Below are 115,343 nucleotides of genomic sequence, written 5' to 3'. Positions count from 1 at the left end.
CCAGTCCCCTACACGTAGAATGACATTTTCCCCGGAAGGTGAGGCCACCAGACTCCACTGCCGCAAATGCTTCGTGACCTCAAGCAATTGATCGAGCGGCGAGTACGCCTGCATAAACCATTCCAGTTGCAGGCCCATTCCCCAACCGGGTTGGGTGATAATGTGCTCTTTCACCTGCGGCCAGTTAGCAACGTTAAGCGGGATGCAATAGGGCGATACCGAGGCATGAACACGCCCCGTTTCCCCCCAGTACAAACGCGTCTGTTCCAGACTACCTCCCCAGCGCTCGGCCAGCCAAGGCACGGCATCATTCATTGATGCCTCAGCAACAACAAAACAGCCGCCCTGAGCGATACGCGTTTGCCAGACGGCATCATCCTCCGGCATCAGTTCAAGGAAAGGTTGCGATACACTCATTGCGTGACCTCCGCGATGTCAGGTAACTCTCCCCGCATCCAACCGGGGCGATGGTAATTAAGCAGCACACTTTCAATACGTTCAGGCTCTGATTTAAAAATCCGAAGACTGTCCGCTATCGAATAACGTTCAGTCAGATGAACAAAGATCGGGTGCAAATAGAATTCGCTACCAAGTACCCAGCGATGGGCCGCCCATGCTTCACATTCCGCTTCGCTGGCTTTAGGATTATATTTCTCAGCTAATGCAATACCGCTAATGAATCTGGCTTTTACTACTTCAACATCCAGCGGAAAAACACATTGCGCACTGACAAACAGAAAGAGTTCATTAGCTAATCGGTGTAATCGATTGTCATTAGCGAGAAGGTAATATTGATAATTCGTTAAGTTAATTTGGTAGTTTTTATTAATTTCGATTTTATTTTCTTTATTAACAGCCCGCTGTGCGAATAGCTGATACTCCCCTCTTTCGCTATTCGCTATAGGTAAATACATATTATTTAACGGACCGAGGAAATCAGTTTGAGCAGCAAGGTCAAGGGTAGGCCACCAGGTCGATAAAATCTCTGGCACATAGCTACGAAACAGCGCTCGTGTGCCATCAGGCCAGAGACAGAAAATACGCGTCTGCCAAAAGTCAGCAACCTGCTGTAATGTCAGGTCGCCATGCGTGAGGATCACACCACCATGCCGCTCCGGCTGAGTCTCAGTCAACCAATGCAGCAGCGTTTCACCTGGTTTACCTTCTTCTATTTTCACCACAATAGGTGCCCACATTTGCCAGTCTTCAGCATCCTTTCCAAGATACAGCTGTTGCCATATATCGGCCGCCGCAGGCTGAAAAGCCTGCCAATATTCAGGTAATTGGGGATAACTCAGCGGCGAAATAATAGCGTACAAAGGCGCATCAAACTGGCTGATTTCAAACAGAGTATAACCGTTTGCCATCATCGTTATTTGCCTGTCAATAAATGAGATAATTTTTAATACGATGAGCGTGTATTGATAATCACAACAACGACCCGATAATCATGAAAATTATCGGGTCAGAAAATACAGTTTATTTATATGATGAAAAATACGTGATAAAAAAACGAATAGAAATTATAACGGCAATCCTTTTTCCCAACGCTCCCGAACTTCAACAGGCGACAGCGGTGGGAATTTAACGCCGCGATCCAGTAACAGCTGTTTTACCTTTAATGCCCAAGGGTAGTGAGGAGATTTAGGGGACATAATGGATAAGCTGTCATCCACGGTAAAAGCGAGATTACTACCTGTCTCATCATAAATATTACTATCTGCGCCTTGTTCTATCAGCCAATATGCAACTTCATATTTATTCAGATAAGCAGCATAGTGAGCGCTGTTTACTTTGGAACCATCAACGAGGTTCAAATCAGCGCCCCGCTCTACAAGTAATTTGATATCGGCCCAGCGCTCCTCACCAATAGCACTAAATATTGCAGGCTGGCCACGACGCCCAATCGCATTCGGATCGCCCCCCGCATCTAGCATAATACGCAGCCAGTCAGGATCTTTGGCACCCGCCACGGAATTGACGGCGCTATCGCCAAAGCCGTCTTTATAGTTCGGATCGACACCCAGTTTAAGCGCTAGTGTGACGGCCTTTTTATCCTTCGTTTCATAAATCAGCCACAGCAGCGGCGTGATGCCTTCTTTCCCATGAATATTCAGGTTAACGCCCTGCGACAGCTGATGACGAGCGGCTGATTCGTCACCTTTTTGAATACTTTCCAGTACCGCCACCACAGGGGGCTCAAAAAGTTCACTCGCCCGCATACTGTGTCCTCCCGCCTGACAAGCGGTTAATAATCCCAGAATAACGACGCCTACCCATTTTATACGTGCCAACCATTGCATTATATTCCCCTGAATGTATTGGTTATCTTCCCGATATCTTCCTTTTTCTGGCTTTCAATACCCGCAATCACCTGATCCATACCGTGACGCGCAATAGGCGAGCCGCCGACAGCGGGAAGTGCCATCATATCACCGCTTGCTTTCGGCAGGCCCCCTTCCAACAGTTTTGCTACACCAATGACACCCCCAAGCACCGCGCCGGCGGTTCCGCCAATCAATGCGCCAGCCCCGGATAGCAAGCCAGGAATCAACGCCTTACCGTAAGTTTGCGCCATGGTTAACACCTCACCGTCCACCGCCTGCGTCGTTATCAGCGAGGCCGTTTTCGCCAAGTCTGCACCACCTGCACGCGCCACGGTATTGTTATGCAAACCCGCAGCATTAAAGGTATAGCCGGGTAACCCCGTTACGCCAACGCCAGCCGATGCCAAACCACCGCCTAATGAATGCCCCACGATGACAGGTGGCGGAGAAAGAACGTTTTTTACCCGCTTTGCCAAATACATGGCCTGATTGTATTGATCCGTCTCCAATCCCATACCTTGCCCAGCGTTAGTCAACCAGTCTTTAACGCCTGTCACCGCATTATTGGTGCCCCGGTAGGTCAACATTGTTTCGCCATTAATCGCAGATTTGAACAGAGCAGAACCAAACCCTGTTTTCTTATCCATAAAATCATTGTCTGTCAAACCTGGAAGCTGACTCGTATCCAGAATATCCAGCCCAACCGGAGCCTTAGGCAGTTTATCCAGCACGCCTCGTCGAAATTCATCGACCGAATAAACGTACTGAGCGGCTTCGGCGCGTAGGATACTGTCGTTATTGAACGCCAGTCGCTTTGCTGCATCAGCTAATCCCGGCAGCGTCGCTGCCTCGGTCGCCAACTTGGCACGCGCCAGATAACGCTCTTTACGCTGGGCGACGGAGAGCAGATCGTCAAGAATAGGCAACTCGGCGACCGAAGCCCACTCCATTAACGTCGGCAACAGCATCGGCGTTAATGCCAACAGAGGCGCGCGACTTTTGGCCGATTGTTCGGCACACGGTTTCACTGGAGACTGATAAGGTGAGTCGCCAATGATTACGTTCCCACTGCCAGCCGCAACCGAGCCGCCACAGCCGATCGCATCACCGATACGCGCCGCCAGCTTTCCATTGATGATGACCGTACCAGAGCCCGCAGATATCGCTCGACTGTGTACGCCGTGAGGCACATTCGGGCAAGGACAGGCATGAAGTAAGACCGCATCACTTTTACGAGCCGCGGGTTTGCCATTGATAATGACATCACCGCTGCCTTCAATGATTGGGGTAGCAGGAAAACAGCCGTGACCCGCGCAGCTGTCCCCTAAACGTGCAGCACCTGGCATAGTTCCTCCTTAACGTCTGTCTGGCGCATCAGGCTGCGTGGGCTTAGTCGGGTCTTCTGGTGTAATCGACACCGGCGCAGTCCCTACGCCAGCCGCACCGCCATCGTTGATTTTCACAATCGTCCCGGAGATCGTCACGCCCGCACTATCAATCTTGATAAACCCGCCAGGCGCTTTAATGGTCAGAGCCTGCCCCGCTTCCAGTACAATATCTGCGGCTTTCAGATAGCTGTCCGTATTGACCAGAACACGCTGGTGCGCACCGATCAACGTCTCTTCAGAACCGGACATCGTAGTCTGACGGCTTCCTTCGATACGGGTAATCTCTCCCCCACCGATAAAGCGCTTGAACGAAGAACCAATTTTCTGAATAAAGCTCCGGCCAATTTCCTGATGATGATCCTGACCGATATTTTCAAAGTCATCTTGACCTATCGTTCGGTGACGGTGACGATCGACCCGTTGGAACTGATCCTGAGCGACGCTGAGATGCTGATCGCGCCCCACGCTCTGCCGATGAATGTTGTTGATGACACCATCCATATCTTTCTGAGCGTGATAGTAAATTTGCTCACGCGTCGCCTCATCTTCAAAACGCAGTTCGTTGAAGCCATTGCCTTTATGTGTATCAGTACGTAGCGTCGTGCGCGTTTTATGTGCGGGTAGAACATACGGCGTCGGGTTGGTCGCATGGAACGTCCGCCCGGTGATAATCGGCTGATCCGGGTCACCTTCGAGGAAGCTGACGATCACTTCATGACCGATACGCGGAATGGCTATCATGCCGTACTGACCGCCCGCCCAGCCCTGACTGACGCGCACCCAGCAGGAGCTCTGGTCGTTGCTCGCGCCATAGCGATCCCACGGGAATTGCAGTTTTACCCGACCGTACTGATCGCAGTAAATTTCTTCTCCTGCCGGCCCCACCACCGTGGCAATTTGTGGGCCGTCCACCATCGGTTTGTACGGCATCGCGGCGCGCCACGTCGTCGTCCCTTTCACCACCGCAAAGCTGTTGCTCATGGTCGTCGGTTCGCCGCCGCTTTCCTCTTCCAGCGCCTGCGGCTGCTGCCCGACGTGTGTCACGCTCACCGTCTGCCATACCGCGTTCAACGTTGCATTCGGGTGCTCCGTCAGGGTGAAGGTGTTGCCCGGCATCAGCCCCGCGCAGTTGGATTCGCCTTCGCTCGTTACTGCCCCTGACCGCAGTGCATCCAGACGATAGCCGCTGAAGGCTTTGCCGCTCGGGTCTTGTTTATAGCGCCCCGGATAGTCGTAATGCTGATAGCTTTCGCGCTGGTGCTCCAGCTCAGTGCTCATCTTCTTGTGCGACAGTCCGTAAGCCGGTGTCTTGAAGCTGTAGTCCTTCAGCTCTACTTCCGCCGTGCTCACCCGCTCTGCGTAGTGGAAGCGTCGCGCGTACTCACCTTCGCTCAGTCCCTGCGTCGCCAGGTTGAAGAACAGCTCGGGGCCTTTGGTCAGTGCCCCCGCATCATCAGCAAACACTAACCGATGCTTGCCTTCCTCGAACTCGTGGAAGAAATACATCCCCTCTTCGGCAGCCAGACGGGTGATAAACGCCAAATCACTTTCCCGGTACTGTACGCAGTATTCCCGCACCGCGTGCTCGTTACGCAGTGCAAACGCGTAGTCGGTAATGCCCGCCTCTTCCAGCAATGTGCCGATAATCGCGTCCGGCTTCTGCGCCTGAAAAATACGGGCGTTGGTACGCAGCCCCAGTCGCCACAGAGCAGGCCGGACTTCCACCTGATAGCGCGTGCGCCGGAAGCCAGTATCGCCCTGCGTGAACCCGCTGATAATCCCGCTGACCCGACGCTTCAGTTCACCTTCATACCAAATCAGCAGCTCGCACGGCTGGTCCAGCACGGCACCAAAATCGATATCCGGCAACGCGCTCGCCAGACTCAGTGACAGGCTGAAGGGCCGATTCAGCCCCTCATCCAGCCTGAAATCCACCACCGCAAAGGTGCCGGCTTCCAGCGCGCCAACTTTTACGGTGAACTGTAATCCTGTACTGTTTGCCACCTGTCCTCTCCTTACTGGCCGTTGCCATGGCTACCGCACGCCCCGGTCTCCCCGGAGCGGTACGTCGCTATCCTGATTAAAATGAAAACCTGCGTTGTGGTCTGAGTCCGCTCACACCACAACGCACATCAGAGAAAAAACAGAAAACCCGGGCAAGCCCGGGTTAGAGAGGAATTACGCTTCGACCGGCGCACGCCAGTCATCAGAGCCGGACGTCCCTGCAACGGTGTGTTCCCAATCAATTTTGCGGTAGGCCAGAGACACTTCAATCAGTTGGGTGTAGTCCAGCTTTGACGGATCCTGGCAGTGTGGCATTTTGCAGTCGATGTCCACGATGGTGGAATCGGTCAGCACGGTAGAGAAGAAGTGCTCCTGTTTACCTTCAACAGAAGTGCGGTACCACTTCAGGGTTACGGTCGGCAGCATTTCGCCAGACGCCAGGGCGTTGTACATCAGCGGAACCGCTTTGTTCAGCGCAACAGTAAATTTGAACGGTTTGTGTACGCGCTGGCCGGATGGCTGGCCTGACTGTGGATCGGTCGGTACGGTAACGATGTGTTTGAATTCCTGTACCAGCATTTCGTCTTCGTGGCCTTCCACATAGATGTTGCCGACAGAATCAGACGTGAAAGCACCCGCGGTGATGTTGCCCTGTGTTTTACCTTCGATGCTGATATAGCATGGAGTTGGCATAGTCTTGCTCCTTGTTGTTGAACGGAATGAGTAACTTCACCGTCTGTATAGCAATACACATGCCAAAATTTATCCTTATGTTTTATAAAGAAATTTACCTAACAAAAATTTCACCTAAGTAAAACTTGAGCAAGAAGTTGCGCAGACTTCGCAAATCGTTTGCAGACATTGCGCAAAAAGTGATTTACACCAGAAAGTGAGCAAGAAGTTGCGCAGAATGCGCAATTATTCTGAAAGTTTACGTTAGCGATGAATTAACGAAATGAATGACCGATAGAAACCGTGCTTATTAATAGCAAAAGACTATATGTGGCGATAAATTGCTCATTTTTATCAAACATGTAAGTAAGCGATCACTTCTGTTTTTTATGAAAAATATACAGGGAGACGTTAGGATTCACGGAGTAAGAAACAAAAAAAGCGGGTGCTGCTATCACGCAACACCCGCCTGTTTATTGCCATTATTATCTGATTAAAACGTGATGATCTGTCGATTCTGCCTTAGCAATTTCGCCACCAACGAATCCCCGCAGATTACTCTGTTTTCCCTGAGGACCAGTGCATCGCCAAACGCTGTCCGGCTTTGATTTCATCCGGCTGCATTGTTGCTTCCAGATCGTTACGCGCATGAATAGCTTCAGGCATCCCTTCCGTCGCCGCCATCGCATACCAGGCGTAAGCATGAATACGATTGCGGGATGCGCCCTGCCCATCCTGACGCATCATCCCCATACGGTACTGCGCCATGCGGTTACCGTCATTCGCCGCCAGGCGATACTGCTTCATCGCTTCAACATAATCCTCTTTACCACCTTGCCCCAACCTAAGCATCTCACCGTAAGCCAGCTGGGACTCGGTGTCTCCTGCCGATGCCGCTTTAGCATATTCTTCACGCGCACGCGCAAGTTCGTTCACGTTAAACAAGCGCTCACCCAGTTCGCGCTGCGCCCGGATGTAACCCGCAGAGGAGGCCTGAACCAGATACTGTTCGCGCTTTTCATGGGTTGTCTGACTCTGACTGAGCAAATAATCTGCTTCGCCCGATCCTCCGGTAGCGGCACGCTCCAGCCAGTAACGAGCCTTCTGCTCATCCAAAGGTAAGCGCTTACCTTCACGGTATGCCTTGCCCAGCCAAAGCTGGGCTTCCGCATCACCTGATGAAGCAGATTTTTGATACCAGTTCAGCGCATTCTCACCGTCTTCGTGTTGCGCCATCCACAATTGCGCCTGTGCCTGACCTAGCGTCGCCGCTCGGAAATACCAACGTTCGGCCAGATCGCGACGAATAACCACACCCTTGCCCTGTTCATAGCGCTGCGCTAGCTGATATTGCGCATCCCGATTACCGAGCTCGGAAGCCTTCAACAACCACGCTACGGCCTCTTTTTCGCCCCCCGTATGCGTCGCGTGCCACTGGGCAACAATCAGCTGTGCAGGGGGATAACCATTCGACGCAGAAGATTCAAACGCACTCAGGCAGGCCGCCACCAGTTTTCCCTGATGTTGAACCTGACAATCCATGCCGAGACGATGCCCCGCTTCACCATTCCCCAGACGTGAGGACGTTGTCCACCACTGACGAGCAAACGGGCTGTTTTTTGGTGCTCCCAACCCGGCCTGATACCAATCGCCAACCTGAAGCGCAGCAGCAGCGCGCATTTCCTGATTGCCCGGAAGTTCAGACAGGCCAGACGCCTTCTGCATCCACTGCATCGCCTCGGTGTACTGTGCGCGCGCGGCCAGAGTTTTTGCCAGTTGATATTGCGCTTCACCGTTTCCCCGGTTCGCTGACGCCACCAATTCCGATTCAGACAGCGACGTGACCGGTGCCTGACATGACGCCAGCCAACAAGCCGAGAGGACTATCAATAATTTTTTGTATTTCATCATGTGCTCAACGTTTTTCCCTTCACGATAATCAGCTGGCGGAATTACCCTGCTGCAAACGGTACAAGCGAATATTGAAGGAACGCAGTTCATCTTCCATCGCGCGCAGTTCCGCTGGCGTCAGCGACTGACTTTTGATTTTGCGCGCTTCAAGTTCCCGCAGCCGTATCCCGAAGGGGACATCCGACATCAGGTCTTTTTGCATATCGTAGAGTTTTGATTTCAGGTAGGAAATCGTCACCGTCCGGCGCTGCCGTTCCAGTTCCAGCAACTGCTGCAAGGTATCGTTGACTCTGGCACGCGCCTGTTCGTAACCCAGTGTTTTCGGTTCATCACCCTGCTGGCGTTCAAGCGCAATCTGCCATTGACGTTCCATCTCCTTCACCGCCAACGAATCGGGATAGAGCTGCTGCATCACGTTTTTCAACCCATTGCCGTATTGGTACAGGTAGAACGGCGATGCATTTTTCACCTGTTCCAACTGTGCCTGATAACGGTTGATCAGTTCGCCTTCCATGCCCTGCAATTTCTGTTCGCCCAGCACAATACGTACCCGGCGAATGTCATTATGGTCGGGGGCAGTAGGTAAGGCGTACGCAGGCTGTTGCAGTAGCGCCAACGCATCGGCCTTCTGCTCCTGCCAATACTGCCACCCCGTAATCGCTGCGACGGGCAGTACGCAGGTCAGCAGCCCAGAGACAAACCAGAACCAGGCTGGCTTCTGCTTTTTATGTGCCTCAATTTTCAATACTGTCGGTTTCATTTGCCCTTTCTCCCGTCCGATGAGAATGCTACCCGCAGGCAGTGCAGCCTGACCCGAGCCTGATGAGCCACCGCTTTGCACCGTCGCGCCGGGCTCCATGTCAGAATGAAAGAACACCATGGGGGGAATCTGCATATCCTGCTTTTTCAGTTCCTGATCGTCCGACACAATGACAATCTCGGTTTCATCAAACAAATGGGTATAGCCTTCAACGAAGTGCAGCAGATTCTCGACGCGAGGAATGCGGCTCAACCCTGAGTTGTGCAACTTTTCACTCATCAATTGCAGCGCGCGTTCACAACGATAAACCAGCCGCTTGTGTTCATGGCTGATGGCGTACTGCCGCACCACCTCACTGATGCGAGCAATGAACCAGTCCAGCATTTCGATACGCGCCCGTTCCTGATGCACCGGCGGCCAGAAGTTATCCCACTGCGTTACGATCAGGTTCGCCAGAAACTCACAGCTTTCCGTAAAACCCGTCAATCCAGCCAGCCGTGAACGCGCCAGCGTAAAGTAGATCGCAGTCTGGAGATCCACCCCCTGCTTTTCAAATATGGTGGTCGCCATATCGTGCACCAGCATCCAGTCCACGTCAGGGCGAGACGCGTGACTCAACTTGTTAATTTCCGCCCGAAGTGCATCAAACTCCGGCAGCATCCGTGGATCGCGGCCCACTTTCAGGGCCTGTTGTGCATCTTGCATATCACATCATCCAGCAATAGGGAGCCTGAGCAGGCTCCCGAGAGTTAATTAATAAAGTGAATCAGGCAGCGTGAACTGGCTGAACAGACCACCAGCAAACGGGTTATGACTGGCATCGGTATACACGCGATACGTCATCGCCCCATTCTCCAGCGAGAAGCGCACGTCAAAGGTGTTCTCATTCACCTGAGTCAGCTGGTCGCTGTTGATTAAACGGAACATCGCCCACGGCCCGCTAAAGCTCAGGCTGCGTGGTGAACGCTCACGATCGTCTGGTACCAGAGTCAGTTTGCTTTCAGCCCCGTCACGCATACTGTTTGGCCACACCAGTGGCGTTTTCTGGCGACGACCGTGGCTGTATTCCAGCAGTTGCCCATCCAGATTGAGTACGCTGCGACGCTTATTCGCCGTCAGTTCCAGCGGCTCCAGCACGAAATGCACTTCCAGGCTGCCCTGTGCATTAAACAGGGTCTGGCGGATACGGGTAGCGCGTTCAAGCTGTTTCACCAGTTCAGCCTGCAACGGTGACGCCATACCTTCTTCCAGCATGCCGCTTTCCATCATCGCTTTGAGGTTGGTTTGGTAGAAGTTATCCAGCGTCCCACCAGTCATGAAGAACATTTCCATTTCCGATAGCGGCACATCCTTGTTCGATGACGGGTCGAAGGGGTAACGATCCGCCAGCTTCTCATTGAATGGCGTCACGACTTTATCCAGCCACTCCTGATTCAGCGACGACATCGCCAGCCCGGTAACCAAACTCGCGCTCTCTCCAGCAAGTTGCCCTACCCAGCGGTCCAGCGGCGCGGGAAGGCTGCGGGCGTATTGCTGTAAGGCGAACACCGGATCGGCAAATTTATTTCCCTGCCGCGCCTGCACCGCTTTCAACGCCGCCTGCCCAGGATCGGTTGCGTTAACGATCTGATCGAGATAGTGATAGAGATCGGTCAGCTTCTGATTGACCTCTTGCACCAATGGCCCCTGCTCACCACGTCCGCTCAGCGCCGCGTTGATAGTCATAAAAGGACGACCAATCCGCGTGTTGATATTCTGTGCCGTATCGTTGTCATCATCGGCCAGTTTACGGATGCGGGTATTATCGCTAACCGTAGTCAGCACACGCTGGAAGGGCTGATCGTTGCCGGTGATATCCGTGAGAATATCGAGCGCCTGCTCCGGCGTATCGAGCGTCTGCACATCAATGTTCGCCAACACTTTCTGCCACTGGTTGATGTAATCCGTAATGTAGCGATCGTTCACCTGACGCAGAATTTCCCGACGGTCTGCTTCACTAAACTGCGCACGCTCACGCTGCCCCAGAACCCAGGCATCCAGTGCCGTCAGCTCTAACAGCGCTTTGTCCTGCTTGAGGTAATAATCACTGAAACCGGGATACGTCAGCAGCCGTGGCACGCTTCCCGCTTTGTCATTACGCAGGGAAAACACCGGATCAAACGTCGGCCCGACTTCATCACGAATGGCTAAATCCGGCGGCAACACCTGCGTCGCCTTCATGACCAGGCTCTGATAGACGCGCTGATACATTGGCAGCTTGCTCAATTCCTGCTGAGCGAGCGTAATCGGCTGAATGAATGGCGCAAAGGTACTGATTGCCACCGCATCTTTCTGCTCACGGGCTTTGTGCCAGTCGGTATGTTCAAGGGCGTAATCCAGATGCTGCATCAGCTGTTCTTGCACATTGCCCTGGGCGGGAAAAGCCTTCTGCCAGCGCTGCGCCATAAACTGTTCGACCAACGCTTTGTTGCGCCCTGACGCATCATCCAACATCCGCATCACGCGCAGAATCGTCAGCTTTTGCTCGCTATTAGCAGGTGCCTGATTCAAATCCTCCAGCAGCCCCTGCATCACCGCAGGCAGAAAACGCTGGTTCAGCATTTGCAGATAGGTGCCTTCAACATAAGGCCCAATCTTATCGCCCTGATACAGACCAAGATCGGCCAGCAGTGGTGTACGTTCGTGGTAATTACCAAAAGATAAGGTCGCATCGCGAATCAAATTCAGACGCGGCAACTGCTGATAGCCGTAGCCCGGCTGCCCTTCCAGCTCATTGGTGCCGATAAACGCCTGCGCTTTCGTCAGTACGTTGCGTCCAGCCTCTTCATTGACACGATAGAAATGGTGCCAGCTGCCGACCAGCGCCAGACTGGCGAGTAACATGCAGCCCACGCCGATACTCAGTCGACGACGACGATAGAGACTATGCAGCCGGTTTTCCCCCGCCAGACTGGCCTCAGGGAAAATGACGTCAGGGAAGAGACGCTGCACAAAGAACGTATTCGATTCACCGCGCAGCGCAGCATTAATCGGCTCTGGCAGTTGATAGCGTCGGGAAGCCGACTGCGCAAACGCATCGAACGGCACCCCTTGTTGATAGACAGAACTGACGTAGACGCCACGGATCAGGAAAGCGCGATCTTCGCCCGTCGCTAACGTTTCCGTCAGCACTTCCATCACATAGTCTTTCACCCCAGCTAACTGGCGGACAAACGAGAACAGTGAATTGCGCACGCTTCTGTCGGATTGCGTCAGCAGCATGTCTGGCAGGTTGTCATTCAGGTGTGTCACCCACTCGTCCCAGAAACGCTCCAGTTCCTCCAGCCAACCTTTGCTGTTACTCGCCTGCGGCGTAAACGTCACACCTAAAACAGCCTGACGCGCCTCGCGGTTTAACTGGCGATAGACCTTATCGAAGCCGCTCAGCATATCCAGCCGAGTTAGCGCGATATACACCGGCAAGCGCGTATTGATGTTCACCGAAATTTCCTGCAAGCGCGCACGCATGACCTGCGCGTAGGCTTTGCGATCCGCGACACCGGCCTGAGCCAGCCAGGAAATATCCAGCGTGAGAACCAGACCGTTGAGCGGCTGGCGACGGCGATTTTCACTGAGCCACTGTAGCAGGTGCTGCCACAGTCGGGCATGGCGCTGTCCGAGCGAATCGCCCTCCAACTCAGGCTGTGCGAGTAGCTGTCCGCTAGGATCCCAAATGACAGCGGATTCCCCGACCCAGCTACTCACCTGCTGGCCTGCCGCCACATCTCGCAGTTCTGCATCCAGCTTCGGATTCATTTTGTTTGCTGGATTGGCGCGATGAATCAGGCTGCTTTTACCACTGCCTGCCAGACCAATCGTCAGATACCAAGGCATCGCATACAGCGCTCTTTTACCCAACTGGGTCTGAAACGCTTCCAGCCAGCGATCGAGAAACGTCTGCTGGCTGTCGACATATATCTGCAAGGGATCCTGCTCAATCACCTGCTGTTCATGACGTTCCGCACGCATCTGCTGTACGCGACGCCAGACCAGCCAGGCGCTGTAGGAGAACGCCAGCCATAGCCATACCAGCGTGAACACCACGCGGCCCCAGATTCCCTGCAACGGGCGTGAGTCGCCCACGGTCAAACGCGGTCCCAGCCACCAGGCCAGAACCAACACCACGACCCACAGTACCGCCCCCAAAAGCAGCCAGGAGGGTTTCAGTTTAGGCAACTGCTTGCGTAGAAAGGTTATGATTGTTTTAAACATAAGTGACCATTCACTCCGAATGTCTTATTTTTTGCGGGATGCCGCCAACCGCTCTACGCGGCTGACCATTCCCGGTTCCCATTGCATCAGGCCCAATTGCTGGCTTTCCTGCCACATGTGCTGATAGTGCTGTGCTGCCAGTGATTTCATCCCTTCTTCGGCGAGTAAATCCGCCAGTACCAACTCAGCATAAAAACGATCGCGAGGTTCTTTCAGGCGACGCATGCGTTCATCCAGTAACAACATCGCCGCACCGATACCTTTTTCATCCCGACAGGCGGCTGCCTCCGTCGCCAGATCGTCCTGCCGTGCGCCGCCACCGCCGCGAACGGGCTGGCTGGACTGCAACCACTGACTACACTTCCCGGTCAAAAAAGGTGTGCCGTCGCTGAACGCCAGTTCACGCAGCTCCGGCAAACGCTGAATAAATGCAGTAAGCTCTTCCGCCATCGCCGTGGCAACAGAGGTATGTCCCAGTCTGGCAGCGACCGAGGCGGACAGCATGTGCCCATCAAACCAGTAAGGTGCTAACACCAGGCTCTGTTCTATACGTTCCCACAGTGCCAAATCAGCCTGTGCAAGCGCACTTTGGTATTCATCCACACGGTCTGATGAGACGGGGGCCAACTGCGTTTTATGCCCTTTCGACGACATCGGCGGTGTGGCAATGCCGGACCAGATAGCATGGCGTCGCAGGCGATAGCCCATCGGTGAATCAGGGTGACGCTCAACCAGCAAGGCAGCGACGTTCAGTTGGGTTTGCCGCCAACTGCGCTCATCGGATGAATTAATTTCCACCGAACTGACTGGCGTCGAGGTAGCGCTGGCGCTGGCTTCACTCCCGCTTGAGCCACCGCTGCCGCTGACTGCCGGGGTCGATTTCGCCGTCTGATTAGCCTGTTCCTGCGCCTGCTGCCGCTGCCTGGCACGCTTAAAGCCCTGCACCAGTTCATCCATCAGCGCCGCTTTATCGCTGGCCAACTCACCCCAGCGGGTCGCGACCTGCTCCGTTAACTGCTGTAATTGATCCAACTCTGCGCTGGATGCACTCTCTGCAATGCGAGGGAGCGCGCTCTCAAAACGGCGAACAATCTGGATCATCAACTTCTGTTTTTGCACCGGACTGGCAGGCCAGGCGGTCACCCAGTAACTCTCCAGCCAGCTATCCAGCAGCATCAGCGCAGTAGAAAACGGTGTCGCTTTAGCCGGGTGCTGTAAGCAGCGCAACAGCTGTACCAGTACCCGCATATCTTTGGTTTTGCTTTCCAGCAACGTCAGGCAATAACCCGCAACTACGTTAAGATCGACCTGGTTATGCGCCAGCGATCCTAGCTTGACCAACTCCGTTTCTACCTTTTCCCAAAGCGGATCGTCAGCCAATACCGCCGCGCGTAACTTCTCCTCCGGCAATGAGGTTTGCAGGCGTTTACACCAGGGATGTGCATGCATGAACGCCTCCTTTACCAGCGACACTGCTGACGCAGAGGTGCGACTGCTTCACCCAGCCCGGCGAGTTCAATACGCAGTACGTGGCCGTCGGTACCGTTAAGTACCAGCTCGCGATGCCCAATCCAGCGCTTTAGCGCATCAATCGCTGGCAGGCCGCGTCCTGATTCCAGCAGCAGTCCACGGTTACGGATAAACCAGCTGTCGGACACCGTCACACCATCAAGCTGCGACGTGACGGACTCTCCTGCCCAGGGTTCGCTGAGAGTAATGCGCAGGTGTGTAATATTGCTGGCACAGCTAATCACTAGCGTATTGCCATCAGCCAGCACACGAGTAAGCGTCATATCGCCGCTGTCCGCTTCACGTCCCAGTTGAAACGTTCCGCTAGCGGCAGCCTTATCGTCCTGTGGGGACAGCGTACCAGTGCGTTCAGCTTCACGACCCAACGCGTCATAGCAGGCCAGTCGGAGCTCTGAAGCCGTTTCATTACGGCACTGCTCCCATAACGACTGCCAGGCGGGATCGGGCGTAGCGGCAGTTGCCAACAGTAGGGGAGCCATCGTCAGAAACATCAATTTACCTCCAGCTTCTGGCATTTGTGGTCGAGAGTACGTTTAGGGATATTGAGGCTATCAGCCACCAGAAGGCGGTTGCCCTGAAACTGGCGCAGGCGTGCCTCAATCACAGCCGCTTCATACCGCTGTGTGGCTATACGCAAATCGTGGATGTGCTGATAACAATCCTGTTCTTCAGCCGAACTGCTCGTCAGCCGATCGCGCAGTTCGGGCGGCAGCGATATCAGGGACAGCGCTTCGCCGTTCGGCGTATGTGCGCAGGCGACTTCCAGTAGGTTACGCAGTTCCCGCACATTACCGGGAAAGTCATACCCCACCAGTTGACGCAGGAAAGCCCTGTTCAGTGGCCCAACATACTTTTGTTGTTTGTCAGAAAATTGACTGATGAAGTGCTCGCACAGCAGACGAATATCGTCCGGCCGCTCACGCAACGGTGCAACCTGCAATAAACACTGGCAGAGGCGATGATAGAGGTCCTGCCGAAACACACCGTCAGACACCTGCTGTTCCAGTGGCTGATGGGTCGCGGCAATCAGACGGAAATCAGAATGAACTTCTTTCTCCGCGCCCAGAGGACGGAAACTATGCGTCTCCAATACCCTTAACAGCTTGGCTTGCATGGACTGCGGCATATCGCCAACTTCATCCAAAAACAGCGTACCGCCATTAGCCTGTTCTACCAGACCAATTTTGTTGCTCTGTGCGCCAGAGAATGCCCCTTTCTGATAGCCAAACAGTTCGCTTTCAATCAAATTTTCGGGGATTGCCGCACAGTTGATGGCAATAAAAGGTTTGTCGGCACGTTCGGAACACTCATGCAGCAAACGCGCCACCACATCTTTCCCTGACCCGGTTTCGCCCTGAACCAGTACCGAAAGGCGGTGTTTTGCCGCCTGATAAATCTGCTGATGCAGTTCTTTAATCACCACAGACTGACCAATCAGGGTGGCTTCCACCCGCTTTTCTTGCTCGCGACGACTCTGCCCTTCATCCTTAATCTGGCGGAGTGAATCTCTCAACGCGACCTGTTCCCGTCGGGTGTGTGCCAGCTCACGCAACAGCACAAGCTGGCGGCAAAACACCTGCGCCAGTTGTTCACATTCCCCCTGCTGATGCAGCGTTTGCAGGCGCGTTGGTGTATCCAACAGCGCCAGTACCGCCAGCGGCTTACCGCTGTCCGACAGCAGTGGCAGCGCGTGAAGCCCGCAATTTGTCCCGACAGAGGCCAGCATCTGCCGAAACTCACGGTGCTCAATACGAGCACCGCCATAGAGAGAATCCCAGGTGCGCGCTTGATTCTTATGCAGCGCATAAGCCAGCGGGTGGCTAAAGTCATCCACCCCCAGACTCAGCGCCACCGGCGTCTCATGCACTCGACCTTGGCAGGTCAGCAGCCTGCCGCTGACATCCACCATACCCAGCAACATTCCTTGCGGCTGCCAGGCGGCCTGCATCGTCTCCAGCATCCAGTCACACAAACCAGCCTCATCGTGCTGTTGGGTGAGTGCTAACGCCAGTTCGAGGGCATGTTGCATACTCAGCCCTCCACCTCAGTCTGGAACTGGCCGGCTTCGACGCGGAAATGAATACGGCTGACGGGTTCACCCGCCGACATGCGTTGCAGTAGCTGTAGCGAAACCGGTGGTAGCAAGGCTCCATCAATCACCGACTCGAGCATACGCGCCCCATTTTCACTGCGGTTCGCCAACCGTAGAATCTCTTCCGGCACTTCATCTTCGATGATGACTTCCGCACCAAAGCGCTGTTGCAGCAGAGAAACCAGACGCGACAATTTGCCCTGAACAATCTCGACCATGGTGGCATGTGCCAGCGGCAGGTAAGGGATCACTTCCATACGCGCCAACAGTGCAGGTTTGAAGAAGGCTGCCAATTCGGGATAGAGCGCATCCAGCAATACATCCGACTGCTCGGCGTAGTTAACAATCGTCTGGAACCCGAGATTGGACGTCAGGAAGAACACCACATTGCGGCAGTCGATGACCCGGCCTTCGCCATCGGCCAATTCACCTTTATCAAACGCCTGATAGAACAGGTTCAGAACATCAGGGTGCGCTTTCTCTACTTCATCCAGCAGTACCACGGAGTACGGTTTCTGACGGATGGCTTCGGTCAACACGCCACCTTCACCAAACCCGACGTAGCCCGGAGGCGAACCGATCAAGCGTGAAACCGTATGTTTTTCCTGATATTCCGACATGTTGATGGTGGTCAGATAGTTACGTCCGCCAAACATCAAGTCGGCAATCTGAACCACGGTTTCCGTTTTACCGACGCCGCTCGGCCCAACCAGCAGGAAAGCCCCCAACGGACGCCCCGGACGACGGAGGTCCGCACGCGCAGTCAGCAGGTGTTTATGCAATTGAGCAATCGCCAACTGCTGCCCTTTAATAGAATCTCCCAGGAATTCAGGCAGACGCGTAACAACATCCATTTCACCCTGTGAAATTCGGTTGAGCGGCACGCCCGTCCATTCGGCAATCACTGCCGCAATTTGGGTTTTATCAACATGGGGTGAAACCAGTACAGAAGCTTGCTGAAGTATTTCCAGCGCTTGCTCACAGGTAGCCAGTTCCGCCGCTGCCGATACCGCATCAAAGTCGACGGTTTGCTCTTCATCCAACAGCGCCGTGCGCAGTTCAATCACGCGCTGAACCTGTGTTTTCTGCTGCTGCCAATCGGCTTCCAGTTGTGCCAGCGATGCCGCTCCCGCTTCGCGGGCGTCACGCAGTTCGACTAAGCGCTCTTCGGTATTACCCAAACCGATGCGCGCCTGGCGCTCAAGCTGGGTGATTTCCATTTCCTGCTGGCGCAGACGGGTCTGTAGTTGGCTGACCGCACGCGGTGGCGTCGTCAGGTTAATCGCCACGCGCGCGCTGGCGGTATCCAGAACGTCAATCGCCTTATCGGGGAGTTGGCGACCGGAGATATAACGCGCCGACAGTTGCGCCGCCGCCTGAAGTGCATCTTCATCAATCAGAACGCCGTGCGCTTTTTCATAGATACTGCGCAGCCCACGCAGGATAACCGTGGCTTCTTCCGCGTTCGGTTCACCGACCTTGACGAGTTGGAAACGACGGGAAAGCGCCGCATCTTTCTCGACATATTTTTTGTATTCGCTCCAGGTCGTCGCCGCGATGGTACGCAGTTCACCACGCGCCAGTGCAGGCTTGAGCAGGTTGGACACATCTAACCCACCCGCCTGATTGCCAGCACCGATTAGCGTATGTGCTTCATCGATAAACAGAATGATGGGACGTGGTGCATCCTTCACTTCCTGCATCACGCCTTTGAAACGTTTCTCAAATTCGCCTTTAACTGATGCACCGGCCTGCATCGCCCCCAGATCGAGCGTGAGTAGTTCTACATCCCGCAATCTTTCCGGCACGGCCCCCGCCACAATACGCAGCGCCAGCCCTTCGATCAGCGCGCTTTTACCGACACCGGCTTCCCCCACCACAATCGGGTTGTTTTTACGGCGACGGGAGAGAATATCGATCATCAGATCGATTTCATGATCGCGGCACAACACCGGATCCAACTGCCCCTGTCGGGCGGATTCCGTCACGTTTTGCGTATAGCGAGACAGCTGTGTGGTTGCCGCGGCAGCCTGTTCTGCGGTGGCGGACTGCACCGCCACCTCCGTTTCAACAGAGTCCTTCACCCACTCATCAAACTGCTGACGTAAAAGCTCACGGTTAATCTGCGCCAGCGGGCGGGATATCGCACCTGCCACATAGCGATTTGGCGTCAGCAGCAAAACCAGCAGCAAAATGCCACTGCGCAGACGCACATGTTGGAATTCAGCCGAGGCCAGCAACCAGCTATCCTGTAGCCACTCCACCAGCAGAGGAGAGAATGAGGGGTAGCCCGCATCAAATTCTTTATCCACGGAGGAAGGTAACAGCAGCGAAGACAGTTCATCCGCATCGACACCAGCACGCTTGAGGATCTGGCGGACATCACACAGCGGCGTTTCCAGCATTTTCATCAACAGGTGCTCAACGCGGATTTCCGCTCCCTGATGTTGAATACAGAGTGCCGCCGCTTCTTCCAGCATATGACGGCACACGGGGTTGAGTCGTTCAACCAGTGTCGGCAGTTCAATTCGAATCACGGTGTAGCTCCTGTTATTGTAATAATTCTCCCAGTTGACGCAGTACGTCCTGGGTTTGATGAGTAAGCTGGTAATGGTAAAGTCCGAATGCGGCCACCAGAACGACACACACGCCGATAAACAGCGTGCGTAGTGACACTTGCTTGCGTAGGTGGTAGCGCGAGGCTTGTTGCCCCAGGTTCAGGTGAAATACCGTCGGCGAATTAGCCGGCTCAGGGCGCAGCGTGTCGTGTAGCTTGCTCACGACGCGGTTTAGTTCCTCACGCCCTTGTGTCATCACCCGATAGCGACCTTCAAAACCCAGACAAAGGCAGAGATAGATAAACTCCAGGATGTCGCGATAGCGGGTAGGATCGTCCAGCAGCTTCTCCAGCAGGACGAAAACCTTTTCGCCCCCCCAGGTTTCATTGTGAAAACGGGTCAGCAGGGAATGTGCCGACCACATGCTTTGTCCGCCCCACTCCCGCCCCATCACGGCTTCATCAATGAAGGTGCAGAGGATGTAGCGGAAGGACAAAATCACACCGTTTTCATAGCCATGAGAATGCAGTTCCTGCTCAATAGCCTGAATTTCAGATACTACGCGCTGGTAAAGATCCTCAACGCCTTCATAGGCAGAGAGCTGGCGTACCCGCTCCACCATGCCCAGCAGCGGCGTAACTGCATCAACCATCGGATTAATGCTTTGTCCACGCAGGCGAAACCAGTAGTCGGAATCCATATCCAGCTGTCGGGCGTGGTCAAAAAGCAGATCGCCCAGTTGATCGTTTTTAATAACCTCGATGCTCATCTTTTCCTCTCCTGACTACTGGCCACGGATGGCCCAAAGCTGCATATCCAGTTCCGGGAATTCGCCAGCAATGTGGAACGCCAGCGTGTTGCCAGACACCAGCACCTGCCAGGCAGGGCTTTGTCTGTCCAGTTGGAAATAGCTGTAACCTGCGTGATAAGGCAGTTGGCGCGGCGCAACCGGCAGCGGCAACAGCGGTATGCCTGGCAATTGCAGGCTGATCAGTTCGCGGATCTTCTCGCTGGAGGCAATCTTCGTTTGTTGCAGCAACTGTTTACGCAAATGCTCCTGCGGCATACGCGCGCGCACCGCCAGCACAAACTCGGCGCTGGTCATCAATTCGGCATCGCCAACCATCGCCACCATCACGCCATATGGCTGCTTCTTCAGTTGGATGGAAACAGCACGCGGCGACAGTACGGTGCTTAGAGCTTGACGTAGCGCCATCATTAGCGGCTCAAAACTGGCCTGCTGGTGTTCATGGCGATAGGCGGGGAATTCCGGCGGCAGACGTGATTCATCGGTAAACGTCATCAGTTCACCGCATAGCTCAACTAACGTTTCGTGCAGGCGTTCAGGGTGCAACGTACCAAGACGCGCCAGATGCGATAACTTAGGCTGAGCGCGGTTAAGCAATTGCAGCATCATGAATTCAGCCACGTCGGCCACGCCCTGTTGTCCCGGTGCGGCAATACGCTGTGACAGACTGCGTGCGCGTTCAGCAACCAGCCCCGCAGACTCGCCCAAAAAGCGTTTTAAGGTAGGGATGGCCGTAACGCTGATGCTGCACGGCATAAAGTTAGGATCCAGAATCAACCCGCCGTCAGGACGTTTATCCAGAATGTTGGCAATCGCCAACGAGGCATAGGCACTGCGATCGTCGCGATCGAGCATCAGGCGCAGGCTGACCTTACCAACTTCCAGAGAAACGATATCGCCGCCATCGCTGTGCAGATCGCGCACATCATGCCGGTGCGATTGCAGACGGCTGGCGATCCCCTGCCCCGGTTGACCGACTTCACTGACGCCATTTACCGCCAGCGGCAGCGCCAGATAAACTTTCTGGTTTGCCAGCGCGACGTCGGTGATCTCCAACGGCAGCGGAAGGGCATCGTCCCCTGGAATATTGAACACGGTGCCGTCAGGCATCACACCGCTGGCGTTAACCAGTGCGATGCGGCCAAAATTGAGGTATTCCTCATTAATTGCCAGCGACTGCAAACCATAGAAATAATCACTGAGGGCGCTGAGACGCGCATGCAGTGCGTAATCGGTGTGTCTTTGCTGCTGTTGAAAATGCTGCGGTTTAATGAACAAACCTTCCCGCCAGATAATGCGATTGCGACTCGACATAATTATTCTTCTTCTTGGTCTTTTTTGATTTCGACTTCATCCCGGCGCAGGTGCACGAGAATCTGATACGTTTGCCCGGTATTCTTTAGCTTGATGACTTTGCGCCACTCCGCGCTTTCCGAATCTGCATACCGCGCCACCACGCCGAGGTAGTGCACCTTTTCATCCAGTGCTTCTGGCGGCAGATATTTGAACTGCCCTGGCAAGAGCGTGTAGTCCTGATGACTGATGTAATTCTTGGCTAACGCTTTTTCGATATCCGTCGTTACCTGATCGTAATCGGTGGCTAAAAGACGCGAATCTTCCGCTAACAGAACCAGTTGGAATTCGATAGGTGCGGCTTCACCGCTGTCGTTCGGGTTGACGTCCGGTTCTGCCAGCAGGCTAAACCCCACGGTAGAAGGTTGGTGATTGTTACTGCCCACCTGGATATCAGGATTCGCCGCGACCTGCGCCATCTTGCCCAGCGTGGTACACCCTGATAACAGGAACATCAGGGAACATAAGCACAGTGCCCGCAGCATTATTTTTGCTCCTGCTGTTGGCGCACGGCACGGTCATACGCCTGCGCATACACCTGATGGAACAACTTCTGGAAACCCTGCTGGCGTGGTGACGTCAATTCACGGTAGTAGTGCTGATACATCTGCCACGCCCAGCCGTCATCTGCCGCCAGTTGTTCACCACTGCGACGATAATGCTCAAAACGGCTGAGCAGTGCGGCTGGCGAAAAGGCCTGAAGAATATTTTCTAACGCCACGGCAATCGCTTGCTGGTTTGCGATGTGATGCACCCGCACATTGTTCAACACTTCCTCCACCGCAGCGGGTGCAGACAGGTGAACCGGGCTTTTTCCTTCGGCAAACAGTACTGACAGCGTATCGGCATAGCCCAGCCCCAAACGCAGCGGGTTATCTTCAATCGGGCGTAAATGTGTGTCCGCCATCGCCGCCTGTTCCGTCTGCAATGCCAGCAGGCCTTCAACCATAGCGCGCAGACTTTTTCCCATCTCTTCCAGCATTTCACGCAGCCGCGCATCATCGCCCGGCTGAAGTGACATCCCCAGCCCACGCATCAACGGTGCCAGCGAGGTGCCGTCGCTATAGCCCTCCAGCCCTTCTCCCGCATAGTGTGTGTTGATGGTCGGTAATTCGACAAATTTCTGATCCATGGTGTCCTCAGCAGAAGAAAAAGAAGAAAGAGAGGCCGTGAGTGATTCTCCGACCGTCTCACTGTCTGATAGCAAGAGTGACTGGCTCTGTTCTTTCTGTAGCGCCCACAGCGGGTCATTCAACACGACGGTGGGGTCCGCAAGATCCGTAGAACGCCTTTTTTTATCTTCACTGAGCCAGCCGCCCAGCACATCGTCCGTGCGCTGTCCTAATACCTGATCGATATCCTGCTCCGTTGTGGGATCGCCGATGTAAACCCCCAGTCGGAAAGGCCCGATCACCAGCTCATCACCGTGCGACAGAATGACTTTGCGATCTCGTCCAATCGGCGACAGAGAGCCGTTAATAAAAGACTGGCCGCTCAGATCACACAGGCTGAAATAACCATCGGTCATGTCGATACGAGCATGTGCCGGGACCACGGAGCCCAGCCGATCCCGCAGTTGCCACTGGTCTTTTTCCGATGCGCCCAGCGTGCCACCGCGGTGATCGAACTGGTGCTGCACCTGAGAATTGATATCGAGCTGCTCACTGTTGAGCACAACCAACGTGAGTGGATGGGTTACGTTCACATTTACTCCTGCACACAAATCGTCACATAGGGATCCGTTGGCGGCTGCCCGAGAAAGCTGCTCCATCCCAACCGGCAACTTTGCTCACTTCCCAGGCTTAAGCCCTTAGCTTCGCCTTCCGCGAAACCAAGACGCAGATCCCAGGCCAACTGATCGCGAAGAATGAAAGAGACAAAACGCACCAGCGGCTGAAAATGCTCGCCATTGGGCAAAAAACTGAGAAAGCGGCTAAAGCTGAGGTTGCCAACCTTGAGCAAAAACTTGCCCGCGCAGTCATTCACTTTGTCGCCAATAACAAAATCACCGCCCAGCATCATGTTTCCTTTTCCCAAACGGTTTTGCTGCCCTTCGTGAATGGGAACACGGCGGTGCTGCCAGGCCATAACGGCCACGTCATCTAGGTCAAAACAGTGAATAACCAGACCCGCGACGACTTCCGGGGAACGGCTGGGGCTCGCCAGTACCCCGGCGTAGGAAAGCATCTTGGCGCGGTTAACTGGCAGGCTGTCGCGTACGGCGTCATTCCCTAATCCAACGAGCGCAAACATCAGGCGGGAAAATCCATCCTCCCCCTCATTCTGAAAGCGGACGTGATAGCGGTATTTCCGCCATGCGCGGTGCAACAGCGTGAGCAAGCGGTGATGGAAGAAATCAAGAAACACGCCCAGCTTCTGTTCGCCCTGCGCGTATTCCCAAGCCAGCTCTTCGAGGTAATAACCGGGCATCGGTGACTGACTGCCATGCAGCCCCAGAAACGCGACCTCCAGTTCCTGACGGCCCTCTTCATCCTGTCCCACCTGTAAAATATCGCTAGGGTGAAAACCAATAGATGCCGTAGAGCGAAAACGCAGACGCTCCTGTTCAGGGCGAAAATCCAGCTCTTGTTCCAGGTCCACGCCTTCCAGTTGATTAAGTAATTCAACTAACTGGAAAAAATTAAAGTGCGAGACATCCTGACGGAACGTCACATCATCGAGTGTTGACCTATCTGTACCGGCCATCGGTAGCGCTCCTTGTTATCGATGTTGACCACTTCCAACAGGTGGAAAGCGTTAACGCTGGCGTATAGCGAGAAGAAGTGCGCCAGCACCGTGCTAAACAGATAGAGTTCTCCCTCACTGGAAAACGCGGATTGCCGTACCGACAGGATTGATTTCAAGCCACGCACTGGCATGCCTTGAACCAGACGATCGATAGGGGTGGTTTCGATAGACTCGATACCCGCCAGACGCTTACGCGAGGCTTGCTCTGCCTGCTTATCGTGCAGCGCCGGGAAATCGTAGGTACGCAGAATCTGTACCAGCGCATCACGCCGCAACAGCGACACGTAGTTCAAGGACAGGTTGGAGATCAGCGTCCAATGCAGGCTGCCATCCATCGCAGGCCGTAACGGCCGTGTCGGCCTAACCAGATTACGAAACGTCGCGAAAGACGGTGAATTCCCGGTTGGTACACAAATCGCTCCAACGGGCAACTGTGCCGCCCGCGATCGATTGGTACAGGTCAGCGTCACCGAGATGGACTCATCCAAATCAATGACTTCTTGCTCATCGCCACGCACAAAGGAGAGCATGTGATCAAAACCGTTGCCATTGACGGCTTCTCTTACCCGGATGCGGTAATACAGCGCCAGCCGTCCTTTGGCTCGCTCGATTTGGTGCTGAAAACTCTCAAAAGGCTGATACGTGCGCGGAATGCCTCGAGAGCGACCTGAATTCCCTTCAACCCAGCCTTCAACCTTATCCACAGAGAAAATCTCAAAGCTATCAGCGTTACGATAGCTGGCTTTCAACGGATAATCCGTCTGACGTCCGCTAAGGTTGATCGGCTCACTATCATGCTGGAAAAGATTGATCGCTGGCACGCAGTTGAGCATGAAAGAATCGGGGCGGATTTTCAGTTCGGCTGGCAGCGGGCGGTCAAAACAAAAATGCAGACGGAATTCCGTTACCGTTAGTGGGAGATCCGGCCATACCGCGCCAGCGAGTTGGAAAAAGAGAAAACTTTCAGGAAAGCAAAAGTATTCCTGCAAGATGCGGTAGCCCGAATAGACATTGCCGGGGTATGGCAATAGCGCATCTTCGCGCTCAAAGCCGACTGTCTTCAGCACGCTAGCTTCCTGACGGAAGCGTTGACCATCAACTTCCAGCTCAATGTGCGACAGCTGGCTGGCGATCCAGAAATAGAGCTCGTAAGCCGTATAGGTATCACCGCCCAGATAAAAACGCAGCTTGTCGAGTTGCAGATCGCTGAGTGATAGCGGGCCATGCAGCCCAATATCCAGCGTAATCGTGGAAAGATCGTTACCGCTCTGTACCTTGATGTCGCGGATATCCGCCGGATAAATCCAGGCATCGTGGCAGGTCTGAAAATGGCAGACCACATCGTCAATCGGTAGGCTATCTAGCTCACAGCCACGTTCAACAAACGCGGGCTGCGCAATCGCGCCGGGGAGTACCGAAAACTGCATAATTGTCATGCTCGGTACGGGACGCAGGTAATTAGGCCACAGCATGCCCAGCAGACCGTGTGTCAGTTCAGGAAACTCATCCTCGATCTTTGCCCGCAGGCTCCCTGTCAAAAAGGCGAACCCTTCCAGCAAACGCTCGACGTCTGGATCCGTGGTTTGTTCTGACAAAAATCGGGTAAGCTCAGGGTGCGCCTTGGCGAATTCACGCCCTTGCAGGCGCAAGTAGGTCAGCTCATCCCTGAAAAAATGTTCCAGTGACATAATCAGATCATTCTGTAATGGCGGTGGCTATCCATATGGATATTGAAAGAGGCAACCTGCTCCAGATCTTCCAATCTGACCCGGGCGGTAACCTGAAACGACATTTCCATCGGATTCGATAAATAGTCCGATGTGTCGACATCCACATGAACAATTCGAGGTTCAAAGCGACAGATACACTGTCGGATCGCCTCCCGGATTTTCCCCCGGATATCCGCACCACCCTGCGTCGCGTCATTAAAATCAATCACGCCAAGCTCAGGTGCGCTGCGACAATTTCCAGGCCGGGTATTGAGCACGTTGTCCAGTTGACGCTTAACGGACTCGATCAGTGCTTCAACTTCCGTTTCAGGGGAGGAACGGCGTTCCTCCCCACGGATACGATCAAACAGACTTGCCGCGTTTCCCCTTTCCCAGGCAGAAAGAGACGGCATGAGTCTTATTCCTTATCTAAACGCCCTACCAGCGACAGCTCAAAGTTCGCCCCCATGTACTTGAAGTGCGGGCGCACAGACATGGTGACCTGATACCAACCTGGTTCTCCTTCTACATCCAGCACTTTGATCTGTGCGGCACGCAGAGGACGACGGCTACGAACATCTGCCGGTGGGTTCTCCTGATCGGCGATGTACTGTTTAATCCAGGTATTCAACTCACGCTCGAGATCCTGACGCTCTTTCCATGAGCCAATCTGTTCACGCTGAAGCACTTTAATGTAGTGCGCCAGACGGTTGATGATGAACATGTACGGCAGTTGCGTACCCAACTTGTAGTTGGTTTCCGCTTCTTTGCCTTCTTTGGTGTTAGGGAACACCTTCGGCTTCTGCACCGAGTTAGCAGAGAAGAATGCCGCATTGTCGCTGTCTTTACGCATCGTCAGCGTGATAAAGCCTTCTTCAGCCATTTCATATTCGCGACGATCGGTGATCAGAACCTCAGTCGGGATCTTGGCCTGAAGTTGACCCATGGCTTCATAAACATGCACTGGCAGGTCGGTAATCGCACCACCACTTTGCGGACCAATGATGTTCGGACACCAGCGGTATTTCGCGAAGCTGTCCGTCAGCGCCGTTCCCATCAAGTAGGCGGTATTACCCCACAGATAGTGTTCGTGATCGGTGCTGATATCTTCCTTGTAGTTAAAGCCCTTAATCGGGTTTTCTACCGGGTCATAAGGCAGGCGAGCCAGGAAGCGCGGCGCCGTCAGCCCCAGATAGCGACCGTCTTCAGATTCACGCAGCGAGCGCCATTTGGTGTAGGCCGGACCTTCAAAAACGGATTTCAGATCTTTGATGGAAGGCAGATCGGTGAAGCGATCCACGCCAAAGAAGGTCGGTGCAACGGAAGAGATGAACGGCGCATGCGCCATCGCGCCAACGGCACTGACATACTGCATCAGCTTGATATCTGGCGAGCTTTGCGTCAGCGCATAGTCACCGATCACGCCACCGATAGGCTGACCACCGAACTGACCATAGCCGCTGGAGTAAACGTGTTTATAGAAACCAGACTGAGAAATTTCAGGCGCGAATTCGAAATCTTCCAACAACTCTTCTTTCGTCGCATGCAACACCAAGAGTTTGATGTTTTCACGGAAATCAGTGCGATCGATCAGCAGTTTCATCGAACGCCAGGAAGATTCCAGTTCCTGAAGTTCTTTAGCATGCAAAATAACGTCAATTTGCTTGCTGAGTTTTTTGTCCAGTTCGACGATCATGCTATCGACCAGCGCTTTATTCACGGGTTCTGCTGCATTACCGCTATCAAGAATGTTAGCAACCAGCGCGGCAATACCCTGTTTAGCTACGCTATAACCTTCATCGACCGGGCTGATTCGCGCTTGAGCCATAATGTCATCAAGCAGTGATCCAGAGGCGCTGGCGGCCCCTGCCTGGGCCTGTTCTTCAATTATTGACATATTGTTTCCCTATTTCGTCAGTAAACATCAATTATTCGGCGGGTTTCACCAGATCGAGCTCTTTCAAAAGCTGCTCTCTGGCTTCTTCGCTGGACAACAGATCCTGCAAACGATTACGGAATGAGGGAATATTGCCGAGGGGGCCTTTCAGCGCGACCAGAGCCTCACGTAAATCAAGCAACTTACGTAATTCAGGCACTTGCTGGGCGATGCGATCAGGAGAGAAATCATTCAAACCGCCGATACTCAGTTTCACTGGCAGGTCGTCCTGACTTTCTTCTTCAAGGCGATTTGGCACACTGAAATTTAGTTCCAGATTTGCTTCTTTCATCACGGAGGTAAAATTGTTTTTATCGATCGATACAGTCTGACGCTCTTCGATCGGCGTTTCCTCTGTGCGCCCTTTCATATTTCCCACGATCATCAGCGTTAACGGCAATTCTATTTCCGCCTGCTGACCACCAGTAGCCGGAACATATTTGATATTAATACGTTCCTTTGGTGCAACAGATGCACCATCAGTTCCTTTTGCCATGTGTCTATACCAACGTAAGGGCACTCGAGCCCGGAGAAGTAAAGTCGATTCCTACCAAAAACCCGCCGGAATCCATAGAAACGGCAGTAATTCGGCAAACAAATAGCCTATTTGTTTTTCGACCAGCGAGATGAAATAAATTAAAATCGAATTAAAAAAACCATAATAAAACCGTAACTTTACGATTTATATCGGTGTAAAAGAGTCACACCAAGAAGGAAGTTAAATACATTCATATTTTGAGTTTGGATCATACACACAACACAAACGCATGGTCAATGCTTATATAGCAGAGCAAGTAAATAGAATCACTAAAACAAAAAACACAATAAAAACAATCAATTGAATTAACATTAAGTAAAAATATACATATAAAAACAGAATAATCCATTCTATTTCAATTAGCAGAAAAGGAATATATTTTGTGCCTTTTAATTTCGTTAAAAACGAAATACTTAACATGCTAATATATAGATCAAATTACAAACCACTCATATATTTTAATTTATAAAAACTATTTCCACTCTGTTTTTTACTTTTGGCAGAATAAACACCTAGATAACTTAAAGTAATTATTTCCTTGTTAAGAAATAAATATTAGATAGTTTGGCAATCATTGATTTTTTAATCAAAATTATTGGTTTTTTATACTATCAAAAAAAACGAAATAAGCACAAAAATCTACATCATAAAAACCAGTGGCATTTCATAACAAAAATCACCCAAGAAAGCAGTGAAATGATCTTTTAATCACCAGTTTCAGATTAAAAAATGGCAGCTATCCGGCAGGATAATCTTTCTGCCGTTACTTGAGCATCACGGCACAACGAAGAGGGAAAGAATCAACAGGGAGCAGGTCATCAGCAATACCATTGAGCGTTTCGGCACAAAATAAAATCACTTAGGCACAATACGAAATCGTAGCGGGTTTTACATTGATGTTTCCAGTTAACCAAAGGAAACACGAATGAAAAAGCACATTGCAATAGCAGTAAGCGCTCTGGTCACCGTAAGTTTCAATGTTTCAGCGGCAGCGTCTTTCAACATAAGCAGCCGTGATATTCCCAGCGATCACCGATTAATTCAAAACCAGGTATATGAGGGGTTTGGCTGCCATGGTAGCAACGAGTCTCCACAACTTGAATGGAAAAACCCGCCAGAGGGCACGAAAAGTTTTGCCATCACGGTATTTGATCCTGATGCACCAACTGGGAGCGGTTGGTGGCACTGGACCGTGGTGAATATTCCAACGCAAACGCTGAATCTTCCTACTGACTCAGGGAACCCGAATAAAGATAAATTACCAGCAGGGGTTGTGCAGGGGCGGAATGATTTCGGTTATGCTGGATTTGGTGGCGCGTGTCCACCTGAAGGGAACAAACCCCACAATTACCAATTTACCGTCTGGGCGCTTAATGTGGATAAACTCCCCATCGACAAGAATGCCAGTGGTGCATTGGTTGGCTTCATGCTAAACAGTCACGTTCTGGCGAAAGCGCAATTAACAGCAACATACGGAAGATAAAGGTGGCACGGTGCAGGAATTTCATTTTCAACACAAACACTTGACTGCTAGTGAAGTGAGTGCCAACAAAATGCATCGCCTGCATCATGTAAAGCTATTTCATCCGGCTATCTGCCATATTACCCATGGAAGTAAGATCATTATTCAAAATGATAGTCGTATAGTGGCAACACAAGATGAGTTAATCATTATTCCTGCAAATACGCCGATGGAGATCATTAATCAACCTGCGCAGGGTCTTTTTCATTCTGACGTATTGATGTTGTCGCCCGAAATTATTACGGAGTTCAAAACGCACTATCTGAAATCTTGGCCACGTGCAAAAATAAGCTCGTTATGCGCGCCGCTGAGTGATGGGCTAGTATTTATGTGGGACAACCTGCTACACGCAGTGCGCCATAATCTACCGCAAGAATTACAGAAACATCAGGCTTTCGGCCTTTTACTCGCGTTACTGCATGATGGCGTTGCAGGACCTCTTCTCATAGAGCGAAACGTTAACCTTACTGAGCAAGTGCGGCAGTTCATCTTGCTTTCACCCGCCAGGTCATGGACCGCACAAGATGTAGCCAGCCGCTTGGCATTAAGCGTGCCGACATTACGCAGACGATTACGGGAAGAATCGCAAAGTTTTCGACAAATCTTAGAAGAGGTTCGGATGTCACTTGCGCTGTCACAGCTACAGTCTACCCGATTACCCATCGGAGAAATCGCAGTACAATGTGGGTATCTTTCGAGTTCCCGTTTTACCGCCCGTTTCAGACAGCATTATGGTTGTTTACCCAAAGCACTACGTTAATGATATCCGCTTTTCAAGACAAATAGTAAGCAGTATGCCCATCAGCAAGCCAAAACAGCGGGATATTCATATCAAGCAGGCGATGAGCGACCTGTTGCAGGGAAGCACTTATTAAACCGCAAAATTCAGCGAGGCTGCTCATCCCTTCTCCAGCCAAAGCAGGTACACTGCTCATGAGAAATAGAAATGGAAATAAGTGCCAAAATAAATAGCACACTACTAATGAAACGGGAATGTATTCCGCTCACCAGTCGATTACACTACAATCTAGGCTAAGTAATCTTTTCATTCACAGATGGAATAACAATGACGAAGCAGACTTGGATGAACTGGCCGATCGTATAGTTAGAATGTTAACCACTACGGATTTTTATGAAGGGATGGGTTCTGGCATATCAGAGATAGATAAGAATTTTGGCTATCTAGCCTATGATTTTATTGATACGGATACACGGTATGCTAAATCACGAGAAATGGAAAGATTGATAAAATAGAATACAGGATTAAGTGATATGTCTACCTTCTTAAAAAAGGCATTTATTTTCACATTAAACAACATAACTATGTGTCTTTTCAGTACATGCCTCTTTTGGATTTTTTATGTTCTATTTGTTGGATATGCACCCTGGAGTGAAAAAATAGTCTATTTAGTCATTGCCATTTCCATTTTTATTGGACCAAGGAAGTTATCTGACTGGTTTTATAAAAAAGGAACATGAGTCAATAATGCTTAAAAAGTCGTTTTATTTTTTATTTAAAAACATCATATTTGCTCTTTTCAGCATATCCTTTCTTTGTATCATCTATATTTTATTGGTTGGATATGCTCCGTGGAATGAAAAGACCATGCATCTCATCATCGCCATCGCAGTCTGCTTCGGATTGGGGAGATTCTTCACATGGCTTGATGAAAAATGAATGCAGGGTCTCCCCTGCACTTGTTTAGTTCATGAATTTAGTCATTTCCCACAATGCATAACCAGACGTTCTGGCTTTGTGGTGCGCCCATGTCACATCTTTATACCTGATAGAGATATGCTCCATTATCAGACCCGCGCCATCATCAATGCCATTGCCAATCGGCGTTGACTTATCGATAGGTTTTACCAGGGTGATAGGATTATGAACAGCATGTCCGTCATTGCTCATCATATGGTTAAAAGCCAAAATCATGATTTCATCGGTATGCCCAGCCTGATATCGGTTACCGATAGATTCTAATGTGGAGCAGCCCTCAGAAATAAATCACTGTGACTTATCTTCGATAGTCATGTATGCAATTACCCATATAAATTTCCTTTTCAAGGATTTTCGCTTTGAATATTATCGTTAATGAACGATCAAGAGTATTGATTCAAATGAAATAATTAGTATGCTACTAGTATCAAATAACTTAGCGAATCGATTTGCTCATTCGTAAATTATGATGGACATTCCCCATTGACTGAGAACGAAATACCCCTAGTATAGGAGTTTAAGACGCCTCTTTTTGGTAGTGAGGATGAGCCTTATGATACGTTTGTTAAAACGTATTTAAAGCACTATAAGCATCAAAAGATGAATTCAATAAAATCCGGTAGAAAAAGAAGATTAGAAATAACGACATGCGGCAAGAGAACAAAGTGTAATAACACTAATTTAAATATAAATAAAATCATATTTTTTCGATAAAAATATGATTTTAACATTTATTTCAATAGGATATTGACATGACTGAAAAGCTTAACGAAGGTAAAATCATGCAAGCTCTAAATTGGGCTTACGATAAAGCATTAGATGGTACTATTCCGGGAACAGATTCATCTTACGATATGGCTGAAAACTACCTGAAGGGGGAAGGAGATTTATCGAATAAGGTTAATTCTCTGGTTAGATGGCAAAACACTAAATCTGCCACTACCGGGTTTGTATCTGGGCTTGGCGGTATTATCACTATGCCGGTTGCAATTCCAGCAAGCATTGCAACCGTGATTTATGTCCAGATTCGCATGATAACAGCAATAGCTATCATGGGAGGATATGATGTTAAAGATGATCGCGTTAAAGCGCTAGTTTACTCCTGCCTGGCTGGCAATGCAGCAAAGGACATCCTTAAAGGAACAGGAATAGTTATTGGCTCGAAGATGTCCACGCAGTTAATTAAGAGCATATCAAAAGAAACGATTATCGCTATAAACAAGCGGGTTGGTTTTAGACTGCTAACTAAATTTGGTGAAAAAGGTGTGATCAACTTAGGTAAAATGATTCCACTCGTAGGCGGCGTTATCGGCGGAACGTTTGATGGTATTTCAACTAATATCGTAGGTAATATTGCCAGAAAAACCTTCATCGAAAGTAGCGCTATAAACGAATTGTAAGAATGTCTCTGTATGTTGAGCATGTGACATGCTTAATCATATTTTTGATACCCCAGAAATACTAACCTTCTGCACTACTACGGACGTTACTCCCAGCGCAACGTCCGTTGCTGCTCTTAGCAGCCCTTCAGACTGATAAACTGTTACTCCAGATTAGAGATTCTCATCATCAAAAGACGCCATCGAAAGAAGCTTTAAAGCCAGTGATAAAGCGTGAGCTCGTCAGCTAATCTGACGGCAGAATTTACGATGAGCATACGTCAGACATGCAAGACGTTATCGCTGAGCAGCGACGGTCTATTTTTACCGACCCGACACCCGACGCGATAAGCCAGTGATTCAATCGCTGACCGACATGGCTGAATGCTATCCGCGATATGGATTTAAAAAGCTTTTTCAGGTACTTCACAGATAGAGCAATATCTGGAACCATAAAAGAGTTCACCGGATTTACTGCCTGCTGAAACTGAATTTTCGCCGTAAGGAAAAGCAACGTCTGCTGGTGTGTAATCCGGCTCCGCTGGCGATGCCGGAAGCACTTAACCAGAGCTGGTCAATAGATTTTATGCATGATGCATTAATGTATGGCAGACGTTTTCGCACGTTCAACGTGGTGGATGATTTTAATCGAGAGGCTCTCGCAATAAAAATCGATCGTTTGTTGGTACGACGTCTACTATAAGCCTGTTTTCTTCCCCCCCTTACAAGGTCTTTATCCGCTGAAAAGGCTATGCTAAGGTAAAATAACCACTTATTTAAAATGGTTTAAAGATGAGCGTTATTTATGTTGTTGTTTTAACTTATGTAAAGCCGCTTGAGGAAGTGGACGACACCATTCCTTTTCATGTTGAATGGTTAAAGAAAGGCTATGCAGACGGTGTATTTCTCGCTTCAGGGAGACGCATTCCAAGAACAGGTGGAGTGATTCTGGCCAAGAGTGATAGTAGAGAATCACTTGAAAAGCGCCTTAGTCTTGATCCGTTTCAGAAACTGGGACTCGCTACGGTAGAAATAATTCCTTTCGAGGCAAGTATGAAATCGCCTGAGCTACTTATGCTCTTGTAGCATTACTCCTGCTCAGCATACCGAAGAACTCTTTAGATGTGAAAAATAACCATGTTCTCATACCGTTATATTTACAACGACCACTGCGTTCAGAATATGTAATACAGTTAATTGATAAGTAAGATTTTTATTGTAAAACCGTTGTGCTACCGTGCTCGAGCTGATTCTCAAATCAGCCCAGTTCGCGTTACCTTGATGGGTGGTTTTGAGGCTTCGTTCAATAAGGTCGCACTATGAATAACCAAGAAGGCAAAATTGCCGGAGCAGACCGCAAATCCTTTAAAGTTTCAGCCGGGATCGACTGACTGGACATTACCATCAGTTTATCCAGACGAACTCAGCATCGTTATGTTCAGGACGAACTATATGAAATCACCGTATTAAAACTCTGGGTTGAACCCTGCGGCCTACTCATCTCAAAGTTGACATCATGCGAATCCCATCCCGGTAACAACGTCAAAAAATCGGTCGATAGCCACTACAAATGCGATGACCTATCGGCTTCAAAGCGACCTGTTCAGTCCGGGAACTAAAGCCCGCAATACAATCCCATAGCTGAACGAAATATTTTTCTTGATGTTCACGGTGCTCGTACCAATCCTGAATGGAGCCTGAGAAAAACACGCCGGGAAGCTTCCCAGCGCGTCTCACATCTGAGATGAATATGAACATAGCCATCTGAATCAGTTTATTTCAAAGGCAAATAGATATCCGTGAGCAATTCATGTTCCGCTACCTCATGCACAAAGTTGTGGTAATGGAAGAAAAGCGGGAAATCGCGCAGTTCCTCTCCGCTCTCAGGCAACCAGTCGCGATAAAGAGTCTTAGCCAACCCGGTTAACGCATCATGCGATCCCTGATGGCGCAACACTGCACATCGACCAGCTGGGATGTCACTATTTATCACCCCGAAGCGATTGTCTTCCGCAATCGGTGACGTTACTGTTCCGCAAATACGGAACTCAAATTCATCCTGCGGTGTTAAGGTAGGATCGTGTGGTGCAATACCGTATGTCTGGCTGCTGGCAACAGGTGAATAACCCGTGTTTTTTCGCCATTCAATAAAGCGAGCAGCCGTTTCGTTTATTAGCTCAGGTTGTCCATAATGAGTCAACATTGCGACTGATGTCGCGGGGAAATTGATGATTTTGACCTGACCTTGCATTGTTTGTCTCCTGACTTTATAAGGCTCGGATATGCGTTTATGCCAATCTACCCAAGGGGGCTGCTGGCGAAATTTCGTCGGTGATAGACCGAACATTTGCCTGAAAGCACGACTAAATGATTCAGCATGCTGAAAACCGGCGTCGAACGCGATATCAGTTATTTTCTCTAACGGATTAAAAGCCAGCCGATAAGATGCGCGTTTTAAGCGCATCATCTGGATATAACGACCAGGTGGCATTCCACAATAACTACAAAATTGACGATGGAAATGAAATGGCGAGAAGTGAGCCACTTCACTGAGTTTTTCCAGTGATAATGTGTCGTCGAGATGACAATCAATATAATCAAAGACCTGTTTAAAACGTCTGGCGTAGCTATCAGTTTTATTATCACACATGGCTTCCTCCGTGCTGCTTAATATGCTCGAAGGCGATTCAGTTTGCCTGACTGATCTTGCCCAAAGAACGTTCAGAGGAAACATTTATGGAAAAAACGAGGTTGAGAGCTTTACAGCGCGTTTGAACCGCATATTGCAGTTTTGCTTAAGGGGGACATTTGATTAGTTGTAGCTTCATGGGTAAGTCCAGTTTACTTTGTCGCTATCAACAAGGAATTCCCATAACGATATCAACGGAGATAACACTTTGAGAACCATCGAGATACTGCAATACACCTTACTCAAAGGAACCGGAACTGATTTTCACGCCATCATGCAGGAAATCAGCGTTCCCCTACACCAACGCCACGGGATCGATGTTGTTTCGTTTGGTAACTCGCTACATGACCCGGATTACTACTACCTGATTCGTGCCTTTGATAGCGCAGAAAGCATGGCTACGGTTCTTGATGCTTTTTACGCAAGTGCTGACTGGCGCAGCGGCCCACGTGAAGACATCATTCGTAGTATCGAAACCAGCATTAAAACAGTGATGAATTTACCGTCGGAAAGCGTGGAAGGGCTGCGGGTGTAATCGTAGGTCAATTGCTTCGCCAGACGCGTTTGAGCGTCTCCAAATTTCACACTATAAATTTCACCATCCTTCATAAAAAACGCGCCCAAATCGTTCTGAGCGCGTTAGAGCAAACAAGAAAATCAGGCTATTGTGGTTCTTTTCGCTATTTGTTGCTCTGTTTAATCCGTAGCGCATCAGCTACCGCAACTACACCATCTTCGCAAACAAATGGAGCAACTTTCGGTAGCCCTAACGTAACCCCCTCAAGCACAGTAAAAAGGGCTGCTGGTGGATGATCTTTGCTATACCGGTTCTCTGTCTCGCCAGAACCGCGTATACGCTCACCTATCAACCGGACATCTAACCGAACACGCGATCAAAATCGATGCGATTATAGGTCGTAATGTCACAAATACGGTACAAGAGGAGAAAGTGATTTACTTGAAAGTGAGATAAGCATTTGAAAAAACTGGTGCGATAATAGGAACAATACCTATTCAATATTTAGTTGATTAATAATGTAAATTACCTGTTTCATCTTTAGTGATACCCCCAAAGATACCCCCAATGGATTTTGTGTCCAATTTAAGGCTTACGTTTATAGGTGGTGAAGGGATATCGTTCTATTCTACCAGAAGAGAATTCTATTTAAATAACTATCACAATAATCATAATCCAGATAACTATTTAAAATCATACACGTTGCACGATAACGGCTATTGACTCATTGACTAAAAAATGCAGAAATTATCCCTCCCATAAGGAAAAAGGATTTATGGGGTAGGATTATGGATAATATTAAGGAATAAATAATGGCAAATTTGATCTATCTGAAACTCACCGGCATCAAACAAGGACTTATCTCTGCGGGCTGTTCAAGTGCAGACTCCATCGGCAACAAATATCAGGCTTCCCATGAAGATGAAATTTTTGTTTATGAGTTAATGAACCAGATAACAAGGCAAGATAACGTTTCACTCTCCCCTGTAGAAATCAGGAAGCCAATAGATAAAGCCACCCCGCTTCTGGCACAGGCATTGAATGGTAATGAAAAACTAACCTGTGAGTTCTTTTTTTACAGGACTTCACAATCAGGTGGTAATGAACTCTATTTTAAAATGGTGCTAAGAGATGCGGTTATCAATGATATTCGTTTTTTCGCCCCAAACTCATTAACACACAACGAATTACAGCCTCAGGAAAATATTTCATTCAAGTTCGCATCGATTGAATGGGAGCATGTGGTTGCACGGACAAGCTCTTATATCTTATGGAAAGATGTGGAATATTAAGATGAGTATCGATTCGGCACATCAATTTCACTTTTTAGAGGAAAGCAACCGCCTGAGGAGGGTCGCTCTGTTGGCTTCCTCTTTTTTCATTCAAGATAAAACACTAAGGATGCGTTATCTTCGTGAAATTGAGGATTTCATCAATGAAACAGAGATGAAACTCAGGTCATCAACAATTAGTTTTTTTGATAAAAATCATATCCTTCATGAATTGGTAACCGAGCGTGAAGAAACAGAAAGAGACTACCAAAAGCTACGAACAGGTGATTATGTAAAATATATCGTTACGGATATATTTGAAGACCAGGGTGTTTTAAAATACACAAAAATCGCATCTGGTGTTGTATCAGGTGGTTTTCAGGCATTTATGGGATATCGATTAAATCAATTAGGGAGATATCTCAATGTTAAACATTTCAAGTCATTTGGAGTTTTATTAATCTCCCACGGAATCAATAATGCTTATGAGTCAGCAACCCCTATAATATTTGATGGTAAATATAGTGCAGGACCAGTCAGACACATATACAGAGGTCTTGCTTCTCTTGCAGGATATAACGATGATGCCGGAGATGCCTTGTATAGCGCTGGTGATTTGACACTCACAATTTACGCATCTTTAAGAACACCAGTCTTAGTCGACAGTCCTACCCGATTATTATCAAGGGGATTTCTGGAAAGACCCAGGATAACAAAATTATTTAAGTATGCGCATTCAGACTTCAAGCCTAAATATACTGCCGCAAGTAGCATAATGAAGGTTTATATGGTAGGGGGTTCCGCCTACAAAATATATGCTGAATTTACAGATGAAAATTACCGCTTAGGTGATAAGTGATTCTTTAGCCTAAAGGTATTACCCTCCCCTGTAGCAATGACGAATGTCATTGCTAACTTCCACAAGTATAAAAACTACATATCATTTAAAATCTGACCAAATAATTAAATGAATTTAAAACCCGCAGAGGGATTAATTTAATCATCATAATCATTGTGATTTTGTAGTTTTCACTTTTAGCTTTCATAAAACTGATAACCGAAACTCCATAAATTAATAAAAATATTTTTATACTGTTTATTATAACACCATACTCATAGTAACCATAAATAGCAAATCCCAGAGATATAAGAAAAAGCATCAGCATTTGATTCCAGCACAGATATGCGATGAAATAAATATAATCAGAAAAAGATTCAATGTCTTTTATTTTTATATTTTTTCCATAAGCCCTGTTTTTTGTATCTACATAGTTATTTTTCAGGCGAAGTAATTCCCTGACACTCAATCCTGATTTTAAGATTAACAATCTTTTATTCATTACACGCTCCCTCGCTCATAATACAAGTCATTCCTGATTAACCAATAACGCCACTGAATAACGTTAAAATAAAATCAGTTAGCAAAAGAAATTATTAATTTAAATTTAATTAATTTTAAAACCGTAATCATATATATATTATAATGATTAGCCTCAACTTTTAATACGCAAAAAATCGATATCGAATAAATAATAAAAAAAGTTTTGACAAAGGAAATCACATTGCCACTATCATAGTAAGCGTAAATTGAAAAAAATAGGCTCATGAAGACAGGAAGATACATTGCTTCCCAGCATAAACGAGTAACGATAAAAACATAGTCTGCAAAGGACTCAGCTTTCTTCGTTGGGGTATTAAATTTAAAATCATCGCTTTTGACATACACATAGTTATTTTTAAGACGAAGTAGCTCGCTGACCGTCAACCCTGATTTTAAGATTAATGCTCTTTTATCCATCATCCATTCCCTTGGTTGTTTATTCTGCTAACCAAATAAATCATCACCCCTTCGGCTCAATCCCCTGCTTGCGAAGCTCTTTACGGGCAAGCTCTTTGAACCAGTTACCGAGGCTGACGCCTTCTTTCGCCACAATTTCATCAAGCTGTTCGCGTAGCTCAGGCGAAATCCGTATCTGGAAGGTAGGTGATTTACCTGTTGATGAAGATTTTTTCGTATCTCGTTTTATCGTTGACATGTACGTACCTTTTTCAATATGATAAATTCAATAGGTACGTACACTATCACAAAAACACATTACACTCATCACCAGTTTCGTCCCTGCCTGATACGAACATATCAGACAGAGACTAACCACAACGTTAAGGAAAGTAACGATATGGCTATCAGCAAGTCTAGCAATTCCCTTCTGGAAGATCAGCACCTTAAAAAAATTAAACGTTATTTTAATTGGTTCCAACAAAAGGCTGTGGAGGTGCGTTATGTTCGATAATACGCATCTAGAACAAGAAGAAATCATCAAAAATAATTTCGTAATTGAATGAGATTTAAAGTTATAAATTAATTCTCACCACTTATTCAGGAAATAAGTAATTACTCCCGATTAGTAAATCGGATGTAAACTAATATAAAAATCGATAAAAAGGTTATACCTCTAAACAATACAACCTTTTTATTTATTATTTTCCCAATCGCTGATTAAACGTCCCATGCACCACATTACTTCCGTTCTCAAGGCTTACCATGTAGTCAGCATACCATTGAAGCATCTCACGTCTGCTATCAAGATATTGCGCATGGTTGTAGGTGCCACGGATAGCATTCTTATCAACATGCGCCAGTTGGGTTTCAATCCATGCGGTGTTGTAGCCCAGCTCATGAAGAACGGTGCTCATGGTATGACGGAAGCCGTGACCCGTAACCCGGCCTGTATAGCCAATTCGCTTAAACACCTGATTGATACTGGCTTCGCTCATGGTCTTGCTTGGATCATTGCGTCCCGGAAACAGTAAAGGAAATTGCCCCGTCATCGCTCTGATCTGTTCGATAATGGCTAACGCTTGAGTAGATAGCGGGATGATATGGGGACGGCGCATTTTCATGCGTTCAGCAGAAATTTCCCATAGTGCTTTATCAGTATCGATTTCAGACCATAACGCACCACGCAATTCACCTGTTCTCAGGCAAGTAATGATCAGCAATCTTGCCGCCAGCACCATCAATTCACTGCCAGAGTAGCCAGCAAGGGCTTTAAAGAAGGCGGGAAGCTCTTCGGTGGTCAGGAACGGGTAATGTGTAGACTCATGCCCCTGCATAGCACTGGTGAGATCTGGTGCGGGGTTATACTCGGCTCTGCCCGTCACGATGGCATAGCGAAACACTTCACCGCAGCGTTGGCGCACTTTCTTGGCTTTTTCGGTTGCTCCCCTGTCTTCCATCTTTTTCAGCACGTTCAGCAATTCCAACGGCTTAATGTCTGCAATAGGGCGTTGACCAATGAACGGGAAGACGTCTTTGTTGAACGCTTCAAGAATGTCAGAGGCATACTCCGCAGACCATTTCTTCACTTTCATGTTGTGCCATTCGAGCGCAATTTCTTGAAAGGTGTTTTTGACCTGCGCTTCACGCTCAATTTTTTGTTCTTTTTTCACCTCTAAAGGATCGATACCCCCAGCGATACCCTTTCTAGCTTCATCACGTTTTGCTCTGGCATCCGCCAAGGACACATCGGGATATACCCCCAGTGCCAATAATTTTTCCTTTCCATCGATACGATACTTTAAACGCCAGTAGCGTGACCCGTTGGTTTTAACCAATAAGTAGAGGCCACCACCATCAGCCATCTTGTAGGGTTTATCTTTGGGCTTGGCAGTCTCTACCTGTCTGGCATTGAGCTTCATCTGGGGGTATCGCCTCTAGACCGAACAGCGAATACCCCCATTGATACCCCCAACTCAGCGTAGATTTCTGTGAACGCGAGTAGACGAGCAGAGACAATAAGGGCCGTGAAACCGCATATTATAAGGGTTTAAAGGGTGTTTGAGTAGACTTAGGGGGCGTTAAAATAGGTAGGATGGTGCCGATAATAGGAGTCGAACCTACGACCTTCGCATTACGAATGCGCTGCTCTACCAACTGAGCTATATCGGCTTTGGAATCGTCGTGGCGAGAGCCAGACGTGAACTACGGGGTGACAAATTAGTGATAATGGTACGTCAAGTCAAGCGTTTGGCGATCGTCTGCTGGTTTTATCATCATTCATATTGTTCTGATAATTTTCCGTACTAATAACGTGATGCGCTATAGCTTTTAGGCTTAACAGATGCGCATACAGAACACGGTACCTAAATCACCACCTGCTTCAGGAGAAGTACCAGAAGGATAATTCTCGACTATATAAAATATCATTTTATTTTCAGATAATTTTTTCTCATCAAGTATAGAGGTTACAATAAAAATAACTTTTTACCTTTATGATAAGAATGAAATAAATTTCAATAAAACGTTCATTTTCTTTAGGAGAAATCCCTATTCTTTTTATTTTCCATTTTGCTCTACTACTACCAAGCCAATAAGGAAATTGTCTATACATTGATAACTCCAATAATATTTCACCATTGACAATATTATTTTCCGAAATAATCGTAGAGTACCGTGAGAGGATGCAAATAATGAAGATGAAAACACTGTTTTTAGGTTTATTACTGGGTACTAGTTATATTGGCATGGCGGCAGCGGATAGCTTTGCCTCAGCAACAGCGAGTGCTCAGTCGACTCATGATGGCAAAACTGAGCGAGTGACCAAAACTGAATCATCATCTGGCTCTGGCTCCAGTCACGCCAGTGCAAACGTTCATGCCGGTTCTGGAACCACGGGCGTGCAACAGCAGAAGACAAAACACGAAGAATCCGATTTCCGGGACAAAACCAATGCCATCAAAGCTGATATAAAGGCAAGAGAATCAGAAAATAAAAGCAGGGAAGCGAAAGTCAAAGCTGATGTGAAATCCAGGGAGTCCGAAGCCAGAAAAAACGCCGAAAAAGGCTGGGCTGATGCCAAAACGAAAGCGGATAATTTTAACAGTCGGGCGGAAAAACAAGCTCGAGAAACCGCCGACTCCATCCATAATGCCGCAGAGAAATATCAGCATTAATATGAAATAACACGTTATCACAACAGAGGATAAATAATTATCCTCCGATAGTAAGACAGGCTATGACTCTGTGAAATATCGCACAAAGCATAATTTGTTACTATTGGAGGATATTTCTCTGATGTGGTTATTTCATTGCATTTACATTGCGATATTAAGCTGTAACTTAACTATCGATAACACAGAAAAAAATCACAGTTGGAATGGCAGTTCTGATTGAAAAAAGATTGAAGCACAAGAGTGTGGAGTGAATATAATACCGCGTATATCTCTTTGATATACGCAGCCATTAATATACTCGTCATACTTCAGGTTGCATGTGCGTGGGCTACGTTCACTTACCTGAGATAGATTAGGCGCGAATCAAATCGTCGCCATAACCAATCCACTTATAGGTGGTCAGCGCTTCAAGCCCCATTGGGCCACGCGCGTGCAGTTTCTGGGTACTGACCGCCACTTCTGCGCCCAGACCAAACTGACCGCCGTCGGTGAAGCGTGTGCTGGCGTTGACATACACCGCGGAGGAGTCCACTTCTCGCACAAAGCGTTCCGCGTTGCTCAAAGAGCGCGTCAGAATCGCGTCAGAGTGCTGCGTACCATGCTCGCGAATATGGGCAACTGCCGCATCCAGATCGTCCACCAGCGTGACGTTCAGGTCGTTAGATAGCCACTCATCATTGTAGTTGGCGTCTTCAACAGCGACGACGTTGGCAGGGCCACCGGCCAGATAAGACATTGCTGAAGGGCTGGCGTGTAACGTGACGCCCGACGCCGCCATTTTCTTGCTCAGTTCAGGCAGGAAACGCTCAGCGATACGCTGATTGACGAGCAGCGTTTCCAGACTGTTGCAGGCGCTAGGGCGCTGCACTTTGGCGCTTTCAATCACCGTCAGCGCCTTGTCGAAATCGATGCTGTCATCAGCATAGATATGACACACGCCGATACCACCGGTAATAACCGGAATCGTTGATTGTTCGCGACACAGCCTATGCAAGCCTGCACCACCGCGCGGAATCAACATATCCACATAGCGATCCAGTTTCAGTAATTGATTGACCAGCTCACGGTCCGGGCTTTCAATCGCCTGCACCGCAGCGGCAGGCAAACCGCACTGCAACAGCGCACGTTGAATCACTTTTACCGTAGCCGCGTTGGTGCGGCACGTCTCTTTGCCACCGCGCAGAATCACCGCATTGCCGGTTTTCAGGCACAAGGAGGCCACATCGATGGTAACGTTCGGACGCGCTTCATAAATCACACCGACTACACCCAGCGGCACACGGCGGCGCTCCAATTTAAGCCCGTTATCCAGCATGTTGCCGTCAATCACCTGCCCTACCGGATCGGTTAAACGACATACCTGACGGACATCGTTGGCAATCGCACTCAGTCTTTCTTGCGTTAAAAGAAGACGATCCTGCAACGCTTCACTCATGCCATTTTGGCGTGCATCGGCTAAATCCAGCGCGTTAGCGGCCAGAATCGTCGCACTCTCAGCTTCCAGCAAGTCCGCAATCGTCAGCAGCGCACGATCTTTCTGAGCCGTGCTCAAGACCGCCAACTGATAAGAGGCCGCTTTTGCCGCTTTACCCATTTGTTCAAGCATTGCGAACTCCTTAATTGATAATCATATCGTCGCGGTGGATAGCAACCGGACCATATTCGTAGCCAAGAATATCGGCAATCTGTTGAGAGTGATGTCCGGCAATCAGGCGCAGCGCATCGCTGTTATACCGCGTCACGGCATGTGCCACATCGCGCCCCGCCAGGCTACGCACGCGAATCACTTCGCCACGAGAGAAATTTCCTTCTACAGTGCGGATACCTTTAGGCAACAGCGAGCTACCACGTTCAAGAATCGCCGAAAGCGCGCCGTCGTCTACAGTGATTTCCCCTGCAGGTGGCGCACCGAAAATCCAGTGTTTGCGGCTTTCCAGCGGTGCATCTAATGCATGAAAACGCGTTCCAACGGAAATATCCGCGATCACATCGCCAATCACGCCCGGTTTGCTGCCTGCGGCAATGACCACATCGATGCCAGCACGACAGGCCACATCGGCAGCCTGCAATTTGGTCGACATTCCGCCAGTCCCGAGACCAGACACGCTGTCACCCGCAATGCTGCGCAGCGCATCGTTGATACCGGTCACTTCACGGATCAACTCCGCATCAGGATTATTACGCGGATCGGCGGTAAACAGCCCTGCCTGATCGGTCAGCAGCAGCAGCTTATCCGCATCAGCCAGAATCGCCGCCAGCGCGGACAGGTTGTCGTTATCGCCAACCTTGATCTCAGCGGTCGCAACCGCGTCGTTTTCATTAATCACTGGAACGATATTGTTATCCAGCAGCGCCCGCATGGTGTCGCGTGCGTTGAGGAAACGCTCACGATCTTCCATATCCGCACGCGTCAGCAGCATTTGCCCGACATGGATACCGTAAATGGAAAACAGCTGTTCCCACAGTTGAATCAGGCGGCTTTGACCCACGGCGGCCAGCAGTTGTTTGGTCGCTATCGTTGCCGGGAGCTCAGGGTAACCCAAATGTTCGCGCCCAGCGGCAATCGCCCCTGAGGTGACAATAACGATCCGATGCCCTGCCGCATGTTGCTGCGCGCACTGGCGAACCAGTTCAACAATGTGGGCACGGTTAAGACGGCGCGAACCGCCGGTTAGCACGCTGGTGCCCAGTTTCACAACCAAAGTCTGGCTGCCGCTCATAATTTCTCTGCCGTTGGATGTCAAAAAATAAGAATAAGGAAAACGTTGTAGCAGGACAGACGCGTTATGCCAACAGGCATAACGCGAAAACCTGCGAATAAATCGGGGATCGTTAAGGAATCATCACGGTCGTGCGACGAGGGTACAAGCGGGTTCCAGCGAGTGCAGCAGTTTCTCCAATCGGACATGGAAAGCCTGTTTGGCATTTTCTACCTGTTCAACCACGGCTTTGTCCTTAATTTTTTCCTCACGCCAATTGCCCTGCTTATCAAACAGACCGTAGTGATACTCATAGGCAAAGGCTTTACCCGTATCTTCCAAATTCAACCACCAGCCCCAGAACTCGCGATTTTCTGGCGCGGGCTTGATATTGACGCAAACCGCCAGGCAATCAAAAAAAAACGCGGTATCCTCGCACTGCGCTTCACGGATATAAGGCCCCAATGCCGTGAAATTTTTCATGAGTCGGCTTTTGGAGTGTCCACTCGGTAACATCATCTACGATCTCCTCTGGTTGAACATTCTTTTTAGCAGAGAATGGTAATTTATCAACCACCTGGCATAAGGTTACTGTTCGGTACTCGGATGTTTACCCATCATGATCAACACACTTTATCCTGCAACCACCGGTTAATTTGCTGCAATGCGCGATCGAAATTCTGGTATATCGGAGAGAAATTAACTGGCATCAGCTTCCCTTGTGCGGATGAATTCACAATCAGGCTAGCCTCTTCTTTCGGGCATAACAGATCGTTTTCCCAGTAGCCTGCCAGCATCGGCGTCGGGCAACGGCGTCCTAGCAGACCCTGTGTTTTCAGTGAATAGCGCCCCAGTTCGATTTTCAGCGAGGCATCCGTCGAAAACGGCATACCCAGCCGACTCGCCAGTACATCCATAAACATGTCCGGTACCTGCTGCTGGCGATTCGGATCGCTTAACAGATGGTGCACCACTGGGCCAAGACAGGCCACGCCACATAAACGCTGTGATTCCAGATAAGCCAGCCGAACGGCGATATTAGCACCAAAGCGGAAACCAAATGCGGCTACGCGGCTGTGATCGACCCACGGGATATCCGGTAGCGCACGCAAGACCTGCTGATGCAGGAAACTGGAATCCTGAGTCAACTTCCAGCGGGAAGAAAATCCAACGGAGGGAACATCAATCGTCAACATCGCCATGCCTGCTGGCGCAAAATAGTCCTGAAACAGTCGGTGATAATCGCTTTGCAACATTTCCAGACTGCCGCACATGAGGACAGTCGGAAAAGGGGCTTTTCCTTGCGATGGCATATGCAAAAAGCCGGTCAGCGTGCCGCCGCCAGCAATTGGAAAGGTCAGCTCTTTGAGTTCGTAAGGCAGGTACTTAGCGGCTTCTTCATAGGCACGATTTGCCAGCGTTTGCGCCTGTTCTGCCAGTTCATCGCCTTTAATATGCGGATACGCAGCAATGCTGTAGAGGTTGGCTGCATTCAACCAAAACTGTCCGGTTTTCGCGCCATCACCACTTTCTGTGGCCCGTTGCTGCCAGTCTGCGCCCTGCTTCGCCCATTCATAGATCCAGTTACCACCGCGGTAGCCAATCACCGTATCGAGCAACTGCTCATTGCTTCTGTCAGCTTTACTCGCGGCGATACGCGACAGCACATCCTCAATTTCCCACGGATCGACACCACGCCAAATCCACATCAGTCGGTTAATCATCCGATACCAACTGCGGGTCTTTTCTCCTTCCAGCGTAGAATGCAGCCCCTGCGTTTCCTGACTATTTCGCGTACGTCTGACCAACGTCGAGGTTTCTGGATGTTTGAAGGATGGTTTGAATAGCGTTTCAGACAGGTTAGCTTGCGCCACAGCAGCCTCCGTTAATGTGAACCGCCGTTAGCGGGCATCAGACGACTTCTTCGTCACCGGTTAAAGTGTAACGAACTCAGGCCAGGGAAGACAAATGCCAACGGCAGAAACACACGATCGGATCAAAGCCGGTGGCAGAAATGAGGGTCATTCAGAAAGGACAATCGCCATAAGCAACGATCATCATAAACAACAATCACCATAAACAATAATGCCCGGCTAAACCGGGCATTGATGGAAATCGATAATTATCGCGAGGCGATTAGCGGCCAGACAAAGGCGGAACAAACACCACGCCCATATCCCACGGCTGCTCAATCCAGGTATCTTGTGGAATATCAATGACGTAGTCGTCAACCAGCGGTTGACCAGCAGGTTTGGCGAAAATGGTCACAAAGTGCGCTTTCGGATACATATCGCGAATCGCCTTTGCCGTACCGCCGGTATCAACCAAATCGTCAACTACGATAAACCTTTCGCCATCTCCCTCGGCACGCTTAATCACTTTCATTTCGCGCTGGTTGTCATGGTCATAACTGGAGATGCAAACGGTATCAACGTGACGAATGCCAAGCTCACGCGCTAACAGCGCGCCAGGAACCAGACCACCGCGGCTTACGGCAATGATGCCTTTCCATTGATCGGCAGGCAGTAAACGCTGTGCCAGTTTACGGGCATGAATTTGCAACATATCCCAGGTTACGACGTACTTTTCGCTCATAAAATATATCCCAGCCGAATAAAAACCGGCTTAAGTTGAGTCTGAGGGGGGAAAAAGGTTGCGCGAGATTATAGATAGCCAACAACATAAAAACCAGTTTTTCTCAACGCGAGAACCGAGTTTTTCCTGACAGCCTGCGCCCTACCAAACCCGCTGATTCATATTGCAGCAGGAAAAGTAAGAAGAGACAACGGCAATTTCCCCTGCTTCAATGGAAAATGATATTCTCTTGTGACACGCCACCTTACGTGGCTAACTGCATTCAACTTTTAACCTATAGCCCCTGCACGCCAGAATGCGGAAACAGGCAGCTAAAAAGGAGACTGAAATAGTGTCTGAATTGTCTCAACTTTCCCCCCAGCCTCTATGGGATATTTTCGCCAAAATCTGTTCTATCCCGCACCCTTCTTATCATGAAGAAGCGCTGGCTGCGCACATTCTGGAGTGGGCTAAAGAGAAAGGCATCTATGCCGAGCGCGATCAGGTTGGCAATATTCTGCTGCGCAAAGCGGCAACCACAGGTATGGAAAATCGCAAACCTGTCGTGTTGCAAGCGCATCTGGACATGGTGCCGCAAAAAAACAACGACACCGTACATGATTTCACAACCGACCCGATCCAACCTTACGTTGACGGTGACTGGCTGAAAGCACGCGGCACCACGCTGGGCGCGGATAACGGTATTGGTATGGCCTCTGCGCTGGCGGTGCTGGCCGATCCACGTGTCGAGCACGGTCCTTTGGAAGTGCTGCTGACCATGACCGAAGAAGCAGGTATGGATGGCGCGTTTGGCCTGCAACCTAACTGGCTTCAGGGCGAAATCCTGATCAACACCGATTCGGAAGAAGAAGGCGAGATCTACATGGGTTGCGCAGGCGGTATTGATTTTATCACCCGTCTGCCGCTGGTGCGCGAAGTGCCACCTGCTGGTTACCAAACGCTGAAGCTGACGATTAAAGGACTGAAAGGCGGCCACTCCGGTGGCGACATTCATCTGGGGCTGGGCAACGCCAACAAACTGCTGGCACGTTTCCTGTTCGAGCAGGCGAAAGCGCTGGATATCCGCATTCTCGATCTGAACGGTGGGACGCTGCGCAACGCCATTCCGCGTGAAGCCTTCGCCACGCTGTCACTGCCTGCCGCTGATGTCGAGCAGTTGAAGACGCTGAGCCAGGAGTATCTGGCCGTACTGAAGAATGAGCTTTCTGCCGTTGAGAAAAACCTGACCGTGCTGGTGGAAGCCAGCGACAGCAACGAGCACCCGCTGACGCAAGACAGCCGCGATCGTCTGCTGGCGCTGCTCAATGCAACGCCAAACGGCGTGATCCGCATGAGCGACGATGTCAAAGGTGTGGTGGAAACCTCACTGAACCTCGGCGTTGTCACCATGGAAGACGATCATGCAGAAATTATCTGCCTGATTCGTTCGCTGATCGATAGCGGTAAAGACGCCGTCGTGGGTACGCTGACGGCGCTGGGTCAACTGGCTGGCGCGAAAACCTCTCCGAAAGGCGGCTATCCAGGCTGGCAGCCGGATGCGCATTCACCGGTCATGGCGCTGGTACGCGAAACGTATCAGAAGCTGTTCAACAAGACGCCGAACATCATGGTGATTCACGCAGGGCTGGAATGTGGTCTATTTAAGAAACCGTACCCAGAGATGGATATGGTATCTATCGGGCCAACCATTACCGGGCCGCACTCACCGGATGAACAAGTTCATATCGGCAGCGTGGATCTGTACTGGAAATTGCTGACAGAATTGCTGAAAGCGATTCCGCCACGCGCTTAATCGCATTACGATAAAAACCAAGGCGACGGTTATCCGTCGCCTTTTTATTCTTAGCCAGCCCCTGCTATCCCCAATCAAATACCAACTGTCGCTCAATTTGCGGGTCGAGCAGCGTCACATGCAGCCCAACCAATCGGACACCTCGGGATTTACGCCGCTCCAGCCAGGTTTGTTGCGCCAGCTTCAACAGATCCTGTTTATTTAACATCGGCCACACATGCTCCTGCGTCGTTTGCTGAAAATCATCGAACTTGAGTTTTACCCCCTGACGCGCAATATGCAGATCGGGCTTCACCCGTTTCAGACGAACCTCCAGCTCTTGATAAAGCTGTTCGATCAGGTTTTCACACTGATCCCAGTCGTGAATATCTTGCGCCAGCGTCTTCTCCACTCCGACTGATTTCCTCAGCCGATCTGGTGAAATCTGCCGTTCGTCAATCCCCTGACATCGCTCCCACAGTACCCGGCCAAACTTGCCGAATGCTTTGAGCAGATCCGCCAGCGCATACGCCCGCACATCAGCACAGGTATGCAAACCACGCTCTTCCAACCGTTTCGCCGTCACTTTCCCGACGCCAGGAATCTTCTCCAGCGGCAACGCGAGCAGGAAATCATCTACCTGCTCCGGTGTAATCACATATTGTCCATTCGGTTTATTTAACTCAGAGGCAACCTTCGCCAGAAACTTGATCGGCGCAATGCCTGCCGAGGCCGTCAGATTCAATTCATTCGCAATGGTTTTACGGATTTCTTCAGCGATCCGCGTTGCCGAACCATTACAGTGCGGACTATCGGTGACATCCAGATAGGCTTCATCCAAAGAAAGCGGTTCAATCAGTGAGGTATAGCGGGCGAAGATCTCGCGAATTTGGCGCGACGTGGACTTATATACGTCCATGCGCCCCGGTAACAAGGTGAGATGCGGACACAGGCGCAGGGCGGTTGCGGTCGCCATCGCGCTGCGAACGCCGTAGCGTCGGGCAGGATAGTTAGCGGTACTAATGACACCACGTCGATCGGCGCTTCCACCAATCGCCAGAGGAATATCACGCAGGCGCGGGTTATCACGCATCTCAATTGCTGCGTAGAAGCAGTCCATATCAACATGAATGATTTTGCGCATACTGGCCCTCCGACAACACTGTATAAATATACAGATCAAAGTCAGTATAGACAAGTTGCGCGATGCTTGCCGCGTTTACTGCATGATGAGCATCACCAGCTTAACGTCCCCATGACCGGCAGGATGAAAAGTCTGTTGATGATAGGCCACATCGCCAAGCAAAGGATGATGAAAACGTCGTTCGCCACCTTCACGGGCGGTTACCGCCTGCTGCGACCACCAAAGGTTGAACTCGCGGCTTTCTTCACACAGCGCCATCACAATTTGCCGAACGGCCTCAGTGGGTGCGTAATGACTTGATTCCGCGCGAAACTCTGCCACCACACGCTTTGCCCGTTCCGGCCAATCCACCACCAGCGATCGTGCCAATGGATTAAGAAACATGAAATGCAGCAGATTCGGTTCGGCATCGTTTCCCAACCATCCGGCGAACAGCTGTTCCGACGGCGCGTTCCACGCGAGCATGTTCCAGCATCCATCCAGAAGATACGCAGGACAGGCAATGTGGTGCAGGCTGGCGGCAACCTGTGCATCCAGCGACGTTGCCCTATTCTGCTTCTGGGGATCCTGCACGCCAGCAAGGCTAAAAAGGTAGTCATGCTCGGCGGGTTCCAGCTTTAACGCCAGTGACAAGCGAGTCAGCGCCGATGCCGAAGCGGACACATCACGCCCCTGCTCAATCCAGGTATACCAGGTGGTGCTGATTCGGGCGATTTGCGCCAATTCTTCTCGGCGCAATCCACTGGTGCGTCGCCGTCCAGAGGCAGGAAAGCCGACCATTTCGGGCGTTGTCCGCTCACGCAGCGCCCGTAAAAAAGCCCCCAGCGCCTTTGGACCACTCAGAGAATTGGCAGACATAAGCGTATTTGCAGACATAACCACGTGTCCTTTTCATCCCGTTCGTATAGGCAGTTTACAGTGACCGCAACATCAATGAAAAATGTGTTAATCAAACAGGGAGTATTTTATACCCGTATAAATGCTCATATTGTACCCGTATTTTTCCCTCATTATAGTGTTCTCAGACCAAGGTCTTCTTTACTGGCAGGCGCGCCGCCGTTTAACCATGATGAAACGAGAACAATTCAGATAAAGCGAGAGCAATGATGGAAGAAAAACAGAGTCATAATCGTCGCGTCGAACACCAGTTCGGCTCACAGGCACAGAACTACCTGACCAGCGCGGTACACGCGCAGGGCAAAGATTTAACCCGACTGGCCACTTTATTGGCGCCCTTCCCACAGGCGCGCGTGATCGATGTTGGCTGCGGTGCCGGACATGCCAGCTTTGTCGCCGCACAGGCCGTCGCGGAGGTTGTCGCCTATGATCTGTCATCCCAAATGCTGGATGTGGTGAGTCAGGCCGCAGAGCAAAAAGGGCTGAATAATATCCGCGTTCAGCAAGGTGTCGCCGAGTCTTTACCATTCGATAGCAATAGTGCGGACATCATCATCAGCCGTTATTCCGCACATCACTGGCATGACGTCGGGCAGGCGTTGCGTGAAATGCGGCGCGTTCTGAAACCAGGTGGTCGAGTGATCATGATGGACGTCGTTTCACCGGGCCATCCGTTGTTGGACATCTACTTGCAGACGGTAGAGAAGTTGCGTGACACCTCACATGTACGCAACTACGCGCCGGGTGAATGGCTGAGTCTGTTTACAGAAGCGGGGTTTATCGTGCGTAACATCACCAGCGACAGGTTGACGCTGGAATTCAGCAGTTGGATAGCACGTATGCGCACGCCAGAACATTTCGCTATCGCCATCCGTGAGTTGCAAAAAACGCTGGCGGACGAGGTGGCACAGCATTTTGAGGTACAGGCAGACGGTTCCTTTGTCACCGATATTATTATGATAGAAGCCACCCGCGCCTGATACGCTTTTCTCCGCAATTAACGATGTAAAAACGATCTCAAATTGAGCGGCCCGCATCCTTTCGGGCCGTTTTTTGTAAATGTTATTTTTTAGCGCTTTTCAACGCTTGATTAATATGAAACCAATGATAATGTGATTTCGTTTTCATCGTTATCTATTCAGCGACGAAATACAGAACGATAACGGTCGCCCAACTCCTACGCTAAAACACCAATAGCGCGACAGGGATACCGCACGTAGCACAGCAATTTTATTATCAGGAACCATAATGCAAAAAATCGCGCTGTCGTTTGCGATGTTGTTTTTTTTGCCTTCTCTTGTTGTTACCAGCGCCGCTAGCGAGACTGCACCGCCGCTTGCGCCGATAGCAAAAGAATTAAAACAGCAATTATTAGGCTCTCCGATCTATATTCAGATCTTTAAAGAAGAGCGAATATTCGAACTTTATGCGAAAGTCGGCAACGAATATCGTTTATTGGAACAATATCCAATTTGTAAATATTCGGGCGGATTAGGGCCAAAACGGGTTGAAGGCGATTTAAAAAGCCCGGAAGGTTTCTATCAGGTCGATTTGCGCCAGCTCAAGCCAGACAGCCAATATTACCGCGCGATCAACATCGGTTTCCCCAACGACTATGATAAATCACAGGGATATTCTGGCCGCTATTTAATGATCCACGGAGAATGTGTGTCAGTTGGTTGCTATGCCATGACCAACAACTATATGGATGAGATTTATCGCTATGCCGAAGCGGCATTACGCCACGGGCAGGCGAAAATTGATATCGCCATCTATCCGTTCCGCATGACAGAACAGAACATGCAGCGCCATCGTAGTTCCACCTACGCCAGCTTCTGGAAACAGCTTCAGCCGGGATACGCTTACTTTAATCAGCATAATCAGCCGCCAGCTATCACGGTTTTTAACGGGCAATACGTCGTTAATCCACCGTTGATGACCAGCCAGCCGACCTTAAAGTATGCGCTCGCCGAAACAAAATAGAACGAACTCACCTGGCATTATCTGATGCCAGGTTTCGTTACCCGTTAGCGGCTGTGTCGCCAGCACGGTAACGACATCATTGGGTGTCGTCTGCTGCTGGAAATCAATCTCCACATCCTGATCCAGCAACGTCGCTTTACCAAACGGCGCGCGACGGGTGATCCAGTAGAGTTTGGTTGAGCAATACCCCATCACAAAGCGCCCGTCCGACAACAGCATGTTAAACACGCCTTTCTGACGCAGAACATCCGCCTGTTTAGCGATATAGCGGAATACCGCAGGCCAGTTACCCGGCGTGCGCGGATAGCGCTCGGACAGTTGAGACAGCAGCCAGCAGAAAGCAAATTCGCTGTCCGTCTGACCAACAGGACGAAACATCCCCGTTTTCAGAGTGTTGTAGCCTTTTAGTTGCCCGTTATGGGCGTACGTCCAGTTCCGCCCCCATAGCTCGCGAGTAAAGGGATGGGTATTTTCCAGCGACACCGCACCGCGATTCGCCTGTCGAATATGTGAAACCACCGCACACGATTTGATCGGGTAATCCTGCACCAGCCGGGCAATCGGCGAGTTATAGCTTGGCAGCGGATCTTTGAACGTACGACAGCCGTTCCCTTCATAAAAGGTAATCCCCCAGCCATCCCGGTGCGGCCCGGTGTTCCCACCGCGTTGTATCAGCCCGGTAAAGCTAAAGCAGATATCCGTCGGTACATTCGCGCTCATCCCCAGCAGTTCACACATCTGACTTCCTACCCTTCCCTTCTCATCATATTTCAAGTTGCATGTGCGTTAGCTACGCACAAATACTCGGCCCGTCGTGGGCCTAGCCCTAGCGGGCCAACGCTTTACGTTGTTCAAAACGCTAACGTTTTGTCCTGAAACTCGAACTATTTAGAGTCTACTATTAATGCGGCTTACTGATCCGCCATCTCTTTTTCAATCAGTTGAATCAGGATGTGAATCGCTTTGATATGGATTTCCTGAATACGGTCGGCATAACCGAAATGTGGAACACGGATTTCCACATCGGCCGATCCCGCCATTTTACCGCCGTCTTTCCCCGTTAGAGTAATGACCTTCATACCTTTCGCTTTTGCCGCCGCAATGGCTTTGATGATATTGCCAGAATTACCAGAAGTGGAAATTCCCAGCAGCACATCACCTTCGCGCCCCAGCGATTCAACGTAACGGGAGAAGACAAAATCGTAGCCAAAATCGTTGCTGACGCAGGACAGGTGGCTCGGATCGGAGATCGCAATGGCCGGATAGCCCGGACGATTCTCACGATAGCGACCCGTCAGCTCTTCGGCAAAGTGCATCGCATCGCAGTGTGAGCCACCGTTACCGCAGGAAATCACTTTACCACCCGCTTTAAAAGCGTTTGCCAGCAGTACCGCAGCGTTTTGAATCGACTGAATGTTCGCATCGTCACTCAAGAAATTATTCAGTGTTTCTGCTGCTTCTTTCAGTTCACTACGGATTAAATCCTGATACATGGAATCCTCTCATTTTGTCTGGTGACAGTATCATCTTCTGCATGCAGTGTAGCGGATTGAACAAACAGCGAGAAGCGCGTAATCACGGGATCGAAAGGATCACTGACGCCTGTCAGAAAACTCGCGACGGTCGCTCGGTTTGTGAAGTGAGTTGTAATTATGATGTAAACGAATTGATAAAAATAATCAGATAAACTACAACAAATATAAGCAACAGGTCAGACCTCTTACGACATTGACCTCTTACGCCTTATTTCACTGATGAAACGGTTCTCGCTTTCCACTATCACACAGCTTCAAGTGGAAGGAAGAAAGCCTTAATTCGATCACAATGCTGGAGACACGTTATGGTTGCTGTCAGTATCCTCCTCCTACTGATTATCATCGGAGCGATGTTTTACCATCGGCTCAATCTGCTGCTCGGTAGCGCCATCCTGCTGACCTACTTCGCAGCCATGTCCGCCATGTTACTCTGGCCCGTCTGGCTGATGATTCCGCTCGTGATCCTGCTGATTCCGATGACCGTTCCCGCTCTGCGGCAAAAACTGGTTTCTGCTTCCGCGCTGCGCATGTTCCAGAAGGTCATGCCGCCGATGTCGAGCACGGAAAAAGAGGCGATCGATGCAGGAACAACCTGGTGGGAAGGCGATCTGTTTCGCGGCGCACCGGACTGGAAAAAACTGCATAACTACCCGCGCCCGCAGTTAACTGCTGAAGAGCAGGCGTTTATCGATGGCCCCGTTGAAGAAGCCTGTCGGATGGCCAACGACTTTGAAATTACTCACGAACGCGCTGATATTCCACCGGAGTTGTGGGAATTTTTAAAAGAACATCGCTTCTTCGCCATGATCATCAAAAAACAATACGGTGGTCTGGAATTCTCCGCCTATGCACAAGCACAAGTGCTGCAAAAACTGTCAAGCGTCTCCAGTATTGTGGCAATCACCGTTGGTGTTCCCAACTCACTCGGCCCCGGCGAACTGCTGCAACACTACGGTACTGAAGTGCAAAAAGATCACTACCTGCCACGTCTGGCACGCGGTCAGGAAGTTCCCTGCTTTGCGCTGACCAGCCCGGAAGCCGGTTCTGATGCAGGCTCAATTCCCGATACTGGCATTGTCTGCTACGGCAACTGGCACGGGGAGCAGGTCGTGGGTATGCGTCTAACCTGGAATAAACGCTATATCACACTCGCCCCAGTTGCCACCGTGCTCGGGCTAGCCTTTAAGCTGTACGATCCCGATCACCTGTTAGGCAATGAAGACGATGTAGGAATTACCTGTGCGTTAATTCCTACAGATACCGACGGCGTTAAAATCGGCCGCCGCCATTTCCCGCTGAACGTTCCGTTCCAAAACGGGCCGACTCAGGGTGAGAACATCTTTGTCCCGCTGGATTACATTATTGGTGGTGCGAAGATGGCTGGTCAGGGCTGGCGTATGCTGATGGAGTGCCTGTCCGTTGGGCGCGGCATTACGCTACCGTCAAACTCCACCGGAGGACTGAAGTCGATTGCTCTCGGCATCGGTGCTTATGCACACATCCGTCGCCAGTTCAAAATCTCCATCGGTAAGATGGAAGGCATAGAAGAACCACTGGCACGTATTGCGGGTAATGCTTACGTGATGGACGCTGCTGCGACGTTGATTACCAGCGGTATCATGCAGGGTGAAAAACCGGCGGTGCTCTCCGCTATCGTCAAATATCACTGTACCCACCGCGGTCAGCGCAGCGTGATGGATGCAATGGATATCGCCGGGGGTAAAGGTATCTGTCTCGGCCCATCCAACTTCCTGGCTCGCAGCTATCAGGGCGCCCCGATTGCCATCACTGTGGAGGGAGCCAATATCCTGACGCGCAGTATGATTATCTTCGGGCAAGGTGCAATCCGCTGTCACCCTTATGTGCTGGAAGAAATGGCAGCCGCACAGGACAACGATGTGTCACGCTTTGACCGTGCGCTGGTTGGACACATCGGCCACGTCGGCAGCAACAAGGTGCGCAGCTTCTGGCTTGGCCTGACCAACGGCCTGCTAAGCCGTGCGCCGGTAAACGACAAAACGCGTCGCTACTATCAACAGCTCAACCGACTCAGCGCGAATCTGGCACTGCTAGCAGATGTGTCGATGGCAGTACTGGGCGGTAGCCTGAAGCGTCGTGAGCGTATCTCGGCACGTTTAGGAGATATTCTCAGCCAGCTTTATCTAGCTTCTGCGACATTGAAACGCTATGAAGACGAAGGTCGCCAGAAAGCGGATTTACCGCTGGTGCACTGGGGCGTTCAGGACAGTCTGCATCAAGCCGAGCAGGCGCTGGACGAGCTGCTGCGTAACTTCCCGAATCGCGTCGTGGCGGGTCTGCTGACTTTCATCATCTTCCCGCTGGGGCGGAGCTGCCCTGCGCCGTCTGACCGCCTCGACCATGAGGTCGCGAAGATTCTGCAAACGCCGTCGGAAACGCGTAGCCGTCTGGGACGCGGCCAATATCTGGTTGCCAGCGAGCACAACCCTGTCGGCCTGCTGGAAGAGGCATTACTGGATATCATCGCAGCCGAGCCGATTTACCAGCGCTTGTCGAAAGCCAGCGATAAACCGCTACCATTCATGCGATTGGATCAACTAGCAGAGCAAGCACTGATCGAAGGTCAGATTACCGCAGAAGAAGCGGGTATTCTGACCAAAGCCGAAGCCAGCCGCTTACGTTCTATCAATGTGGATGATTTCGCATATGATGCGTTGGCCGCCAACAAGCCCACCCCCGCGCCGCAGCCGGAAAGAAAAACTGAAGTAGCGTAAATAGTATCAGGCCGCCAATATGGCGGCCTGTTCTTTCCTTTACATGCTCATCAGTTGTAAAATCGACGCCATCTTTCCTTCTGAATGAAACCCGACACATGGCTTACATCCCCAAGAACTACGCCAGACTTGAAAGCGGCTACCGCGAAAAAGCGCTCAAACTTTTCCCGTGGGTATGCGGTCGTTGTTCACGAGAATTCGTCTATTCCAACCTGCGTGAATTAACCGTTCACCACATCGATCACGATCACAGCAATAATCCCGAAGACGGCAGTAACTGGGAAATGCTGTGTCTCTATTGCCACGACCATGAGCATTCGAAATACACCGATGCGGATATGTACGGTTCGACCGTCGTTGCAGGTGAAGATGCACAGAAGGATGTTGGCGTTGCCACGCATAATCCTTTCGCGAATTTGCAGGCCATGATGAATAAAGGGAAGAAATAGTCGGTCTACCGCTCCCATCCGGTTCGTTGAGGGGAGCGGATCATGGAATCGCGTGCCTAATTAGGCGCCGCTCTGCCGCACACGCGCCAGTAACGCATCCACATCTGCAATATGCGGGGCTGCCAGCACCAACGTCCTGCCCAGCGAAATAGCATGACGCTGACACGCCAGACGGGCATACGTCTCCTGAATGCTGTCCAGATCGGCAACGTGCGCCAGCCCAATCGTGCGGCGAATCAGTTCGGTTCCACAATAGCCAACGGCATCCAGCCAAACCTGCTGCAAAAACAGCGCGGCATAACCCGATTCCGCCAGCGTCGGATCGCGGCTGTCACTTTCACTCAGTGCCAGAAAACGTGCGGAGAAGGTCTGCCACAGCGTACGAATATCTTCCAGACGTCGTTCACGTCCTGCCGCCGCCTCACGCGGAGCCAGCAGCCCCGGCAGGCCGCAATAGTTCAGCAGTAGGTTGCCAATCGCAGTGCCGACGTCAAATCCCATCGGCCCATAGAAACCAAATTCAGCATCAATCGCCTTTAAGCGCCCTTCCGTCACAAAGATCGATCCGCTGTGGATGTCACCGTGCAGCAGCGCTTCAGCTTTGCTCAGGAAGCGATGCTTCAGCCCGGCAACCGCCAGCTTCAACGCCCGGTCGTCACGCAATGCCAGCACATCCGGCGTCAGCGCTGCGTCAAACTGATTCCTTTCGTGATCGATATAGGGGTCGGTAAAGAAAAGATCTTCCGTAATTTCACACAGTTCAGGGTTAGTGAACTGGCTTACCGCGGCTTTCTTCACATGCGGATGCTGATAGAAATCAGAGGTATGGAATAACGTTTGTGCCAGATATTCCCCTAACTGCGCTGCAGCCTGAGGATAATCCGCCCCTTTAACCAGCTCGCTACGCCAGATACGATGATCGGAAAGATCTTCCTGCACCATCACCGCCAGTTCGGGATCGTGATGTAACACCGTCACGGTATGTTGCGGACAAAACCGCGCATGCGTCAGCAACGTTTCGGCCTCAATACGGGCCCGATCGAGCGTCAGAGGCCAGGATTCTCCGACACATCGCACGTAGGGCAGCGCCTGTTTAACAATCACCCGACTGATGCCCGTTTCATCTTTAATTTTAAACACCAGATTCAGATTGCCATCGCCGATTTCTTCTGCGGCTACCAGCGTTTGCGGCTGACTGACACCGCCGAACTGGCGAGCATATTCAACAGCATCATTCGCCGTAAAAGTGCGGTAAAGTGACATTCCAACTCCTCGCTATTCTGAAATCAAAACGGTTCTTAAATTAAAACTATCATTGAACTAAAAATACGGACATAAAAACGTTCGGACGTCTATACATCCATTAGGCATCTTGGCAGAATAAGAATATCGATGCAACATGGATTTAACGACCGATGCAGACACTTAACACAACCAGCCTGAAAATCGTAGATAACCAGCTATGGATCCTCGACCAGCAGGCGCTACCGCAAGAAAAATGCTGGCGCCCTTGCCCGGATGTCGCCTCACTGGTTGAGCACATCCAAACGCTACGCGTACGCGGCGCACCGCTGATTGGCCTGTCCGCTAGCCTGTTGCTTGCACTGCTTGCAGAGGCAGGCTTATCGCAGACTGAACTGGCTCAGGCATTGGAAACACTGCGGGCATCGCGCCCTACCGCCGTCAACCTGATGAACAACCTGGATCGCATGAAGCTGGCGTTGGCACAGCCGCAGTTTGTCGCTGCGCTGGTGCAGGAAGCCCTACGCCTGGTAGAAGAAGATCGCGCACTGTGTGAATGCATCGCCGACCATGGCGCAGCGCTGGTAAAACCAAACAGCCGTCTGCTGACCCACTGCAACACCGGCGGGCTGGCAACAGCTGGCATCGGCACCGCTATCGGTGTGTTGCTGCGTGCGCACCAACAGGGAAAAGTCACTCAGGTGTGGGTCGATGAAACCCGCCCGCTATTACAGGGTGGACGCCTCACGGCCTGGGAACTCGGCGAGCTTGGCATTCCTTATCAACTGATTTGTGACTCGATGGCTGCCAGCCTGATGGCGCAGGGTCAGGTCGATGCGATTTGGGTCGGTGCTGACCGCATCGCCGCCAACGGTGACGTGGCCAATAAGATCGGCACCTACAGCCTCGCGGTACTGGCGCACTATCATCAGATTCCGTTTTACGTCGCGGCGCCGCACACCACGCACGATCCGGCGTGCCCCGACGGTCGGGCAATTCCTATCGAACAGCGTGCCGCCGCCGAAGTTACCGGGGTTTCCGGCAGTTTCGGCCACTGCCAGTGGGCACCGCAGAATGCATCAGTCTACAACCCCGCATTTGACGTCACCCCCGCCGCATTAATCAGCGGCTGGATACTCGATACTGGCGTGGTCACGCCACAGAATGTGAAAGAAGGGATATTTCAGACGGCGTTAAAGTGACGATAAACAATGCTGATATTTTTGGGATAAAGAACCACCTTGGCACTTCCCTATGAAGAAATCCTCTTAATACACCAATACAGAGGTATCTCGTATTTTGCCGTTACCCGGCGTAAAAAATTATGCTGAGGAGATAGCAGGCTTAGGATGAGCCGCATGGACGCGGCGAAAGCTTGCGCCACGTCGGGAACGTGTCGCAAGCGGTCCGTTAAAGCCTGATATCGACGAAGGTACCGCGTCAGCGGCATAATTTCCCGCCGAAAGCCAGGGTTCCCAGGGCGACGGCGATTGAGCCGCCCTGGGTCGGGCGTTTCGGAACATGCAACATAGAGCGGCAAAGGTAGAAACGCACGAAACATACTCGTTCATTCATAGAGCGTTCGTTTACAACAAGCTCTAGAGCTATCGCACTAACTTCGGATACGCATCCGCGATCTTATCGCCGGTAAAATGGGCGATCCAGCCTTCTGGGTTATCAAACAAGCGGATAGCAGTGAAATGCGGTTCCGGCCCCATATCAAACCAGTGCGCCGTGCCTGCTGGCACAGATAACAGATCGTTTTTCTCACATAAGATTTGGTAAATCTTGCCGTTCAGATGCAGGCAGAATAGCCCCGCACCTTCTACGAAGAAACGCACTTCATCTTCGTGGTGAACATGCTCGGATAAAAACTTGGTGCGCAGCTCCGCACGCTGCGGGTTATCCGACCGCATGCTGATGACATCCCAACTCTGGTAGCCTTTTTCTGCCACCAGCTTATCGATTTCATGCTGATAGGCCGCCAGCACTTCTTCTGAGGATGGTGCATCACTCAGCTTCTGGCTGGCTTCCCAGCGTTCAAAACGGACACCGATATCGTTCAGCTGTTTCTGAATCGCGCTGGCATCCTGACTTTGCCAAATCGGTTGGCTTGCATCGCTGTCGCTAAAAATGGTTAATCCACTCATTGGGCGTACTCCGGTAAGTCGATCTGGTCAAAACGTGCCACCTGACGGTGACGGCTTACACTATCCGCGTCATCACGAATAAGCTGACAGGTGTGCCAACCGGCTTCCTGCGCGGCATCCAGCTCCTGACGAATGTCCGACAGGAACAACAGTTGCTCGGCAGGTAGCCCGATGGTTTGCGCAATCGTACGATAAGAATCCGTCTCGCGCTTCGCGCCGACGCGGGTATCAAAATAGTCGCTAAACAGCGGACGCAGGTCACCCGCGTTACTGTAGCCGAACAGCAGTTGCTGCGCTTCCACCGAACCTGACGAGTAAACATACAGGCGCAGGCCTTGCTGCTGCCACGCAGCGAGCTGTACCGCGACCTCAGGGTACAGATGCCCCTGAAAATCGCCGTTACGGTATCCCGCACGCCAGATAATGCCTTGCAGCAGCTTCAGCGCAGTGGATTTACGGTCTTCATCCATAAACTGGTTCAGCGCAGTAATCAGTGTGTAGCTATCGGCATCAGGCTGACCTAACTCCTGACGCAGCGCGTTCAACGCTTGCGCGATCTCAGGATCGCTATCGTGCTGTCGCACTGTGTCGGCCAAACGTTCGCGGGCATAAGGGAACAGTACACTGTGAACAAAACGGATGTCGCTGGTGGTGCCTTCAATATCGGTCACAATCGCGTTAATCATGCTTTCGCCTCCAGCAGTCGCCGTTGCAATTCGCACTGGAACAGGAACTCCAATCCTTCAAGATGACGGCGCGCTTCTTTCACCGTAGCACCCCAGCAGTAGAGGCCGTGGCCACGCACCAGAAAACCGTAGCGTAGCGGCGTGTGGCTGGCATACTCGGTTACTCGCTGTGCCAGAGCCGGAATATCCTGATCGTTATCGAAAATCGGGATCGCTACGCGATCCAAATGAGTGGTCTGCCCCGCCAACGACTTTTGCATTTCATAGCCGTGTAGCACCAGCTCAGTCCCCTTCTCTACCCGAGACAGCACCGTCGCATTCACCGAGTGTGTGTGCAGCACGGCGCCAATCGTCGGTTCGCGGCGGTACAACAGCGTATGCAGCCCCGTTTCCGCCGACGGCGTACGGCCACTCGGCACATGATTAGTGGCAATATCCACCAGCAGGAAATCTTCTGCCTGAAGGCTGCCTTTGTCTTTACCCGATTCGGTAATCAGACACTGCGCGTCATCCAGGCGCACGGACATATTGCCCCCCGTTGCCGGACACCAGCCTTTTTCACCGATCCAGTGGCAGGCCGCAAGCAGCGCCGTCAATTGTTGATTTTCAGTCATGAGACTTCCCGTTTCTGATTTATTTATGGAAACCATTTGGAAACTTTTTAGAGACATGGCTTGGAAACATAGACGCTTTAGTTATGTCTTAGTACATAAAGGAATTTAGCCGTTTAAACGTCCAAGCGTCTTGATTGCCAAATACTAACAGCATGTTATATTACCAAGCAATACAGGCTTGCAGGAGTCCTACCCGCTATGAGCGCCGCTCTGATCCCCGACAGTAAACTGCCTTCGCTAGGCACCACCATTTTTACCCAGATGAGCGCACTGGCCCAACAGCATCAGGCCATCAATCTATCACAAGGTTTCCCTGATTTTGACGGCCCGGAGTATTTACAACAGCGGCTGGCGTATCACGTCAGTCAGGGCGCAAACCAATATGCGCCGATGACCGGCGTCGCGCCGTTGCGTCAGGCCATCGCGGAAAAAACAGAAGAACTGTACGGCTGGCGACCGGATGCCGATAGCGAAGTCACCGTCACCGCAGGTGCAACCGAAGCGCTGTTTGCCGCGATTGCCGCACTGGTACGCCCCGGCGACGAAGTGATTTGCTTCGATCCCAGCTATGACAGCTACGCACCTGCCGTTACATTGGCTGGCGGTGTACTCAAGCGCATCGCCTTACAGCCGCCCGCATTTCGTGTGGACTGGTCACATTTTGCCGACTTGCTGAGCGATCGCACCCGGCTGGTGATTCTGAACACGCCGCACAATCCGTCCGCTACCGTCTGGCAAAAGGCGGATTTTGAGCAGCTATGGCAAGCGATTGCCACGCGTAACATTTTCGTGCTGAGTGATGAAGTCTACGAGCACATCTGTTTTGATAGCGAAGGACACGCTAGCGTGCTGGAACACCCGTCGCTGCGCCAACGCGCTATCGCCGTCTCATCGTTCGGTAAAACCTTCCACATGACCGGCTGGAAAGTGGGCTACTGCGTCGCGCCAGCGGCGTTGAGCGCGGAAGTGCGTAAGGTTCACCAATATCTGACGTTCTCCGTAAACACGCCTGCTCAGTTCGCCATCGCCGATATGCTGCGCGAACAGCCGCAACACTGGCGTGAGCTGCCCGATTTTTACCGTGCACGCCGCGATCATTTCATCAACGCGCTGGCGGGTAGCCGTTTCGAGATTCTGCCCTGTGAAGGCACCTACTTCCTGCTTGTGGACTATCGGGCGATTTCCGCTCTGGATGATGTCAGCTTCTGCCGCTGGTTGACCGAGCACGTTGGCGTCGCCGCCATTCCGCTCTCCGTCTTTTGCGCCGATCCGTTCCCACATACATTGATTCGACTATGCTTTGCTAAACAGGAAGCAACGTTGGATGCCGCTGCGGAGCGTTTATGTCGACTTTAAAGATTTCATTACTGCAACAGCCACTCGTCTGGCGCGATGGGGAAGCCAATCTGCGCCACTTCGACACCTTATTGCCGGAGCTTGTGGGACGTGATGTCATTGTGTTGCCAGAAATGTTTACTACTGGCTTTGCGATGGAAGCGGCCAAAGGCAGCCTGGATCAGTCGGTCGTAGAAACGTGGCTGCACCAGTGGGCGCAGAAAACCAATGCGCTGATCGGCGGCAGCGTCGCGGTGAATACACCGAAAGGTGCGGTGAACCGCTTCCTGTTGGTCGATCCACACGGCCACGTGTATCACTACGATAAACGCCATCTGTTCCGCATGGCGGATGAACACCACCACTATCAGGCAGGCACAGAGCGAGTCACTCTTGAGTGGCGCGGCTGGCGCATCTGCCCGATGATCTGCTACGACTTGCGTTTCCCCGTATGGTCGCGCAACCGGCAGGACTACGATCTGGCACTGTATGTCGCCAACTGGCCAGCATCACGTGCCGCACACTGGCAAACGCTGCTGGCAGCACGCGCCATTGAGAATCAGGCCTATGTTGCAGGCTGCAACCGCGTTGGCACCGACGGCAACGGCCACAGCTACCGTGGCGATAGCCTGATTATTAACGCTCAAGGGGAAATTCTGGCTTCTGCCGCCCCCAACCAGCCTGCCCGTCTGGACGCTGAACTGTCGCTGGAAGTACTGCAAAGCTACCGGGAATCCTTCCCCGCCTGGCGTGACGCCGATCGGTTTACGCTGTAAGATTTTTTGTGACGATCGCCGCTAACGCGGCGGTATTCGGCAATATCATTATGCCAGTGGCGCCCCATAACGCTCACCGCAGCGGCCCTTGGCGCGCTGAATAATTTCGGCCCCCCTCTCATCACAGGACGGTTGTTCCGCGGAAAAATAGTCTCGCCCCAGCAGGCGGTATTTATCTCGACCTAAACGGTGATACGGCAAGATTTCGTAACTCACCTGGGGCAAAGGTAAAACGACATCAAGAATCGCGTCGATGTCGTTCCAGTTAGCATTAAATCCAGGGATAAGCGGTGTACGAACATGAATAGGCAAGTGAGGAAACGCTTGCCGTAACTGTAGTAAATTGTTCAGGATGCGTCGATTACCACGCCTTGTAAACCGCCGATGCTGCGCGTCATTCACACTCTTTACATCGAAATAAATGGCGTCAGTGTAATTGGCTATCTGGTATAAATCAGACCAATTTCCCTCACCGCAGGTTTCCAGCAACGTATTGACTCGCTTCCTTCGCGCCTCCTTCAATATCGCCAGCGCAAATGCTCCTTGCATCAATGGTTCTCCACCGCTCAGCGTTAATCCGCCCCCCGATCGTCGATAAAAAATGCTATCAGATTCGACGATATCCAGGACCTGACGCACCGTCATCTGCTCGCCAAAACCATGCAAAGCCTGCGTTGGACAATGGGTCACGCATGCCAGACACTTGGAACAGCGACTGCGATCAAGGCATATGTCTCCAGTTGGCTCATAGCTAAGCGCCGCAGTCTGGCATTGGGACTCACACAAACCACATATCGCGCCGCCCAGACATTTGCGAACATCCACAGCGATTTCTGGTTTACCACTCTGGGATTCTGGATTGCTGCACCACTCACAGCGTAGCGGACAGCCTTTCAGAAACACCACCGTACGGATCCCTACGCCATCATGTAGAGAATAACGCTGGGTATTGAATACCCAACCCGTTAGGATTTCGGGATGAAGCGGCATCGATTCACGCGCCAGACTTAACCCGAAAGCAGTGTCGTTATTTTCCCTCAACATTCACCGCCTAAAACATCTCATGCCCGGTTCGGGCTATCAGATCATCCTGTAAATCCGGTGACAAATCGGTGAAATAAGCGCTGTAACCCGCAATACGCACAATCAACCCACGATAGCGTTCGGGATCGGATTTTGCTGCCAGCAACGTTTCTCGGTTAATCACGTTAAACTGCACATGCCATAATTTCAGGTCGCACCAGGAGCGAATTAAATCACACAGTTTACGTGTTCCCTCCTCACCAGCCACAATCGATGGTGTGAATTTGATATTCAGCAAACGGGCTGCCCGTTCGCTAAACTGATAATTCTTGGTCTGATAATTAGATAACAGCACCGCCGTCGGCCCTTTTGCATCACATCCCTGCGAGGCAGAGGAACCATCGGACAGCGGCATCCAGGCTTTACGACCATTGGGTGTAGCATGCACCACTTTGCCAAATGGCACATGTGAAGTGAAAGGCACCAACCGGAGATCGAGGTGTACGCCAAGCGTTTTTGAATATTTGCGGGTAAAATCCAGACAGACTTTATCCAGCGTCTTGCCAATCGCATCGGCATAAGGGTCATTGTTGCCATATTTAGGCGCACTCGCCAGCAGCGCGCGCAGCACTTGATGATGGGTAAAATCATCTTCCAGCGCCTCTAACAACTGAGACATGGTGATACGCTGCTCTTCGTAGACCAATTTTTTAATGGCCGCCAGCGAATCAATAACCGTTCCGTAGCCCATAAACTCGAAATAGCCTAAATCAATCCCGTCTTCAATCACTGGCTGATGAATATCTTTACAGGCCGCCATCGATAAATCGTGTAATGCAGACCCCAGCGGCCAGGCGAAATGTTTAGCACGTAAATCGATAATGATCTTTTGCTGGATAAACGCGTGACGGAGAAAATTATTATGCTGTTTGATGTACGCCTGCCAGAAGTCCTCCCATGAGGAAAAATCACGCGGATCGCCCGTTTCCAAACCGAGTAATTCCGTTCCGTGACGCTGCATCCGACCGTTATAGAGCGTCATTTCTAACGCCGCAGGAAAATTGATATACGCGCAAGGACTGGTATAAGTATCGCGGTTCGGCATTCTGCACTCAGCACAGCCGGAAACCGCATAGTCATAAGCCTGGGAAAATGTAGCCCCCTTGGACAACAGCAAAGGGACGACTTCTTCATCATTAATCAATTTTGGAAAACCCGTGCCTTCTTTAATCGTCTCCGCAATATCATGAAGAAAATGTGCAGGAGTCCGATTATGGATACGTGCAGCCAGATCGGGATAATGCAACGGGAATTCGCGCTTGGAGCGTAAAAACAGGTGGGATAAAGCATTAGTGGCATCCATTCCTTCCGGCGTCTGCCCACCGATCGTCACGGCTTCCCAGTGTGCATAACCTTCATTAAAAGCGCCGCCAGTCGGTGAGATATACAAATCAACAAACTGTGCCATTGCAACCCACATGCAGGATAACCATTCCAATACCTGTTCGTCGTCCAGCACGCCACGTTCAATGTCTCGTTGATAATAAGGAAAGAGATATTGATCCATGCGACCATTGGAAATAATCGTACCGGTCTTCTGCTCCAAACGAGAAAAAAGTTGGGTAAACCACTGCGCTTGTAGCGCATCGCGGAAATCCCGCGCGGGGTTTTCTGGCACCCATTCACAACGCTCGGCAATATCCAGCAGTTCCAACTTTCGCCGAGGGTCGTGTTCTTTTTCCGCTAATGCTTTGGCAAGCTGCGCATGACGTTTCGCCCACAGCACAACCGCATCGGCAGCGATAATAATCGCTTGTAAAAATGGCGCTTTCTCCACGCTATCAACAGGATTAAACGGATCGAGCTCTGCCAGACGTTGCTCTGCGTCCTGCCGAATACCTTTAAAGCCTCGCTGTAAGACCTTTTCATAATCATGCACCCATTGTATGGATGACCGAAATGAAGAGGTTTCATTAACGATAAACCGCGATGTCTGGCGATCCTCTGGATCGTAGGTCAGCCGCAACGTTTCTTCCGGCAGCGCCTGCGATAAATGCTCATGGTAGGTTTTCCCCCGCCAATAGGGGGAAATCTCTTCATGAATGACAGCGATGTCCTTTTCATCAATAGTAAACGGTGACGCCTGCCGTAGGGGAAGCTGGCTGATCGCGACATCAAGAAAATCACCGTCCAGTTCAGGATAAAGAATACCGTAACGCCCCTGCTTCCCTGCTCGCCCGACGATCAGTTGTTCATCATCGATATAGACCGTAATGTTCTCGGCAATGTGATACATCGCCTTGGCCCAGCGCAGGAGCAACATTTGCCCTTCAGTAACACGCATAGACTCGGTGAAATAGCGGGCGCGCTCTACGTCAATACCGGGCCTCCCTGCTTGAGTTTTTTCCAAAATCGTATCGGTCCTGCTTAGCTTTTTATTTCGCGGCACATCGCCGTTTTGCAAAAGACGAGACTCCTGCGGGCTCAGCGCCGTTGCGATCGGGTTCATTAGTATCCCTCACAATATTGATTCAACGATTAGCACATTGACTAGCACTCACCTCGTGCCAATTAAAAACAACCCAGCGACGCCTTCCCTTGTCATAAGGCGCTCCCCCATACCAATGCCCTCTGTTGTCACGTCTGTTTAGCCACGATTTCCTGTCGGCCATATAGCGAGCGATGATTCATTGAGGCGGAGTCCATACCGCCTGCTTGATATCCAGCTTTTTCGGAATCAGTTTCAAGCCAGCGAAGGTATCAGCGATACGCTGCTGGCTGGCAATCGCCTCAGGCGAAATAAACTGTGCATCGTAGCCCTGCCGCTCGACGGCAACCTGGGCAATATCTTCAGGGAGCCCTAAGAGGGGAGCGATCTGGCGAGCAACCCCCTCAGGGGAGTCAACGGCTTTCTTGCCAATCAGACGAACTTCCTCGATCAGCGCGGTAATAACAGAGGGATATTTGGCGGCAAAATCGCGCCTTGCCAGATAAAACTGGTAATTATCGACAATCCCCCGTCCATCACGCAGTACCCGAGCATGAATCTGTTTTTCTGCGGCGGCGCTGAAAGGGTCCCAGATGACCCAGGCATCGACACTGCCATTTTCAAATGCTGCACGTGCGTCGGCGGGAGGTAAATAAACAGGCGTGATATCGCTGTATTGCAAGCCAGCTTCATATAACGCGCGTACTAATAAATAGTGAACGTTAGAGCCTTTATTTAAGGCGATTTTTTTCCCTTTTAGCTGCGCGACTGAACTCAGCGGTGAATCCTTAGGCACCAAGATCGCTTCCGCTGTTGGGGAAGCCGGTTCATTGGCGACATAAACCAAATTAGCATTTGCCGCCTGAGCGAATACCGGCGGTGTTTCTCCCGTAAAGCCAAAATCAATAGCACCAATATTCAGCCCTTCCAGTAATTGGGGGCCACCGGGAAACTGGGTCCATTCCACTTTAACGCCTTGTGAACGCAACCTGTTTTCCAACGCGCCTTCTTCTTTCAATAGGACTAATGTTGTCGCCGACTTTTGATATCCGATCCGGACTACATCGGCGGAATAGGCCACCGCAGAAAATGCCAGCGATACCATGAAAATAAAGCTGTAACGAAAAAAACCAATCATAAATACACCATAGAATCAGAGGGAATAATTCATCCTATCCTTTATCTAATGGAATAATTAAATATCAGTTATTGATAAAAATATCGATATTTTGTCTAATGCATCACGCTGTCTTTTTTATTAAAAAGACGTTAAATAAAACACACAACCAAGTTAACAAAAAGAAATTAAATATAATATAAATACAAAAATATATAGTATTTATCTTAGATTAGCCATGCGAATATATTTTTTACCCAGCATATTAAAAATATGCAATAAAAAATAAAAATATCATCTTTTACATTAGCCACCGATTTATTAAACATATCCTTTTTCAGGCGCCATTCCGTGTATTAGTCCAAACACATCGCTCACCGGAAGTCCTTCGGAGAAGCTAACTATCCAATCATGATCAGGTAACTCGCCATGACCAAACAACAAAAAGATCTCCGTAACATCATTAATGACCACTTCTGGCTTCCCTTTACGCCAAACGGGGATTTCCGCCAGGATCCGAAATTATTTACCCAAGCGGATGGCGTTTATTATCAGGATAACGCAGGGAATCGGATACTGGATGGCGTCTCCGGCTTATTTACGTCTGCTTTAGGCCACCGTCGTCAGGAAATCGCCGATGCGGTTTATCAGCAATTTATGACTCTGGACTACAGCCCCAGTTTTTATCGCAGTCATCCTCTGGCATTTGAAACCGCGAACGAGTTGGCAAAAATCCTCCCCCCGCAGCTTGACCGCCTATTTTTCGTCAACTCCGGCTCTGAAGCGATTGATAGCGCACTGAAAGTCGCCCTTGCCTACCAACGAGCCCGTAAACAGAGTTCACGAACGCTTTTTATATCTCGTGAGCGCGCTTATCACGGTGTCAACTTTGGCGGTGTCGCGTTGAGCGGGCTAACCAACAATCGTCGACAGTTTGCCGGTAGCTGGCCGCAGGTTGTTCACTTACGCCATACCTGGCTGGAGGAGAACCGTTATCACCGAGGTCAACCTGAACACGGTGACTATCTGGCAGACGACCTACAACGTCTGGTTGAATTACATGGTGCTGAGAATATCGCGGCCTGTGTAATCGAGCCTATCGCGGGTTCGACAGGCGTATTGGTTCCCCCCAAAGGCTATCTTGAACGCATCCGGCTACTGTGCGATCGCTATGACATTCTGCTAATTATGGATGAGGTGATTTGTGGATTCGGACGGACCGGAAAGGCATTCGCAAGCCAAACCTTCTCTATCCGTCCAGATATTATCACCCTTGCCAAAGCACTGACTAATGGCACACAGCCCATGGCCGCTGTCGCTGTCGATCGCCGCGTTTACGATCAAATCATTAACGCTGCTGGCGAACAGGAAATTGAATTTTTTCACGGTTACACCTGGAGTGCCCACCCGGCCGCCTGCGCGGCAGCACTAGCTACCCTGCGTTTGTATCAGGAAGAGAACGTCTTCGCCAACGGAGAAAAGCTAAGCCCTTATTTTCTCGATAAATTATTTGAGCTACAAGCGCTGTCTGTTGTTAGCGACATTCGAGGATTTGGGCTGTTGGGCGGTATCGATCTGCGCCCCACGGAGAAGGCGGGACAGCGCGGCTATCTGTTGCAGAAAAAACTCTTTGAGCGCGGATTACACCTTAAATCCACTGGCGATTCCTTAATTATCGCTCCAATACTGGTTTCGACACCTGCCCATATTGACGAGCTCTTCTCTATTCTTCGCGAGGTGCTCGGTGAAGAATGTTAAATAGCATCCCTTCTCATTGCTATCACAACAAGCGATAGCAATGGATAACTATAGAGGTACATTATTATCATCGCCCCTGCCAGGGAGCCAACTTACGTTGCAGATAACGCAACATAATTTCTATCGTAAAAGCAACGGCAGCAATCGTCAGGATCCCCAGAATTACCACGTCCGTGAGTAAAAACTGTGAAGCCGCCTGTACCATAAATCCTAACCCCTGGGTTGCCGCTACCAATTCCGCAGCCACCAGCGTTGACCAGCCCACACCCAGACCGATACGAATTCCAACTAAGATATCAGGCAAAGCACTGGGAAAAATGACATAGCGGATAAGCTGTAATGGCGTCGCGCCCAGAGTCTGGGCGGCGAGAATTCTGGCAGGGTCGGTATTACGAACGCCGTCAGCCGTCGCAATGACAATCGGTGCCAGAATAGCAAGATAAATCAGTAGTATTTTGGAAAACTCACCAATACCAAACCAGATCACAATCAGCGGAAGATAGGCCAACGGAGGGATTGGACGGTAGAATTCAATCAACGGATCAAACACCCCGCGAAGAACGCGACTGCGACCAATAGCGATTCCCAGCGGGATCGCGGTGGCCAACGCGGCCAGCAACGCGAGTCCAATACGTTGCAGGCTCGCGAATAAATGATGCCAGAGAGTCGCATCCATATACCCAACGGTGACCAACTGCCATAGCCGCTGTAATACCGCATGAGGCGCAGGAAGAAAGAGCGGTTCAACAAGCTCTAACCACGTTACCAGCCACCAGATCAGCAACAGCGAGCCAATACTGAGGCTGCTGATAACACTTATAGGCACTGTTTTTTTTACTATAAGCTGCTTTCGTACCTTGCAACCTGACTCAGCAGAACGTTCGATAGCACTCATGACGGTGTATCCTCATCACGTGGCGAAAACTGTTCACGCTCGGCAAACAGGCGAGAAAGCACCCACTCTCTCGTCTCAATAAACTGTGGATCTGATTTTATTGTTCGGGCGCTTTCCCCATCCGCATAGCGTGAACTAAAGCCAAGTTTCAGATGCTTAATAATTCGTCCGGGATAAGGTGACATGACAATTAAATCCGTCGCCAGGAAGATCGCTTCTTCAATGTCGTGTGTAATCAAAAAAATGGGTTTAGCGGCGTTTTTCCACACCGAAAGCAACAATTCCTGCATTTGTTCGCGGGCGAATGCATCCAACGCTCCAAAGGGCTCATCCAACAGTAAAATCTGTGGATCGGCAGCCAATGCTCTGGCAATACCGACACGTTGCCGCTGACCGCCTGAAAGTTGCCACACTGCACGGCGTTCATAGCCATTCAAACCAACCTGCATCAATAACCGCCGCGCTTTTTGTTCACGCTCAAGCCTTGGCACTCCCGCCAGTTTCATCCCAAAAGCCACGTTATCTAACACGTCCTGCCAAGGCAGTAAAACGTCATGCTGGAAAACGACGCCACGATCCGGTCCAGGGCCTGTGACGGCTTTGCCATCCAGTAAAATCGTGCCGTCAACGGGATGAATAAACCCAGCAATCAAATTGAGCAACGTGGTTTTCCCACTCCCTGACGGCCCCAGTGCTACCATCAATTGGCTTGCAGATAGCGAAAAAGTGATATTTTCCAATACCGACTGTTCGCTAGCGGCATAGCGAGCGCTAACCCGTTCGAGCTGCAATAGTGTCATTCTTCATCCATCCGCAGAGCCTGCCTGTATCAACAGTAAACAAGCAGGTATCAAAAAATCATTCGGGAACAAACCGGGTAGTAACATAAGGGGAATAATCGGGTAATACGGCATCAATACGTCGTTGTTCTTTGAGAAACGTCGCCGTATCGCCGATCGCTTTCACGGCTGGCGCACCTAGAAACGCCCGTTGCTCGTTGGCCAAAAGATAGGTATTGCCCTGTAGCAAACCGGGGATATCTTCTGCTTTCGCGCCACTAATGCTTGCCAGTTTGTTGATATTGTTCTTATCCGCTAACCAGGCCTGTGGGTCCTTCCGATAGTTGGTGTAAGCATCCTGCGTAACCTTAGCAAACGCTTTTACTGCCTGAGGTTGCTTCTCGGCAAAATCTTTTCGCACTAACCAGACATCAAATGTCGGCGCGCCGAGTCTGGCCAGTTCCCCAGAAGAAATCAGCACATTGCCACTGGATTTCGCCACACCCAACGCAGGTTCCCAGGTATAGGCGGCATCAATATCACCCCGTCGCCAAGCAGCGCTAATAGCGGGTGGATTCAGATTCAGGATTTGTACTTTTTTTGCATCAATATTCCAATGCTTCAGCGCAGCCAGCAAACTGTAATGGCTAGTCGAAACAAAAGGCGTGGCAACTTTTTTACCGATCAGATCTTCCGGTTTTTCAATACCAGCGCCGTGACGCACGACCAACGCTTCGCTGGCTCCCAGTCGGGAAGCAATCAACAACGTTTCAACCGGTATTTTTCGACTCACCGCTGCGGCATAGGGACTGGAGCCTAAATAAGCTATTTGCACATCGCCGGAAGCAACTGCGGCAATGGCTTCCGCGCCAGCATCAAATTTGCGCCAATCTATTTTCAATCCAGTTGCTTTTTCATATTCCCCATCAATCTGTGCGACTTGAGAAGGGTCAGGAATCGTTTGGTATGCGACTGTCAGGTCAGCAGCTTTCGCTGAAAAAATGATATTTATTAATAGACTGGTTGCTATTACAAACCGAAAAAAAAGATAGTGCATTATTATCCCCTATAGCTTAAATCTCTTTATTGACTTTTATTTCTCAATATACGATGAAAGCTCAAGAAACAACCACACTATCGATATAATTTATAAAGCTACTGTTTTCTAAAAAAATAGCTATAAACAGTAAGAAAAACAAAAACAACAAGATAAATTACAATAAGACAATTAAAAAACATAACATAACGAATTACCGAGTAAAATAATGGCATGGTATTCAATGCCAAAAACAGTATTTAAAATATCCCTATTATATTTTAAGCTTTCTATGCATTGGCTACGCGACTCAGCACATTGACGCCAGCGGCCACAGCTACACTACAGCATGAAAATCCACAGGGGCATTGAGAACAGGCATGATAATTTTCGCCCTGATAACAAAATCGCCAAAGCCTTCACCTATATTTCTCTCTTTCGCCCACAGCGCAATCAGCTTCTCTATTTCATCAAATAATGTCGGGACGTCGATATTATCTTTATACAGTCGAGGAATGCGCGTCCCTTCACGATTACCGCCGATATAAAGGCTATAACGCCCCACGGCTCGTCCAATCAGCCCCACCTCCGCTAGCATGGCTCGGCCACAGCCATTTGGACATCCGGTGATGCGAAAAACAAATGACTCCTCTCCCACGCCATACTTATGCAACAGATGTTCTATCTCCGAAACCACCTCCGGCAGGACTCGCTCAGCTTCTGCCATAGCCAGCGGACAAGTGGGAAAAGAGACGCAGGCCATGGAATCTTTACGCTGTGACGAGAGCAATGAACCCAGCAATCCATACTGTCTGGCTAATGCATCGATCTGCGCTTTGTCTTCACTTGCCACCTTTGCAATGATGATGTTCTGATTCGCCGTCAGGCGAAAATCACCTTTATGTACGCTGGCAATAGCCGCAATACCGCTTTTATTCGGTAAACCCGGTTTATCCAGCAGACGTCCGCTTGGAATAAATAGGGTCAGGTGGTGCTTGCCATCGATACCCTCGACCCAACCAATACGATCGCCACGCTCAGAAAAGGCATAGTCTCTCAGCGGAGAAAACGCGATTCCACTACGGCGCTCGACCTCGGCTTTAAAGACATCCACACCAACACGTTCAAGCGTATATTTTGTCTTCGCGTTGCGGCGATTCTCACGGTTACCCCAATCGCGTTGGGTCGACACCACCGCTTCAGCAATAGCCAACGTATGTTCTAATGGAATGAAGCCAAACTCCGTCGCCAGGCGGGGATAAGTGCTGGTATCACCCTGCGTCATCGCTAACCCCCCACCCACCAATACATTGAAACCAACCAGTTGGTCGCCATCACCAATGGCAACAAAACTCAGATCGTTGGCGTGAATATCCACATCATTCTGTGGCGGAATCACCACTGCCGTTTTGAATTTTCTCGGTAGGTAACTTTTCCCCAGAATCGGTTCATCATCTGTCTGAATAATTTTCTCTTTATCCAGCCACACTTCAGCATAAGCGTTTGTGCGCGGTAAAAGATGCTCCGAAATTTTCTTTGCCCATTCCCAGGATTGACGATGTAAAACAGATTCAACCGGGTTAGCAGTACACAACACATTACGGTTCACGTCCCCTGCTGTCGCTCGCGAATCCAGCCCGAGATGATTAAGCAATTTGTGTACCGGCTTGATGTCGTCTTTTAGAACGCCGTGCAGTTGCACCGTTTGTCGATTAGTAATACGTATACTGCCATAAAGCGTATGTTCACGGGCAAAGGCATCAATACCTAGCCACTGATGTGGCGTAATGATCCCTCCCGGCAAGCGGACACGCAGCATAACGGTGTGCAGCGGCTCTAATTTCTGAGCAATACGCTCTTGCCTGATATCCCGATCGTCCTGCTGATACATGCCATGAAATCGAATTAACTGAAAGTTATCTGCGACAAATCCTCCCGTTAACGGATCGTCTAAATCTCCCTGAATCGTTCCACGCAGGTAATTACTTTGTGTTTTAAGGCGTTCATTATCAGACAGTTTTTTATCGCTCATTATGCTCCCTCATTGCTTATTCTAACGTAGTGGAATAATACGGAGTGGAGTAAAACAAGCATTACATCAAATCGACAGATACAGTCCTTTTCATTTCCCCTATAACAGTAAATTATCCAGATAAAACAAAGCATTCACACAGCACAACAAACAGAATAAATAATTATTTCATATAGCGACAAGACATATATAAAGAATAAAAAAAGCCAGCGTGTTTACACAAACTGGCTATAAGCATTGAATCAGGCTGCTATTATTTCGTTAAGCCAAACCCAAATGGAAAGAGCGGTTTTTTACTGTCATAAGGAACACCGGGTTGCTGATTAAGTACCGCTTTCATAGAAGACGGTAGCTCAAATGGGAGTTTCCCGGTGTATGCCTCTCCAGAAATAAGCTGCTTGAGCAATACGTCGTCACTGATACCAAAGTTGGCAATAACTGCCTGTGTTTTATCAACGATATTGGTCAGAATCGCCGGGCGATCCAGATACACCGTCACGATGGTTGGCACGCTGGCACTGGCTCTGACAATCGTTTGGTACTCGGGATTGTCTGCGGTATAGGCCAATGAGCCTTCATGGTGTTTGGCCCCAAAGTAGAAATTTTTATGCGGTTGCTCATACGGTGCAACGCTGCGAACCAAAGCAACATCGGCAAGTTCTGGCGTATCCACCACAATCAACCCTGCGTTCTGGGCTACTTTCTTATCGATTCCAGAAAGCCAGACTTTACTTCCGGCGCGCAATGGCAAGATATTTTTATTTTGTAATAGCACCAGCGCACGTCTTTGTGCCTCGTCAGCCTGCTGCTGCCACTCAACTTTCCCAACGATCTGATTGGCCTGCTCTGCATGGACATAAGGACGTTCAAACAAACCGATTTGGAATTTCTGTTTCAGCAAACGCCTGACTGAGATATCCAGACGCGACTCCGCCAGTTTGCCCCCCTGCACAGCGTTAATGAGCACGGAAGAATTCGTGACGCCACCAAACTGGTCTACCCCAGCTTCCACCGCTTTAATAAATCGCTGCTCTACCGTCAGGTTTTCAACTCCCCACGGCATACCGCGCGGCACAGGCTTTTCATTCGGTTTAGAACCCGTGATGCAGTCATCTTTGCAATCATTGGTGATAAGCCAGTCGCTAAGAATGACACCATCAAATCCGTAAACCCCACGCAGCAGATCGGTTAATAGAAAACGGTTAAAGCCCGCACCAACTTGCTCAATCGGTTTTCCTTGCCACGTAGCCTCTTTCAAAATGGAATAGGTTGGCATAATACCCGCGACACGCGCCTCGAACGCCCCAGTAAAAGGCTCGATATGCTGTTGGAGATCGTTCTTTTTGAATATGGCATATTTGCCATAAACATTGTGGCTATCCCACCCATCTTGCGCAGCACCATACCCGACCCAGTGTTTGACAATGCTGATGACGCTTTGTGGATTAAGACCATTTCTGCCATTTTGCATGCCTTCGATATAACCCCTGACCATTTTCTTGGTTAATTCAGCATCCTCACCAAATGTCCCGCTACTCCTTGACCAACGAGGCTCCGTTGCGAGATCGGCTTGCGGCGATAGTGCCTCGGTGATCCCGACCGCACGATATTCCTGACGTACGATATCGGCAAACCGCCGGGTCAGCGATTCATCACCAATGGCTGCCAACCCCAGCGTTTCAGGCCATTTACTAAATTTCCCAGAGGAAACCGATGCCCCCACCAAATACTGGAAAGCATTACGCGGATCACTGCTGATGGTCAGGGGAATACCCAAGCGCGTATTTTCTGCAATCTGCTGTAATTTATTATTCTCCTCCGCCATTTGTGTCGGTTCGTCACCAGACAGGCGGGTGATGAAACTACTGATTGACCGTTCGGCAATCATTTTCCTAGCCGTATCAATATCATAAGCCGTACCCGCACCAATCACACTCCCCGTAGTCGGTGCAGAGCCGTGCATCATCAGCCCCGCTTTTTCCGCCAGCGTCATGCGCGTAACCAGATCGTCAGCGCGTTGATCGGGAGACAAACGCCAGTCTTCGTATGGGTTAACTTTTCCATCACGATTAAGGTCTTTAAATGTCAAACCATCCTGCAAAATTGTTGGCGCATCACGGTAGCCTAATTCTGCTTGCGATATCGCGGAAGCAATAGGCGAGAAAAATAAAGGTACGGAGGAAAATAACGGCGCAGCTAAAGATAAGACAACATTCAGTCTGTTTTTTCTCATTATGGTTACTCTCATTAAAGTATATTCCCCATCGAGCGGTAAAAAATAGCGCCCCCGCAGCGGCATCACTATTTTTAAATAAACCCATTATTCTCCCTGACGGATTTTTAAACGTAACGTCCTTATTCGAGATGAGACTATGCCAAATAAAAAATTGAACTCAATCTGGAGTGAGAATAATTTAGATGTATGTCAAATAATTATTTCGACACTCTAAATAATTAGATACTGTTATATAATTACTTAATGAAACTGTTATATAAGCATAGGAAAGAGTCAGGAGAAAAAGCAGAAAAAATCAAGAGAGGTAGAAAGTCTGCTCAGGCCAAGGCTACCCGAGCAGTGCTTAAATAGCGACAAGTACCCTGTAAAATCGACTATGTATAACGAACGATGATACCAATCGATACTTAATTACACGTCTTAAACACCATCTGATAGAGCGCCTGTAGCGCCAGCGCTACATCCGTCGTGGTAACGGATTCATCAGGATGGTGGCTGATGCCGCCGCGACAGCGGACAAATAACATCGCCACTGGCCAGCGTTCGGCAATCGCAATGGCATCATGCCCCGCGCCACTCGGTAGCATGAGCGTTTTTCCCTGTACCTGCGTCACCGCCTCGTTTAACGCGGATTGCAACGCGGGATCGCAGCGGGTTGCCGCAATACGATAATACTCTTCAGCACTGAACTGGCAGCCCCGCTGGTGTGCGATATCCTGCGCCAGCGTCAGCAGTTTTTGTAGCAACGCATCCAGTGGTGCATCCTCCGGCCCGCGAATATCCAATGTCATCTTCACTTCACCGGGGATGACGTTCGCCGCGCCCGGTAAGCATTGTAGCGTGCCAAACGTAGCGACCAGATGAGGATCGCTTTCGCGAGTCATCCGTTCTGCCTGCGCCATCCAGTCAGCGGCCGCCACCAGTGCATCCTGCCGTTGCGTCATCGGCACCGTTCCGGCATGCCCCGCCAGACCGAGAAATGTGCAGTTGAGCCGGCGCGCCCCGTTGATTGCAGTGACAACGCCCAGCGCCAGATCCTGCTGTTCCAGACACGGCCCCTGTTCAATGTGCAGTTCCAAATAAGCGACGATATCACTGACTGGCCGTGCCGCCTGCGCCACCTGAAACGGATCCAGCCCCGCGATGGTCAATGCCTGCGCCACGCTGGTACCTTCCGTATCCTCACACGCTAGCCAATTTTCCGGCCAGGTGCCCGTCAAGCCTCGGCTACCCAGCAGGGTAATGCCAAAACGTGTGCCTTCCTCATCGCCGAAACCGACGATTTCCAGCGCCACAGGCAAGCGGATTCCCTGTTGATGAAATGTACGAACCACTTCAATCGCGGTTAATACGCCCAACATGCCGTCGTAACGTCCGGCATTGCGTACCGTATCCAGATGCGAACCCAGTAGCAGTGCCGGTGCATCCGGCGTCAATCCATCATAACGACCGCAAATATTGCCGACGCTATCCTGCCAGACGTTCATTCCCGCTTCACACATCCACTCCCCTACCAACCTATTGGCACGCAGGTGTTCCAGCGATAGGTAGACACGGGTCAGTTGACCGGGCGTTTCGCTAATTTCAGCTAGCGCATCGCAGCGCAACATAATCTGTTCCGCAGCAGCCTGTGCAGCAGGTGACGACAATAGAGGTTCACTCATGCACGCTCCTCATTCGACGCGTAGCTGTTCCAGGCGGCCTGCAAGGCCTCGCCTTGTACGGTGTTGAATCCAAGACGATTCAGTACCGCCTCCAGCGCCGTTAACGTTTGCATCACGCAGTCTTTACGTGCGTTGTAACCCATGGTGCCGATACGCCAGATTTTGCCCTGAAGCGGGCCAAACGAGGTGCCAATCTCAATCGCGAAGTCTTCCAACAACAGCTTACGTACCTGCTCACCATGAACACCAGCGGGAATCACTACGCCCAGTACGTTATTCATTTTGTGGTTGAGATCGCCAAACGTTTCCAGCCCCATACCCTGGATCCCCGCCACTAGCGCATTGCCGTGTAGCGCATGGCGAGCAATGCTGCGATCCAGCCCTTCCTCGAGGATCACTCGCGCACACTCGCGTGCTGCGAACAGCATACTTGTCGCTTCAGTGTGATGGTTTAGGCGCTCCGGCCCCCAGTAATCCATGACCATCCCCAGATCGAAATAGTTGGAATAGATCATCTCATCGTCGCCGTCCTGATGCGCGTCGGTTCTGATCCCCTGCTCGACACATTTACGACGACGGATCACCGCTTCCATCTGCGGGCTCAATGTAATGGGTGAACTACCAGACGGCCCGCCGAGACACTTCTGCAAGCCGGCGGAAACCGCATCCAAACCCCATTTATCGGTTTCCAGCGGATTACCACCGAAAGACGCCGTGGCATCGGTATAGAACAACACGCCGTGGCGACGGCAAATCTCACCTAACGCTTCCAGCGGTTGCAGCATCGTGGTCGACGTATCGCCCTGTACCGTCAGCAGCAGGCGCGGGCGCACCGTTTTGATCGCTTCTTCGATCTGCTCAGGTGAGAACACCTCCCCCCACGGCACTTCAATGGTATGGACGTCAGCACGACAGCGGCGGGCAATCTCACACAGCAAATGACCAAAACGACCAAACACCGGTACCAGCACCTTATCGCCAGGGCGAATCGCCGACAGCAGAATCGCTTCGATACCTGCACGCGAGGTACCGTCCACCAGCATCGTCCAGCGGTTTTCCGTGCGGAAAAGTTGACGATAGAGTGCCATGACCTGATTCATATAATTGGTCATCGCGGGGTCATACTGACCAACCAGTTGGCTGGCCATCGCCCGTAATACGCGCGGATCGGCGTTGATCGGCCCCGGCCCCATCAACAGGCGGTGGGGTGGGTTAATTTGCGCGTACAGTTCGCTGCTCATGGTTATTGCTCCAGACTTTTGTTTCGACTTACACATTCGAAGAAAGTAATTACGCTTCCGATAATCCCCGCACCGAAGCGATAAACTGTTTCAGTTCACGGGTTTGCGGGTTAGCAAACAGCGTTTTGCTGTCACCCTGCTCCCAGACCTTACCTTGATGCATAAACACCACGCGGTCCCCTACTTCACGGGCAAAATTCATTTCATGCGTGACCAGAATCAGCGTCATACCTTCTGCGGCAAGCTGTTCCAACACCTTCAACACTTCGCCGACTAATTCAGGATCGAGTGCTGACGTAATTTCGTCGCACAACAGAACTTTTGGGTTCATTGCCAATGCACGGGCAATGGCGACTCGCTGCTGCTGACCGCCCGACAGATTGGCGGGATAATAATGAATACGTTCTCCCAGCCCGACCTTGTTGAGCATCTGTTCACCTAACGCCTGACACTCTGCCGCGCTTTTACCCAGCACGCGGCGCGGTGCCAGCATTACGTTTTCCAGCGCCGTCATGTGTGGAAACAGATTAAAGTTCTGGAACACCATCCCGACCGAGCGGCTGATCTCCCGCGCCTGCGAATCTCTATCGGTGACCGTCATTCCGCCCAGTTTGATGCTACCGTCCTGATAGCCTTCCAAACCGTTCATACAGCGCAGTAGCGTACTCTTACCAGAGCCGCTGCGCCCGATGATCGAAATGACTTCACCCATTTCAATATCCAGATCCACCCCTTTCAGGACATGGTTCTGACCGTAGTATTTTTGGACCTGATTAATGGTTATGAGCGGCATTGAATTTCTTCTCCAAATAGCGGCTGTAGTAAGAGAGCGGGTAGCACATTAGGAAATAGCCCAGCGCCACCAATCCAAACACTTTAAACGGCTGATAGGTCACGTTATTCAACATAGTTCCCGCTTTAGTCAGTTCGATAAATCCGATGATTGACGCCAGCGCAGTGCCTTTGATCACCTGCACAGAGAACCCTACGGTAGGTGCGATAGCGATACGCATTGCCTGCGGCGCAATCACTCGATAAAGCGTCTGACCGAAATCCAACCCGAGACAGCGCGACGCTTCCCACTGCCCTTTCGGTAACGCTTCCACGCTGCCGCACCAGATATCCACCAGAAAAGCGCTGGTAAATAGCGTCAGCGCCAATGCCGCCGCCGTCCACGGGCTCACATCAATACCGAACAGTGCCAGTCCGAAAAACGCGAGAAACAGCTGCATCAGCAACGGCGTGCCCTGAAAGAGCTCGGAATACAGATGGACAAAGCGGGTCGCCCATTTGCGTTTGGTCAGTCGCAACAGCATGAGCGGAAACGTCACCAGTGCACCGCCGATGAAGGCCGTCAGTGACAATAGCAACGTCCAGCGAGCCGCCAGCAACAGGTTGCGCACAATATCCCAATCGGTAAATGTCATTATTGCTGACTCCCTAAGAAACGCCGCCCCGCCAGCAGTAAGAGTTGCCGCATCAGAACAGACAGCACGAGGTAACACAGCGTGGTCGCCAGATACACTTCAAAGCTCAGAAACGTACGGGACTGAATCAGGTTGGCAGCAAAAGTCAGTTCCTCGTAGGAAACCTGCGACACCACCGACGATCCCAACATGACGATGATGCACTGGCTGACCAGCGCCGGATAAATCCGCTGAAGCGCAGGCGGCAAAATCACGCGCAGAAAAGTCTGCATTCGTGTCAGCCCCAGTACGCGAGCAGCTTCCCACTGACCTTTAGGCGTCACCTGAATCCCCGCGCGGATAATCTCTGTGCTATATGCACCAAGATTAATCAACATCGCTAACAGCGCAGCCTCCCCGGCCGTTAGCTTCCAACCCAGACTCGGCAAGCCGAAGACGATAAAGAACAGTTGAACCACAAACGGCGTATTGCGAATCAGCTCGACGTAGATCCCCCATAGCCGACTCAGCAGGGTGGGCTTGCCGCTACGCAAAGCCGCACCGCAGATACCGATGGCGATGCCGCCAAGGGTTGCCATGACTGTCAGCTCAATGGTGACCCACAGCCCCGCCAGTAGCTCAGGCCAGAACGGCAACAGTGCGGAAAAATTAAGCTGATAGGTCATGGCGCACTCCCGTTACGCTTTGATGCTGGCTGGCAATGGCGCTTTCAGCCATTTTTCCGATAGGCTATTAAGCGTATCGTCTTTCAACGCCTGTTCGATCAACGCGTCGACTTTCGCTTTCAGCGCAGGTTCGTCTTTCTTCAGCCCGATGTAGCACGGCGAATCTTTCAGCATAAACTTCGCGACGGGGGCTTTAGTCGGGTTCTGCTCGGCGATAGCGGCAACCACCAGATTCCCTGTGGCAACGAACTCCACCTGTCCTGACAGATACGCCGACAGCGTGGTGTTGTTATCTTCGTAGCGCTTAATCTGTGCGGCCTTCGGTGCCGTCTCCGTCAATACCATATCTTCGACCGCACCGCGTGTGACGCCAATGCTTTTCCCTTCCAGTGCTTCTGACGAAGCTAACGCGCTATCTTTCGGTCCGAAGACTCCCAGAAAGAACGGCGCATAAGCACGACTGAAATCGATCACTTTTTCACGCTCGGCATTTTTACCCAGGCTGGAGATCACCAGATCGACCTTATTGGTTTGCAGGTATGGCACGCGGTTGGCGCTGGTTACCGGAACCAGTTGCAACTTTAGTTTCATCTCTTTTGCCAGATAGCGCGCGATATCGATGTCATAGCCCTGCGGTTGCAGATCGGTGCCTACCGATCCAAACGGAGGGAAATCCTGCGGTACTGCGACACGCAGCACACCGCGTTTCTCGATATCCTGCAACTGATCGGCCATCGCACTACCGGCCTGAACCAGTAACATCGCAGCACCCATCACCGCCAGTAACCCTTTTTTGATGCCCAGTTTATTGATCAACATCGTCTCTGCCCCCGGTTAGTGTAATTGAAACGAAAGATTCTTAAAAAAGAAAAATTGAAACTATCGTTACAAATATTAAGCAAGGAGTGTGCCAGATTCCATGAGTACTCTTAGCGATGAGGAGCAGCGTTAGAAGGTCAGAGAGTTTTTCTAAATCACGGGATAGCTATGGATATAGATAGGGGTATGTAATATCGGTGAAAAATGTCGTGCGTGATTGCAGAAAGATAATTTATGCAACTCATGCACTACGCCCGAGTCTTTTGTTTTTTATGACTTATTCGCGTAAAAAATTGCGCTGAGGTGAGCATGACCGCCGGATGAGCGGCAGGGACGCCGCGAAAGCCAGCGCCGCGCAGGGAGCGCGTCGCTGGCGGTCCGTGTTGCGGGCATGAACGCCGAAGGTACCGCGAAGCGGCGCAATTCCGCGAAAAAAGCCTGGGTTCATAGGGCAAGCGGCGTTTGAGCTGCCCTATGTCGGGCGTGGCGCTGCGTCACAAAAATAATCCGGTGCTATCACGCCCGAAACGATCTGCATGGCTATATAACAACCGCTCAAAATGCACCATTAAAGTGCAATAGCACCATCCCAACGCACCATTAGCGTTGTTCAAGCTCGTCCAGTTCACCATAAAGATCGGCAATCTGATGGATACGCTGACGTCCATCGCGCAGCATTTCATGTAATAACGCATTGCTGATCACATTCACCAGACTCATGGCGGACGAATAGCTATCAAACGCCGATACGCTGTCCAGCGGGACGCACAATGACCAGGTTGCCAGTGACATCAGCGTGCTAACTTGAGGTTCGCAGAGCAGTAACACAGGCACACCGCGTTTTTGCAGTTGTAATAGCAGCGGTTGGATCAAGCGTGGACGGCGGCGAAAGGCCACCACAATCACGACATCCTGCGCAGTGAGATCGACCAGTTCTTCGGATAACGTCTGCCCCGGCTGCGTCAGTAGCGTAACCTGTTGACGAATCTGAAGCAGCTGCTGGCGCAAGTGCAGCGCTACCGGATAGCTGTTGCGTAGCCCAATCAGACACAGGCGCTGCGCCTGCATCAGCGCCTGAATAACAGCACCAAACTGTACGGGGTCAATCTGGTTTATCCACTGCGTCAGGTTCGCCATTTCCTGCTTGTAATGCCGCGCCAGTAGCGTATTCCCCTGCACGGCATCACGATTATCCGCCAGCGGCATCCCACTCTGGCGCAACGTTCTGAGCTCATCACGCATGTCACGATAGCTGGGGTAGCCCAGCCGTTTGAACAAACGGCTGACGGTCGCCTTGGAGACACCACTCAGCCGCGCCAGCTCGGCGCTGTTATAGCTAATCAGATCGTCAAAGTGATCGAAGATGAAATCCGCGACGCGCTGTTCCTGCGGTGAAAGCTCACTATAGCGATCCCGTAATCGTTCATCTATTTGCATCATCGTCTCTCGTCCATTGCGCTTGCTGTAACGTTTGTTTCATTGCGCAGAACATAGCACAGGATTGTCAGGATGATACAGATACACCTTTTGGCACCGTATACCGACTTTACGCTGCACCGAAAAACTGGAACGCCATTTGCTTTATATAGCCTAAATAATTCGAGTTGCAGGAAGGCGGCAACACAGTGAATCCCCAGGAGCTTACATAAGTAAGTGACTGGGGTGAGCGAGGAAAGCCAACGCACATGCGGCTCGAAGTATGACGGATATAGCTAAGGTTAATAACACTCACCCTACATAACATTTAAAAAAGGAATTCCGGCATGATGCAAAGTAATACCGCCCCGCTAGGCATGGCGGTGGCACCTCATCATTTAGCCAGCGCCAGCGCATTGGCTGTTCTGCGTGAGGGCGGCAACGCCATTGAAGCCATGGTCGCAGCGGCGGCAACCATTGCCGTGGTGTACCCACATATGAATGGGATCGGCGGCGATGGTTTCTGGCTGATTGTGCCGCCACGCGGTGAACCTGTCGCCATTGATGCCAGCGGTGCTGCGGGGTCGCTAGCCTGCCGTGAGTTCTATCAGGGTGAAAGCCGTATTCCGCACCGCGGCCCCAAAGCGGCGCTGACAGTCGCGGGCACCGTCGGCGGCTGGCAGGAAGCATTGGAGTTCTCTCAAGAGCTGGGAGGCGAACCGCTACCGCTCGCTCGTTTACTGTCTGATGCTATTCGCTATGCGGCAGACGGCATTCCCGTCACGCAATCGCAGGAAGATGCGCTCACCCAGCGCTATCACGAACTGAGCGATTTCCCGGCCTTTAGCCAACTCTTTATGCCGCAGGGAAATATCCCGCGTGCAGGCAGCCGTTTCACACAGCCTGACTTAGCAGATACCTTGACGACGCTGAGCATTGAAGGGCTGGACAGCTTTTATCGCGGCTCCGTCGCCGCCCGTCTTTCGGCGCAGATGGCGCAGATTGGGATGCCGCTGACGGCTGACGATCTGGCGAACTACCGCGCCAAGCGAACGACGCCGCTGGTGCTGAAACACAGTAAAGGCGATATCTATAACCTCGCGCCGCCGACGCAGGGTCTGGTGTCCCTCGCGATCCTCGGCCTGACCGATCATTTAGAAATGGAAGATCTGAGCGATAGCCAGACGATCCATCGCATTGTCGAATCCACCAAGCTAGCGTTTGGCCTACGTGACCGCTTCATTACCGATCCCAAGCTGATGACGCAAAATGTTCAGGCGCTGCTGGAAAACGATGTGCTTGGTGCACTGGCGCGACAGGTCGATACGCGAAAAGCCGCATTGTGGGGAGAAGGCAAAGGCCCCGGCGACACCGTCTGGATGGGCGTATGCGACAGCAGCGGCCTGTGTGTCTCTTTCATTCAAAGTATTTACCACGAATTCGGCAGCGGAGTTGTGCTACCGGGAACCGGCGTGCTCTGGCAAAACCGCGGTGCCTCGTTCAGTCTCGATCCCGCACACCTGTTAGCGTTGGAGCCGGGCAAGCAACCTTTTCATACCTTAAACCCCGCCGCCGCACGTCTGTCCGACGGACGCACAATAGTTTACGGCTCGATGGGCGGAGACGGGCAACCACAGACGCAGGCGGCCATCTTTATCCGTCACGTCCAGCAAGGGCTACCGCTGCAACAGGCGATTACCGCTCCACGCTGGCTACTGGGCCGCACCTGGGGACAGTCCTCCGACACACTGAAGATCGAAGACCGTTTTAAACCCGCCACCGTGGATGCACTGCGTCAACTAGGCCATGACGTCGAGCTGTTGAGCAGCTTTAGCGAAACCGTCGGCCATGCTGGAGCCATCGTGCGCCACACCAGCGGCATGCTGGAAGGCGCTTTCGATCCACGCAGTAACGGCAGTGCGGCAGGCTTCTAGTCCTACTTAACCGGGAGAAAACAGAATGACGATAATCGAACAAGACACGCTGACAGCGTATCTGCAACAGATGGAAACGCTGCTATCTCTGCAACTCAGCCAGGAGCGGCGTCAGGAACTGTTAGTGCAATTCAGCCGCATCAATGCCATGGCACAGCCGTTAATGGAATTCCCCCTTGATGAGCATCAGGATGTTGCCGGGGTTTATACGCTATGAGTTTATACGCCAAGCATGCGTCCTCATCGTTATCCATCCGCCAGATCCAGCAAGGTTTGGAAGCTGGAACGTTCTCCGCCGGGGAGCTTGCGCAGCAGGCACTGAGCGCGATTGAGCAGACCAATCCCACGATTAATGCTTATACCCATGTCACCGGCGAACGCATGTTGGCAGAAGCAGAGCGTATTGATGCGAGCCGTCAACGCGGGGAAACCTTACCCGCGCTGGCCGGTGTGCCTTATGCCGTAAAAAACCTGTTTGATGTCAGCGGCGAAACCACGCTGGCGGGTGCCGAACTTCTCAGCCAACGCCCCGCCGCTGCGCAGGATGCCTTTGCCATCCGTCAGCTTGCCAGTCAAGGCGCGCTGCTGTCCGGCATGTTGAATATGGACGCCTATGCCTACGGCTTTACCACCGAAAACACACATTACGGCCCCACGTGTAACCCGCTCGACACGCAGCGTATTGCCGGGGGGTCGTCTGGAGGATCGGCGGCAGCCGTCGCCGCAGGACTGGTTAATTTCACATTGGGCAGCGACACGAATGGCTCGATCCGCGTGCCGTCATCGCTATGCGGCATTTTCGGTCTGAAGCCGACGTTTGGCCGTTTATCACGCCACGGTAGCCACCCGTTTGTTGCCAGCCTCGACCACATCGGCCCGTTTGCACGTAGCGCGGACGATCTGGCATTAGTGTTCGATGCGCTACAAGGCCGCGATGAGCACGATCGTTTTCAGGCTGAACGGGGAATACTCTCCACCGCCACACAGTTAGAAGCGGGCAGCAACGGGCTACGCTATGCGGTGCTTGATGGCTACTTTTCCACATGGAGTAGCGAGGAGGCAAAGACTGCCGTCCACCAGATTGCACAGGCACTGGGCGCACAGGACAGCCTGACGTTAACCGACGCCGCGCTGGCACGTAGCGCCGCCTTTATTCTGTCGGCCAGCGAAGGCGGGAACCAGTATTTGCCCGCTTTACGCACTCAGCCTGAACGTTTCGAGCCACTATCACGCGAGCGGTTGCTGGCTGGGGCGATGATCCCCGCCGCCTGGTATGTACAAGCCCAGCGCTTCCGCAGCTATTTTCGCCAACAGACGCTGGCGTTGTTTGAACACACCGACCTGCTGATTGCTCCCGCGACGCCCTGCTCTGCCACGCTCATTGGGCAGGAAACGATGCGTATTAATGATACCGACCTGCCCGTCCGCGCCAATATGGGCATGCTGACACAACCGATCTCTTTCGTCGGGCTACCCGTCGTGACAGTGCCGATAGCAACCGCCAGCGGTCTGCCGATAGGTATTCAGATTATTGCCGCACCGTGGCGCGAGGATCTTTGCCTGCGGACGGCATGGGCGCTTGAGCAGCAGGGAATCACGTATACCCGTCATACTTAAAGTTGCATGTGCGTTGGCTGTGACCAAATACTCGGCCCATCGTGTGCCTCGCCTCACAGGGGCCGCTGCTAGCAGCGCAAGCTCACCGGGATGCCTTCCCTTGCCGTCTGCCTGAAACTCGAATTATTTAGGGTATATACCTTATGAGGAAAGAAAATATGTTGCCTGACGATATCAACCAACCGGATGTGCTGGCCGATGTGACTGCCGCGTTCTATCGCTACGAAAAAGCCTTAACCGGTAACGACATTACAGTGCTGGATGAGCTGTTCTGGCACGATGAAAAAACGGTGCGCTACGGTGCGGGAGAAAATCTATACGGGATTGAGGAAATCCGCGCCTTTCGCCTCGCTCGTCCCTCTGCCGGTTTGGACAGAACACTACGTAATACGGTCATTACCACCTACGGTCATGATATGGCCGTCGCCAGCACCGAATTTACCCGCGCAGGCAGCACGAAGATTGGCCGCCAAATGCAAACCTGGGTAAAAATGCCCGAAGGATGGCGCATTGTCGCCGCCCACGTCAGCCTGATGAGCGAATGACAAAGGGGGATTTTCCCCCTATCGCTACATCCACAGAATTCAATCTTCAAGGCTGGCGGTGATACACCGCTTCAATATTGTATCCATCAGGGTCATGTACAAATGCGGCGTAATAATCTTGATGATAATTTGGACGCAATCCCGGCGGCCCATTATCTCTACCACCCGCCGCAATAGCGGCAGCAAAAAAAGCCGCCACATGCTCTCGCGAGGCGGCACTGAACGCGAAATGCACCGCAGGACAGGGCTCGCCTTTTGACTGATAAATCCAGAATTCACCACCGGGGTCGCTCGACTGGCCATATCCTTCCGTCACAGCAAAACTGACGGCAAACGACATGTCCTTAATCAGTGTGTAACCCAGTGGTTCAAGCGCCGCGGCATAGAAGTGTCGGCTACGGGCAATATCCCTCACCGGGATGCTCAGGTGATCTAACACGATGGCCTCTTTCGATAGTCGTTATGGATGATATTTAACCATAATAACCCTGTATTTTGACTGGATAATGCGATCGCGATCGGCAAAAGAGAAACACACGATGACTCGCGAAACAGTCCACCGAATCAGTACTTCCATACTGTTTTTATTCCACCTAAATATGACAAATATATTATTCAGAACGCTCTCATTTATTGGTGGGAATTAACGCAATCATTTTACTCATTATATCTTTGCTATACTGTATAAAATACCGACAGATATCATAAGTAAAAAATGTACCTGCGTCGGCCTATTTGAGTGTCTACAAGCCAAAAATCGTGACTTATTTACCCTATTATTCGATTAGTGGAATTCACTATAAATAGTGATTTATCCACAATCAAAAAAGGTTATATCAACCTCAAATACAATACGTAAAAATCGACAGGTAACGCACTGTTATAAAAAGAGTTATCCGTTAAATTAAAAATCATAAAGATCACGTAAATCATGAAGATAACGTAGCAACAATCACGTTATCTCTCTCACTAATATTGGTCTAACAAGAGGCCGCATCGAACCAATAAAGGGTTGTCTCAGAATCTGAGTATGGTAGGGTAGATTATGTTTAATCATTATCAGGGTTAGGTTATAGAATTATAAACGACACAGGAAAACAATAATTTCATGGCAATTAAACTTGAAGTAAAGAACCTTTATAAGATATTTGGCGAGCACCCAGACAGAGCATTTAAACTGATTGATAAAGGCCTGAGCAAAGATCAGGTATTTGAAAAAACAGGGCTTACTGTCGGGGTAAAAGATGCCAGTCTGGCCATTGAAGAAGGCGAGATATTTGTCATCATGGGATTATCCGGTTCCGGCAAATCAACCATGGTACGCCTTCTCAATCGTCTGATCGAACCCACTCGGGGTCAGGTACTGATCGACGGTGAAGATATCTCCAGGATATCCGATACTGCGCTGCGCGACGTGCGTCGTAAGAAGATCAGTATGGTGTTCCAATCCTTTGCGCTCATGCCGCATCTGAATATCCTCAATAATACCGCGTTTGGTATGGAACTGGCTGGCGTACCGAAAGCGGAACGCGAGCAAAAAGCACTGGATGCCCTACAGCAGGTCGGCCTTGAAGCCTACGCGGCGTCTTACCCAGATGAGCTGTCTGGCGGGATGCGGCAACGTGTCGGTCTGGCGCGTGCGTTAGCGAATAACCCCGATATCCTGTTGATGGATGAGGCATTCTCCGCACTCGATCCGCTGATCCGTACTGAAATGCAGGATGAGTTAGTCAAACTCCAGTCTCGTCATCAACGCACTATCGTCTTTATCTCGCACGATCTGGATGAAGCGATGCGCATCGGTGACCGGATTGCCATCATGCACGGCGGTGAAGTGATTCAGGTCGGTACACCCGATGAGATCCTGAATAACCCAGCCAATGACTATGTGCGCACCTTTTTCCGCGGTGTCGATATCAGCCACGTGTTTAGCGCCAAAGATATCGCCCGTCGTCGTCCGGTCACCTTAATCCGTAAAACTCCCGGCGTGGGACCGCGCTCCGCACTGAAAATCCTTCAGGATGAAGATCGTGATTACGGCTACGTACTGGAAGGTGGTAAACGCTTCATTGGCGTCGTGTCTATTGATTCACTGAAGCAGGCGCTGAAAGAACAGCTGCCGCTGGAACAGGCGTTACTGCCCGAACCTGCTCCCGTGCCCGCAGATATGTCACTCAACGAGCTGATTTCTCAGGTCGCACAGGCTCCCTGTGCCGTCCCTGTTGTCGGCGAAAACCATGAGTACATTGGCATCATTTCCAAAGGAATGCTGCTACAGGCACTGGATAAGGAAGGAGTGACCAATGAGTAAATCAACACCGAATCCGTGGGATAACACCACGACACAAAATCAACCTGCCGACCAAAACGCAACGCCTGAGCAGGGTAATAACGCCGCGCAAAGTGATCCGTGGGCAACCAGCACGCAGAACGCACCCGCCGATCACGCGGCTGATAGTGCTACACCAGCACAGCACGGCTCGACACCTGATAGCGCAACGCAAAGCAGCGATCCCTGGTCTACTGGCGCCCCTGCGCAGGACGCCCCCGCTCACGGTAGCGATGCCTGGAGCAGCGCGCCGGCTCCCGATGGTTCCGCCGATGCTGCTCATCAGGCTGCACAATCCGGTAGTGACTGGTTAAACAGCGCAGCTCCTGCGACGCCCGAGCATTTCAACCTGCTTGATCCGTTCAAGGACACGCTGATCCCACTGGACAGTTGGGTCACCCACGGTATCGACTGGGTCGTGCTGCACTTCAGACCGATCTTCCAGGGCATTCGCGTGCCGGTCGATTTTATTCTGGGCGGCTTCCAGCAGTTTCTGTTGGGGATGCCTGCACCGATTGCCATTCTGGTGTTTTCACTGATTGCCTGGCAGATGTCCAGCCTCGGTATGGGCGTGGCAACGCTACTGTCTCTGATTGCGATTGGCGCAATCGGTGCCTGGTCGCAGGCCATGGTTACATTGGCGCTGGTGCTGACGGCACTATTTTTCTGCGTACTCATCGGGCTTCCCATGGGGATCTGGCTGGCGCGTAGCGAACGGGCCGCGAAGTTTATCCGACCGCTGCTAGATGCCATGCAGACCACGCCCGCGTTCGTTTATCTGGTGCCTATCGTCATGCTGTTCGGTATCGGTAATGTGCCGGGTGTCGTGGTGACCATCATATTTGCCCTGCCGCCGATTATCCGCTTAACGATTCTGGGTATTCGTCAGGTGCCAGCCGATCTGATTGAGGCCGCGGAGTCATTCGGTGCCAGCCCGCGCCAGATGCTGTTTAAGGTTCAGCTCCCGCTGGCCATGCCGACCATCATGGCTGGTGTTAACCAGACGCTGATGCTGGCGCTGTCTATGGTGGTTATCGCCTCGATGATCGCCGTGGGTGGTCTGGGTCAGATGGTTCTGCGCGGTATTGGCCGTCTGGATATGGGTCTGGCTGCCGTCGGTGGTGTCGGGATTGTTATTCTGGCCATTATTCTTGACCGTCTTACGCAGTCTCTGGGGCGCGATCGTCGCAGCAAGGGCAATAAAAGCTGGTACGCCAGTGGCCCGATTGGCCTGCTGACCCGCCCTTTCATCAAGCAGTAACGCTCGTCCCGCCTGTCTGGCCAATGTCAGACAGGCGGCGACATTCACTATTCGTTTTATCCACACATTAATTTTATTAGCAATAACTTACCATTTACCCTAAATAATTCGAGTTTCAGGCAGGCGGCAAGGGAAGGCATCCCGATGAGCTTACAGAGGTAAGTGATTCGGGTGACTGAGCGCAGCCAACGCACATGCAACTTGAAGTATGACGGGTATAAAGATAGAGGGAATCATGATGCCAAACACCAAACTTTGGGCCGCTGCCCTGACTACCGCACTGTTGAGTACGCAGGTTTACGCCGCCGACACCGCGCTACCGGGTAAAGGTATTTCCGTTATTCCAGTGCAAAGCACAATCTCCGAGGAAACGTTCCAGACGCTGCTGGTCAGTCGCGCGCTGGAAAAGCTGGGCTATGACGTGCAATCTCCTCGTGAAGTGGACTACAACGTCGCCTACACCTCGATTGCTTCCGGCGATGCGACATTTATCGCGGTTAACTGGGATCCGCTGCACGCCGACCAATATAAGGCTGCCGGTGGTGACGCGAAATTCTACCGTCAGGGTGAATATGTCTCCGGTGCTGCTCAGGGTTACCTGATCGATAAGAAAACTGCTGAGAAATACAAAATCACCAATATTGCGCAGCTAAAAGATCCGAAAATTGCCAAACTGTTTGATACCAATGGTGACGGCAAAGCCGACTTGACAGGCTGTACGCCGGGCTGGGGATGTGAAGCCGCTATCAATCACCATCTTCCCGCTTATGGCTTAACCAATACGGTCGAGCATAATCAGGGCAATTATGCAGCGATGATCGCCGATACCATCACGCGTTACAAAGAAGGCAAACCGATTCTGTACTACACCTGGACACCGTACTGGGTGAGTGATGTGCTGGTTCCGGGCCGTGATGTCGTCTGGTTACAGGTGCCTTTCTCTTCTCAACCGGGTGAAATGAAAGATGTCAGTACCAAGCTGCCAAACGGTGCCGACTATGGCTTCCCCGTTAACACGATGAAGATCGCTGCGAACAAAGCATGGGCCGAGAAAAATCCCGCAGCGGCGAAACTGTTCGCGATCATGAAGCTGCCGATTGCCGATGTGAATGCGCAGAATCTGCGCATGCATGAAGGTCAGGGGTCACAGAAAGATATCGAACGTCATGTTGATGGCTGGATTAAAGCCCACCAGCAGCTGTTTGACGGCTGGGTGAAAACCGCAGCAGATGCAGCGAAATAACCCCCCTGTCGATAAGCGCCCTTTCCAACGAAAGGGCGCTATTTTCCTTCGTTCCCGCCACAACACGTCACAACCCTGACGCCTCACCAAGCACAATCAGAAAATCATTGTATATTGTCGTTCAGAAACGCGTGGATGACAGGGATGATGTCATTTGCATGCGTTTCTAAAGCAAAGTGTCCGGTATCGTAGAAACGGATATCAGCATAGGGAATATCCCGCTTCCACGCTTCAGCACCGGCAGGCAAAAAGTAAGGATCGTGGCGACCCCAGACAGCAAGCAGCGGCGGTTGCTTCTCACGGAAGTAAGCTTGGAATTCAGGATAACGCTGAACATTGGAGGCGTAATCCAGTAGTAGATCCAGTTGAATATCAGCATTGCCAGGGCGGGACACATGCAGCCCTTCAAGAGTGTATCCATCAGGAGAGACAAGGCTGGTATCACTGACGCCTTCTAAATACTGCCATTTTACGGAGGCTGCGGTTGGGAAATCATGAAGAGCAGCACGGTTTTCTGCCGTCGGTGATTGCCAATATCGTCTGATCGCATCCCATCCTTGCGCCAAACCTTCTTCATAAGCATTACCGTTCTGCGAAATAATTGCCGTAATGCGATCGGGATGGGCCGCAGCGAGACGCCATCCAACAGGTGCGCCATAATCATGAACCATGATCGCATAGCACTGGAGCTTTAACTGTTCAGTGAACCGATCGATCGTCTTCGCCAGATTATCAAACGTATAGTCATACTCATCACTTCCCGGCGATTCCGTGAAACCGAAGGACGGCAGATCGGGAGCAATTACGTGATAATTCTCAGCCAGTACTGGAATCAGTTCTCGAAACATGTACGAGGATGCAGCGAATCCATGCAGTAGCAAAATGCTGGGTGATGATGGTTTTCCTGCTTCACGATAGAAAATGTTTACGTTACCAACCCGCTCATAGCGGTAGTGGACTTGGGTCTCGGGTGTCGTAGCTATATCAGTATTCACAGTCTCTTTCCTTTGTAACCCTTAAAGTGGTTATTTGAAGGTTACAAATATTTAGTGTAACCTGTCAATATCATTTTAAGGGTTACATCAATGCACACATCACCGATAGCTCAGCCTCACTTTCTCGCAAACAATCTCGCGTTGGACCTCATCAACAGTGCATTTGGAACAGGAAATGAATACCACGACTGTTTGACGGATGACGCAAGTGTCATCGCTTGGCTTAAAGCGGCTAAGCAACTGCCTGAAAATTTTACAAACACGCCGACAGGCCTAGCTCATGAAGCTCTGGCACTGCGTCAGGCCATGGTTCAGACAATAGAGGCCGTCCGATCGGGTAAGGAATATAACCCTGAACGAATAAACCAAATCCTTGATAGTGGACGTCCAGTGAGAATGCTGGAATGGAATAGTCAGCAGGCTGGTTTCAGCGTAGTTGAATGCAGGAGGGATAATAGCTGCGCCAGCTTACTCGAACCGGTAGCAATAGCGTTCGCTGCTCTGATTTCTGGGCCTGAGATAAAATATATTCGCCAGTGTGAGGCGCACGACTGTACGCTGTTCTTTCTGGATACCACCAAATCACATCGTCGGCGATGGTGCAGTATGGCGCTCTGTGGCAACAGAATGAAAGTCGCGGCATTCCGCTCGCGTAAGCAGGAAACAGACTGACAGCGGCGACAATGAATATGAACACTGGCCATGAGAAAACGTCAAAAGTACGCGTTCAATCCATCAGTTAGAGGCCTTCCCTTTGCATGACGCCCCTTTCGCGGAAGGGGCGTTCTTTACTGGTAAGCGGCAATTATGGCAGTTTAACGATTTCGACCCAGTTCGCGCCTTTTCCGGTCGGGTAGCGTCCCACTCGCACGAGATCCCCGTTATCCTGATTGATGCGATACACCGACAGTGACGTCGATTTCTCACCGCTGGCGATCAGGAATCTCCCGCTTGGATCGATCTGAATACCGCGCGGCTGCGCTTCCGTCGGGTAGCGTGTAATGTATTTCAGTTGACCCGTTTTCGGCTCAACCCGCAGCAGTGTAATCATGCTTTTAGTGCGTTCAGACACATAAAGGAATTTTCCATTCGGTGTCAGACGCAAATCGGCGCTCCATATCTGCGGTCGGCTATCAGCATTCTTTTTATCAGGCGTGATAGTTCCAGCCCTCATCCCAGCGTCTGCCGGAACGGTGTCCGTGTAATCCAACAGCGTAAGCTGCCCTGTCTTTTCATTCACTGACAGACGCGCGACTTTGCCGGACAATTCATTGCTCACGTAGAGCGTTTTATTATCTGGTGATAACACCAGATGGCGCGGCCCATTCCCTTCAGGAAGCTTAATTTCTGCGGGCTCATTCGGCGTTAACGTTCCCGTTTTCGCATCAAACCAGAACTGTACGATTTGGTCGCCGCCGAGGTTGCTGGCAAAGACCAATCTGTTTTTACGATCGGCAACAATACTGTGTGCCTTCTCACCTGTCGGCACCACCGTGACCGCACTCGCGTTCACCTTGCCATCATTATCAATGCCGTTAACCGCGATTTTATTGCCGCCGTACGACGCGCTGAACAGCCATTTCCCCGTAAGATCCGTCGAGATGTAGGCCATGCTGTCCGGCAATTCTGCTTTGCCTAACGGGCTCAACGCACCGCTCTTGGCATCGATTTTATAACTGACCGCCGAGTAGGGAATGCCGCGCGTAGCAGCATAAAGGAACGATTTATCTGGGCTAACAGCAAGCGGCATCACTTTCGCCCCAGCGGCTGCTTTCCCGATAGCGGTCAATTCTCCGCTTTGCGTATTGAGTGTGTAGGCATCGATCGCGCCATCAGTGGCAGCAGAGACGTAAACCGCCGTAACCGCCTGAGCGCCCATCGACCAAAGTGCTGCGGCTGGCAACAATGCACATCCCATTAGCACTGCGATGCTTTTTTTCTTAACCACCTGATAATGCTTAAACATAATATCCCCTGTCGATAGTGTTATGACGCTGGGGATAAGCTAGATCAATCTCGGTAAAAGCGAAACATCCCCGTCATATTTAAGAAGCAGAAAGATATTCTGGTATCTCATTAGGCTCTACCGGATACTATAGACTCTGCTTTTAACACCATATTAACGTTCAAATACTATGTCTCTTCAGCAACAATCTGCATCTTCTCAGCCACAACCGGGACTCAGCCTGTCTTTGACCCTGATTATGTCTATCGCCACTGGTCTTGCCGTCGCCAGTAACTATTATGCCCAGCCGCTGTTGGAGACTATTGCCAGAGCCTTTGCACTTTCCGTCAATCAGGCGGGATTCATTGTCACCGCCGCTCAGTTGGGTTATGCCGTCGGCCTGCTGTTTTTAGTGCCGCTGGGTGACATGTTTGAACGCCGGACGCTGATTGTCGGCATGACGTTACTCGCCGCAGGCGGGATGCTGATTACCGCTTCTGCGCCCACGCTCTGGATAATGATTACTGGCACAGCGTTAACTGGCTTATTCTCCGTTGTCGCGCAGCTGCTGGTTCCCCTTGCCGCAACGCTGGCAACGCCGGAAACACGCGGTAAAGTCGTTGGCACGATCATGAGCGGTCTGCTGCTGGGAATTTTGCTGGCGCGTACCGTCGCGGGCGCGCTGGCGTCGCTCGGTGACTGGCGTACCGTTTATTGGGTTGCCAGTACGCTGATGGTCATCATGGCACTGATTCTGTGGCGGGCATTACCACGTATTCCTCAGCAAAACACGCTGAACTACCCACAGTTGCTGGTTTCAATATTCCGCCTGTTCTCCACGACTCCGCTGCTGCGCACACGTGCAATTCTAGGCTGTCTGTCCTTTGCCAATTTCAGTATTCTGTGGACATCGATGGCATTCCTGCTGGCTTCACCGCCCTATGGTTATTCCGAAGGCGTGATCGGCCTGTTTGGGCTAGTCGGTGCGGCAGGCGCATTAGCGGCATCGCGCGCGGGTCGTCTGGTCGATCAGGGCAAGGCCAAACCGACCACCAGCGTTGGCATTATCCTGCTTTTGTTATCGTGGGGCTTTATTGCACTCGGCATCCATTCCGTGGCGGCGCTGCTCATTGGTATCATCGTACTGGATCTGGCGGTTCAGGGTGTGCACGTGACTAACCAGAGTGTGATCTACCGTATGATGCCTGAAGCACGTAACCGACTGACAGCAGGCTATATGACCAGCTATTTCATTGGCGGCGCGCTGGGCTCGCTCCTCTCCGCTTCAGCTTACCAACAGTGGGGCTGGCTGGGCGTTTGCGCAGCAGGGGGTATTATCAGCCTGTTGAACCTACTGGTGTGGTGGCGAAGCCATCATCACGAGACACAGGAAGCGATGGCGGCGCTGTAACTACGCTTATTTGATACTGTCTCGATTGAGAATCTCATTCGAGACAGTTTTCTACGAGACAATTTTCTACGAGAAAGTTTTCCACAAGAAGGTTATGCACGAGATCATCACGCCCGTTCCGCAATAACGTGAAATTCCGGTAATGCTTTGCTAGTGTTATCGGTTAATTCCCTTTAAGTGCAAAAAATATCAAGCCAGTGAAGACATTAACCACAACTGCACCGACAAAATCTGCGTCTTTTAGCGAGGGCGTATTTGATAGCTTGCCGATTGTTATCGGCTACATGCCCGTAGCATTCGCGTTTGGCATGAACGCCGTCAAGCTAGGATTTACCCCGCTGGAAGGCATTTTCCTTTCTTGCATCATTTACGCCGGTGCCAGCCAGTTCGTCATCACAGCCCTGCTCAGCGCAGGCATGTCCATCTGGGTCGCGGCATTAACCGTCATGGCGATGGATGTCCGCCATGTCCTGTATGGGCCCGCGTTACGGCATCGCATTACACAACGGTTGCCCACTCGAAAAACCGCGCTGTGGGCGTTCGGTCTGACGGATGAGGTGTTTGCTGCGGCGGCCACACGATTGGCGAAAGATAACCGGCGTTGGTCAGAAGACTGGATGATGGGCGTATCGCTTTTAGCCTGGCTCTCATGGGTGCTTGGCACGGTAATCGGTGCCGTGTTTGGTAACGGCCCACTGAATGATTACCCTGCCGTCGAAGCCGCGCTGTCTTTCATGCTGCCCGCGCTTTTCCTCAGTTTTTTACTCGCATCCTTCAAGCGGAAACAGAGTCTGGTTGTCGCCTGCGCACTAGGTGGTGCGCTGCTTGGGCTGCTGCTTTCTTCCATACCCGCCGCGATACTGCTCGGCATTCTCAGCGGCTGTCTGGCTTCGCTGGTTAATCCCGCCACGCCACAGGTGAACGCATGAGCACAGACGTTATTCTTATTGGGCTGGTTGTGGGGCTGGTAAACTATCTCTTTCGCTACCTGCCTCTGCGACTGAGTGCCTCACGTGCTTCCGGTTCGCTGCAACGCGGCAAAAAAGCCCTGTTGCTTGACAGCATTGGCATTGCTTCCATCTGTGCATTACTGATGGTTTCCAGCGTGCCGGACATTCTCGCGCATCACGAAAAGTTACTGCCAACCCTGGTAGGTTTTATGACGCTGACCGCCTGTTTTTATAAAACTCGCAGTATCGTCTTATCGACGTTGCTGGGGGCGCTCTGCTACGGCATTGCCTTTAAACTGCTTTGAATCCACTGAGTAAATTATCAAATAAGATTTTGATTTAAATAAAGTAAACGGCGAATAACGTCTACCTTACGCTATTCTTCGCTTACGTTCTGTCACAGAAATAAGCACAATTTCCCACCTGAATGCCGTTTACCCATTTAGTAACATTAGTTACTATGCATACCGTGATTAATGAGGTTTATATAAAAATGGATAGTTCATTCACTCCTATAGAACAAATGCTCGATCTACGTGCTTCACGTAAACCCGGTTTTCCACGTCAGGAAGTATTGCTATTACGTCTATTCATGCACGTTCAAGGCAAAATTCTGGAAAATAGAAACAGAATGCTGAAAGATCAGGGAATCAACGAAACCCTGTTCATGGCATTGTTGACGTTAGAATCCCAAGAGTCTTATAGCATTCAGCCATCTGAACTCAGTGCAGCTCTGGGCTCGTCGCGCACCAATGCGACACGCATCGCTGACGATCTGGAGAAAAGAGGCTGGATAGAGCGACGTGAAAGCAACAGCGACAGACGCTGCCTGCACCTGCATCTGACAGAAGAAGGCAAAGCGTTTCTTGGTCAACTGATTCCGCCACAACATAACAGCCTCCATGTGCTTTGTTCAGCACTTGAATCAGGAGAGCAAAAACAGCTCGAAACCCTGATGAGAAAGCTCTTGGTTAGGCTGGATGAGATGGACGATTTCGGCAACGAATAGCAAAAAAAACAACAACAAAAAATCATAACCAGCACCTTTTTCACCCGGAATGACCCGATGCTTACGTATCGGGCAGGTGAGTTTTGCTGCGAAAAATACGCATGATCTTTCCGCAGCAGCAATCTGCGGCTTAGCGCAACGGCAATCTCACGCTCTGGGCGGGCAATCTGAAAACTCCCCCGAGCTGCACAGCAATATGAATTCATTGCGACTATCGTCAGGCTGCTCGGTCTGGTGCGATAGCCGATACAAAGAAAATAAAAAGAGAGAGAACAGCATGAGTGAAAGTGTGGAAAATCAGGTGCCGCAGACGCCACAAAGAAACAAAAAACGTCAGCGTAAACGCGTGTTGTCGCTGCTAACATTTATTTTTGTCGTGCTGGGCTGTGCCTGGCTGGTTTACTGGTTCCTGGTGCTCAGACATCACCAAAGTACCGATGACGCCTACGTCGCAGGCAATCAAATTCAGATCATGGCGCAGGTTACTGGAAGCGTCACCCATGTAAACGTCGACAATACCGATTTCGTTAAACAGGGGCAGGTCTTGGTGGAGCTGGATCCTACTGATGCCCAGCAGACCTTTGAACGCGCGAAAACCGCACTGGCCAACAGTGTGCGCCAAACGCATCAGTTGATTATCAACAGCAAACAATATCAGGCCAATATTGAACTGCGTCAGACTGAGCTGAACAAGGCACAAAGCGATTTGAGCCGCCGTGAAGCACTGGGCAGCGCAAATGCCATTGGGCGTGAAGAAGTACAGCATGCTCGAGATGCCGTCGCGACAGCCAAAGCTGCGCTAGAAGTCGCCAGACAGCAATATCAGGCGAATCAGGCAATGATTCTGGATACACCGCTCGAGAAGCAACCCGCCATACAGCAAGCCTCCGTAGAAATGCGCGATGCCTGGCTGGCGCTACAGCGTACCAAAATCGTTAGCCCGATTGACGGCTACATCTCACGCCGTAGCGTGCAGATTGGCGCCCGCATTTCCTCAACGTCGGCACTGATGGCAGTGGTTCCAGCCAATCACCTGTGGGTCGATGCAAACTTCAAAGAAACGCAGTTAGCCAATATGCGCATTGGTCAACCCGCTACCGTGATCGCAGATATCTATGGTGATGATGTTGTGTATCAGGGAAAAGTGGTCGGTCTCGATATGGGTACTGGTAGCGCATTTTCTCTGCTGCCTGCCCAGAACGCGACGGGCAACTGGATCAAAGTGGTTCAGCGCCTACCTGTACGAATTGAGATTGATCCAAAGCAGGTTGCCGAACATCCGTTACGCATTGGCTTGTCTGCGTTGGTAAATGTCGATACCGCCAATACGGAAGGCAGTGCGTTAGCAGAAACATCACGCACCACACCGGCCTACCAAAGTGATGCTCTGACGTTGGATCTCACCCCTGTTAACCAAGACATTAGCGCCATTATTCAGGCGAACGCCGGTTAATCGACCAGGAGAGAAACGTGCAGAGAAAACCGCTTAAAGGCGCGAGTCTGGCCTGGATGACCGTTGCTCTGTCGCTGGCAACGTTTATGCAGGTGCTGGACTCTACCATCGCTAACGTCGCTATTCCGACCATCGCCGGTAATCTGGGTGCGTCCAACTCACAGGGAACGTGGGTCATTACCTCGTTCGGGGTCGCTAACGCCATCTCTATTCCTATCACCGGCTGGCTGGCAAAACGGTTCGGTGAAGTCCGCCTTTTTCTATGGTCAACGGCGCTCTTTGCCCTGACCTCCTGGCTGTGTGGTGTGTCCACCAGCCTGGAAATGCTGATTTTCGCCCGCGTCTTGCAGGGGATTGTCGCCGGGCCGCTAATCCCACTGTCACAGAGTTTGTTGTTAAGCAATTATCCCCCCGCGAAACGCAGCATCGCTCTGGCGCTGTGGTCAATGACCGTGGTCGTCGCGCCAATCTGTGGCCCAATTCTGGGCGGCTGGATTAGCGACAACTATCACTGGGGCTGGATATTCTTTATCAACGTTCCGCTAGGCATCGCGGTGGTGTTTATTGCCTTGCAAACGCTGCGCGGTCGAGAAACCAAAACGGAGATCAAGCCCATCGATACCATCGGGCTGGCATTGTTAGTCGTCGGCATCGGTAGTCTTCAGATGATGCTCGACCGCGGCAAAGAGCTGGACTGGTTTAACTCGACGGAAATCATCACCCTAACCGTGGTGGCAGTGATTGCGATAGCGTTCCTGATTGTCTGGGAACTAACGGACGACCATCCGGTGGTGGACTTGTCCCTCTTTAAGTTGCGCAACTTCACCATTGGCTGTTTGTGTATTAGCCTCGCCTATATGTTCTACTTTGGAGCGATCGTACTCTTGCCGCAGCTGTTGCAGGAGGTCTATGGCTATACCGCCACTTGGGCTGGGCTGGCATCCGCCCCCGTTGGGTTGATGCCTGTGGTGCTGTCGCCGATCATCGGTCGATTCGCGCCACGGCTGGATATGCGCAAGCTGGTGACGTTCAGCTTTATTATGTACGCAGTCTGTTTTTACTGGCGTGCGTACACCTTTGAGCCGGGCATGGATTTCGGCGCATCGGCCTGGCCACAGTTCGTACAGGGGTTTGCCGTCGCCTGCTTCTTCATGCCACTGACAACAATCACACTGTCGGGTCTTCCGCCTGAACGTTTGGCGGCAGCATCAAGTCTGTCAAACTTTGCCCGAACGCTGGCGGGTTCGATCGGGACGTCGCTGACCACCACACTCTGGACACAGCGCGAATCGCTGCACCATGCGCACCTGACGGAATCAATTACGCCGTATAATCCGATAGCGCAGGAAACATACCAGCAACTTCAGGCAATGGGGATGAGTCAAACGCAAGCCTCAGCTTATATCGCAGAACAGATTACGGCTCAGGGGCTGATTATTTCAGCCAACGAGATCTTCTGGGCCGCCGCCGCTGTATTCTTGGTGCTACTGGTCCTGGTCTGGTTCGCTAAACCGCCCTTTACCAGCGGCGGTGGAGGCGGTGGCGCGCACTAGTCCTTCATAAACATCCTTTCCCCTTCGACCAATCACTGGCGAAGGGGAACCTTCTGGTATCCTTCCTAACGTCCCCTGATTAATCGCATGTTTCCCCAATCCTTATAGCGCAGTAACGAATAAGGATTTACAGATTCGGGATAAACATATTTTCACATTCCGATTACAATGCGCCTCTTTTATTCGGGGATTGAGTGGTTCTTCTATGTCACAGGTTTTACATTTCATTTTGGCAACGGCCGCTATTTTTTTGCTGGCATTGCTTGTCAGTCACGACAGAAAACGCATCCGGCTGCGCTTTATTGTGCAACTGCTGGTGATTGAAATTTTGCTGGCCTATTTCCTTTTGCATTCCAGCATCGGACTTAACGCCATTAGCGCCTTTGCCGGTTTGTTTGAAAAGCTATTATCTTTCGCTAATCAAGGAACCGATTTCGTGTTTGGCGGCATGAACGCGCAGGGGCTTTCCTTTATCTTCCTCAATGTGCTCTGCCCTATCGTCTTTATTTCCGCACTGATCGGAATTTTGCAGCACTGGAGAATTTTACCATTAATTATCAAAGGCATTGGCACACTGCTGTCCAAGGTTAACGGCATGGGGAAACTGGAGTCGTTTAACGCCGTGAGTACGCTGATGCTGGGGCAGTCAGAGAACTTTATCGTCTATAAAGGCATCATCGCCGACATGTCGCCACGACGGATGTACACAATGGCCGCGACAGCAATGTCGACCGTTTCCATGTCGATCATCAGCGCCTACATGACCATGTTGGACGCCAAATACGTCGTTGCAGCCCTGATTTTGAATATGTTCAGCACCTTTATCATTCTGTCGATCGTCAACCCTTACCAGCCTGATGACGAACCAGAGCTGAAGCTGGAAAAGCTGCATGAAGACCAGAGTTTCTTTGAAATGCTGGGCGAATACATCCTTGCTGGTTTTAAAGTGGCGATGATTATTATGGCAATGTTAATCGGCTTCGTAGCCTTGATTGCCGCCGTCAACGCGCTGTTCAGCACCGTCTTCGGCATTAGCTTCCAGGCTATCATGGGCTATGTCTTTTCACCGCTGGCCTGGCTGATCGGTATTCCATCTTCCGATATCCTGAATGCAGGCAGCATCATGGCAACCAAGCTGGTGGCGAATGAATTCGTTGCCATGATCGAACTGAAGAAGATCGCAGCAGAAATGTCGCCGCGCGGTTTGGGGATTTTGTCCGTGTTCCTGATTTCCTTCGCCAACTTCGCGTCAATCGGTATTATCGCTGGCGCAATCAAAGGGCTGAATGAAGCACAGGGCAACGTGGTATCACGCTTCGGCCTGAAACTGGTTTATGGTTCTACGCTGGTGAGTTTACTGTCTGCGGCAGTAGCGGGACTGGTTCTGTAGTCTTTTATTATAAATACATAGATTAAAAATCATCATACTAATGACAGAGTCACATAGTAGGGGAAACACGGGGATGAGGTTCCCGCAGGGATGCTTCACCTCGTGGTAGCCCCAAGTATCTCGATCTCATCGCGATGATTTTTGACAATATCATCAGCCCCTGAAAAGGGGCTGATGATAAAATCAGAAGGCGACACAGACAGGAGCATCAACCCGCATGACGGATTCCTGCGCGAAACGTGATTTGTAGGTCGTACGCAGCGCTTCAATATCACGCTCTTTATCAGCGCCATGAATCAGCATCAGCGCCTTACTGTTTTCTCGCGCAACCAGTCCATTGTTCCCTAGCCATTGTCCTTTGGCATCAAACACCGTCAGCCCTTCTTTAAAGCGTGGCGTAACCTCACCGTCCAGAAACGCTTTCCACTCGGCATCAGAAATCACCGGGCCAGCAGGACGATTCAAACCAAAATACAGCGTGGTCTGTACCTGCTTATCACCAATTTGACATACATCAGCGGTTGGTACAGCGGCAACAGCAGTGGATGAGCGCGGCAGCGAACTGCAACCGCTTGCCAGCAATGCGCCCAACAGTAATGATACCGCGATAACTTTCTGCTTTTTCTGCTTCATCAATCGTTCTCTCATCCATCGTGCTACCTTCTCAGAGGGCGCATCCCCCTGAGAATTGACACGTGATATCAGGCTTGATTCTGTCGCCACCACTCGGACAGTAAAATGCCTGTTGCGACCGAAATATTCAGGCTTTCAACCTTACCGGTACCGCCGATAGAGACTTTTACGTCCCCTTGTTGCCAGGCGCTATCCGACAGGCCATCGCCTTCCTGACCCAGCACGATCACGGTTTTTGCCGGAAGCGTCGCTTTCGACAGCGCCGTCCCTTTATGGCTAGAGGTGGTCACGATGGTGTAGCCTGCGTTACGGAACTCCGTCAGCACGGACAGGAAATCGTCAGCGTTGATCGCTTTAACATGTTCCGCACCGCCTTCTGCCGTACGTACCGCAGCACCGGACTCTAGCAGCGCCGCATCCTGAACCAAGACACCTTTCACGCCGAAATGCGCGCAGCTACGCATAATGCCGCCGAGATTGTGCGGATTACCCACATCTTCCAGCGCCAATACACAGTCATTCTCGCCAGCCGTTTTCAGATACTCACGTACATCCATTCCCTGGCGCTTCTTAATCAGGAAGCAGACGCCGCCATGGTGTTCGGTGCCAGAGGCCTTAATCAGCTCTTCCTCTTCCACAACGTGGTAAGCCTTGCGGTTTGCCGCCATCCAGCGCAGTGCATCACGGAAACGCGGCGTCACTTCTTGCAGGAACCAGGCGCGAACAATCACTTCAGAGCGGTTTTTAAATAGCGCCTGACAGGCATTTTCACCGTAGACCCGCGTTTCTTCCTGACGCTGACGACGCAGCTGCTCAGGATCGATTTGGCTCTTGCCAGTAATACCGCCATGGTCCGGCGTGTCGCTGTCGCTTGGCGCGCGAGACACCGTTTTCCACGGTGATTCATAGCTACCAGAATCTTCACCACGCGGCCGACGAGGCTTATCGCTACTGCGTTCGTTACGATCTTTATTTCCCCACGGCGTTTTCGCACTGCTATCGCCATCGCGGGACGGATTTTCACGCGCATAACGCGGGTTAACATCACGCGGATGCTTTGGTTTCTCACGCTGATCGCGGGAGCCACCGCCATCACGTCGATCGCCACGACGATCTTTATCAGCAGGACGCTTGTTTTTATTCTCTTTCTCGCCCTCATCATCACTGCGGACGTACATCACGCGGACTTTGCCGCTTTTACTATTGAATGAATCGCTCATTGTTTTCTCCACCTACGCGCTGGGCGCGAAGATTACCTTATGTACACCCGCTTAGCCACACGCTTGTGGTAAAAGAGCGCTAACAGTCAGAAGCTATTGTAGCTATTGGGTAAACCACGTTGTTGCCATCATGTCTCCCCACCATAATTTATTCACGTTTAAGCAACATGTCGTTGACCTTACAATGCAGCATTGCGAGCATTTTATCAGCGATATCTCTATTTTAGCCCTTTTATCTGAGGCCCTGTTATGAATACGGTATGTGGATCTTGCCAAACAACCAATCGCCTGCCAGAAGAGCGTGTTGATGACCATGCAAAATGTGGTCGTTGCGGAGAAACCTTATTCAGCGGTGACGTCATCAATGCCACAGAAACGACGCTCGATAAACTGTTACAGGACGATCTTCCCATCGTGATCGATTTCTGGGCTCCCTGGTGCAGCCCCTGCGTCAATTTTGCCCCCGTATTTGAAAACGTCGCACAGGAACGCAGCGGGAAAATCCGCTTTATTAAGGTCAATACCGAAGCCGAACCAGCACTCAGTGCCCGTTTCCGTATCCGCAGTATTCCAACGCTCATGATCTTCAAGCAGGGCCAGATGGTCGATATCCTCAACGGTGCACTACCAAAAGCACAGTTTGAGGAGTGGTTGGATGAATCGCTGTAGAAAACTGTGGGGCATTATTGCCCCGCCTCTTTTGGTCTGCCCGTCTGTCGATTAGAATGTCATCTTTCTGAACCAGCCTCCCAATAATTAAAACGAAGCTGGTTCGTTGCAGAATCTCATGGCGTCACTAATTTCATGATCAACCGCCCATCCACAGCAGACCGCCCTTTCATCGGAAACAATGCCGTACTCCGCCTGCGCCAACAGCGTCTTGAGCAGTCAACCAAACCATTTCGCGCACGCGGTTGCCGCGTAGTACGCTGCCAGCAGTGTTTATTGCCCGCAACCAACTGCCTATGTCACACCATTCAGGCGCAACAATCCCGCAGCCGCGTTTGTCTGGTGATGTTTGATACCGAGCCGTTAAAACCAAGTAATACCGGACGCCTCATCGCTGATATTCTGCCAGACACGCAGGCGTTTCTCTGGTCACGCACCGAGCCCAATCCCCAGCTACTTGCCACTCTACAGGACCCAGATGTTCAGCCTTATCTGGTCTTCCTTGCCGATGCCGCGGAAGAGGGGCGTCAGGTGTTTCAACAACTTCCTGCGACAGAAAAGCCTGCCCTGTTTGTCCTACTCGACGGAACCTGGCCAGAAGCACGCAAGATGTTCCGCAAAAGCCCGTATCTGGACAATCTACCGATCCTATCGCTGAATGTAGAGGCACTGTCTCGCTACCAACTGCGTGAAGCCAGCAGCGCAGGACAGCACTGCACCGCCGAGATTGCCATCGCCCTGCTCGCACAGGCTGGAGATATCGCCGCGGCTGACGCGCTGTCACTGCATTTTGATCGTTTCCGCCGACACTATCTGGCAGGTAAATCACACCACAGTTTGCGGGAAAGTTTACCCATCGTCACAGCACAATCGGCAGAAAGCGTTTAGTATCAAAGGGGATTGATGTGAAGGAGTGACGCATGAGCCAGCGCGGATTGGAAGCACTGTTACGCCCTAAGTCTATCGCCGTTCTCGGCGCGTCAGAAAAGCCGGGACGAGCCGGTTTTCTGATGATGAAAAACCTATTGGACGGCCATTTCAGCGGTCCCGTGCTACCTGTTACGCCAAAATATCGTGCCGTTTGCGGCGTACTGGCCTACCCCACTGTCGCCAGCCTGCCAATGACGCCCGACCTTGCCGTAATTTGCACCAACGCCAGCCGTAATCTGACGCTGTTAGAGGATTTAGGACAAAAAGGCTGCAAAACGGTCATCATCCTCTCTGCTCCGCCGACTCAGTTCAGTGAATTAAAGGCCTGCGCTACGCGTTATCATATGCGCCTGCTTGGCCCCAACAGTCTTGGGCTACTCGCGCCCTGGCAAGGCCTGAATGCCAGTTTTTCCCCTGTTCCCATTATGAAAGGCAAGCTGGCATTCATTTCACAGTCGGCCGCCGTTTCCAACACCATATTGGACTGGGCACAGCAGCGCGGCATCGGCTTTTCCTATTTCATCGCTTTGGGCGACAGCCTGGATATCGATGTCGACGACCTGTTAGATTTCTTGGCTCGCGATGGAAAAACCAGTGCGATTTTGCTGCATCTGGAACACATCAGCGATGCACGCCGTTTCCTTTCCGCTTCACGCAGCGCATCCCGAAATAAACCGATACTGGTGATAAAAAGTGGTCGTAGCCAGCAGGCACAGCAGTTGCTAAATGACCAACGCCACGGTCTGGATGCCGCCTATGACGCTGCTATTCAACGTGCTGGTTTACTGCGAGTACGGGATACACATGAGCTTTTCTCCGCAGTGGAAACCTTAAGCCACCTGCGACCGCTACGCGGTGAGCGTTTGATGTTGGTGAGTAATGGCGCATCACCAGCTGCACAGGCGCTAGATCAACTTCTCAGCCGACAGGGCAAGCTTGCACAGATCAGCGATGCGACTCGACAAGCGCTACAGGAAGCGCTGCAGCAAACTGTCACGATCGGTAATCCGCTCGATCTACGTGATGACGCGACCGCAGCCCGCTATCTGGCTGCCATCTCTGTATTGCTAGATAGCGATGAAATCGATGCTCTCTTAATTATTCACGCGCCCAGTGCCGCCGCACCTAGTACCGATTGCGCAGCGCAGTTGATTACGCTTTTCCAACAGCATCCGCGTGGAAAAAGAATTACGCTGCTGACCAACTGGTGCGGTGAGTTCTCCTCTCAGGAAGCGAGACGTTTGTTTAACGATGCAGGCATTCCGACCTATCGTACGCCGGAAGGCGCGGTGACGGCATTTATGCATATTGTCGAGTATCGGCGTAATCAGAAACAGCTCAAGGAAACGCCAGCACTGCCGCTGAATTTGGGTATCAACGCTAGTCAGGCACATGCGCTGATTCATCAGGCGCTGTCAGATGGCGTGACTCAGCTCGATACGCATGAGGTTCAGCCGATCCTGCAAGCGTATGGTTTGGATACATTACCCACCTGGATTGCGGGCGACAGTGCCGAAGCCGTTCATATTGCCGAGCAAATTGGCTATCCAGTGGCAATTAAACTGAGATCGCCCGATATTCCGCATAAATCGGAAGTTCAAGGCGTCATGCTATACCTGCAAACCGCCAGAGAAGTCCAGCAGGCGGCTGATGCCATTCTTGACCGGGTGAAACGTACCTATCCACAGGCACGCATTTATGGCCTGTTAGTCCAGAGTATGGCAAATCGCGCGGGCGCACAGGAACTCAGGATTGCCGTTGAACAGGATCCCGTTTTCGGCCCGCTGATTATGCTGGGGGAAGGCGGCGTTGAGTGGCGAGAAAAGCAGGCAGCCGTCGCACTGCCCCCGCTGAATATGACGCTAGCTCGCTATTTGGTCCTGCAAGCCGTGAAAGGCGGTAAGATTCGCGAATACAGTGCTCTGCGCCCGTTGGATATTCCCGCGCTCAGCCGTTTGCTGGTTCAAGTTTCCAACCTGATTCTCGACTGCCCTGAAATTTCCCGGCTAGATATCCACCCTCTGCTGGCGTCAGGCGATACGTTTACGCTGCTGGATGTTACGCTGCATCTGGCTCCGTTCAGTGGCGATCCGCAGTCAAGGCTGGCAATCCGCCCCTATCCACACGAGCTGGAAGAAACGGTCATCCTCAAAAATAGCGATACCTGCCTGTTCCGCCCCATTTTGCCGGAAGACGAACCGTTGCTCAGCTCGTTCATCGCAAGAGTGACGAAAGAAGACCTGTATTATCGTTATTTCAGCGAAATTAATGAATTTACTCACGAAGACTTAGCCAATATGACGCAAATTGACTACGATCGTGAGATGGCATTCGTTGCCGTGCGCCAGCGTGGAGAAGAGACAGAGATTATTGGCGTGACGCGCGCGATTTCCGACCCTGATAATACGGATGCAGAATTTGCCGTACTAGTGCGATCCGATCTAAAAGGACTTGGCCTTGGCAGACGACTGTTGGAAAAGCTGATTGATTACGCTCGGACACATGGTCTCTCCCGCTTGACTGGCATCACCATGCCGCATAATCAAGGCATGATTCAGTTGTCCAAAAAACTGGGGTTCCACATCGACGTACAATTAGAAGAGGGGATTGTGACATTGGAATTGCCGCTGAAAGGCTGAACGCAGGACGTGACAGAGCCCTTGCAACAGGAATCGTTATAGCAAAACAGGCTCACAACAGCCGGAAAGTAATGGTATTATCGCCCATTCGACTACTCCTTAACTTTTGATAATGACCAGAAGGTCATATACCCTAGAGCAGCTTGAAGTATGGTGGGTATAAACTGATGAGAGAAGAAACGCACTGTGATGCTGTCAAATTTTAAACGCAATAAATACCAACAGCACCTTGCACAACTGCCTAGAATTCCTCAGAACGCAGATGATGTTCAGACGTTGCATTCGCCTGAGCTTTTCCGCACGACACTGACTAACGCCATTCTGAGTGCTAAAAAGCGCGTCTATATTGTGGCCTTATATCTTGAGCGTGATGACGGCGGGATCGGCATTCTATCCGCAATTTATGAAGCCAAACGCCAGTGCCCTGAACTGGATGTCCGTGTTTTGGTCGATTGGCATCGTGCTCAGCGTGGCAGGATTGGCGCAGCGGCAGAAAATACCAATGCTGATTGGTATTGCGATATGGCGAAAAAGCATCCAGATACGCATTTCCCTATCTATGGTATTCCGGTTAACACACGTGAAGCGTTGGGCGTGCTGCACCTGAAGGGATTCATTGTCGATGACACCGTCATCTACAGCGGAGCCAGCCTGAATGATGTTTATCTGCATCAGCACCAGAAATACCGTTATGACCGCTATCAACTGATTCATAACCCTGTATTGGCTGATACGATGGTGCAATATATCCAGACAATGCTGTCGGCTCCGGCAGTGCAGCGGTTAGATCATATCGATCGCCCAAAGAGTCTGGAAATCAAAAATGACATCAAGCAATTCCGTCAAACGTTACGTACCGCTAGTTATCAGGCCCCGGCACACAGCGCAGATGCCAATGCATTAACCGTCACGCCTTTGGTTGGATTAGGAAAACAAAGCCCACTGAATAAGACCATACATCATCTGATGTATTGTGCTGATGAGCATTTGGTCATCTGTACCCCCTATTTCAACCTGCCTGCGCTGCTGGTCAGAAATATTATCCGGTTATTGCGGGATGGCAAAAAAGTAGAAATTATTATCGGTGATAAGACCGCTAACGATTTCTATATCCCAGAAGATCAGCCCTTCAAAATCATCGGTGCGCTACCGTATCTCTACGAGATCAACCTGCGCCGTTTTCTGAGTCGCCTGGAGCGCTACATTGAGAACCAACAGCTTGTTGTACGGCTGTGGAAAGATGGCGACAATAGCTTCCACTTAAAAGGCATGTGGGTGGATGACAAGTGGCAACTGCTGACGGGGAACAACCTTAACCCACGCGCATGGCGTCTGGATCTGGAAAACGCAATCCTGATTCACGATCCTCAGCAGGTTTTATTGCAGCAACGTCTGGATGAATTGGATACGATCAGGACGCATACCCACGTAGTAAAAAGCTACAGGGAGCTAGAGAGTATTGCGCAATATCCTGTGAAAGTCCGTAAGTTAATACGGCGTCTTCGCCGTATTCGTATAGACAGGCTCATCAGCCGTATTCTCTAAAATCCGCGCTATACTTTGAAAAACCTCGGCTTCCGAGGTTTTTTATTATCATGGGATAAGCTATGCGCTCAGTGTGTATTGCCGCAATTATTTGCTGCTCGGGATGTAGCCATATCGCGCAAGACCGTTGGACAGGACAGGATAAAGCCCAACACTTTCTTGCCTCTGCTGCCATCAGCGCAGCCGGTTATGAATATGGTACTCATCAACGTTGGAGTGCAGATCGTAGCGGAGGGTTCGGTATTATGTTGTCAATCAGCGTCGGCATGGCAAAAGAGCTTTATGATAGCCGGGAAGGAGGGACAGGATGGAGCTGGCAAGATCTTGTTTGGGATATAGCCGGTGCAACCACCGGCTATGCGTTATGGCAATTATCTGAAAACTAGAGTTTCATTCCTTTGCCTTTGCGATGCAGCGTTAATGACACAATAAACGCAATCGCTCCCATCGCTGATACATACCAGAAAAAAGCAGTTTCCATACCAAATGATTTTAGTGAAAGCGCGACATACTCAGCCGAGCCGCCGAACAGCGCATTAGCAACCGCATAAGATAAGCCGACACCTAATGCACGGACTTCGGGCGGGAACATTTCTGCTTTTAAAATGCCGCTGATGGACGTGTAGAAACTGACAATAATCAGTGAAAGCATGACCAACGAGAAAGCAAGAACAGGGCTCGTTACACTCTGTAGTACTGTCAGAATAGGAACCGTCAGCAATGCCGCAAACCCGCCGAAGCAAAGCATTGAACTACGACGACCAATCTTATCCGACAGCGCACCAAAGAAGGGTTGCAGCAGCATAAAGATAAACAGTGCGAGGGTCATTAACCCACTAGCAGTTTTCGCATGCATTCCTGCCGTATTCACCAAATACTTTTGCATGTAAGTGGTAAATGTATAAAAAGCTAAAGAACCACCGGCAGTAAAACCCAGTACGGTAATAAAGGCGCGACGATGCTTCCACAAACCAGCCAGCGAACCAGCATCTTTGTGTGCACGAGTCGTTTTATCTGACGTTTCATTCAGAGAGCGGCGTAAATAAAGAGCAACGATCGCCAAAATAGCGCCGAGAGCAAAAGGAATACGCCATCCCCACGCCCGCAAATCTTCATCACTCAGAATCTGTTGTAATATCACAACGACTAACAACGCCAACAATTGACCACCAATCAGCGTGACATATTGGAAAGAAGCATAGAACCCCTTCCTTCCTTCAACGGCAACCTCACTCATATACGTCGCGCTGGTGCCGTATTCCCCACCGACAGAAAGTCCCTGAAATAAACGAGCTAACAACAGTAAAAAGGGTGCCCAGGTGCCAATGGTTTCATACCCCGGTAGACATGCGATAACCAGAGATCCAAAACACATCATGCAAACCGAAATTAGCATTGAGTTTTTACGACCATGCTTGTCAGCAATGTAACCGAAAAGCCACCCGCCTATCGGTCTCATTAAAAAGCCTGCTGCAAAAACCCCTGCTGTTTGTAGTAATTGAGTCGTGGTATTCCCCGAAGGGAAGAAGATATGGGCAAAATAGATTGAGCAAAAGGAGTAAACATAAAAATCAAACCACTCAACCAGATTACCCGATGAGGCACCAACTATAGCTCGGATACGTTGGCGCGTATCTTTCGCATCTTCCGTTAGGTTAGTCATCTTATTTTATTCTCCTGTTTTCCGGGCATAAAACGATGCCCATCATAGTAAAGCAGCACTTAAACCCTGAGGCAAAAAGTTCCTGATTGTAATAGTTTATTAATGCAACAATGTGACCCAACACATTTAATTATCCTTAACTGAAAAACGGACAAATAAAACGGTAACAAACAGGACATTATTATGAGGTGGGTTAATAAGCAGGTAAGTAGAAGGTTTTATTCGGAAAGGATAAAAGAAAGACTCTACCTTTCCAAAATAGGCATAAACAAAAGGCCATCCTTGATTGGATGGCCTTTTGTTTTAATTGAAACCTGGCAGTTCCCTACTCTCACATGGGGAAGCCCCACACTACCATCGGCGCTACGGCGTTTCACTTCTGAGTTCGGCATGGGGTCAGGTGGGACCACCGCGCTATCGCCGCCAGGTAAATTCTTTTATTAAACCGAACATTAACCCAAATAACTGGTGCTGATACCCAGAGTCGAACTGGGGACCTCACCCTTACCAAGGGTGCGCTCTACCAACTGAGCCATATCAGCGCACCTGTA

At 50.9% G+C, this 115,343-nt stretch carries 100 protein-coding genes, 2 tRNA genes, 1 rRNA gene and 2 pseudogenes (1 of these 105 running past the window's edge); 39 read left to right on the top strand and 66 right to left on the bottom strand.

Going from position 1 to position 115,343, the window contains the following annotated elements; all coding sequences use genetic code 11:
• The 22 genes from CLR69_RS21430 to tssB form a co-directional block, all read right to left on the bottom strand.
• On the bottom strand, nucleotides 1-417 hold the 5' portion of the coding sequence (locus CLR69_RS21430) for a DUF4123 domain-containing protein (RefSeq protein WP_131535167.1). 501 nt of this gene lie to the left of the window's left edge; the window shows 417 of its 918 coding nt (coding positions 1-417); its start codon is at nucleotides 415-417; its stop codon lies beyond the left edge, outside the window.
• A complete protein-coding gene (locus tag CLR69_RS21425) occupies nucleotides 414-1,370 on the bottom strand; it encodes a DUF4123 domain-containing protein (protein ID WP_131535166.1) in 957 nt (318 codons plus the stop codon). The genes CLR69_RS21430 and CLR69_RS21425 overlap by 4 nt, the downstream gene beginning before the upstream one ends.
• Nucleotides 1,371-1,523: 153 nt before the next feature.
• Nucleotides 1,524-2,222, bottom strand: a complete 699-nt coding sequence (locus CLR69_RS21420; protein ID WP_131535226.1) for an ankyrin repeat domain-containing protein — start codon at nucleotides 2,220-2,222, stop codon at nucleotides 1,524-1,526.
• Between the two features lie 80 nt (nucleotides 2,223-2,302).
• Nucleotides 2,303-3,673, bottom strand: coding sequence for a Tle-like phospholipase domain-containing protein (locus CLR69_RS21415; protein WP_129709947.1), 1,371 nt, complete (start codon nucleotides 3,671-3,673; stop codon nucleotides 2,303-2,305).
• A gap of 9 nt (nucleotides 3,674-3,682) precedes the next feature.
• The gene (locus CLR69_RS21410; RefSeq protein ID WP_131535165.1) at nucleotides 3,683-5,719 is read right to left on the bottom strand and encodes a type VI secretion system tip protein TssI/VgrG; all 2,037 of its coding nucleotides are present in this window, start codon (nucleotides 5,717-5,719) and stop codon (nucleotides 3,683-3,685) included.
• 174 nt (nucleotides 5,720-5,893) lie between these two features.
• The gene (locus CLR69_RS21405; RefSeq protein ID WP_014916345.1) at nucleotides 5,894-6,412 is read right to left on the bottom strand and encodes an Hcp family type VI secretion system effector; all 519 of its coding nucleotides are present in this window, start codon (nucleotides 6,410-6,412) and stop codon (nucleotides 5,894-5,896) included.
• A 534-nt stretch (nucleotides 6,413-6,946) separates the two neighbouring features.
• Nucleotides 6,947-8,302 (bottom strand): tetratricopeptide repeat protein, encoded by a 1,356-nt coding sequence (locus CLR69_RS21400; RefSeq protein WP_131535164.1) that lies wholly within the window; start codon nucleotides 8,300-8,302, stop codon nucleotides 6,947-6,949.
• Nucleotides 8,303-8,330: 28 nt separating this feature from the next.
• Complete coding sequence (locus tag CLR69_RS21395; protein ID WP_131535163.1) at nucleotides 8,331-9,767, bottom strand: VasL domain-containing protein; 1,437 nt, start codon at nucleotides 9,765-9,767, stop codon at nucleotides 8,331-8,333.
• A 48-nt stretch (nucleotides 9,768-9,815) separates the two neighbouring features.
• Entirely contained in the window at nucleotides 9,816-13,313 is a 3,498-nt protein-coding gene (gene tssM / locus CLR69_RS21390; protein WP_129709955.1) for a type VI secretion system membrane subunit TssM, read from the bottom strand.
• A 24-nt stretch (nucleotides 13,314-13,337) separates the two neighbouring features.
• Nucleotides 13,338-14,762 carry a type VI secretion system protein TssA gene (gene tssA, locus CLR69_RS21385; RefSeq protein WP_131535162.1) on the bottom strand — a complete coding sequence of 475 codons (1,425 nt, stop codon included), beginning with the start codon at nucleotides 14,760-14,762 and terminating at the stop codon, nucleotides 13,338-13,340.
• Between the two features lie 11 nt (nucleotides 14,763-14,773).
• Nucleotides 14,774-15,334 (bottom strand): type VI secretion system-associated protein VasI, encoded by a 561-nt coding sequence (gene vasI, locus CLR69_RS21380; RefSeq protein WP_131535161.1) that lies wholly within the window; start codon nucleotides 15,332-15,334, stop codon nucleotides 14,774-14,776.
• Nucleotides 15,334-16,872, bottom strand: coding sequence for a sigma-54 interaction domain-containing protein (locus tag CLR69_RS21375; protein WP_131535160.1), 1,539 nt, complete (start codon nucleotides 16,870-16,872; stop codon nucleotides 15,334-15,336). The genes vasI and CLR69_RS21375 overlap by 1 nt, the downstream gene beginning before the upstream one ends.
• A gap of 2 nt (nucleotides 16,873-16,874) precedes the next feature.
• Entirely contained in the window at nucleotides 16,875-19,472 is a 2,598-nt protein-coding gene (gene tssH / locus CLR69_RS21370) for a type VI secretion system ATPase TssH (protein WP_131535159.1), read from the bottom strand.
• A 13-nt stretch (nucleotides 19,473-19,485) separates the two neighbouring features.
• Nucleotides 19,486-20,262, bottom strand: coding sequence for a type IVB secretion system protein IcmH/DotU (icmH, locus tag CLR69_RS21365; RefSeq protein WP_129709965.1), 777 nt, complete (start codon nucleotides 20,260-20,262; stop codon nucleotides 19,486-19,488).
• Nucleotides 20,263-20,277: 15 nt separating this feature from the next.
• The gene (tssK, locus tag CLR69_RS21360; protein ID WP_129709967.1) at nucleotides 20,278-21,615 is read right to left on the bottom strand and encodes a type VI secretion system baseplate subunit TssK; all 1,338 of its coding nucleotides are present in this window, start codon (nucleotides 21,613-21,615) and stop codon (nucleotides 20,278-20,280) included.
• Between the two features lie 2 nt (nucleotides 21,616-21,617).
• Nucleotides 21,618-22,139, bottom strand: a complete 522-nt coding sequence (tssJ, locus tag CLR69_RS21355; RefSeq protein WP_129709969.1) for a type VI secretion system lipoprotein TssJ — start codon at nucleotides 22,137-22,139, stop codon at nucleotides 21,618-21,620.
• Nucleotides 22,139-23,359, bottom strand: coding sequence for a type VI secretion system-associated FHA domain protein TagH (tagH, locus tag CLR69_RS21350; RefSeq protein WP_129709971.1), 1,221 nt, complete (start codon nucleotides 23,357-23,359; stop codon nucleotides 22,139-22,141). Before tagH ends, tssJ begins: the two co-directional genes overlap by 1 nt.
• Before the next feature lie 2 nt (nucleotides 23,360-23,361).
• On the bottom strand, nucleotides 23,362-24,360 hold the full coding sequence (tssG, locus tag CLR69_RS21345) for a type VI secretion system baseplate subunit TssG (protein WP_131535158.1): 999 nt from the start codon (nucleotides 24,358-24,360) through the stop codon (nucleotides 23,362-23,364).
• A complete protein-coding gene (tssF, locus tag CLR69_RS21340; protein ID WP_129709975.1) occupies nucleotides 24,324-26,090 on the bottom strand; it encodes a type VI secretion system baseplate subunit TssF in 1,767 nt (588 codons plus the stop codon). The genes tssG and tssF overlap by 37 nt, the downstream gene beginning before the upstream one ends.
• Before the next feature lie 2 nt (nucleotides 26,091-26,092).
• Entirely contained in the window at nucleotides 26,093-26,524 is a 432-nt protein-coding gene (tssE, locus tag CLR69_RS21335; RefSeq protein ID WP_005972060.1) for a type VI secretion system baseplate subunit TssE, read from the bottom strand.
• A 5-nt stretch (nucleotides 26,525-26,529) separates the two neighbouring features.
• Nucleotides 26,530-28,008: a type VI secretion system contractile sheath large subunit gene (gene tssC / locus CLR69_RS21330; protein ID WP_129709977.1), complete on the bottom strand. Its 1,479-nt coding sequence runs from the start codon at nucleotides 28,006-28,008 to the stop codon at nucleotides 26,530-26,532.
• 31 nt (nucleotides 28,009-28,039) lie between these two features.
• The gene (gene tssB, locus CLR69_RS21325) at nucleotides 28,040-28,543 is read right to left on the bottom strand and encodes a type VI secretion system contractile sheath small subunit (RefSeq protein ID WP_010282535.1); all 504 of its coding nucleotides are present in this window, start codon (nucleotides 28,541-28,543) and stop codon (nucleotides 28,040-28,042) included.
• 967 nt (nucleotides 28,544-29,510) lie between these two features.
• Here tssB and CLR69_RS21320 point away from each other — a divergent pair.
• Both CLR69_RS21320 and CLR69_RS21315 read left to right on the top strand, forming a co-directional pair.
• The gene (locus CLR69_RS21320) at nucleotides 29,511-30,068 is read left to right on the top strand and encodes a kinase inhibitor (protein WP_129709979.1); all 558 of its coding nucleotides are present in this window, start codon (nucleotides 29,511-29,513) and stop codon (nucleotides 30,066-30,068) included.
• Between the two features lie 10 nt (nucleotides 30,069-30,078).
• On the top strand, nucleotides 30,079-30,867 hold the full coding sequence (locus tag CLR69_RS21315) for an AraC family transcriptional regulator (RefSeq protein ID WP_131535157.1): 789 nt from the start codon (nucleotides 30,079-30,081) through the stop codon (nucleotides 30,865-30,867).
• 13 nt (nucleotides 30,868-30,880) lie between these two features.
• On the opposite strand, the gene CLR69_RS23335 is transcribed toward CLR69_RS21315, so the two are convergent.
• A complete protein-coding gene (locus CLR69_RS23335; protein WP_277950135.1) occupies nucleotides 30,881-31,009 on the bottom strand; it encodes a hypothetical protein in 129 nt (42 codons plus the stop codon).
• Nucleotides 31,010-31,809: 800 nt separating this feature from the next.
• The gene (gene tssD / locus CLR69_RS21295; protein ID WP_197730605.1) at nucleotides 31,810-32,109 is read right to left on the bottom strand and encodes a type VI secretion system tube protein TssD; all 300 of its coding nucleotides are present in this window, start codon (nucleotides 32,107-32,109) and stop codon (nucleotides 31,810-31,812) included.
• Between the two features lie 467 nt (nucleotides 32,110-32,576).
• Here tssD and CLR69_RS21290 point away from each other — a divergent pair, with 467 nt between their 5' ends.
• The 3 genes and pseudogenes from CLR69_RS21290 to CLR69_RS21280 all read left to right on the top strand — a co-directional run bounded on the left by CLR69_RS21290 (nucleotide 32,577) and on the right by CLR69_RS21280 (nucleotide 34,289).
• A complete protein-coding gene (locus CLR69_RS21290; protein WP_129709996.1) occupies nucleotides 32,577-33,224 on the top strand; it encodes an EcsC family protein in 648 nt (215 codons plus the stop codon).
• A gap of 185 nt (nucleotides 33,225-33,409) precedes the next feature.
• Nucleotides 33,410-33,879: pseudogene (locus tag CLR69_RS23370) on the top strand (IS3 family transposase); the annotation flags it as partial.
• A 116-nt stretch (nucleotides 33,880-33,995) separates the two neighbouring features.
• Nucleotides 33,996-34,289 (top strand): YciI family protein, encoded by a 294-nt coding sequence (locus CLR69_RS21280; protein WP_129709998.1) that lies wholly within the window; start codon nucleotides 33,996-33,998, stop codon nucleotides 34,287-34,289.
• A 688-nt stretch (nucleotides 34,290-34,977) separates the two neighbouring features.
• On the opposite strand, the gene CLR69_RS21270 is transcribed toward CLR69_RS21280, so the two are convergent.
• On the bottom strand, nucleotides 34,978-35,853 hold the full coding sequence (locus CLR69_RS21270) for an AraC family transcriptional regulator (protein WP_131535154.1): 876 nt from the start codon (nucleotides 35,851-35,853) through the stop codon (nucleotides 34,978-34,980).
• A 247-nt stretch (nucleotides 35,854-36,100) separates the two neighbouring features.
• Between CLR69_RS21270 and CLR69_RS21265 the strand changes: the two genes are divergently transcribed.
• The 4 genes and pseudogenes from CLR69_RS21265 to CLR69_RS21245 all read left to right on the top strand — a co-directional run bounded on the left by CLR69_RS21265 (nucleotide 36,101) and on the right by CLR69_RS21245 (nucleotide 38,539).
• Nucleotides 36,101-36,427 (top strand): NIPSNAP family protein, encoded by a 327-nt coding sequence (locus CLR69_RS21265; protein ID WP_131535153.1) that lies wholly within the window; start codon nucleotides 36,101-36,103, stop codon nucleotides 36,425-36,427.
• Between the two features lie 318 nt (nucleotides 36,428-36,745).
• Nucleotides 36,746-36,865, top strand: a pseudogene (locus CLR69_RS23240) (integrase); the annotation flags it as partial.
• 356 nt (nucleotides 36,866-37,221) lie between these two features.
• Nucleotides 37,222-37,701 (top strand): Hcp family type VI secretion system effector, encoded by a 480-nt coding sequence (locus CLR69_RS21250; RefSeq protein ID WP_039280041.1) that lies wholly within the window; start codon nucleotides 37,222-37,224, stop codon nucleotides 37,699-37,701.
• Nucleotide 37,702: 1 nt separating this feature from the next.
• The gene (locus tag CLR69_RS21245) at nucleotides 37,703-38,539 is read left to right on the top strand and encodes a DUF4225 domain-containing protein (protein WP_165504380.1); all 837 of its coding nucleotides are present in this window, start codon (nucleotides 37,703-37,705) and stop codon (nucleotides 38,537-38,539) included.
• An 85-nt stretch (nucleotides 38,540-38,624) separates the two neighbouring features.
• On the opposite strand, the gene CLR69_RS21240 is transcribed toward CLR69_RS21245, so the two are convergent.
• The 5 genes from CLR69_RS21240 to CLR69_RS21220 form a co-directional block, all read right to left on the bottom strand.
• A complete protein-coding gene (locus tag CLR69_RS21240; RefSeq protein WP_131535151.1) occupies nucleotides 38,625-39,020 on the bottom strand; it encodes a hypothetical protein in 396 nt (131 codons plus the stop codon).
• 74 nt (nucleotides 39,021-39,094) lie between these two features.
• Entirely contained in the window at nucleotides 39,095-39,481 is a 387-nt protein-coding gene (locus CLR69_RS21235; protein WP_131535150.1) for a hypothetical protein, read from the bottom strand.
• Nucleotides 39,482-39,521: 40 nt separating this feature from the next.
• Nucleotides 39,522-39,716 (bottom strand): type II toxin-antitoxin system HicB family antitoxin, encoded by a 195-nt coding sequence (locus tag CLR69_RS21230; protein WP_131535149.1) that lies wholly within the window; start codon nucleotides 39,714-39,716, stop codon nucleotides 39,522-39,524.
• Nucleotides 39,717-40,158: 442 nt separating this feature from the next.
• Complete coding sequence (locus CLR69_RS21225) at nucleotides 40,159-41,379, bottom strand: tyrosine-type recombinase/integrase (RefSeq protein WP_131535148.1); 1,221 nt, start codon at nucleotides 41,377-41,379, stop codon at nucleotides 40,159-40,161.
• Between the two features lie 174 nt (nucleotides 41,380-41,553).
• Nucleotides 41,554-41,629: transfer RNA gene (locus CLR69_RS21220), tRNA-Thr, on the bottom strand.
• Nucleotides 41,630-42,150: 521 nt separating this feature from the next.
• Here CLR69_RS21220 and CLR69_RS21215 point away from each other — a divergent pair.
• Nucleotides 42,151-42,633: a hypothetical protein gene (locus CLR69_RS21215; protein ID WP_131535147.1), complete on the top strand. Its 483-nt coding sequence runs from the start codon at nucleotides 42,151-42,153 to the stop codon at nucleotides 42,631-42,633.
• Between the two features lie 352 nt (nucleotides 42,634-42,985).
• Here CLR69_RS21215 and proA read toward each other — a convergent pair whose 3' ends face one another.
• The 5 genes from proA to gpt all read right to left on the bottom strand — a co-directional run bounded on the left by proA (nucleotide 42,986) and on the right by gpt (nucleotide 47,927).
• Nucleotides 42,986-44,239, bottom strand: a complete 1,254-nt coding sequence (gene proA / locus CLR69_RS21210) for a glutamate-5-semialdehyde dehydrogenase (protein ID WP_131535146.1) — start codon at nucleotides 44,237-44,239, stop codon at nucleotides 42,986-42,988.
• A 10-nt stretch (nucleotides 44,240-44,249) separates the two neighbouring features.
• Nucleotides 44,250-45,353 carry a glutamate 5-kinase gene (proB, locus tag CLR69_RS21205; RefSeq protein ID WP_129710016.1) on the bottom strand — a complete coding sequence of 368 codons (1,104 nt, stop codon included), beginning with the start codon at nucleotides 45,351-45,353 and terminating at the stop codon, nucleotides 44,250-44,252.
• Between the two features lie 123 nt (nucleotides 45,354-45,476).
• Nucleotides 45,477-45,851 carry a sigma factor-binding protein Crl gene (crl, locus tag CLR69_RS21200; protein WP_129710018.1) on the bottom strand — a complete coding sequence of 125 codons (375 nt, stop codon included), beginning with the start codon at nucleotides 45,849-45,851 and terminating at the stop codon, nucleotides 45,477-45,479.
• A gap of 104 nt (nucleotides 45,852-45,955) precedes the next feature.
• Complete coding sequence (frsA, locus tag CLR69_RS21195) at nucleotides 45,956-47,206, bottom strand: esterase FrsA (RefSeq protein WP_131535145.1); 1,251 nt, start codon at nucleotides 47,204-47,206, stop codon at nucleotides 45,956-45,958.
• 262 nt (nucleotides 47,207-47,468) lie between these two features.
• Nucleotides 47,469-47,927, bottom strand: coding sequence for a xanthine phosphoribosyltransferase (gpt, locus tag CLR69_RS21190; protein WP_131535144.1), 459 nt, complete (start codon nucleotides 47,925-47,927; stop codon nucleotides 47,469-47,471).
• A 331-nt stretch (nucleotides 47,928-48,258) separates the two neighbouring features.
• Between gpt and pepD the strand changes: the two genes are divergently transcribed.
• The gene (gene pepD / locus CLR69_RS21185; protein WP_131535143.1) at nucleotides 48,259-49,719 is read left to right on the top strand and encodes a beta-Ala-His dipeptidase; all 1,461 of its coding nucleotides are present in this window, start codon (nucleotides 48,259-48,261) and stop codon (nucleotides 49,717-49,719) included.
• Nucleotides 49,720-49,783: 64 nt separating this feature from the next.
• Here the strand turns inward: pepD and dinB are convergent, their stop codons facing one another.
• Together dinB and CLR69_RS21175 are read right to left on the bottom strand one after the other, a co-directional pair.
• Nucleotides 49,784-50,842, bottom strand: coding sequence for a DNA polymerase IV (dinB, locus tag CLR69_RS21180; RefSeq protein ID WP_129710024.1), 1,059 nt, complete (start codon nucleotides 50,840-50,842; stop codon nucleotides 49,784-49,786).
• Nucleotides 50,843-50,917: 75 nt separating this feature from the next.
• A complete protein-coding gene (locus CLR69_RS21175; RefSeq protein ID WP_129710026.1) occupies nucleotides 50,918-51,718 on the bottom strand; it encodes a helix-turn-helix transcriptional regulator in 801 nt (266 codons plus the stop codon).
• 230 nt (nucleotides 51,719-51,948) lie between these two features.
• Here CLR69_RS21175 and CLR69_RS21170 point away from each other — a divergent pair, with 230 nt between their 5' ends.
• Together CLR69_RS21170 and dpaA are read left to right on the top strand one after the other, a co-directional pair.
• Complete coding sequence (locus CLR69_RS21170; protein WP_242451672.1) at nucleotides 51,949-52,719, top strand: class I SAM-dependent methyltransferase; 771 nt, start codon at nucleotides 51,949-51,951, stop codon at nucleotides 52,717-52,719.
• 268 nt (nucleotides 52,720-52,987) lie between these two features.
• Nucleotides 52,988-53,722, top strand: coding sequence for a peptidoglycan meso-diaminopimelic acid protein amidase (gene dpaA / locus CLR69_RS21165; RefSeq protein WP_129710030.1), 735 nt, complete (start codon nucleotides 52,988-52,990; stop codon nucleotides 53,720-53,722).
• On the opposite strand, the gene CLR69_RS21160 is transcribed toward dpaA, so the two are convergent.
• On the bottom strand, nucleotides 53,693-54,460 hold the full coding sequence (locus CLR69_RS21160; protein WP_129710032.1) for a class II glutamine amidotransferase: 768 nt from the start codon (nucleotides 54,458-54,460) through the stop codon (nucleotides 53,693-53,695). The genes dpaA and CLR69_RS21160 overlap by 30 nt on opposite strands.
• Before the next feature lie 173 nt (nucleotides 54,461-54,633).
• Nucleotides 54,634-55,215 (bottom strand): D-sedoheptulose 7-phosphate isomerase, encoded by a 582-nt coding sequence (gene lpcA / locus CLR69_RS21155; RefSeq protein WP_005975726.1) that lies wholly within the window; start codon nucleotides 55,213-55,215, stop codon nucleotides 54,634-54,636.
• 347 nt (nucleotides 55,216-55,562) lie between these two features.
• Here lpcA and fadE point away from each other — a divergent pair, with 347 nt between their 5' ends.
• Nucleotides 55,563-58,010, top strand: a complete 2,448-nt coding sequence (gene fadE, locus CLR69_RS21150; protein ID WP_131535141.1) for an acyl-CoA dehydrogenase FadE — start codon at nucleotides 55,563-55,565, stop codon at nucleotides 58,008-58,010.
• Nucleotides 58,011-58,108: 98 nt separating this feature from the next.
• Nucleotides 58,109-58,459: an HNH nuclease YajD gene (yajD, locus tag CLR69_RS21145; protein WP_010282592.1), complete on the top strand. Its 351-nt coding sequence runs from the start codon at nucleotides 58,109-58,111 to the stop codon at nucleotides 58,457-58,459.
• 60 nt (nucleotides 58,460-58,519) lie between these two features.
• Here yajD and mtnK read toward each other — a convergent pair whose 3' ends face one another.
• Nucleotides 58,520-59,722, bottom strand: a complete 1,203-nt coding sequence (mtnK, locus tag CLR69_RS21140) for an S-methyl-5-thioribose kinase (protein WP_131535140.1) — start codon at nucleotides 59,720-59,722, stop codon at nucleotides 58,520-58,522.
• A gap of 152 nt (nucleotides 59,723-59,874) precedes the next feature.
• Between mtnK and mtnA the strand changes: the two genes are divergently transcribed.
• Nucleotides 59,875-60,903 carry an S-methyl-5-thioribose-1-phosphate isomerase gene (gene mtnA, locus CLR69_RS21135; protein ID WP_131535139.1) on the top strand — a complete coding sequence of 343 codons (1,029 nt, stop codon included), beginning with the start codon at nucleotides 59,875-59,877 and terminating at the stop codon, nucleotides 60,901-60,903.
• Nucleotides 60,904-61,305: 402 nt separating this feature from the next.
• Here the strand turns inward: mtnA and CLR69_RS21125 are convergent, their stop codons facing one another.
• From CLR69_RS21125 to CLR69_RS21115, 3 genes are read right to left on the bottom strand one after another with little or no spacing between them, the layout of a single operon-like run.
• Nucleotides 61,306-61,851: a 1,2-dihydroxy-3-keto-5-methylthiopentene dioxygenase gene (locus tag CLR69_RS21125; RefSeq protein ID WP_131535137.1), complete on the bottom strand. Its 546-nt coding sequence runs from the start codon at nucleotides 61,849-61,851 to the stop codon at nucleotides 61,306-61,308.
• A complete protein-coding gene (mtnC, locus tag CLR69_RS21120) occupies nucleotides 61,848-62,537 on the bottom strand; it encodes an acireductone synthase (protein ID WP_131535136.1) in 690 nt (229 codons plus the stop codon). The genes CLR69_RS21125 and mtnC overlap by 4 nt, the downstream gene beginning before the upstream one ends.
• Nucleotides 62,534-63,151, bottom strand: a complete 618-nt coding sequence (locus tag CLR69_RS21115; protein ID WP_131535135.1) for a methylthioribulose 1-phosphate dehydratase — start codon at nucleotides 63,149-63,151, stop codon at nucleotides 62,534-62,536. The genes mtnC and CLR69_RS21115 overlap by 4 nt, the downstream gene beginning before the upstream one ends.
• 198 nt (nucleotides 63,152-63,349) lie before the next feature.
• Here CLR69_RS21115 and CLR69_RS21110 point away from each other — a divergent pair, with 198 nt between their 5' ends.
• Nucleotides 63,350-64,507 (top strand): pyridoxal phosphate-dependent aminotransferase, encoded by a 1,158-nt coding sequence (locus CLR69_RS21110; protein ID WP_131535134.1) that lies wholly within the window; start codon nucleotides 63,350-63,352, stop codon nucleotides 64,505-64,507.
• Nucleotides 64,495-65,262, top strand: a complete 768-nt coding sequence (locus CLR69_RS21105; RefSeq protein ID WP_131535133.1) for an amidohydrolase — start codon at nucleotides 64,495-64,497, stop codon at nucleotides 65,260-65,262. Before CLR69_RS21110 ends, CLR69_RS21105 begins: the two co-directional genes overlap by 13 nt.
• Nucleotides 65,263-65,310: 48 nt before the next feature.
• Here the strand turns inward: CLR69_RS21105 and CLR69_RS21100 are convergent, their stop codons facing one another.
• From CLR69_RS21100 to CLR69_RS21090, 3 genes are all read right to left on the bottom strand, one after another.
• Nucleotides 65,311-66,306: a glycyl-radical enzyme activating protein gene (locus tag CLR69_RS21100; RefSeq protein WP_131535132.1), complete on the bottom strand. Its 996-nt coding sequence runs from the start codon at nucleotides 66,304-66,306 to the stop codon at nucleotides 65,311-65,313.
• A gap of 7 nt (nucleotides 66,307-66,313) precedes the next feature.
• Nucleotides 66,314-68,794 (bottom strand): (2S)-3-sulfopropanediol dehydratase, encoded by a 2,481-nt coding sequence (gene hpsG, locus CLR69_RS21095; protein WP_131535131.1) that lies wholly within the window; start codon nucleotides 68,792-68,794, stop codon nucleotides 66,314-66,316.
• A gap of 178 nt (nucleotides 68,795-68,972) precedes the next feature.
• On the bottom strand, nucleotides 68,973-69,911 hold the full coding sequence (locus CLR69_RS21090) for a sulfonate ABC transporter substrate-binding protein (RefSeq protein WP_131535130.1): 939 nt from the start codon (nucleotides 69,909-69,911) through the stop codon (nucleotides 68,973-68,975).
• A gap of 408 nt (nucleotides 69,912-70,319) precedes the next feature.
• Here CLR69_RS21090 and aptA point away from each other — a divergent pair, with 408 nt between their 5' ends.
• Complete coding sequence (gene aptA / locus CLR69_RS21085; protein WP_131535129.1) at nucleotides 70,320-71,648, top strand: omega-aminotransferase AptA; 1,329 nt, start codon at nucleotides 70,320-70,322, stop codon at nucleotides 71,646-71,648.
• A 67-nt stretch (nucleotides 71,649-71,715) separates the two neighbouring features.
• Here aptA and tauC read toward each other — a convergent pair whose 3' ends face one another.
• From tauC to CLR69_RS21025, 12 genes are all read right to left on the bottom strand, one after another.
• Entirely contained in the window at nucleotides 71,716-72,543 is an 828-nt protein-coding gene (tauC, locus tag CLR69_RS21080) for a taurine ABC transporter permease TauC (protein ID WP_131535128.1), read from the bottom strand.
• On the bottom strand, nucleotides 72,540-73,343 hold the full coding sequence (gene tauB, locus CLR69_RS21075; RefSeq protein ID WP_131535127.1) for a taurine ABC transporter ATP-binding subunit: 804 nt from the start codon (nucleotides 73,341-73,343) through the stop codon (nucleotides 72,540-72,542). Before tauB ends, tauC begins: the two co-directional genes overlap by 4 nt.
• Before the next feature lie 58 nt (nucleotides 73,344-73,401).
• Nucleotides 73,402-74,379 (bottom strand): taurine ABC transporter substrate-binding protein, encoded by a 978-nt coding sequence (gene tauA, locus CLR69_RS21070; protein WP_131535126.1) that lies wholly within the window; start codon nucleotides 74,377-74,379, stop codon nucleotides 73,402-73,404.
• A 316-nt stretch (nucleotides 74,380-74,695) separates the two neighbouring features.
• Nucleotides 74,696-76,390, bottom strand: a complete 1,695-nt coding sequence (cysI, locus tag CLR69_RS21065) for an assimilatory sulfite reductase (NADPH) hemoprotein subunit (RefSeq protein ID WP_131535125.1) — start codon at nucleotides 76,388-76,390, stop codon at nucleotides 74,696-74,698.
• 253 nt (nucleotides 76,391-76,643) lie between these two features.
• A complete protein-coding gene (locus CLR69_RS21060; RefSeq protein ID WP_131535124.1) occupies nucleotides 76,644-78,623 on the bottom strand; it encodes a glycoside hydrolase family 3 protein in 1,980 nt (659 codons plus the stop codon).
• A 410-nt stretch (nucleotides 78,624-79,033) separates the two neighbouring features.
• Nucleotides 79,034-80,290, bottom strand: coding sequence for an allantoate amidohydrolase (gene hpxK / locus CLR69_RS21055; protein WP_131535123.1), 1,257 nt, complete (start codon nucleotides 80,288-80,290; stop codon nucleotides 79,034-79,036).
• Nucleotides 80,287-81,531 carry a pyridoxal-phosphate-dependent aminotransferase family protein gene (locus CLR69_RS21050; RefSeq protein WP_131535122.1) on the bottom strand — a complete coding sequence of 415 codons (1,245 nt, stop codon included), beginning with the start codon at nucleotides 81,529-81,531 and terminating at the stop codon, nucleotides 80,287-80,289. Before CLR69_RS21050 ends, hpxK begins: the two co-directional genes overlap by 4 nt.
• Before the next feature lie 49 nt (nucleotides 81,532-81,580).
• Nucleotides 81,581-82,324 carry an amino acid ABC transporter ATP-binding protein gene (locus tag CLR69_RS21045; protein ID WP_129710058.1) on the bottom strand — a complete coding sequence of 248 codons (744 nt, stop codon included), beginning with the start codon at nucleotides 82,322-82,324 and terminating at the stop codon, nucleotides 81,581-81,583.
• Nucleotides 82,305-82,958, bottom strand: coding sequence for an amino acid ABC transporter permease (locus CLR69_RS21040; RefSeq protein ID WP_129710059.1), 654 nt, complete (start codon nucleotides 82,956-82,958; stop codon nucleotides 82,305-82,307). The genes CLR69_RS21045 and CLR69_RS21040 overlap by 20 nt, the downstream gene beginning before the upstream one ends.
• A complete protein-coding gene (locus tag CLR69_RS21035) occupies nucleotides 82,958-83,623 on the bottom strand; it encodes an amino acid ABC transporter permease (RefSeq protein ID WP_129710060.1) in 666 nt (221 codons plus the stop codon). Before CLR69_RS21035 ends, CLR69_RS21040 begins: the two co-directional genes overlap by 1 nt.
• A gap of 12 nt (nucleotides 83,624-83,635) precedes the next feature.
• Nucleotides 83,636-84,421: a transporter substrate-binding domain-containing protein gene (locus CLR69_RS21030; protein WP_131535224.1), complete on the bottom strand. Its 786-nt coding sequence runs from the start codon at nucleotides 84,419-84,421 to the stop codon at nucleotides 83,636-83,638.
• Nucleotides 84,422-85,042: 621 nt separating this feature from the next.
• The gene (locus CLR69_RS21025) at nucleotides 85,043-85,882 is read right to left on the bottom strand and encodes a MurR/RpiR family transcriptional regulator (protein WP_129710061.1); all 840 of its coding nucleotides are present in this window, start codon (nucleotides 85,880-85,882) and stop codon (nucleotides 85,043-85,045) included.
• Between the two features lie 323 nt (nucleotides 85,883-86,205).
• Between CLR69_RS21025 and CLR69_RS21020 the strand changes: the two genes are divergently transcribed.
• The 4 genes from CLR69_RS21020 (at nucleotide 86,206) to hpxZ (ending at nucleotide 89,954) form a co-directional block, all read left to right on the top strand.
• Nucleotides 86,206-87,792 carry a gamma-glutamyltransferase family protein gene (locus CLR69_RS21020; RefSeq protein ID WP_131535121.1) on the top strand — a complete coding sequence of 529 codons (1,587 nt, stop codon included), beginning with the start codon at nucleotides 86,206-86,208 and terminating at the stop codon, nucleotides 87,790-87,792.
• Nucleotides 87,793-87,817: 25 nt separating this feature from the next.
• Nucleotides 87,818-88,009 (top strand): oxalurate catabolism protein HpxX, encoded by a 192-nt coding sequence (hpxX, locus tag CLR69_RS21015; RefSeq protein WP_129710064.1) that lies wholly within the window; start codon nucleotides 87,818-87,820, stop codon nucleotides 88,007-88,009.
• Nucleotides 88,006-89,409: an AtzE family amidohydrolase gene (locus tag CLR69_RS21010; protein WP_131535120.1), complete on the top strand. Its 1,404-nt coding sequence runs from the start codon at nucleotides 88,006-88,008 to the stop codon at nucleotides 89,407-89,409. The genes hpxX and CLR69_RS21010 overlap by 4 nt, the downstream gene beginning before the upstream one ends.
• A gap of 158 nt (nucleotides 89,410-89,567) precedes the next feature.
• The gene (gene hpxZ, locus CLR69_RS21005) at nucleotides 89,568-89,954 is read left to right on the top strand and encodes an oxalurate catabolism protein HpxZ (protein WP_129710119.1); all 387 of its coding nucleotides are present in this window, start codon (nucleotides 89,568-89,570) and stop codon (nucleotides 89,952-89,954) included.
• A 46-nt stretch (nucleotides 89,955-90,000) separates the two neighbouring features.
• Here the strand turns inward: hpxZ and CLR69_RS21000 are convergent, their stop codons facing one another.
• Nucleotides 90,001-90,393 carry a VOC family protein gene (locus CLR69_RS21000; protein WP_129710066.1) on the bottom strand — a complete coding sequence of 131 codons (393 nt, stop codon included), beginning with the start codon at nucleotides 90,391-90,393 and terminating at the stop codon, nucleotides 90,001-90,003.
• Between the two features lie 669 nt (nucleotides 90,394-91,062).
• Between CLR69_RS21000 and proV the strand changes: the two genes are divergently transcribed.
• The 3 genes from proV to proX all read left to right on the top strand — a co-directional run bounded on the left by proV (nucleotide 91,063) and on the right by proX (nucleotide 94,787).
• The gene (gene proV / locus CLR69_RS20995) at nucleotides 91,063-92,265 is read left to right on the top strand and encodes a glycine betaine/L-proline ABC transporter ATP-binding protein ProV (protein WP_129710067.1); all 1,203 of its coding nucleotides are present in this window, start codon (nucleotides 91,063-91,065) and stop codon (nucleotides 92,263-92,265) included.
• Nucleotides 92,258-93,544: a glycine betaine/L-proline ABC transporter permease ProW gene (gene proW / locus CLR69_RS20990; protein ID WP_131535119.1), complete on the top strand. Its 1,287-nt coding sequence runs from the start codon at nucleotides 92,258-92,260 to the stop codon at nucleotides 93,542-93,544. The genes proV and proW overlap by 8 nt, the downstream gene beginning before the upstream one ends.
• A gap of 238 nt (nucleotides 93,545-93,782) precedes the next feature.
• Complete coding sequence (gene proX, locus CLR69_RS20985; protein ID WP_131535223.1) at nucleotides 93,783-94,787, top strand: glycine betaine/L-proline ABC transporter substrate-binding protein ProX; 1,005 nt, start codon at nucleotides 93,783-93,785, stop codon at nucleotides 94,785-94,787.
• Between the two features lie 104 nt (nucleotides 94,788-94,891).
• On the opposite strand, the gene CLR69_RS20980 is transcribed toward proX, so the two are convergent.
• Nucleotides 94,892-95,782 (bottom strand): alpha/beta fold hydrolase, encoded by an 891-nt coding sequence (locus CLR69_RS20980; protein ID WP_131535118.1) that lies wholly within the window; start codon nucleotides 95,780-95,782, stop codon nucleotides 94,892-94,894.
• 90 nt (nucleotides 95,783-95,872) lie between these two features.
• Between CLR69_RS20980 and CLR69_RS20975 the strand changes: the two genes are divergently transcribed.
• Entirely contained in the window at nucleotides 95,873-96,454 is a 582-nt protein-coding gene (locus CLR69_RS20975) for a CGNR zinc finger domain-containing protein (protein ID WP_131535117.1), read from the top strand.
• Nucleotides 96,455-96,587: 133 nt separating this feature from the next.
• Here the strand turns inward: CLR69_RS20975 and CLR69_RS20970 are convergent, their stop codons facing one another.
• Nucleotides 96,588-97,748 carry a lactonase family protein gene (locus CLR69_RS20970; RefSeq protein WP_131535116.1) on the bottom strand — a complete coding sequence of 387 codons (1,161 nt, stop codon included), beginning with the start codon at nucleotides 97,746-97,748 and terminating at the stop codon, nucleotides 96,588-96,590.
• 169 nt (nucleotides 97,749-97,917) lie between these two features.
• On the opposite strand from CLR69_RS20970, the gene CLR69_RS20965 reads away from it, so the two are divergent.
• The 7 genes from CLR69_RS20965 (at nucleotide 97,918) to CLR69_RS20935 (ending at nucleotide 105,493) form a co-directional block, all read left to right on the top strand.
• Nucleotides 97,918-99,138, top strand: a complete 1,221-nt coding sequence (locus CLR69_RS20965; protein WP_129710077.1) for an MFS transporter — start codon at nucleotides 97,918-97,920, stop codon at nucleotides 99,136-99,138.
• A gap of 197 nt (nucleotides 99,139-99,335) precedes the next feature.
• Nucleotides 99,336-100,067 (top strand): AzlC family ABC transporter permease, encoded by a 732-nt coding sequence (locus tag CLR69_RS20960; protein WP_129710079.1) that lies wholly within the window; start codon nucleotides 99,336-99,338, stop codon nucleotides 100,065-100,067.
• Entirely contained in the window at nucleotides 100,064-100,393 is a 330-nt protein-coding gene (gene ygaH, locus CLR69_RS20955; protein ID WP_129710081.1) for an L-valine transporter subunit YgaH, read from the top strand. The genes CLR69_RS20960 and ygaH overlap by 4 nt, the downstream gene beginning before the upstream one ends.
• A 188-nt stretch (nucleotides 100,394-100,581) precedes the next feature.
• Entirely contained in the window at nucleotides 100,582-101,097 is a 516-nt protein-coding gene (gene mprA, locus CLR69_RS20950; RefSeq protein WP_129710083.1) for a transcriptional repressor MprA, read from the top strand.
• A 277-nt stretch (nucleotides 101,098-101,374) separates the two neighbouring features.
• The gene (emrA, locus tag CLR69_RS20945) at nucleotides 101,375-102,550 is read left to right on the top strand and encodes a multidrug efflux MFS transporter periplasmic adaptor subunit EmrA (RefSeq protein WP_129710085.1); all 1,176 of its coding nucleotides are present in this window, start codon (nucleotides 101,375-101,377) and stop codon (nucleotides 102,548-102,550) included.
• A gap of 17 nt (nucleotides 102,551-102,567) precedes the next feature.
• Nucleotides 102,568-104,103 carry a multidrug efflux MFS transporter permease subunit EmrB gene (gene emrB, locus CLR69_RS20940; protein ID WP_129710087.1) on the top strand — a complete coding sequence of 512 codons (1,536 nt, stop codon included), beginning with the start codon at nucleotides 102,568-102,570 and terminating at the stop codon, nucleotides 104,101-104,103.
• Between the two features lie 205 nt (nucleotides 104,104-104,308).
• A complete protein-coding gene (locus tag CLR69_RS20935; RefSeq protein WP_129710089.1) occupies nucleotides 104,309-105,493 on the top strand; it encodes a NupC/NupG family nucleoside CNT transporter in 1,185 nt (394 codons plus the stop codon).
• Between the two features lie 183 nt (nucleotides 105,494-105,676).
• On the opposite strand, the gene CLR69_RS20930 is transcribed toward CLR69_RS20935, so the two are convergent.
• Both CLR69_RS20930 and CLR69_RS20925 read right to left on the bottom strand, forming a co-directional pair.
• Complete coding sequence (locus CLR69_RS20930; protein ID WP_129710091.1) at nucleotides 105,677-106,126, bottom strand: DUF3574 domain-containing protein; 450 nt, start codon at nucleotides 106,124-106,126, stop codon at nucleotides 105,677-105,679.
• Between the two features lie 68 nt (nucleotides 106,127-106,194).
• On the bottom strand, nucleotides 106,195-107,346 hold the full coding sequence (locus CLR69_RS20925; RefSeq protein WP_129710093.1) for a tRNA/rRNA methyltransferase: 1,152 nt from the start codon (nucleotides 107,344-107,346) through the stop codon (nucleotides 106,195-106,197).
• Nucleotides 107,347-107,595: 249 nt separating this feature from the next.
• Between CLR69_RS20925 and trxC the strand changes: the two genes are divergently transcribed.
• The 5 genes from trxC (at nucleotide 107,596) to CLR69_RS20900 (ending at nucleotide 113,515) form a co-directional block, all read left to right on the top strand.
• The gene (trxC, locus tag CLR69_RS20920; protein ID WP_129710095.1) at nucleotides 107,596-108,015 is read left to right on the top strand and encodes a thioredoxin TrxC; all 420 of its coding nucleotides are present in this window, start codon (nucleotides 107,596-107,598) and stop codon (nucleotides 108,013-108,015) included.
• Between the two features lie 135 nt (nucleotides 108,016-108,150).
• Entirely contained in the window at nucleotides 108,151-108,903 is a 753-nt protein-coding gene (locus CLR69_RS20915) for a tRNA-uridine aminocarboxypropyltransferase (protein WP_131535115.1), read from the top strand.
• A 32-nt stretch (nucleotides 108,904-108,935) separates the two neighbouring features.
• Nucleotides 108,936-111,584, top strand: coding sequence for a bifunctional acetate--CoA ligase family protein/GNAT family N-acetyltransferase (locus CLR69_RS20910; protein ID WP_131535114.1), 2,649 nt, complete (start codon nucleotides 108,936-108,938; stop codon nucleotides 111,582-111,584).
• 189 nt (nucleotides 111,585-111,773) lie between these two features.
• On the top strand, nucleotides 111,774-113,129 hold the full coding sequence (gene pssA, locus CLR69_RS20905) for a CDP-diacylglycerol--serine O-phosphatidyltransferase (RefSeq protein WP_129710101.1): 1,356 nt from the start codon (nucleotides 111,774-111,776) through the stop codon (nucleotides 113,127-113,129).
• A 62-nt stretch (nucleotides 113,130-113,191) separates the two neighbouring features.
• Complete coding sequence (locus tag CLR69_RS20900; protein WP_129710103.1) at nucleotides 113,192-113,515, top strand: YfiM family lipoprotein; 324 nt, start codon at nucleotides 113,192-113,194, stop codon at nucleotides 113,513-113,515.
• On the opposite strand, the gene CLR69_RS20895 is transcribed toward CLR69_RS20900, so the two are convergent.
• The 3 genes from CLR69_RS20895 to CLR69_RS20885 form a co-directional block, all read right to left on the bottom strand.
• A complete protein-coding gene (locus CLR69_RS20895; protein ID WP_131535113.1) occupies nucleotides 113,512-114,792 on the bottom strand; it encodes an MFS transporter in 1,281 nt (426 codons plus the stop codon). The two genes, CLR69_RS20900 and CLR69_RS20895, sit on opposite strands and share 4 nt — an antisense overlap.
• Before the next feature lie 312 nt (nucleotides 114,793-115,104).
• A 5S ribosomal RNA gene (gene rrf, locus CLR69_RS20890) occupies nucleotides 115,105-115,220 on the bottom strand.
• Between the two features lie 38 nt (nucleotides 115,221-115,258).
• Nucleotides 115,259-115,334: transfer RNA gene (locus CLR69_RS20885), tRNA-Thr, on the bottom strand.
• Between the last annotated feature and the right edge of the window lie 9 nt (nucleotides 115,335-115,343).

The organism is Pectobacterium zantedeschiae, assembly GCF_004137795.1.
GTDB classification, from domain to species: domain Bacteria; phylum Pseudomonadota; class Gammaproteobacteria; order Enterobacterales; family Enterobacteriaceae; genus Pectobacterium; species Pectobacterium zantedeschiae.
This window is presented reverse-complemented; position numbering and strand designations above follow the sequence as displayed.

What these genes read in the sequence shown, in the direction of transcription:
- CLR69_RS21425 (WP_131535166.1), bottom strand. Translation starts at nt 1,370, where the DNA reads ATGATGGCAAACGGTTATACTCTGTTTGAAATCAGCCAGTTTGATGCG.
- CLR69_RS21420 (WP_131535226.1), bottom strand. Translation starts at nt 2,222, where the DNA reads ATGCGGGCGAGTGAACTTTTTGAGCCCCCTGTGGTGGCGGTACTGGAA.
- CLR69_RS21415 (WP_129709947.1), bottom strand. Translation starts at nt 3,673, where the DNA reads ATGCCAGGTGCTGCACGTTTAGGGGACAGCTGCGCGGGTCACGGCTGT.
- CLR69_RS21405 (WP_014916345.1), bottom strand. Translation starts at nt 6,412, where the DNA reads ATGCCAACTCCATGCTATATCAGCATCGAAGGTAAAACACAGGGCAAC.
- CLR69_RS21400 (WP_131535164.1), bottom strand. Translation starts at nt 8,302, where the DNA reads ATGATGAAATACAAAAAATTATTGATAGTCCTCTCGGCTTGTTGGCTG.
- CLR69_RS21395 (WP_131535163.1), bottom strand. Translation starts at nt 9,767, where the DNA reads ATGCAAGATGCACAACAGGCCCTGAAAGTGGGCCGCGATCCACGGATG.
- tssM (WP_129709955.1), bottom strand. Translation starts at nt 13,313, where the DNA reads ATGTTTAAAACAATCATAACCTTTCTACGCAAGCAGTTGCCTAAACTG.
- tssA (WP_131535162.1), bottom strand. Translation starts at nt 14,762, where the DNA reads ATGCATGCACATCCCTGGTGTAAACGCCTGCAAACCTCATTGCCGGAG.
- vasI (WP_131535161.1), bottom strand. Translation starts at nt 15,334, where the DNA reads ATGTTTCTGACGATGGCTCCCCTACTGTTGGCAACTGCCGCTACGCCC.
- CLR69_RS21375 (WP_131535160.1), bottom strand. Translation starts at nt 16,872, where the DNA reads ATGCAACATGCCCTCGAACTGGCGTTAGCACTCACCCAACAGCACGAT.
- icmH (WP_129709965.1), bottom strand. Translation starts at nt 20,262, where the DNA reads ATGAGCATCGAGGTTATTAAAAACGATCAACTGGGCGATCTGCTTTTT.
- tssK (WP_129709967.1), bottom strand. Translation starts at nt 21,615, where the DNA reads ATGTCGAGTCGCAATCGCATTATCTGGCGGGAAGGTTTGTTCATTAAA.
- tssJ (WP_129709969.1), bottom strand. Translation starts at nt 22,139, where the DNA reads ATGCTGCGGGCACTGTGCTTATGTTCCCTGATGTTCCTGTTATCAGGG.
- tssG (WP_131535158.1), bottom strand. Translation starts at nt 24,360, where the DNA reads ATGGCCGGTACAGATAGGTCAACACTCGATGATGTGACGTTCCGTCAG.
- tssF (WP_129709975.1), bottom strand. Translation starts at nt 26,090, where the DNA reads ATGTCACTGGAACATTTTTTCAGGGATGAGCTGACCTACTTGCGCCTG.
- tssE (WP_005972060.1), bottom strand. Translation starts at nt 26,524, where the DNA reads ATGCCGTCTCTTTCTGCCTGGGAAAGGGGAAACGCGGCAAGTCTGTTT.
- tssC (WP_129709977.1), bottom strand. Translation starts at nt 28,008, where the DNA reads ATGTCAATAATTGAAGAACAGGCCCAGGCAGGGGCCGCCAGCGCCTCT.
- tssB (WP_010282535.1), bottom strand. Translation starts at nt 28,543, where the DNA reads ATGGCAAAAGGAACTGATGGTGCATCTGTTGCACCAAAGGAACGTATT.
- CLR69_RS21320 (WP_129709979.1), top strand. Translation starts at nt 29,511, where the DNA reads ATGAAAAAGCACATTGCAATAGCAGTAAGCGCTCTGGTCACCGTAAGT.
- CLR69_RS23335 (WP_277950135.1), bottom strand. Translation starts at nt 31,009, where the DNA reads ATGAGCAGCCTCGCTGAATTTTGCGGTTTAATAAGTGCTTCCCTGCAA.
- CLR69_RS21290 (WP_129709996.1), top strand. Translation starts at nt 32,577, where the DNA reads ATGACTGAAAAGCTTAACGAAGGTAAAATCATGCAAGCTCTAAATTGG.
- CLR69_RS21280 (WP_129709998.1), top strand. Translation starts at nt 33,996, where the DNA reads ATGAGCGTTATTTATGTTGTTGTTTTAACTTATGTAAAGCCGCTTGAG.
- CLR69_RS21270 (WP_131535154.1), bottom strand. Translation starts at nt 35,853, where the DNA reads ATGTGTGATAATAAAACTGATAGCTACGCCAGACGTTTTAAACAGGTC.
- CLR69_RS21250 (WP_039280041.1), top strand. Translation starts at nt 37,222, where the DNA reads ATGGCAAATTTGATCTATCTGAAACTCACCGGCATCAAACAAGGACTT.
- CLR69_RS21245 (WP_165504380.1), top strand. Translation starts at nt 37,703, where the DNA reads ATGAGTATCGATTCGGCACATCAATTTCACTTTTTAGAGGAAAGCAAC.
- CLR69_RS21240 (WP_131535151.1), bottom strand. Translation starts at nt 39,020, where the DNA reads ATGAATAAAAGATTGTTAATCTTAAAATCAGGATTGAGTGTCAGGGAA.
- CLR69_RS21235 (WP_131535150.1), bottom strand. Translation starts at nt 39,481, where the DNA reads ATGATGGATAAAAGAGCATTAATCTTAAAATCAGGGTTGACGGTCAGC.
- CLR69_RS21230 (WP_131535149.1), bottom strand. Translation starts at nt 39,716, where the DNA reads ATGTCAACGATAAAACGAGATACGAAAAAATCTTCATCAACAGGTAAA.
- CLR69_RS21225 (WP_131535148.1), bottom strand. Translation starts at nt 41,379, where the DNA reads ATGAAGCTCAATGCCAGACAGGTAGAGACTGCCAAGCCCAAAGATAAA.
- CLR69_RS21215 (WP_131535147.1), top strand. Translation starts at nt 42,151, where the DNA reads ATGAAGATGAAAACACTGTTTTTAGGTTTATTACTGGGTACTAGTTAT.
- proA (WP_131535146.1), bottom strand. Translation starts at nt 44,239, where the DNA reads ATGCTTGAACAAATGGGTAAAGCGGCAAAAGCGGCCTCTTATCAGTTG.
- proB (WP_129710016.1), bottom strand. Translation starts at nt 45,353, where the DNA reads ATGAGCGGCAGCCAGACTTTGGTTGTGAAACTGGGCACCAGCGTGCTA.
- crl (WP_129710018.1), bottom strand. Translation starts at nt 45,851, where the DNA reads ATGATGTTACCGAGTGGACACTCCAAAAGCCGACTCATGAAAAATTTC.
- gpt (WP_131535144.1), bottom strand. Translation starts at nt 47,927, where the DNA reads ATGAGCGAAAAGTACGTCGTAACCTGGGATATGTTGCAAATTCATGCC.
- dinB (WP_129710024.1), bottom strand. Translation starts at nt 50,842, where the DNA reads ATGCGCAAAATCATTCATGTTGATATGGACTGCTTCTACGCAGCAATT.
- CLR69_RS21175 (WP_129710026.1), bottom strand. Translation starts at nt 51,718, where the DNA reads ATGTCTGCAAATACGCTTATGTCTGCCAATTCTCTGAGTGGTCCAAAG.
- CLR69_RS21170 (WP_242451672.1), top strand. Translation starts at nt 51,949, where the DNA reads ATGGAAGAAAAACAGAGTCATAATCGTCGCGTCGAACACCAGTTCGGC.
- dpaA (WP_129710030.1), top strand. Translation starts at nt 52,988, where the DNA reads ATGCAAAAAATCGCGCTGTCGTTTGCGATGTTGTTTTTTTTGCCTTCT.
- CLR69_RS21160 (WP_129710032.1), bottom strand. Translation starts at nt 54,460, where the DNA reads ATGTGTGAACTGCTGGGGATGAGCGCGAATGTACCGACGGATATCTGC.
- lpcA (WP_005975726.1), bottom strand. Translation starts at nt 55,215, where the DNA reads ATGTATCAGGATTTAATCCGTAGTGAACTGAAAGAAGCAGCAGAAACA.
- fadE (WP_131535141.1), top strand. Translation starts at nt 55,563, where the DNA reads ATGGTTGCTGTCAGTATCCTCCTCCTACTGATTATCATCGGAGCGATG.
- yajD (WP_010282592.1), top strand. Translation starts at nt 58,109, where the DNA reads ATGGCTTACATCCCCAAGAACTACGCCAGACTTGAAAGCGGCTACCGC.
- mtnK (WP_131535140.1), bottom strand. Translation starts at nt 59,722, where the DNA reads ATGTCACTTTACCGCACTTTTACGGCGAATGATGCTGTTGAATATGCT.
- mtnA (WP_131535139.1), top strand. Translation starts at nt 59,875, where the DNA reads ATGCAGACACTTAACACAACCAGCCTGAAAATCGTAGATAACCAGCTA.
- CLR69_RS21125 (WP_131535137.1), bottom strand. Translation starts at nt 61,851, where the DNA reads ATGAGTGGATTAACCATTTTTAGCGACAGCGATGCAAGCCAACCGATT.
- mtnC (WP_131535136.1), bottom strand. Translation starts at nt 62,537, where the DNA reads ATGATTAACGCGATTGTGACCGATATTGAAGGCACCACCAGCGACATC.
- CLR69_RS21115 (WP_131535135.1), bottom strand. Translation starts at nt 63,151, where the DNA reads ATGACTGAAAATCAACAATTGACGGCGCTGCTTGCGGCCTGCCACTGG.
- CLR69_RS21110 (WP_131535134.1), top strand. Translation starts at nt 63,350, where the DNA reads ATGAGCGCCGCTCTGATCCCCGACAGTAAACTGCCTTCGCTAGGCACC.
- CLR69_RS21105 (WP_131535133.1), top strand. Translation starts at nt 64,495, where the DNA reads ATGTCGACTTTAAAGATTTCATTACTGCAACAGCCACTCGTCTGGCGC.
- CLR69_RS21100 (WP_131535132.1), bottom strand. Translation starts at nt 66,306, where the DNA reads ATGTTGAGGGAAAATAACGACACTGCTTTCGGGTTAAGTCTGGCGCGT.
- hpsG (WP_131535131.1), bottom strand. Translation starts at nt 68,794, where the DNA reads ATGAACCCGATCGCAACGGCGCTGAGCCCGCAGGAGTCTCGTCTTTTG.
- CLR69_RS21090 (WP_131535130.1), bottom strand. Translation starts at nt 69,911, where the DNA reads ATGATTGGTTTTTTTCGTTACAGCTTTATTTTCATGGTATCGCTGGCA.
- aptA (WP_131535129.1), top strand. Translation starts at nt 70,320, where the DNA reads ATGACCAAACAACAAAAAGATCTCCGTAACATCATTAATGACCACTTC.
- tauC (WP_131535128.1), bottom strand. Translation starts at nt 72,543, where the DNA reads ATGAGTGCTATCGAACGTTCTGCTGAGTCAGGTTGCAAGGTACGAAAG.
- tauB (WP_131535127.1), bottom strand. Translation starts at nt 73,343, where the DNA reads ATGACACTATTGCAGCTCGAACGGGTTAGCGCTCGCTATGCCGCTAGC.
- tauA (WP_131535126.1), bottom strand. Translation starts at nt 74,379, where the DNA reads ATGCACTATCTTTTTTTTCGGTTTGTAATAGCAACCAGTCTATTAATA.
- cysI (WP_131535125.1), bottom strand. Translation starts at nt 76,390, where the DNA reads ATGAGCGATAAAAAACTGTCTGATAATGAACGCCTTAAAACACAAAGT.
- CLR69_RS21060 (WP_131535124.1), bottom strand. Translation starts at nt 78,623, where the DNA reads ATGAGAAAAAACAGACTGAATGTTGTCTTATCTTTAGCTGCGCCGTTA.
- hpxK (WP_131535123.1), bottom strand. Translation starts at nt 80,290, where the DNA reads ATGAGTGAACCTCTATTGTCGTCACCTGCTGCACAGGCTGCTGCGGAA.
- CLR69_RS21050 (WP_131535122.1), bottom strand. Translation starts at nt 81,531, where the DNA reads ATGAGCAGCGAACTGTACGCGCAAATTAACCCACCCCACCGCCTGTTG.
- CLR69_RS21045 (WP_129710058.1), bottom strand. Translation starts at nt 82,324, where the DNA reads ATGCCGCTCATAACCATTAATCAGGTCCAAAAATACTACGGTCAGAAC.
- CLR69_RS21040 (WP_129710059.1), bottom strand. Translation starts at nt 82,958, where the DNA reads ATGACATTTACCGATTGGGATATTGTGCGCAACCTGTTGCTGGCGGCT.
- CLR69_RS21035 (WP_129710060.1), bottom strand. Translation starts at nt 83,623, where the DNA reads ATGACCTATCAGCTTAATTTTTCCGCACTGTTGCCGTTCTGGCCTGAG.
- CLR69_RS21025 (WP_129710061.1), bottom strand. Translation starts at nt 85,882, where the DNA reads ATGATGCAAATAGATGAACGATTACGGGATCGCTATAGTGAGCTTTCA.
- CLR69_RS21020 (WP_131535121.1), top strand. Translation starts at nt 86,206, where the DNA reads ATGATGCAAAGTAATACCGCCCCGCTAGGCATGGCGGTGGCACCTCAT.
- hpxX (WP_129710064.1), top strand. Translation starts at nt 87,818, where the DNA reads ATGACGATAATCGAACAAGACACGCTGACAGCGTATCTGCAACAGATG.
- CLR69_RS21010 (WP_131535120.1), top strand. Translation starts at nt 88,006, where the DNA reads ATGAGTTTATACGCCAAGCATGCGTCCTCATCGTTATCCATCCGCCAG.
- hpxZ (WP_129710119.1), top strand. Translation starts at nt 89,568, where the DNA reads ATGTTGCCTGACGATATCAACCAACCGGATGTGCTGGCCGATGTGACT.
- proV (WP_129710067.1), top strand. Translation starts at nt 91,063, where the DNA reads ATGGCAATTAAACTTGAAGTAAAGAACCTTTATAAGATATTTGGCGAG.
- proW (WP_131535119.1), top strand. Translation starts at nt 92,258, where the DNA reads ATGAGTAAATCAACACCGAATCCGTGGGATAACACCACGACACAAAAT.
- proX (WP_131535223.1), top strand. Translation starts at nt 93,783, where the DNA reads ATGCCAAACACCAAACTTTGGGCCGCTGCCCTGACTACCGCACTGTTG.
- CLR69_RS20975 (WP_131535117.1), top strand. Translation starts at nt 95,873, where the DNA reads ATGCACACATCACCGATAGCTCAGCCTCACTTTCTCGCAAACAATCTC.
- CLR69_RS20970 (WP_131535116.1), bottom strand. Translation starts at nt 97,748, where the DNA reads ATGTTTAAGCATTATCAGGTGGTTAAGAAAAAAAGCATCGCAGTGCTA.
- CLR69_RS20965 (WP_129710077.1), top strand. Translation starts at nt 97,918, where the DNA reads ATGTCTCTTCAGCAACAATCTGCATCTTCTCAGCCACAACCGGGACTC.
- ygaH (WP_129710081.1), top strand. Translation starts at nt 100,064, where the DNA reads ATGAGCACAGACGTTATTCTTATTGGGCTGGTTGTGGGGCTGGTAAAC.
- mprA (WP_129710083.1), top strand. Translation starts at nt 100,582, where the DNA reads ATGGATAGTTCATTCACTCCTATAGAACAAATGCTCGATCTACGTGCT.
- emrA (WP_129710085.1), top strand. Translation starts at nt 101,375, where the DNA reads ATGAGTGAAAGTGTGGAAAATCAGGTGCCGCAGACGCCACAAAGAAAC.
- CLR69_RS20935 (WP_129710089.1), top strand. Translation starts at nt 104,309, where the DNA reads ATGTCACAGGTTTTACATTTCATTTTGGCAACGGCCGCTATTTTTTTG.
- CLR69_RS20930 (WP_129710091.1), bottom strand. Translation starts at nt 106,126, where the DNA reads ATGAAGCAGAAAAAGCAGAAAGTTATCGCGGTATCATTACTGTTGGGC.
- CLR69_RS20925 (WP_129710093.1), bottom strand. Translation starts at nt 107,346, where the DNA reads ATGAGCGATTCATTCAATAGTAAAAGCGGCAAAGTCCGCGTGATGTAC.
- trxC (WP_129710095.1), top strand. Translation starts at nt 107,596, where the DNA reads ATGAATACGGTATGTGGATCTTGCCAAACAACCAATCGCCTGCCAGAA.
- CLR69_RS20915 (WP_131535115.1), top strand. Translation starts at nt 108,151, where the DNA reads ATGATCAACCGCCCATCCACAGCAGACCGCCCTTTCATCGGAAACAAT.
- CLR69_RS20910 (WP_131535114.1), top strand. Translation starts at nt 108,936, where the DNA reads ATGAGCCAGCGCGGATTGGAAGCACTGTTACGCCCTAAGTCTATCGCC.
- pssA (WP_129710101.1), top strand. Translation starts at nt 111,774, where the DNA reads ATGCTGTCAAATTTTAAACGCAATAAATACCAACAGCACCTTGCACAA.
- CLR69_RS20900 (WP_129710103.1), top strand. Translation starts at nt 113,192, where the DNA reads ATGCGCTCAGTGTGTATTGCCGCAATTATTTGCTGCTCGGGATGTAGC.
- CLR69_RS20895 (WP_131535113.1), bottom strand. Translation starts at nt 114,792, where the DNA reads ATGACTAACCTAACGGAAGATGCGAAAGATACGCGCCAACGTATCCGA.